The organism is Streptomyces sp. NPDC002133 (assembly GCF_040296405.1).
Lineage (GTDB): Bacteria > Actinomycetota > Actinomycetes > Streptomycetales > Streptomycetaceae > Streptomyces.
Genome location: NZ_JBEOXF010000002.1, coordinates 273,576 through 386,311, shown reverse-complemented (window position 1 = coordinate 386,311; position 112,736 = coordinate 273,576). Strand labels below are relative to the sequence as shown.

The window sequence follows — 112,736 nt, the reverse complement described above, 5'->3', positions numbered from 1 at the left end:
ATGGCGCCCCGGATGCGGGTGATCGCATACGTCTCGAACTTGATCGACCGCTCGATGTCGAACTTCTCGATCGCGTCGATGAGCCCGAAGACCCCGGACGAGACGAAGTCCGCCTGCTCGACGTTGGACGGCAGCCCCACGCTCACCCGGCCCGCCACGTACTTCACCAGCGGTGAGTAGTGCAGGATCAGCTGCTCCCGCAGCCGCCCGTCGCCCGTCGCCTTGTACGACCGCCACAACTCGTCCAGCGACGAGGGCGCGGGCGGCCGGACGTCGCCACGTGCAGCTGGGGGCACTGCCGCGCGGTCAGACCCGGAGGTGTGCTGGGGCATGCGTTGCCTTGAGCCGTTCTGCTGTGGGGTGTGAAGGGACGGGTTTCTGGGCGGATGGCTGGGCGGTGAACCTCGTGAGCGTAGCGTGACTGGGCTGTTGCGGTGCGCGAAGACCGGTGGATGGCGTCTGTGCGGGTACAGCCCGTCGGCCGCACCGTCGAACGAGGGCCGACGCCGCATGCGCCGGCCCTCCTGGTGCCGCCAGGGAGCCGCGAAGGTCACCGGCATCACCTTTTCACCCGAATGCTCCAGGTCAAGCACCGCCTCGCCGGATGTTCGAGGGGTGCAGCGCGGACCTGACCAACTGCCAGCCGTCGCCGTGCCGTTCGACGAACCCCAGCGCATGCAGTTCGTACAGCCTGCCGAGCGCCTCGTCCGTCGTGACCCCTGCGCGGCGGGCGATGTCGCGTCCGTCGAGGACACCGTGGGCCGGGAGCGCCTCCAGAACGTGCGCCTCGGCGGGTCCGAGGAGGTCTCGGGGAAGCACGGGTCCGCGGCGCTCCGGGGCGAGGTCCCCGATGTCCCCCACCAGCTCCGCGACTTCGTCGGCGTCGCTGACGAGCACGGCCTCGCCCCGCAGGAGTTCATGCACTCCTGCCGAGAGCCCGCTGGTCACCGGCCCGGGAACACCCATCGTGAAGCGACCGAGGCGCTGCGCGGCGCGCGCGGTGACCAGCGAACCACTGCGGTATTCCGCCTCCACGACGACGGTGCCCCTGGTGAGGGCGGCAATGACGCGGTTGCGCAGGACGAACCGGCTGCGCGTCGGGTGGCTGCCGGGCGGCAACTCGCCGATCACCAGCCCCTGTTCCGCGATGCGGCCGATCAACTCGGCATGGGAGCGGGGATAGACGACGTCGACCCCGCAGGCGAGCACCGAGACGGTCGCACCCCCGGCAGCCAGAGCGCCTCGGTGGGCGGCAGCGTCGACGCCGTGAGCAGCACCGGAGACGACGACCCAACCACGCTCGGCGAGCCCGGAGCCGAGCCTCGCGGCCATGTGAGCGCCGTACGGTGTGCAGGCACGGGCGCCCACCACCGCGACCGAGCGCAGCGCCCATATCCGCAGGTCGGGACGGCCCCGGACCCAGAGCCCGACGGGTCTCGCGTCCCCGAGGTCATCAAGCTGGCGCGGCCACTCCGCGTCACCCGGGGACAGGAAGCGCCCACCGGCCGCCGCCACCGCCTCGAGATCGCGCTCCGGGCGGACTGCCGCCGCCCGCGTCCGGTAACCCTCGATGCGCCGCTCCCCCGCCCCGGGCAGCATCCCTTCGGGGAGCCGGGGTGCGGTGAGGCGCGCCATGAGCTCCACTGCGCCGTGCTCGCGCAGCCACCGGCCGCCGTGTTCGTCACCCGGTTCGACGACCCGGGTCAATGCGGCGCGCGCCAGCCGCTCCTCGTCGTTGACGCCACAGCTGGTCATGCCCGGCCCCCGCTCTGCCCGCCGGGCCGGAACCCCCGTCGCGGGCTGCCGCCAGGCACCGCGACGGGACGCACCGCGGTGCGAGGCACAGCCGCACCACCAGGGCGCCCGGGCCGGGTCCCGGGCCCACCCCTGTCCCAGGTGCCGCGGCCCGTCACGGTGTCGCTCCGACCACCACCGGAGCGCCCCTGGCGATGCCGGTCCGCAGTTGCAGGGCGAGGGCGACATCGTGGGCGGCGGGGCGGTCGCGGCCGGCGAGATCGGCGATCGTCCAGGCGACGCGGAGAACGCGGTCCATGCCCCGCGCAGTGAGCAGGCCGCGCTCCATGTCCCGCTCGGCGGCAGCGAGCGCGCCCGGTGCCGGCTGCCAGCGGGTGCGGAGCTCATGGCCCGGCACCTCGCTGTTGACGCTCCACGGGGTGCCGTCCAGCCGTGCGGCGGCCCTCACCCTGGCCTCGCGGACCCGATCGGCGACGGTCTGCGTGGTCTCCCCTCGTCCGCCCTGCCCGAGCAGATCGGAGCGGCTGACCGGCTCGACCTCGACGCGCAGGTCGACCCGGTCGAGCAGTGGCCCTGACAGCCGCGCCTGGTAGCGCCGGATCACCGACGCGGGACATTCACACCCTGCGCCGTGCAGGGTGTGCCGCCCGCATGGGCACGGGTTCGCCGCCAGGACCATGAGAAACCTGGCGGGCAGTCGCACCACTCCCGCGCTCCGCGCCACGACCACATGCCCGGACTCCAGCGGTTGGCGCAGAGCGTCCAGCACCCTGGCGGAGAACTCCGGGGCCTCGTCCAGGAACAGCACACCCCGATGGGCCAGGGACACCGCTCCGGGCCTCGGCAGCCCCTGCCCGCCACCCACGAGGGACTGCATCGTCGCCGAGTGGTGCGGGGCGCAGTACGGCGGTGTGCGCACCAGGGGCTCGCCGGGCGGCAGGATGCCCGCGACCGAGTGGACCCCGGTGACTTCGAGGGACTCCTGCCGGGTCAGTGGCGGCAACACCCCGGGCAGCCGCTCCGCCAGCATCGTCTTGCCCGCGCCCGGCGGGCCCTGCAGCAGCAGATGGTGGGCTCCGGCCGCCGCGACCTCCAGGGCCGTGCGGGCGGCGTGCTGTCCGGCCACGTTCGCCAGGTCCGGCCAGTGGCTCTCGCCGTCACCGGCCGCCGTGCTCGGGGCGAGCCCTGTGCCGACCCCTGCTCCCGGCACCAGAAGCCCGGCGAGCATGGCGTCCGGCCGGCCGTCGGCGTCCGGCTCCTCCTCGGGCACCGGCTCGTCGTTCAGCACGGCGATCAGCTGGCGCAGGCTGCGCACACCGAGGACGGACACGCCCGGCACCAGCGCGGCCTCTCCCGCCGTCCGCTCGGGGACGACCACCTGCTGGTACCCCGCCTCGGCGGCGGCGAGGACGGCGGGCAGCACTCCGCGCACCGGGCGGACCCTGCCGTCGAGTCCCAGCTCCCCGATGAGCACCAGATCGGCGATCGCCCTCGGGTCGATGCGCTCCGCCGCGCCGAGGACCGCGCAGGCGACGGCGAGGTCGAATCCGCTGCCTCCTTTGGGCACGGAAGCGGGGCTCAACCCCACCGTGAGCTTCTTCTGCGGCCATTCGGCGTCGGAGTTGGCCACGGCCGCCCTGACCCTGTCGCGGCTCTCGATCAGGCTCTTGTCAGGCAGTCCGACGAGGGCGAACGTCGCGACGCCCGGCTCCAGGTCGGCCTGGACCTCGACCACCACGCCTTCGACGCCGACCAGTGCCACCGAGCACGTACGCGCGAATCCCATCAGGCCACCCCCCGCGCATGCTCGACGCGGGGCGCGCCTCTCCGGGGCACGACCACCCCGACGAGATCGATCCGCACTCCGCCCGGCGGGGGTCCGCCGTGGTGGTCCACCCAGCACGCGGCCAGCCGTCGGAGCCGGTCCGCCTTGGCGGGTGTGATCGCTGCCATCGGATGCTCGAAGGCCCCGGTCCCCGGCGGAGCGCCCCTGCGGGTCTTCACCTCGCAGACGACGACGGCATCGCCGTCCCGGGCGACGATGTCGATCTCGCCGGTCCGTCCACACCGCCAGTTCCGTGCCAGCACGGCCATTCCGGCCTCGGTGAGCCGACGTGCCGCCAGCTCCTCGCCGTACCGCCCCAGTGCCCCCGTCGCGTTCATCTCGGCACCACCTCCGGCACCGACTCTGACGCGTCACTCCCCAGCTGGTGGATCTTGGTGGACAACCTGCCCGTTGTGGATAACTCAGCCACTCGGAAGTTCGAGGTCGCTCTTGTTCAGCTCCTCGATGTTCACGTCCTTGAACGTGAGTACGCGCACCTGCTTGACGAATCTGGCCGGCCTGTACATGTCCCAGACCCAGGCATCCGCCATCGAGACCTCGAAGAAGACCTCACCCTGGACCGAGTGCACCTGCATCTCGTAGTCATTGGTGAGATAGAAGCGACGCTCGGTCTCGATCACGTATTTGAACAGACCGACGACGTCTCGATACTCCCGGTAGAGCTTCAGCTCCATCTCGGTCTCGTACTTCTCGAGGTCCTCGGCGCTCATGGCATGTTCCCCTTCAGCCGTGCGTCCCCCCCATTGTGCGCCAGCCGCCCGCACCCCTAGGCGATTTCCGGGGCCAGGACCACCGGCGTACTCGGAGGACCCTCGTCGAGCAGCGTGCGCAGCAGCTCGGCGAGTCTGGTCGGGTACACCGTCTCACGCGCCGCTGACAGTTCCGCGGAGGTCCACCACCTCAGGCCGGCGACGCTGCGCTGCTCAAGCCCGGTGAGTCCGCCGAGGCTGGTCGCGGTCTGCCCGGTTCGGGCCACGTAGTACCACTCGTCCTGGTCCCAGCGCCGCCCGTCGAAGGGGAACGAGCACTGGCGCTGCCACACCACCGGCCCGAGATCGACGTCTGTGATTCCGGTCTCCTCGGCGAGCTCGCGCAGTGCGGCCTCCTCCCGGGTCTCGTCGCCTTCGATGCCGCCGCCGGGTGTGAACCACCAGGTGTCGTCGGGATCGTCCGGTTCGTGCCCGTGCATCAGCAGAATGCGGTCCTCCGGATCGAGGAGGATCACCCGCGCGACCTTCCGCAGCTCCTTCGCCGACAAGGGGTCAACGCCCTGACCAGCCCCGTCGGCCCCGCTGACGCCGTCGGCCTCCACCGCGTCACCGGCCCCGGGCTCCTCGACGACCTCAACCAGCTCCGTGCCCGGATCCGTGACCGGATCCGACCCTGGCCCCTCACGCATCCGCCGTCACCCTGTCCCGCGCCCCGCGCCCCCCGCGTCGCCCGAGGACCGCCGCGACCGGCCCGTATGCCGCGCCCCCCAGGATGAGCGCGACGCCGAGCGCCACGGAACCGACGACGAGCTTCACCGGCCCCGGCTGCGACACTCCACCCGACAGCGCGGCGAAGCCCGCCGGCCGCTCCACCAGGCCGCCCAGCGGCCATGCCACGGCGTCCAGCCGGGCGCTCACGGCCGACCTCGGCACCGACCCCTGTCCCGGGTCCTGCAGATGGACCCGGGAGTCCAGGGAGCCCATGCGCTCGTCGCCGAGAAGGAAGAGCTGCCCCTCGGGCACGGTGGCGTTGAACGCGGTCGGTGACGCCGGGCCCTTGGTACGCAGATAGGGTTCTTCGACCGCCTTGCCGTTGATGGTCATACGGCCGTCCGCATCGCAGCACGCGATCTTGTCACCGCCGACCGCGACGACCCGCTTCACCATCGGCATGTCGCCCCACACCTTGTCGGTGAAGACCACGACATCGCCGCGCCGCACCTCGGAGCCGTCGATCCGCTGCGCCAGCACCCGGTCACCCGCCTCGACGGTCGGCGACATGGAGTCGGTCGGCACCGTGTACGGCTGGTAGACGACGGCTCCCCAGACGAAGCCTCCGAGGAAGAGCACACAGCCGACGGCCACGGCCAGCCCCGACAGCGCGCTGCCGAGACGGCTGCGGCCGCCTTGTGTACGTCCAGTTCCGCTCATCCCAGCGCTCCCCATCCTCGGAGATCGACGATCGCTGATCCGAGCCGCACCCTACCCGCCGGTCCGCCCGCGGGTCAGCCCTCAGCTGTCACCGAGTGCCCTGACCTGCGACGAGCTTCCTCCGACGCAGCACGACGACCGGCACCGCACCCGCGAGCCCCAGCGCCCCCGGTGCGACAGCCGCAGCCGCGGCGCCCGAGACCGGGGTCGAGGCTCCGGCCGCGGCCGCGGCGCCCAGGCCGGGCTGGTCGAAGGTGCTGGGCACGGGCAGCGTCGACCAGCGGCCGAGCGGCCAGGCCACCACGACCGCCCGGCCGACGACATCGTCGACCGAGACCGTGCCGTTGCCCGGGAGCTCCTGGTGGTAGCGGGAGTCCAGCGAGTTCTGCCGGTTGTCGCCCATGACCCAGATCCGGCCCTCGGGCACCTTGATCGGCCCGAACGGCTCGTCGTCGCAGGGAGTGCTGCCGGGGTGGATGTACGACGTCTCGTCGAGCACCTTGCCGTTGACGGTGACCTTTCCGCCCTGCTTGCACTCGACGGTGTCGCCACCGACCGCGATGACCCGCTTGATCAGGTCTTTCTCCTCTGCGGACGGCATGAGGCCGATGAAGCTGAGGAACTTCTGCACCACGTTCGGCTCGGGGGTCTGCGTGTTCTCCAGCCAGCCGCCCGGGTCGTGGAAGACGACGACCTCGCCGCGCTCGGGCTCCGCGCCGAACCATGGCGTCAGCTTGTCGACCAGCACGCGGTCGCCCCGCTGCAGGGTGTTCATCATCGAGTCCGAGGGGATCGAGAAGGCCTGCACCAGGAAGGTCTTGATCAGGAGCGCCAGGAGCAGGGCGATACCGATCAGCAGCGGCAGTTCCTTCCAGAACGACCGGTGCTTCGGCGCCGCGCCGCCGTCGGCCGACGATTCGTCGTCCGCGAAGTCGTCATCACCGGATCCGCCGCCGGAGGCACCTCCGCCCGACGTGGGGTCGTGGTCCGCGGGGCCACGGCCGCCGGGGCCGTCAGCCTTCCGGAAGGCGTCGCCGAATCCGCCGAATCCGCCACGGTTTCCCGAGTCTCCGGAGCCGCCAGGACCGGGGGGACGCTCCGTGAGCCGCTCGGGCCGCTCCTCCGGCTCGTCGCGTCCGGATCGTGCGCCGACCGCCAAATCCCCCACATCCACTCCTCACTCCGTGCGACCACCCGCGCCGAAAGCGGCGCAGGCCCATTACTCCCATAACGAGCGGGAGTTCCGCAGGGCTCGGGAGCAGGATCACTCCGTTCGGATCCCGGGAGGACACACTATGCGACGGGCCCTGTGCCGTGGTCGTCCCGGCACGCGCATCGGGGACCGAGGCGTACGTCTCCCGCTGTTCCAGCTTGCTCCAGTGGTCGAACGGCCACGCGATGAAGACCGCCTGGCCGACGACCTCCTCCTCGGACACCGTGCCACTGAACGGCTCCTGGAGATGCACGCGTGAGTCGGCCGAGTTGGAGCGGTGGTCCCCCATCACGAAGAGCCGCCCGGCCGGTACCTCCACCTCGAACCTGAGTTTGGAAGGTTCGTTTCCGGGATGCAGGTACGGCTCGTTCAGCGGTACGCCGTTGACGGTGACCCTGCCGTCCGCGTCACAGCACTTGACCGTGTCCCCGCCGACCCCGATCACCCGCTTGATCAGGTCCTGCTCGTCATCGGAGGGCAGCAGTCCGATAAAGGTCAGCGCCTGCTTGACCTGCTTGACGACGACCGGATCGTCCTTCTTGGGGGCCTGCTCCTGCCGGAGCCAACCCCCCGGGTCCTTGAAGACGACGACGTCGCCGCGCACGGGCTTCGAGCCGAACCAGGGTGTCAGCTTGTCGACCAGCACCCGGTCATTGATCTTGATCGTCTGTTCCATCGATCCGGACGGGATCACGAACGCCTGCACCAGGAAGGTCTTGAGCACCAGCGCGATCAGCAGCGCCACGGTGATGAGGAGGGGTATCTCCTTGACGGCGGAGCGCTGCCGCCGCCGCTTCACCTTGCGCGCCAGCTTGCGCCGCTCGGCCCGCCCCGGAAGAGGCCGCCCGCCGTCGGTGGGGCGCGTCCCGGTGGGCAGCCGTGTGTCGGACCGGTGGCTCGCGCGCCGTCCGCGGTTACCCATGGGGCCCGCCGGGTCCGGGTACGCGGTCGAAGGCGGCAGTCCGCTCCAGCGCGGACCAGCGGCCGGCCGGCCAGCCGATCCAGTCCGCCCGGCCGACCACCTTGTCGAGGGGCACCATTCCGCCGCCGGGCTCGCCGAGGTGGTCCCGGGAGTCGCGGGACGCACTGCGGTGGTCGCCCAGGACGAACAGGGTGCCTTCCGGTACGACAATGTCGAAGGGCACCCGGGACGGGGCGTCGCCGAAGTGGACGTAACGCTCTTCGACCTGTACGCCGTTCACCTCGAGTCTTCCCTCCTTGTCGCAGCACACGACCCGGTCGCCGCCGACGCCGACCACACGCTTCACGAAGTCGGTCTCGTCGGGCTCCGCCAGGCCCAGCGCCGCGGCCGCGCCCTGGACCAGCCCGGCGACCGCGTTCCCCTCAGGGGCTTCCCGGACGAATGATCCGGTGCCGTCGAAGACGACCACGTCCCCGCGCCGGGGCTCGGAACCGAAACGGTACGCCAGCTTGTTCACCAGGACCCGGTCGCCGACCTCCAGGGCGGGCTCCATCGAGGTGCTGGGAATCAGGAAGGGCTGCACCACGAAGTGACTCAGCAGCAGCAGGAAGACGCCGCAGCCGACGCCGAGCAGACCTGCCCGCCGCAGCGAGAGTCCGGTCGGCGCGACGCCGGGAATGCGCGCGGAGCGCGACCCCTCCTCCGCCCCGGGCCCTTCGGTCCCTGATGCGGAAGAGCGGCCACGCTCCGTGTGCTGTGCTTCGGTGTCCATCGGGGCCAGATGCTATCCGGCCGCCATAAGAACCGTATGAGGCCGAAGCCCCGCGCGGGTGTGAGCCGGAGCTCAGTTCTCGCGCTTCTCCTTGATCTTCGCAGCCTTGCCGCGCAGGTCGCGCAGGTAGTACAGCTTGGCGCGACGGACGTCACCGCGGGTGACGAGCTCGATCTTCTCGAAGATCGGGCTGTGCACCGGGAAGGTGCGCTCGACGCCGACGGAGAAGGAGACCTTGCGGACCGTGAAGGTCTCGCTGACACCGGAGCCCTGGCGGCGGATGACGACGCCCTTGAACTGCTGGATACGGGAGCGGTTGCCCTCGATGACGCGAACGTGGACGTTCACGGTGTCACCGGGACGGAACGCGGGGACGTCGGTCCGCAGCGAGGCGGCGTTGACGGAGTCGAGCAGGTTCGACATGTTCGGCTGCTTTCTTCGCCGATGCCACAGGTCATCAGCGGTGGAGGGATCAGGATTCAGGGGCCGCGTCGTCGGAGCGGGCGTCGTGTCCCCCTGTGGCAGGGGCGCACGCCGGACGCACGGCAGCGGCCTATTCTTCCACGGCCTGCGGCCTGCGCCAAAATCGGCCGTCGGGCGAAGGTGCCCAGCCCAGGATGGAGAGGATCTCCCGGTCCTTCTTGTCGAACTGCGACGAGTCGCAGCGCTCGATGAGATCGGGCCGGTTCTCGGCCGTGCGCCGGAACGCCTCGTCCCGCCGCCAGCGTGCGATCTTTCCGTGGTGCCCGCTGAGCAGGACGTCCGGGATGCCCTGGCCACGCCACTGAGGTGGCTTGGTGTAGACGGGCCCCTCGAGGAGGTTTTCCATGGCACCGGGCGCGAAGGAGTCGTCGCGGTGCGACTCGGCGTTCCCGAGGACGCCCGGCAGCAGCCGGGCGACCGCCTCCGTGATGACGAGTACGGCCGCCTCGCCGCCGGCCAGGACGTAGTCCCCGATGGAGACCTCGTGGACCGGTATCCGGGTGGCGTACTCGTCCATGACGCGCCGGTCGATGCCCTCGTACCGGGCCGGGGTGAAAATCAGCCACGGCCGCTCGGACAGCTCGACGGCGAGTTCCTGGGTGAAGGGCCGCCCGCTGGGCGTGGGGACGATCATCACCGGGCCGTGCGCCCCGGCCTCGTAGCCGTCGGCGAGCGTCTGGTCGAGCGCGTCGCCCCAGGGCTCGGTCTTCATGACCATGCCGGGGCCGCCGCCGTACGGGGTGTCGTCGACGGTGCTGTGCCGGTCGTACGTCCAGTTCCGCAGGTCGTGCACGTGGACGTCGAGCCGGCCGCGGGCGCGCGCCTTGCCGACGAGGGAGACGTTCAGCGGCTCCAGGTACTCGGGGAAGATCGTGACGACGTCGAGCCGCATCAGGTGCCGTCCTCGTCGCGGGAGGAGGCGATCTCGGCGCGGTCGTCGATGAGCCCGGGCGGGGGATCGATGACGGCCTTCTGCTCCTTCAGGTCGATCTCGGTGACGATCTCCTCCACGAAGGGGATCATCACCTCGCTGCCGTCGGGCCGCTCCACGATGAACAGGTCCTGCGAGGGCAGATGCGAGATCTCGGTGATCCGGCCGATCTCCGTGCCGTCGGCGAGGACGACGTCCAGATCCATCAGCTGGTGGTCGTAGTACTCGTCGGGCTCCTCCGGCAGTTCGTCCGGGTCGACCTCGGCGATGAGCAGGATGTTGCGCAGGGCCTCGGCGCCGGTGCGGTCCCGTACGCCCTCGAAGCGGAGCAGCAGCTTTCCGCTGTGCACCCGTCCGGTCTCGATGGTCAGCGGTCCGGCGGAGGCCGGGTCGGTGCCCAGTACGGCTCCGGGGGGGAGCCGCAGTTCCGGCTCGTCAGTACGCACCTCGACGGTGACCTCGCCCTTGATGCCATGGGCGCGGCCGATCCGCGCGACTACCAACTGCACGCTTGCTCCTGTCATACGACGACGGGCCGGGGCGGGCCGTAAGCCCTCCCCGGCCCGTGCCGGTGTTCCGATCGAATCAGTGGACCTGGTCCACGTCGACGAGGTCGACACGGATGCCACGGCCACCGATGGCGCCCACGACGGTGCGCAGGGCGCGTGCGGTGCGGCCGTTGCGGCCGATCACCTTACCGAGGTCGTCGGGGTGCACCCGGACCTCCAGCACACGCCCACGACGCAGAGTGCGCGAGGCGACCTGCACATCGTCCGGGTTGTCGACGATGCCCTTCACGAGGTGCTCGAGAGCCTCCTCGAGCATGCTCAGGCCTCGGTCGACTCGGCGGGAGCGGCCTCGGCCTCGTCCGCCTTCTTCTCGGTCTTCTTCGCCTTCTGGGTGATGGCCTCACCCTTGCCCTCGTCGCCCTCGAGCGCCTTGGCGAAATCGTCGAAGGAACGACGCCTGTCTTCCTTCGTCGCCGGGGCCAGCAGCGGCTTCTCCGGGGCCGGCAGGCCCTTGTGCTTCTGCCAGTCGCCGGTGAGCTTCAGGATGGCGAGAACCGGCTCGGTCGGCTGGGCGCCGACGGACAGCCAGTACTGCGCACGCTCCGAGTCGACCTCGATGCGCGACGGGTTGTAGGTCGGCTGGTACAGACCGATCTCCTCGATGGCCCGGCCGTCACGGCGGGTACGGGAGTCGGCGACGACGATGCGGTAGTGAGGCGAACGGATCTTGCCCAGACGCTTCAGCTTGATCTTGACTGCCACGGGAGTGGGATCTCCTGGTTTTGACGTGGTTGGGCACAACGAGATGCCGCGTGGGGTTGCGGACCCGATGGCCCGATGGACGCGTCAGCCGGAGGAGAGAGGGGTCCTGTGCGACTGTCGAGTACAGCTAGACATTGTGCCACACGGATCCGCCCCTCAGACCCGGCCCGGTCGGCCCCCCGGCCGGGGCCCGGCTCCCTCCCGCGGCTCGGGGAGCGGCCGGGTCAGCCGGCAGCGGCCACCGGCTCCGGAATACGGAACGGCTTCCCGCAGCCGCCGCAGACGATGGGCGCCTGGGCGAGGACCGACGGCACCACTCTGACGTTGCGGCCGCAGTCGCAGACCGCCTTCACGCGCACGCCGCCGCCGGAAGAGCCGTGCCGGGCGGCCGGGCCCCGGAAGCTCCGCTTGGTGTCGGAGGCCGTCGCGACCGAGTGCGCGGCGAGGGCGCGCTGAAGCCGCTCGATCGTCGGGCGATACCGCCGCTTCGCCTCGGGATCGAGCGTGACCAGCGAGAAACCGCTGCTCGGGTGCGGCTCCTCGGGGTGGTCCAGGCCCATCTCCTCGGCGATCGCCAGGAACCGGCGGTTGTGGTAGCGGCCGGCGCGGGAGGTGTCACGGACCCCTCGGGCGGCGGCGATGCCGTGGACTGCCTCATGGAGCAGTCGCTCGAAGGAGAGCTCGTGGCCGCAGGCGGACGAGGACTCTCCGATCAGGGACTCTGGCGCGGCAAGATCCGGCAGCTCGGGGTGGTGCCGCTGAATATCGGCCCACGCCTGTGCCAGCTCTGCGGCGAGAACAGGTGGTGTCGTGCTCACGTCGTGATAACGAGGCCGACGGCCCCCGGGTTCCATTCCGGGGCATCCCAAATATTTTGCACTTACCCGTCAGTTGCCATTGATGCGTGGCGACGAGGGCGGGTGCGCTGATCTGCGGAGAAGTGTCACAGCTCACATCAAGGTGGTACGTAGTGCGGCGTACGCCTCGGCGCGTAGCCGGACTCCGCACGCCGGGCGGGAGTGGCCGCCCGAGGCGCGGGCGACGGGCTGGGCTCACGGGCCCGAAGGCGCCGGCCGGTGTCGGACGTCAGGTCGGACGTCAGTAGGCGCGCGCGACGATCGCGAGCGTACCGGGGGCGTCATCGGCATCCGGCACCGACCCGTCCTCGGCGACCAGACACCGTACGGACACGGCCTGATCGGCGAGCACGGCCTCGCCCTCGGTGCCGAGCGTCGCCCACGGGATACGCGCCCAGCCGCCCGCGGCCGCGGCCTCGGCGGCCTCCTCGATCGTGGTCACATCGGCAGTACGGGTCTCTCGGCGTTCACGCGATTGGCTCAGCAGCAGCGCCTGGTCGTCCTCCAGGAGCTTGGGCAGCAGCCCGGTGAGCGCGTCGACGGCGACGGGCTCCTTGCCCCCGGGGATGCGGCGGGCCAGCATCGCCGTACCGCTCTCCAGGTCGCGCGGGCCGACCTCGATCCGTACGGGCACGCCCTTCAGCTCCCAGTCCACGGCCCGGCGGCCGAAGGGGGTGTCGGTGCGGTCGTCGACCTGGACCCGGATACCGGCGGCCTTCAGCCGGTCGCCGATCTCACGCACCTTCGCCAGCACGGCCTCGTCTCCCTTGATGGCGAGGACGACGACCTGGACCGGCGCCAGCCGGGGCGGAACACGCAGCCCGTTGTCGTCGCCGTGCGACATGATCAGGCCGCCCACCATCCGCGTGGAGGATCCCCAGGAGGTCTGCCAGGCCAGCTCCTGCTTGCCGTCCTTCGACAGATACGTAGTGTTGAAGGCCTTGGAGAAGTTGGTGCCGAGCTCATGGCTCGTGCCCATCTGCAGGGCCTTGCCGTCGCCCATCATGCCTTCGAGCGTGAGGGTGTTGATGGCGCCGGCGAAGCGCTCCCTGGGCGTCTTGCGGCCCAGCACCACGTCGATGCCGAGGACGTTCACCATGAAGTCGGCGTAGACGTCGCGGTGGATGTGGGCGGCGTAGTCACGTGCCTCTTCGTACGTGGCGTGCGCGGTGTGACCCTCCTGCCAGAGGAACTCGGTCGTGCGCAGGAAGACCCTGGGGCGCATCTCCCAGCGGACCACGTTCGCCCACTGGTTGATGAGCAGCGGCAGGTCGCGGTAGCTCTGGATCCACTTGGAGAAGTAGTCGTTGATGATCGTCTCGGAGGTGGGGCGGACGACGACCGGCTCCTCCAGCTCCTTGCCCCCGCCGTGCGTGACGACCGCGAGCTCGGGGGCGAAGCCCTCGACGTGCTCGGCCTCCTTGGTCAGGTACGACTGCGGGATGAAGAGGGGGAAATACGCGTTGGACGCTCCCGCTTGCTTGATGCGGGCGTCCATCTCCTGCTGCATCCGCTCCCAGAGCCCGTACCCGTACGGACGGATCACCATCGTGCCGCGCACCGGGCCGTTGTCGGCGAGCTCGGCCTTGTTGATCAGATCCTGGTACCAGCGGGGGAAGTCCTCGGCCCTGGGCGTGAGAACGGGTGCCTTTGCCATGGCGGGAATCGTACGGCGGCTGCACCCTGGATGGGGAATCGTTCCGGGCGCGGGGGCGCACGACCGGGGCACGTCAGGCTTTGCGGCGCGACCCCTGGACGTACGGACGGATGCGGAGTTCTCTGGCATACGGGGGAGCAAGAGCGCACGTACACGGGGGGCCGTCAATCCGGGCACTTCTGACCTCTCGGCTGATTGGGGCGCTTTTCGATGGCACATACGCTCGTCAGACACCACCCGCGTACGGCCGCCGCCCCGGCGGACACCGTGGCGCGCGCCCGCGACTGGGCCGAGATCCAGGAGCGGATGCTGGTGCCCCTCTACGAGGCGGTGTACGAGCACGTGGAGGTCGGCAAAGGCTCCGAGCTGCTGGGACTCGGCTGCGGCTCGGGCCTCGCCCTGCTGCTGGCCGCGGCACGCGGGGCGCGCGTCACAGGAGTCGACACCGACCGTGTGCGGCTCGCGCTGGCGCGCGAGCGGCTGCTCGCGCCGGAGCCCGGCCGGTCGTGCGAGGAAGGGACGCGGCTGGTGGAGGGTGGTCCCGAGGAGGCGGCCGATCCCACGCGGCCCCGGTTCGACGTGATCACGGTTTTTCAGCCGATCGGGTGTACGGCCGGTGACTCGGAAGGCCTCGTGCCCGCGCTGCAGGCGGCGGTTCCACTCGCCGAGCGCGGCAGCCCCGTCGTGCTGGCGAGCTGGGGACCGCCCGAGCGGTGCGCCACTTCGTCGGTGCTGCGGGTCGCGAGCCGGCTCACCGAACGTCTGCGCACAGGCGGTGGCTGGCGCCCGACGCGGCGGGACGACCTGGAGGACGTCGCGACCCGTGCGGGCCTGAAGCCGGACGGCTCCGGCCGGGTGGCGTGCCCCTTCGGCTACGCGGACCTGGAGAGCGCGGTGCGAGGGCTGCTGTCGACCGGGCTGTTCGACGCGGCGGTGCGTGCGACGGACCAGGCGCAGGTGGAGAAGGAGGTCACCGAGGCGCTGCACGCGCATGTGCGGGCCGACGGGACGGTGTGGATGCCGAACGTCTTCCGCTATCTGATCGCGCGCACGCCGTAGGAGCCCGGGCCCGGGGGCTCGACATCGTGGGCCCGGCGACCGGAATGTGCCCTCACCCCGATTCCGCCTTCATCAGCATCAGGCGGACTCCTCCTTCATCAGACGAGGAATGCCCGCAGTGCGGTACGCCTCGGCCTCCTCCAGCGTCTCGTTCGCCAGCAGCGCCTCCGCGAGCGCGTCCAGCCGGTCGCGGTTGTCGCGCAGCTGGCGGCAGGCGCTCTCGTAGCACTCGTCGACGATCCGGCGCATCTCGTGGTCCACCGCGTCCAGCGTCGCCGGCGCGGCAACGAGGCCGTACGGCTCCTGCGCGTCGCCCGGGATCGCGGTGAGGCGGCCGACGCGTTCGCTCATGCCCCAGCGGCCGACCATGCCCCGGACCAGCCGGGTGGCCTGCTCCAGATCGCTCTCCGAGCCGGTCGTGACGATGCCGAAGACGACGTGCTCCGCCGCCATCCCACCGAGCGCGCCGATAATGCGGCCGCGCAGATACTCCTCCGTGAACGCGTACCGGTCGGCGTCCGGGGTGGAGAGGGTGACGCCCAGCGCCCGGCCGCGGGGCACGATCGTGATCTTGCGGACGGGGTCGGCGCCTGGCTGGAGCATGCCGAGGAGGGCGTGGCCGCTTTCGTGGTAGGCCGTCCTGCGGCGCTCCTCCGGAGGTATCACGAGCGGCCGTTCCGCACCGAGCTGGACCTTCTCCAGGGCTTCGGAGAGCTCGCTCTGGGTGACCTCGCGCTGCTGCCGCTTGACGGCGAGCAGCGCGGCCTCGTTCGCGAGATTGGCGAGTTCGGCGCCCGTCATGCCCGGTGTCGTACGAGCCACTTGCGCCAGGTCGACGGTCTCGGCCAGCGGGATCTCCCGGGTGTGGATCCTGAGGATCGCCTCACGGCCGCCCCGGTCCGGCGGGCTGACCTGCACGATGCGGTCGAAGCGCCCCGGCCGGGTCAGCGCGGGGTCGAGGACGTCGGCGCGGTTCGTCGCGGCGAGCACGACGACGCCCTCGGAGCCGGTGAAGCCGTCCATCTCGGTGAGGATCTGATTGAGCGTCTGCTCGCGCTCGTCGTGGCCGCCGAGGCCCGCCCCTCCGCCGCGGACCCGTCCGATGGTGTCGATCTCGTCGATGAAGACGATGGCGGGCGCGATCTTGCGGGCCTCGGCGAAGAGTTCCCGTACGCGCGAGGCGCCCACGCCCACGATCATCTCGATGAACTCGGAGGCGGAGGCGGAGAAGAAGGGCACCCCCGCCTCGCCCGCCACGGCGCGGGCGAGCAGGGTCTTTCCGGTGCCGGGCGGGCCCGCGAGCAGCACACCGCCGGGCATCCTGGCGCCCATGTCCCGGTAGGCCTTGGGGTTCTTGAGGAAGTCGACGACATCGTTGAGCTCGCCCTCGACCTCGTCGATCCCGGCCACGTCGTCGAAGGTGGTGCGCCGGCCCGCCATCAACTCGACGGGTTTGGGCGGCGCCTTGCGTCCCAGCGCCCCGGCGCCCATCCCGCCGCCCATCCGCCGGGCGAGGAACACCCACAGCAGGACGAGCAGCGCGATCGGCGCGAGCGAGATCAGCAGATTGGCCAGAAAGCCGCGCTGGACGACGACCGGCTCGGCCGTCACGGTCACACCCTTCCGGGTCAGCTGCTGCCAGAGATCGTCATCGGCGAAGGCGGGCCGCTGAGTGGTGAACTTGGTGTAGTCGCCCTTGTCGTCCGGGAGGGGCTGCGCGTTCTTCAGCTGCCCCTGGATCGCGTCGCCCTTGGCGTAGATCTTGGTGACGTTGCCCGCCGTGACCTGCTTGCTGAACTCCGTGTACGAGACCGTCGGCTCGTCGCCGTCCCCCAGGTACGACAGCGCCAGAAAGGCGGCGAGGAAGACGACGCATGCGGCGAGGAGGAGGGCGGGCCAGCCGCCGGGCATCTTCTTCTTCGGCGGCGGAGCTCCCTCCGAGCGCCAGGGCTGGTCGGTGCGGTCACGCGGGGGTACGGGATTGGCCACGCTGCCCTCCTGCTCCGGTGCTCCGCTCGTCAGGCCAGATCTCCTGCCCATGACCGCACAGATCCCGGGTCCCCGCCACCGGGGCGGCCGGCTCCGCCGCGCGCCCCGGTGGACCGGCCGCCGCACGACGGAGGGCCCCGCGGTCCATGACCGCGGGGCCCTCTTCACATACCGTCCGGGCGGATCGGCGGCCGGTGCCGGCCGTGCCCTGCCCGTGTCGCCGGACGCTGCCTGCCGGTGTCAGCAGCTGTCCGCCGCTGTCAGCCCATGAACTTCTTGAACTCCTCCGGGAGCTCGAAGTCCTTGGCCTGACCGCCCGCCGGGAGGCCGAACGCACCGCCCTGGGCGGCTTCCTCGCGACGGGCCGCGGCCGCCTGCTCCTCGGCCTTGCGCTTCATCGGGTTGCCGCTCTTGCGCTTGCCCTTGGCCTGCTTCTGCTGCTTCTTCTGGCGGCCGGGGCCGCCGCCCATGCCCGGGACCCCCGGCATGCCCGGCATCCCGCCGCCCTGCGCCATCCGCGACATCATCTTCCGGGCCTCGAAGAACCGCTCGACCAGGCCCTTGACCGCACTGACGTCGACACCCGAACCCTTGGCGATACGGGCGCGCCGCGAGCCGTTGATGATCGTGGGGTCGTGGCGCTCGCCGGGCGTCATCGACTTGATGATCGCGGCCGTACGGTCCACGTCACGCTCGTCGATGTTGTTGATCTGGTCCTTGATCTGGCCCATACCGGGCAGCATGCCGAGCAGCTTGGAGATGGAGCCCATCTTCCTGACCTGCTCCATCTGCGCCAGGAAGTCGTCGAGCGTGAAGTCCTTGCCCTTGCTGCTCGCCAGCTTGGAGGCCACCTTGGCGGCCTCTTCCTGGCTGAAGGTCTGCTCCGCCTTCTCGATGAGCGAGAGGAGGTCGCCCATGCCGAGGATGCGGGACGCCATGCGGTCCGGGTGGAACGCGTCGAATTCGTCCAGCTTCTCGCCGTTGGAGGCGAACATGATCTGCTTGCCGGTGACGTGCGCGATGGAGAGCGCGGCACCACCGCGGGCATCGCCGTCCAGCTTGGACAGCACGACGCCGTCGAAGCCGACGCCGTCGCGGAAGGCCTCCGCGGTGTTGACCGCGTCCTGACCGATCATCGCGTCGACGACGAAGAGGACCTCGTCGGGGCTGACCGCGTCACGGATGTCCGCGGCCTGCTGCATCATCTCCTGGTCGATACCGAGGCGGCCCGCGGTGTCGACGATGACGATGTCGTGGACCTTCGTCTTCGCGTACTCGATCGACTCCTTGGCGACCTGCACCGGGTCGCCCACGCCGTTGCCCGGCTGGGGCCCGAAGAAGCCCACGCCCGCCCGCTCGGCGACGACGCCGAGCTGGGTGACGGCGTTCGGCCGCTGGAGGTCACAGGCGACGAGGAGCGGCGAGTGGCCCTGGCTCTTCAGCCAGAGGCCGAGCTTTCCGGCGAGGGTCGTCTTACCGGCACCCTGCAGACCCGCGAGCATGATCACGGTCGGGGGCTGCTTGGCGAACCGCAGCCGGCGGGTCTCGCCACCGAGGATGCCGACGAGCTCCTCGTTGACGATCTTGATGACCTGCTGGGCCGGGTTCAGCGCCTGGGACACCTCGGAGCCCAGCGCGCGCTCCTTCACCTGCTTGATGAAGGAGCGGACGACGGGCAGTGCCACGTCCGCCTCGAGCAGCGCGATCCGGATCTCGCGCGCGGTGGCGTCGATGTCCGCCTCGGACAGGCGGCCCTTGCCCCGGAGGTTCTTGAATGTCGCTGCAAGGCGGTCGGAGAGGGTGTCGAACACGGTGGTCGCGGATCCTCAGGTCTCGGGGGCGGGCGGACAGATGTCTCCCAAGGGTATCCGGACGCGTGGGATGGGGTCTGCCCCCTGTCCACCGGCCCGCTCGGGCTCCGTCAACCGCGCAGTGCCGTCTCGAGCGCCCGGGCCACCTCCGCGGCCTCCGCGGACGGCAGTGGGGCACCTTCGGGGCCTGTGACATAGAACGCATCCACGGCATTGGCGCCGAGCGTGGACACATGCGCGCTGCGCACCCGGACCGCGGACGTCTCCAGGGCGTGCCCGATGCGGTGCAGCAGCCCGGGAGCGTCCTGCGCGCGCACCTCGATGACGGTGGCGAGCCGGGACGCGACCGAGGCGACCGTGACCCGCGGCGGCGGCGCCGTGACCCCGCGCCGCCGCGGGTAGGCCGCGTCGCGCTCGGCCAGCCTGGCCGGGATGTCGAGGGAACCGTCGAGTGCGCGTACGAGATCGGCGCGGAGCCGGGCGGCCTGAGGCAGGGAACCGTACGCCGCCGCGACCCGCCAGTTCAGGACGAGGACGGAACCCGGCCCCACCTCGCTCGGCAGCTCGATCGCGCGCAGGTCGGCGGCGCGCACGGTGAGGCGGTGCAGGGCGAGGACGCCGGCGACGGCGGGCAGCACGCCCGGCTGGTCGGGCAGGGCGATCAGCAGCTCCACGCCGACCGGCTCGGGTTCGCCGTCCGGGAGCGGGGTCTCCGCCTGGGCGTGCAGGGCCAGTACGGGCCCGCCGGTGCGCAGGGCCTCGACGGCGAGCCGCTCCTGCTCTGTGCTCGGCGCGGCGGGCTCCGGTGCGGCGGGGGCCTCTCCCGCCAGCACCCCGGCGACCCGTTTGACCAGATCGGCGACGAGCGAGCCGCGCCACGCGGACCAGGCGGCAGGGCCGGTCGCGAGGGCATCGGCCTCGGTGAGGGCGTGCAGCAGCTCCAGGGTGCTCAGGGATCCCACGACAGCGGCGACCGAGCGCACGGTGGCGGGGTCGTCCAGGTCGCGCCGGGTGGCCGTCTCGACGAGCAGCAGGTGGTGGCGTACGAGCGTGGCGACGACGCCCACGTCGTGTTTGTCGAAGCCGATCCGGGTGGCGACGTCGCGGGCGATGGTCTCGCCGGCGACCGAGTGGTCGCCCGGCCAGCCCTTGCCGATGTCGTGCAGGAGCGCGGCGACCAGCAGCAGGTCGGGGCGGCCGACGCGCCGGGTCAGGGCCGAAGCACGCACGGTGGCCTCGACGAGGTGACGGTCGACGGTCCAGGTGTGGACGGGGTTGCGCTGCGGACGGCACCGCACGCGCTCCCAGTCCGGCAGCAGCCGGGTGATCAGGCCTTCGGCCTCCAGGGCCTCCCACACGGCGATGGTGGGTTCGCCCGCGCCGAGGAGGGTGACGAGCTCCTCACGGGCCTCGGCCGGCCAGGGCACAGGCAGTGGTTTGGCGGCCGCGGCGAGGTGCCGTACCGCGTGCAGGGAGAGCGGCAACCCCGACTGGGCCGCGGCGGCGGCCGCCCGCAGCGGCAGCACCGGATCGCGCTCCGGCTTGGCGGTGCGGGCGAGGACGACCTCGCCGTCCATCTCGACGACGCCTTCGGCGAGTGGGGTGCGCTCCGGCTCCGGCCGGCGACCGCCCAGCATGTTCCGCAGCCGGGGACGCACGGAACGGGCCTTGAGCACCCGGTTCACCTCGCGCCAGGTGACGTCGGAGGCGTACGAGACGGTCCGCGCGGCCTCGTACACCTGCCTCAGCAGGGCGTCGGGGTCGAGGAGGCCCAGCTCCTCGGCGACCTGGTCCTGCTCCTGGAGGCTGAGCCGGTCGGTGGCGCGCCCGGTGGTGAGGTGCAGGGCGTCGCGGGTGTCGAGGAGGACGCGCCGTGCGTCGGCGAGGCCTTCGCGGGGTGCGTCGGCGAGCCAGGACGCGGCGACGGCGCGCAGGGCGGTGGCGTCACGCAGTCCGCCGCGCGCCTCCTTGAGGTCGGGCTCGAGCAGGAACTGCAGCTCGCCCTGGCGTTCGGCCCGCTCACGGCACATCTCGTCGAGCTCAGGGAGCCGCTTGGGCGCCTGGTTGCGCCAGTCGGCGAGTACGGCGGTGCGCAGCTCGGAGACGAGGCCCAGGTCTCCGGCGACACCGCGGGCGTCGAGCAGCCCGAGCTGCACCTTGAGGTCGTCGCCCGCGGTCTTGCGGGCCTCGCCCGGGGTCCGTACGGAGTGGTCCAGGGCCAGCCCGAGATCCCAGACCGGATACCAGATGCGGTCGGCGAGTGAGGCGACCGCTCCCGCGTCGGCGCTGCCGTCGTGCAGCAGGAGCAGATCGAGGTCGCTGCGCGGGGAGAGCTCGCCGCGCCCGTATCCGCCGACGGCGACGAGCGCGGCACCGCGCACGCCGATGCTCTGCGCCGCCGTGGTGAAGAGCGCGGAGAGCCAGTCGTCGGTCAGCCGGGCCAGGGCGGCACGGCGCGGCGGCCCGGACCGCGCCTTCTCCTGGAGAAGGCGCAGCCGGGCCGCCGCATAGCCGCTGGGTCCCGAGTCTTCTGCTTCCGTGGTCACATCGAGGCTCGTCACCCAGCAACTCCTGTCTACAGTGCGTCCGGGCCGCGTTCGCCGGTCCGTACCCGGACAGCGGTCTCGACCGGAACGCTCCACACCTTGCCGTCACCGATCTTGCCGGTTCGGGCGGCCTTCACCACGACGTCGATGAGCTGTTCGGCGTCATCGTCCTCGACCAGCACCTCGATCCGGATCTTGGGGACGAGGTCGACGGTGTACTCCGCGCCCCGGTAGACCTCGGTGTGGCCGCGCTGCCGTCCGTAGCCGCTGGCCTCGGTGACCGTGAGCCCCTGGATACCGAAGGCCTGCAGGGCCTCCTTGATCTCGTCCAGCCGGTGCGGCTTCACGACTGCGGTGATGAGCTTCATGCGTCCACCTTCTTGTTCTGCGGTGCGGCTGCCACGGTGTCGGCGGGGGCGGAGGCGGCCTTGCGCGATCCCGCGCCGCCGCCCGCTCCGCTGAAGTCGTACGCGGTCTCGGCGTGCTCGACCTGGTCGATGCCGGAGATCTCGTCGTCCTCGCTGACCCGCATCCCCATCGTCTTGTCAATCAGGAAGGCGAGGAGTGCGGAGACGACCAGAGAGTAGGCCAGGACCGCGAAGACACCGATGGCCTGCTTGCCGAGCTGGTCGAACCCGCCGCCGTAGAAGAGACCCTTGGCGTCGGACTGGACACCACCGGTGGCGAAGAAGCCGACGAGCAGGGAGCCCGCGACACCGCCGACGAGGTGGACGCCGACGACGTCCAGGGAGTCGTCGTAGCCGAGCTTGTACTTGAGGCCGACGGCCATGGCGCACACCAGACCGGCGATGGCGCCGATGGCGATCGCACCGAGCGGGGAGCAGGAGCCGCCGGACGGGGTGATGGCGACGAGGCCCGCGACCGCACCGGATGCGGCACCGAGGGTGGTGAAGGAGCCGTGCCGGACCTTCTCGTAGGCGAGCCAGGCGAGCATCGCGGCGGCGGTGGCGACCTGCGTGTTGACGAACATCACCGCGCCGACGCCGTCGTCGTTGCCGAGCCACGATCCGGCGTTGAAGCCGAACCAGCCGAACCACAGGAGGCCGGCACCGAGCATGACCAGCGGCAGGCTGTGCGGCCGCATCGGGTCCTTCTTGAAGCCGACGCGCTTGCCGATGACGAGGATCACGCCGAGGGCCGCGGCACCGGCGTTGATGTGGACGGCGGTACCACCGGCGAAGTCGATGACGCCCAGTTCGAACAGCCAGCCGCCCGCGCCCCAGACCCAGTGCGCGACCGGGAAGTAGACGACGGTGACCCACAGCGCGACGAACAGGGCCCAGGCGGTGAACTTGACCCGGTCCGCGAGGGCGCCGCTGATCAGTGCGGGCGTGATGATCGCGAACATCAGCTGGAAGACGGCGAAGACGTACACCGGGATGGTGTAGCCGTCCCACAGCTGGGTGAGGCCGATGCCGCTCAGTCCGACGTAGTCGGAGGACCAGCCGATGAGGGAGCCGGAGTCGGTGCCGAAGGCGAGGCTGAAGCCGTACAGCACCCACAGGATCGTGACGATCCCGAGGCTGATGAAGCTCATCATCAGCATGTTCAGGGTGCTCTTGACGCGGACCATGCCTCCGTAGAAGAAGGCCAGCCCCGGCGTCATGAGCATCACCAGCGCGGAGCAGATGAGCATGAACCCGGTGTTGGCGGCAGACAGCGTGGGTGCGTCTGCGGCAAGCGTGATGCCTGGGGGCATCGGCGTCTCCTCGTCGTCGTACGGCCTGTGCGGGGCGGGAGCCTGTTCGGCTGGACAACCGGTGCGGCTGGATCCGGTGCGGCTGCCTGTGGAGTCGGCCGGTTATGCGCCATGAGGTTGGCGCGCCGCGGTTTCCGCCGATGCCGCTCGATGTTTCACCGCAGTGACGAAGAGGTCAGGTGTGTTACGCGCTCATGAACTGAAGGGTCACGGGAACATCACGTGCGTACCCTCTGCGAGCAGTCCGGGAACCTGGCCGGTCGCGACGGTCACCCGACTGACCTGGCGTGGGGGGCCGAGTCGGGCTGTTCGGGGTGACCGTCGCGCCGGGGTTCGGGGGGCGACCCGTGTCAGACCGCCTCGGCGGTCTCGGGCAGCCGGGCCGTGAGCAGATCGGTGAGGCGGACGACCTCGGCGACATCGCCGAAGTCCCTGGCCGCCGTGTCGACGGTCTTGCGCAGCCTGGTGTTGACCCGCTCGGAGCGGACCCGCTTGGCGATGTGCAGGGCCTCCTCCGCGAGCTGCGTGGACTGCTCGGGCTCCCGCTTCAGCAGGTGCACCGTGGCCATGCCGATCAGGTTCAGTGCATACGAGCGCTGGTGCTCGTCGTCCTTGCCGAAGAGGTCGACGGCTCGCTCCATGACGGGCTCGGCGAGCGAGGCGTACGTGGGGCTGCGGCCCGCGACATAGGCGAGGTCGCGGTAGGAGTGGGCGTTCTCCCCGTTGAGCTCGGCCTCGGAGAAGAAGCGGATCCAGTCGGGCTCGGGCTCGTGGGCCTCGAGCGCGTCGGCGAAGGTGTCCTCGGCCATCCGGACGGCCCGCTTGGTCTTGCTGGGCTGGCCCATGTTGGCATACGCGCGGGCCTCCATCGCATACAGCATCGCCTGGGTGCGCGAGGTCGCGCAGTCGCGGCTGCCGTACTGCGCGAGATGGATGAGCTCCAGGGCGTCGTCCGGCCGGCCGAGGTGGATCATCTGGCGGCTCATGGACGAGAGGATGTACGAGCCGAGGGGCTTGTCGCCGGCCTCCTTGGCGGCGTGCAGCGCGAGGACGAAGTACTTCTGGGCGGTGGGCTGCAGGCCCACGTCGTAGCTCATCCAGCCTGCCAGCTCGGCCAGCTCGGCGGCGACCTTGAAGAGCCGCGCGGCGGTGGCTTCGGGCTGGGGCTCCTGGAGCAGGTCGGTCACTTCGTGCAGCTGGCCGACGACCGCCTTGCGGCGCAGTCCGCCGCCGCACTGTGCGTCCCACTGGCGGAACATCGCGGTGGTGGACTCGAGCAGGTCGAGCTCGGGCTTGGAGAGCCGGGACGGACGGCGCACGGCCGCTGCGGAATCGGACGGTCCGGACTCGGCGGCGGGGCCGGGGACCAGCCAGCGCTGCATGGGCTCGATGAGGGCGGGGCCCGCGGAGAGCGCGAGCGAGGTGCCGAGGAAGCCCCGGCGGGCCAGCATGAGATCGCTGCGGGAGAACTCGCCGAGCAGGGCGACGGTCTGGGGGCCGGCCCAGGGCAGGTCGACTCCGGAGACGGAGGGCGACTGGTGGGCCGTGTGCAGTCCGAGGTCCTCGATGGCGACGACGCTGCCGAAACGCTCGGAGAACAGCTCGGAGAGGATGCGCGGGATGGGCTCGCGGGGCTGCTCGCCGTCGAGCCAGCGGCGCACGCGCGAGGTGTCCGTGCTGATGTGGTGCGCGCCGATCTGGCGTGCCCTGCGGTTCACCTGCCGTGCGAGCTCGCCCTTCGACCAGCCGCTGCGCACGAACCACGAGCTCAGCTGCTCGTTCGGGCGCTTGCCGGTGGCCGTACCGTCTGCGCCGCTGCCACTCACTGGAATGCCCCCATCCGCATGATGCCTTCGTCGCGCGAACCCGTATCAGAATGCCGTGAGTTGCTGCCCTCCGTAGGGAGCTTTCACCCCATCGAACGGGAAATCGATTTGCCTCCGGCATACCCACCGGTGCAAGAGATTTCCAGGGTTCGTGTACCGACGGTAATCCTACGATCACGGCTCCGGCCATGGCGATTGCAAAAACGCCACCATTCGCCACCCCTTCGAATGAACTCTCCGGCCACCAGGCGCGATTCACTTGACATGCGACGAGCAGGAGTGGGCGGAGCGTTGCGCGCCAGGGCGCACGCACAGGGACGCACCACCCCGAGTGCCGCGGGGCGCCGCCGGGTCCGGGTCGGACCGGAAGGAATGGGCACTCTGCGTCACCGGACCACTCCGGGTCGTAACCACCGGCGAGTTCAACCCGTTGGAGGGGGCATGGGCTTCACGATCGGCGGCAGCCGGGGCGTCCGGGAGATCCGGACCGGCTCACGGCGCCGCGGCCGCGCGACGGAGTGCACAGTGGTGGCCGAGTACACCGGCCTCTGGGGCTGGGACGTCGTCCCGGGCGCCAGGGCGTCGGCGGGACGCTGCTCGTGCGGGGATCCCGCGTGTGCGGCGCCTGGTGCACATCCGCTGGACTTCGCGCCCGAGGTGCCGGCGGGAGCGACGCTCGACGACGCGACGAAGGCCTGGGCGCAGGTGCCGGGGGCGGCGATTCTGCTGCCCGTGGGGCGCACGTTCGACGTGCTGGAGGTGGCGGTCGCGGTGGGGCGGCGTGCGCTGGTCCGCCTCGAGCGGATGGGCCTCCCGCTCGGGCCGGTCTCCGCGACACCGGCGGGGCGCGCGCAGTTCTTCGTGGCGCCGGGTGCGGCCTCCGAGCTTCCCGAGCTGCTCTACCGCATGGGCTGGGACGACGCGGACCTGGACCTGCGCTGCCTGGAGCCCGGCACCTGCATCACGGCGCCGCCGTCCGACCACGCGGGCCTCGGGCCCTCGTACTGGCTCCGTCCGCCGTCGCTGGACACCACGTCTCCCCCGCCCCAGGCGCGCCTCCTCCTGGGCACCCTGGCGTACATCTGCCACCGGTCCGCGCTGACGTGACGCCCGGGGCCACGAGCCATGGCCGCCTGCGGCGGGCGTTGCCCGCTCCCATCCCCTTCCCGGCCCTGCCGGGCGGGCCCCGCCAGAAGCCTCAGGGCCGGCAAAAGGCCCGGCCCCAGTAAGGCGCCCCGGCCCCCGCGCCCGTCAGGGCGCAGCGGACCGGGGCGGAGCCGCTGACGCGGCCTAGTCGCCGATCAGCGCGTCCACGAACGCCTCGGGCTCGAAGGGCGCCAGGTCGTCCGGACCCTCGCCCAGGCCGACCAGCTTCACCGGGACACCCAGTTCACGCTGGACCGCGACGACGATGCCGCCCTTGGCCGTGCCGTCGAGCTTGGTGAGGACGATGCCGGTGATGTCGACGACCTCGGCGAAGACACGGGCCTGGATCAGTCCGTTCTGGCCGGTCGTCGCGTCGAGCACAAGCAGGATCTCGTCCAGCGGGCCGTGCTTCTCCACGACGCGCTTGACCTTGCCGAGCTCGTCCATGAGGCCGGTCTTCGTGTGGAGCCGGCCTGCCGTGTCGATGAGCACGACGTCCGCGCCCTCGGCGATACCCTCCTTGACCGCGTCGAAGGCGATCGACGCGGGGTCGCCGCCCTCCGGCCCGCGTACCGTGCGCGCACCGACGCGCTCGCCCCAGGTCTGGAGCTGATCGGCCGCGGCGGCCCGGAAGGTGTCCGCCGCACCCAGCACGACCGAGCGCCCGTCGGCGACCAGCACCCGTGCCAGCTTGCCCGTCGTCGTGGTCTTGCCGGTGCCGTTGACGCCGACGACCATCACCACGCCCGGGGTGTCCTGACCGCCCTCGGTCTTCACCGCGCGGTCGAAGTCCGGGCCCAGCAGGCGCACGAGCTCCTCACGGAGCAGCCCGCGCAGCTCATCGGGCGTGCGGGTGCCGAGCACCTTCACGCGCTCCCGCAGGTGCTCGACCAGCTCCTGTGTGGGGGCGACGCCGACGTCCGCGGTCAGGAGCGTGTCCTCGATCTCCTCCCACGTCTCCTCGTCGAGGTGCTCGCGCGAGAGCAGGGTCAGCAGGCCCTTGCCGAGGGTGTTCTGCGAGCGGGCCAGCCGGGCGCGGAGCCGTACGAGACGGCCCGCGGTCGGTTCCGGGACCTCGATCGCGGGCGCCTCCGGCTCCGCGACGACCGTGTCCTCGACCGGGACCGGTGCCTCGACGACCTCCTCCACCGTGGGGAGGTCGACCTCCTCGATGGTGCGGCGTGGTTCTTCCCGAGGGGCCTCCGCCTCCTCGCCGACATGCGGCTCGGCGGGCGGAGCGGTGATGGTCGGCGTGCTCGACGGGGCGGACGGCGGCAGCTGCTTCTTCCGGCGGCTGCTGACCAGGAGCCCGGTGATCGCGCCGACCGCGACCAGAGCGATGACTACAGCAAGGATGACGAATTCCATAACCCGTCCAGTATCGGCCACACCCGGCACCGAAAAGCGTTCTCGGAGGATCACACAAGATAAGCGCCAGTGATTTGAACCTTTTGGGTGGAATGTACGATAGTTGAGTTTCCCCGCCCCGTACGGAGCCCTTTCCATGCCCCACGCCTCCGAATCCGAAGGCGCGATAGAGATCCGTGGCCTCGAACCCGTCCCCGACGACGAGCGCACCGGCCACGTCCGCGAACTCTTCCCGACCTGGGTCGCCGCGAACATCAGTGTGCTGCTGCTGACCATGGGCGCCGGCCTGATCGTCTTCAACGGACTCAACATCTGGCAGGTCCTGGTCGTCGGGGTCACGGCGCCCGTCGTCTCCTACGGGATCGTCGGACTGATCTCCCTCGCCGGGAAGCGCGGCGGCTCCCCCGGCATGGCGCTCTCCCGCGCCGTCTTCGGCCAGCGCGGCAATCTCTTCCCGGGCTCGCTGATCTGGGTGGCCCGCTGGGGCTGGGAAACCATCAACGCCGTCACCGGCGCCTATGCGCTGCTGACCGTGTTGGACCTGGTCTTCGGCATCCGGCCCAACACCGCGCTGATCGTCGTCACGCTCCTCGTCTTCGTCGCCGCGACCTTCCTGGTGTCGGGACTCGGCATCAACGCGCTGCGCGTGTGCAGCAAGTGGTCGACCTACCTCTTCGGCGGCTTCTCGGTGCTCGTGCTCGCCCGCCTCGTCGCCACCACCGACTGGTCGGCCGTCCTCGGCAGGCCCGCCGGTTCCACGGCGATGATGATCGCCGGTATCGGCACCCTCGCGGCGGGCGGCATCAGCTGGGTGCCGTCGGGCCCGGACTTCACCCGGTACCTGCCGCGCACCGCGTCGAGCCGCGCGGTGGTCGGCTCGACGGTCGGCGGCGCCGGAATCGTGGTCCTGCCGATGGTGCTCATGGGTGCGGTGATGGCGGTGGCCACGCCGGACCTGGCCTCGGCCCAGGACCCGGTCTCGTTCATCGGCGAGCTGCTGCCCGTGTGGATCTCGGTGCCGTATCTGCTGATCGCGCTGATCGGCATGCTGCTGATCAACTCGATGTCGATGTACTCGGCCGGCTTCACCGCGCAGACGCTGGGCATCAAGGTGCCGCGCGCGTGGGCCGTCAGCGTCAACGCCGTCATCTCGCTCGTCTTCGGCTTCCTGCTGATGGTGGTGGCGACCAGCTTCATAGGCTCGTTCATCTCGTTCCTGACGCTGCTGGCGGTGGCGTTCTCGGCGTGGATCGGCGTCTTCGGCGTCGACATGCTGCGCCGCCGCACGTACGACGGCGAAGCGCTGATGGACACCACGCGCACCAGCGCCTACTGGTACCGGGGCGGCTTCGCCTGGCAGGCGATGACCGCTTGGGGCGTGGCCCTCGTCGTCGGCCTGCTCTTCACCAAGGTCGACTGGTTCGCGGGCCCGCTGGCCTCGTCCTGGGTCGGCGCGAACGGTCTGGGCTGGGCCGTGACGATCGTCGTCGCGGCGCTGCTGTACGCCGTACCGCCACGCACGGGCACAAGGACGGGCACGGACACGGCCGTCGCGGCGGAGCCTGCGGAGCAGCCCGCGCAGGAGCGCACGCCCGCGACTGTTTCCATCTGACGCAACGTCAGCTAACGTCCCCCCTCGCTACCGGCACCCGGCGGAGGGGGACGTCTCGTCATGGCCTTCACAGTCGTACGGTTCAACCTCGTCGAACCCGCGGCGACTCCCGAGTCCCTCGCGGCCCGCTACCGGGCCGCCCTGGAGATGGCCGCGTACGCCGACGACCGCGGCGTGGACACGATCCAGACCGAGGAGCACCACGGCGCCGCCAACAACTGGCTGCCGTCCCCCTTCGCCTTGGCGGGCGCGGTCTTCGGCGCGACCCGGAGGATCGCGGTCACCGTCTCGGCGATCATCGGCCCGCTGCACGATCCGCTGCGGCTCGCCGAGGAGATCGCCGTACTGGATCTGCTGAGCAAAGGGCGCCTGGTCACGGTCGCGGGCATCGGCTACCGGCCCGAGGAGTACGCGGCCCACGGCGTCGACTGGAAACGCCGCGGCGCGCTCCAGGACGAGCTCCTGGACACGCTCCTCACGGCCTGGACCGGCGAGGAGTTCACCCATCGGGGCCGTACGGTCCGGGTCATGCCCCGCCCGTACACCCAGCCGCACCCGCTGCTGCTCGTCGGTGGCTCGTCCAGGCCGGCCGCCCGGCGCGCCGCCCGCCTCGGGCTGCCGTTCTTCCCGAGCGCGCATCTGCCGGAGCTGGAGGCGTACTACCACCGGCTGCGCGAGGAGTACGGGACGGACGGCTTCTGCATGATGCCGGCGGCGAGCACGCCTCTGCTGCACATCGCGGAGGACCCGGACGAGACCTGGGCGCGGTACGGGGATCACTTCCTGCACGAGGCACGCACGTACGCCTCCTGGCAGTCGAAGGACATCCGCTCGGCGGTGAAGTCGGCGGCGACGACGGTGGCGGGGTTGCGGGCCGAGGGGGTGTACCGGGTGCTCACGCCGGACGAGTGCGCGCAGTTGGACGCCGACAGTCTCGTACTGCATCCGCTGTGCGGCGGGATGCCGGTGGACGAGGGGTGGCGCAGCGTCCATCTGTTCTGCGAACAGGTACTGCCCCGGCTCAAGGGCTGAGCCGGGGCAGTTCCGTGGCGAGGAGAGGAGAGGAGCAGCGGGGATCAGCCCATCTCCTCCAACGCCTTGCCCTTCGTCTCCGGCACCCATTTGAGGATGAACGGGATCGAGAGCACGGCGAAGACCGTGTAGATGACGTAGGCGCCCGACAGGTTCCAGTCCGAAAGGGTCGGGAAGGTCACGGTGATCAGCCAGTTGGCGAGCCACTGGGCCGATGCCGCGACACCCAGCGCGGCGGCCCGGATCTTGCCCGGGAACATCTCACCGAGCAGCACCCACACCACGACGCCCCAGGAGAGGGCGAAGAAGAGTACGAAGGAGTTGGCGGCGAGGATCGCCACGGTGCCCTGGAGGCTGGGCAGCGAGACCTGATCGCCGACTCCGGTCTTGTACGAGAACGCCCAGGCGGCGAGCGCCAGCGAGATCGCCATGCCGACGGAGCCGATGAGGGCGAGCGGCTTGCGGCCGATCCGGTCGACGAGGACCATCGCGATCACCGTGCCGATGATGTTCACGATCGACGTCTCGAACGCGTAGAAGAACGAGCTCTCCGGGTTGATGCCGACCGACTGCCACAGTGAAGAGCTGTAGTAGAAGATCACGTTGATGCCGACGAGCTGCTGGAAGACCGACAGTCCGATACCGATCCAGACGATCGGCAGGAAGAGGAACCTGCCGCCGAGGAGGTCCTTGAACGAGGGCTGCACCTCGTGCCGCATGTTCTGCTCGATCTCGGCGACCCGGGTGTCGAGGTTGACGTCCTTGCCCTCGACGTCGCGGAGCACCTTGCGCGCCTGGTCGTACCGGCCGGCGGAGATCAGGTAGCGGGGCGACTCGGGGATGACGAAGGACAGCAGTCCGTAGAGCACTGCCGGGATCACCATGATGCCGAGCATCCACTGCCAGGCCTCGAGACCGCCGACCTTGCCGCGCTGGTCACCGTCGGCGAGGTTGAGGACGCCCCAGTTGACCAGCTGAGAGATGGCGATGCCCGTGACGATGGCCGCCTGCTGGAAGGAGGCGAGACGGCCGCGGTACGCGGACGGGGAGACCTCGGCGATGTAGGCCGGGGCGATGACCGAGGCCATGCCGATGGCGATGCCGCCGATGACGCGCCACATGGCGAGGTCCCAGAGGGCGAACGGCAGCGCCGAGCCGAGCGCGCTGGCGGTGAAGAGCACGGAGGCGATCTGCATGACGCGGATCCGGCCGATCCGGTCGGCGATCCGGCCGGCGGTGGCCGCCCCGATGGCACAGCCGATCAGCGCGGCGGCGATGACCTGGGCCAGGGCCTCGGAACCGACGTCGAAGCGGTCGCGGATCGCCACGACGGCTCCATTGATCACCGCGCTGTCGTAGCCGAAGAGAAAGCCTCCCATCGCGGCCGCTGCCGCGATGAAGATGACATGGCTGAGATGCTCCGGCCTGGCCTTACGGCCTTCGGGCATCTGCGCCTGCGGTGTGCTGGTCACGTGAACTCCTGGGACCGCCCGGCAGCGGCGCCGGACGTCGTGGGGCGAGCCCTTCAAGTGGCGCACAAGATCAGGCCGCCCACCACCTGAAGGTAAAAACAACGCCGCAGAGACTATGCCTTCAAGTTTCGAAGCCAATTCAGGGGTTCGGGCTGCGAGAGCAGCTCATCGTGGCACTTTTAGTTCAAGTATTGAAGATCTGATGGAGATACGGCGCCCGCGCTCAGCGAAGTCGCTGGCTGATGACCTTCGAGACGCCGTCGCCCTGCATGGACACCCCGTACAGCGCGTCGGCGACCTCCATCGTCCGCTTCTGGTGCGTGATGACGATCAGCTGGGAGCTCTCCTGGAGCTCCTGCATGATCCGGATCAGCCGCTGGAGGTTGGTGTCGTCCAGGGCCGCCTCGACCTCGTCCATGACGTAGAAGGGACTGGGCCTGGCCTTGAAGATCGACACCAGCATGGCCACCGCGGTCAGCGACCGCTCGCCGCCCGACAGCAACGACAGGCGCTTGACCTTCTTGCCCGGCGGGCGGGCCTCGACGTCGACGCCCGTGGTGAGCATGTTCTCGGGGTCGGTCAGGATGAGCCGTCCCTCGCCGCCGGGGAAGAGGCGGGAGAAGACACCCTCGAACTCGCGTGCGGTGTCCCGGTACGCCTCCGTGAAGACCTGCTCGACGCGCTCGTCGACCTCCCTGACGACCTGCAGGAGATCGGCGCGGGTCTTCTTCAGGTCTTCGAGCTGCTCGGAGAGGAACTTGTGGCGTTCCTCCAGCGCCGCGAACTCCTCGAGGGCAAGCGGATTCACCTTTCCGAGCTGCTGGTACGCCCTTTCGGCGGACTTGAGCCGCTTCTCCTGCTCGGCGCGTACGAAGGGCCGCGGCTGGTTGCGCGGATGCTCCGGGTCCTCGGGGAGCTCCTCGCCCTCCGCGGGCAGCGACGGCGGCACGAGCTGGTCGGGGCCGTACTCGGACACGAGGCCCGCGGGCTCGACGCCGAGCTCCTCCAGGGCCTTGGTCTCCAGCTGCTCGATGCGCAGCCGCTTCTCGGCACCCAGCACCTCGCCGCGGTGAACGGAGTCGGTGAGCTTGTCGAGCTCGTTCTTGAGCTCGCGGCCCTCGGTCCGGGCGGCGGCCAGCTCCTGCTCGCGGGCCGACTTGGCAGCCTCGGCCGCGGCGCGCTCCTGCTCGGCGCGGACGACGGAGACCTCGACATGCGCGAGGAGCCGGCGGGCGCCATGGGCCACGGCCTCGGCGACCGCGGCCTCGTGGCGGAGCCGGGCGCGGCGCTGCTCGGCGCGTGCCCTTGCCTCACGCTCGGCGCGCGCCCCGCGGTCGAGCGCGTCGGCGCGGCCGGCGAGCCCTTTGACGCGCTCCTCGTGGGTACGGACCTGGAGGCGGGCCTCCATCTCGGTCTGGCGGGCGTTGGCACCGTCGGCCGCGAGGCGGTCCCGTACGGATGTGTCGGGCTCGTCCTCGACCGGGGTCTCCTCGGCGACGGCGAGCCGCTCGGCGAGCTCCTCGGCCTCGTACAGCGCCTTCTCCAGCGCCTCCTGGGCGCGCGCGGCCGCCGCTGCCGTCCGCTCGGCCTCCCCGGCGGCGCCGCGCGCCTGCCCGGCGAGCCGTCCCAGTTGCTGGGCGACCCCGGCCTTCTCCTTCTCGGCCGCCCGGCGCCGCTCCCCCAACTCCTCGACGAGTCGCCCGCACTCCGTGCGCCGTACCGCGGCCTCCTGCTGCTGCCCGGCCAGCTCCTCGCACCGCACGGCCAGCTGATCGAGCTGCGCCGCGGCCTCGTCGACGGCCGCCTGCACCTCCAGGAGACTGGGCGCCCCGGCCGACCCGCCGTGCGCGAAGTGCGCGCCCAGCACATCCCCTTCGGCGGTGACGGCGGTCACCCCGGGCCGGGCCTGGACGAGATCCTCCGCGTCCTCCAGGGTCCCGACGACCACCATGTCCCGCACCAGCCGCTCCACGGCAGGCATCAAGTCGCGCGGCCCACGCACCAGGTCGACGACGCGAGGGGCTCGGCCCTGCGTACCGGCCTCGCCACGCGGGGCGCCTATGCCGGGCACCTGGCCGCTCCCACCGCTGGAGGCCGTACCGGGGTGCGGGACGCCACCGGTTGCGGCGGGCCCGTGCGCCGACGCCCTCGCAACGACGTCGTTCGCCGGGGCGGCGGAAACCGGGCCGGGCGCGCCCACCGACGGGGCGCCGGAGTCGTCGGGTGCGGGAGCGGCCGCCGTGCCCTGCGCGGGCACGGACAGCAGCAGCGACGCGCGCCCCGCGTCCTGCTTGCGCAGCAGGCGGATCGCCTCCGCCGCGGTGGCGGGGTCGCGTACCGCGATCGCGTCCGCGGCCGCCCCGAGTGCCGCCGCGACCGGGATCTCGTAGCCGGGAGTCACCGTCAGAAGCTCGGCGGCCGGGCCCAGGAGGCCGGAGAGCGTGTCCCTGGCCGAGAGCAGTGCGCCGGTGCCGTCCTTCCGGCGCAGGCCCTGGGCGAGCGCCTCGTGGCGGGCGGCGAGGGCCGCGCGCTTGCGCTCCGCCGCGGTGGCCGCCTCGCGGGAGGCGGACAATGCCGTCTCCGCCTCCGCCAGTTCACGCTTGGCCGCGTCGTGCTGGTCCGCCAGGGCCGAGTCGTCCGCGTCCAGTCCGTCGACCTCGGCCTTGAGCTGCTCGTACTCCTCCTGTGCCGCGGTCGCCCGCTCGTGCGCCTCGTCGCGGGTGGCGGCCAGCCGGCCGATCTCCGCCTGGGCCGAGGCCGCGCGCGAACGGGCCGCGTTGACCTGCCCGTTCAGCCGTGCGAGACCCTCGCGGCGGTCGGCGATCGCCCGTGCGACATCCTTCAGCCGGCGTTCCTCGCCGGCGAGCTCGCGCTCCAGTTCGGCGCGGTGCGCGACGGTGTCCTCCAGCGCGCGCTCGGCCGCCTCCAACGCGGCCTCCAGCTCCTCCTCCTGCTCACGGATCCGGGCGGCCTCGCGCTCCATGTCCTCGGGGTCCCGACCGCGCCGCTCCTCCGTGGGCGCCGACGTCGCACTCTTGACCCTGGCGTCGGCCAGCGACACCGTGCCCCGCACCCGCTCGGCCAGCTGCGACAGTTCGTACCAGGTCTGCTGTGCCCGCTGCAGCCGCGGCGCCAGCCGCCGCACCTCGTCCTCGAGGTCCGCCTCGCGCGACTGAGCCGCCCGTAGCTCCGCCTCCGCGGACTCCTTGCGCTGTTTCAGCGCGGCCTCGTCGGCGATCTCCGACTTCAGCGCCTCCCGCATCCGTACGAGATCGTCGGCGAGCAGCCGCAGCCGGGCATCGCGCAGATCCGCCTGGATGACGGCGGCCCGCCGCGCCACCGCGGCCTGACGTCCCAGCGGCTTGAGCTGCCGCCGCAGCTCGTCGGTCAGGTCCTGGACGCGTGCGAGGTTCGCCTGCATCGCGTCCAGCTTCCGCAGCGCCTTCTCTTTCCGCTTGCGGTGCTTGAGGACGCCGGCCGCCTCCTCGATGAATGCCCGCCGGCCCATCGGATCTGCGTGCAGGACCGAGTCGAGCTGTCCCTGCCCGACGATGACGTGCATCTCCCGCCCGATACCCGAGTCGGAGAGCAGTTCCTGAATGTCCAGCAAGCGGCAGGTGTCACCATTGATCTGGTATTCGCTGCCGCCGTTGCGGAACATGATCCGCGTAATGGTGACTTCGGCGTACTCGATGGGCAGCGCACCGTCGGAGTTGTCGATCGTGAGGGACACCTCGGCGCGGCCGAGCGGCGGCCGCCCGGTCGTCCCGGCGAAGATGACGTCCTCCATCTTGCCGCCGCGCAGGGACTTCGCGCCCTGCTCTCCCATGACCCACGACAACGCGTCCACCACATTGGACTTGCCTGAGCCGTTCGGCCCCACGACACACGTGATGCCGGGCTCGAAACGCAGCGTCGTGGCGGACGCGAAGGATTTGAACCCACGCAGGGTCAGGGCCTTGAGGTGCACGCCCGAGGACTCTACCTTTCGGTCTCGGTTTCACCTATGAAGGTGCAGGGCACATCAGACGGTAAAGCACGGTAAACGCAGCCCGACACCGGGGGAGACAAAGGGGAGAGGAAAGAAAGAAGGGACGCCGAAGCGTCCCTTGCATACCTACCTTGCGAGAGTGTTTCTCACCTGATCCTTACGGGCTGGTATCAGGTGAGCGCCGGCTCGCCCTTGGGTACGTCGATGTCGATGCCTTCGAGCAGCGACTCGCCATGGTGCTGTGCGGCGGCACTCAGCGCGTCGTTCTCGGACTGGATCCGTACGAGCTCGGACTCCAGGTCCTGTACGCGCTGCTGAAGCCGTCGCATCTCGGCGAGGAGTCGCGGGTCAGAACCGCCGACGTAACCGAGAAGCGCCTTTGCCATGATGGATGGTCCTCCACACTGAGTGACCGACCGATGCGGTGTGGGTCGTGAGGGATTCGCACCCGCGGTGCCTGGCAGCGCTGGTGATCACTGCGGTTCGTACTGCCAAACAGCTGAGGTGCGCGGGGCTTCCAGCGTCTCACCAAAAAGTTTGACGGTCAACACGATCACGCCCCGCAAGACGGACGGCCCGGGGTCTCACGGCCGTCGACATCACGGCAGCGGCGCTCCAGCGGGGCCCTGGGGGCGTGGAGATCATCCTTAAGTCGGCAGCCTGGCACGGCAGAGCCGTTATTGGCAACCACCTGGCCGTTTCCATCGAACACATGCGCTTTCGGCAGTCATCTGAACACACCGTGTGGTCGTCCGCCGGGCTGCTTTCCGACACCTCGCTCAGCGGATCGCGAACCCGTCGTAGCCGCCGCGCGGAGTGCCCCAGATCTCGGTGACTCCGTCAACCTTGCCGGGCGTGTCGGACGAGCGGAGCCAGTCCAGCAGACGGTGGCAATTCTCACGTGGCCCCTCCGCCACAACTTGCACTCTGCCGTCGTCGAGATTGAGGGCGAAGCCGTGGAGGCAACCGATCTCCAGAGCATTTGCCCTGGTGAACCAGCGGAATCCCACTCCTTGTACTCGGCCGCGCACCCAGGCGGTGAGCCGTGCATGTTCATTCATGCGCGCAAGCTAACCGACCAATTGTTTTCGTCTCACATCGCCCTCGCGCCTCTTCGCGTACAGTCGCGACGCAATGGGCCTCACTCGTTCGGGTGAGTCCTCCCTGTCGGATTTGTGAAGTCGAGTAGAGAAGGGGAGCGGATGGGACGCCACCGCCGGAAGAAGCGGGCTGCAGTGCCCGTACGTACCGGATTGCTCGGAGTCTCCGCCGCCATGGCGGTGGGCGCCGTGGCCGTGGCTTCCGGTCTGCTGCCGGGCGGCGAGAAGTTCGTCATGGGCGAGAGCACCAGCGGTCAGCAGGTGCGCGAGTCGGCCTCCGGGCAGCTGAGCGCCCAGGGCGGCGCCTCCGCAACGCCGTCGGGCCGCCCCTCGGCACCCGTGAGTGGCGAGGCCGCGTCGCAGGGCGCCTCCTCGACGTCCGGCAAGACGTCCGCGACGCCGTCGCAGCCGAAGACGAAGGCGCCCGAGACGACGAAGCCGGCCGCCCCGGAGAAGAAGGCGCCGGAGAAGCCGGTGCAGCAGAAGACCGAGGCTCCGGAGCGCAGGGCCCCGGCAGCCCCGCCGAAGCCGCCCAGGTCCAAGGCGCCGACCGGCGCGAACGCGGCGGAGGCCGCGGTGCTGCAGTTGGTGAACGAGGAGCGCGCGAAGGTGGGCTGCAGCCCGGTGCGCGCGAATGCGTCGCTGGCGTCGCTCGCAGGTGCCTTCAGCGCGGACATGGCGACGCGTGGCTTCTTCGACCACACCGACCTGGACGGCGACACCCCGTGGGACCGGGCGGCACAGGCCGGGATCACCGGGATGGCCGCGGAGAACATAGCCCGCGGGCAGGCCGACGCGGAGACCGTGATGCGGTCGTGGATGAACAGCGACGGCCACCGCGCGAACATCCTCAACTGCGACTACAGGACGATGGGCGTGGGTGTGTACTTCGCGGACGGCGGTCCGTGGTGGACCCAGGACTTCGGTTTCTAGGACTTCGGTTTCCAGGGCTTCGGTTTCCAGGACTTCGGTTTCCAGGACTTCGCCCTCTTCCAGGGCTTCGTCCCCGCAAGCACTAACTGCTGGTTAGCGCAGGCGTATGGTTGCTGTCGTGGACAGCGACCTCGCCTTCGACGTGTTCGACCGCCAGTGTCCGTCGCGCCGCACGCTGGAGCATGTGACCGGGCGCTGGGGCATCCTGACGCTGGGCGCCCTGTCCGAGTCCGGTTTCCGCTTCAACCAACTGCGGCGGCGTGTCGACGGCGTCAGCGAGAAGATGCTCTCGCAGACACTGCAGGCCCTGGAGCGGGACGGGCTGGTGCATCGCGAGGCCCAGCCGACGAATCCGCCCCGCGTCGACTACGAGCTGACGCCGCTCGGGCGGGACGTCGCCGAGCGGCTGCGCGGCCTGATCCGGCTCGTGGAGAACCGGATGCCCGAGGTGCTGACGGCGCGCGAGCGTTACGACGCGGCGCGCACGGCGGACGAGGCGGCGCGCGGCGGACGCTGACAGCGCGGGCAGAAGTAGCTCGACCGGTTCATCCAGGGGCGCCGGCGCATCAGTGTGCCGCAGCGGCGGCACGGCTCCCCCTCGCGGCCGTACGCGTCCAGGGAGCGGTCGAAGTACCCCGATTCGCCGTTCACATTGACGTAGAGACTGTCGAAACTGGTGCCGCCGGCGGCGAGGGCGGCGTTCATGACGTCCCGGACATGCCCCAGGAGCTCGGCGGCCCGGGGCCGGGGCAGCGTCGCCGTCGGCCGGTCGTAGTGCAGCTTCGCGCGCCACAGGGCCTCGTCGGCGTAGATGTTGCCGACCCCGCTGATGAGCGACTGGTCGAGCAGGGCACGCTTGACGGTCGTGCGGCGCAGGCGCAGTGCGGTGACGAACACCTCGTCGTCGAACTCGGGGTCGAGCGGGTCCCGCGCGATGTGCGCGATGGCCTCGGGGAGACCGTCGGGGGTGGTGTCGTGCACCGACAGGCCACCGAAGGTGCGCTGGTCGACGAACCGGAGCTCGGTGCCGAGATCGTCGGCGAACCGGACCCGGATCCGCAGATGCTTCTCGTCGGCGGCCGCTTCGGGCTGGACGAGCAGCTGTCCGCTCATGCCCAGATGCCCGAGCACCGCGGCGCCGCTGTCCTCCAGCGGCAGCCAGAGGTACTTGCCCCGGCGCTGTGCCGGCCCGACCCGATGGCCCTTGAGCCGCGCGGCGAAGTCCGTTCCGCCTCCGAGGTGCCGCCTGACGGCCCGAGGGTGCAGCACCTCGACCTCCGCGACGACCCGCCCCGCGACCCAGGCCTCGAGGCCCCGCCGCACGACTTCAACCTCGGGCAACTCGGGCACGGGTCTCCTCCGGAGGAGCTACGGTACGACGCCCGCAGCCTACCTCCGGGCCTCCCCGCTTCCGGCCCCGGGGGCGGCGTGCTGGGCGGCGCCGGGGGCTGGGCGGCGCCTGCGGCGCGGCTCACCTGAGCCCGTCCGGCGTCCGAGGACGGACACCCCGGTCCGGTGTCCGGCACGGGACACGCCCCGGGAGCCCTCGGCCCGGGAGAACGGAAGGCGGGAAAAGAAACCCCCGCCGCGCACAGCGCAGCGGGGGGCTGGAAGCGAGGTGGCGTCAGGCCGTCGCCTGAGACGAAGGGGTGTCGGCGGCCCCTTCGGCCTCGAGAGCGGCGGCCTTCGCCGCCGCGGCGCGTTCGTCCGCGGCCGCGCGGATCGCGCGCCACGCGGACTCGGCAGCCTGCTGCTCCGCTTCCTTCTTGCTGCGGCCGGTGCCGGTGCCGTACGAGACACCACCGACGCGGGCAGCAGCAGTAAAGGTCTTCTCGTGGTCCGGACCGGTCTCGGTGACCAGGTACTCCGGCACACCGAGCCCCTCGGCAGCGGTCAGCTCCTGGAGACTGGTCTTCCAGTCCAGGCCGGCACCGAGGTTCGAGGACTTCTCGATCAGCGGGTCGAAGAGCCGGTGAACCAGCTCGGCCGCCGCGTCGAGGCCCTGGTCGAGATAGACCGCGCCGATCACCGCTTCAAGGGTGTCGGCGAGGATGGACGCCTTGTCCCGGCCGCCCGTGCCCTCTTCGCCCCGGCCCAGCCGGATGAAGGAGCCCAGGTCGAGGCCGCGCCCGACCTCCGCCAGCGCACGCGAGTTGACCACCGCGGCCCGCAGCTTGGCCAGCTGGCCTTCGGGCAGGTCGGGGTGGGTGCGGTAGAGCGTGTCCGTGACCACCAGTCCGAGCACCGAGTCCCCGAGGAACTCGAGCCGCTCGTTGGTGGGCAGGCCGCCGTTCTCGTACGCGTACGAACGGTGGGTCAGCGCACGCACCAGAAGGGCGGACTCGACCGGATAGCCGAGCCGCCCTTCCAGAAGCGTGTGGGACGAGGCTGCGCTTGCGTTGTCTGCCTGCTTACTGTTGCCGGCGTCAGACATGGAGCCTCTCACCAGCCGCTCAGACCTCGAGGACCTGGCGCTTGTTGTAGGTGCCGCAGCTCGGGCACGCGATGTGCTGCAGCTTCGGCTCCTGGCAACGCTCACACGAAACCAGGGTGGGGACCGCAGCCTTCCACTGCGACCGGCGGTGGCGCGTGTTGCTGCGCGACATCTTCCGCTTCGGAACAGCCACGGCTACTTCTCCTGCTTCTCGTCGACGCCCGCTTCGGCGCCGCTCATGTTGTCCTTCTCACCGGTTCCCAGCGAACCGGCGAGTCCCTGCAGTGCCGCCCAACGGATGTCGACGGCGTCGTGACGGTGGCCCGGTTCGTCGTTCAGGTTGATCCCGCATTCGGGACACAGGCCTTCACAGTCCTCCCGGCACACCGGCTGCATCGGCAGTGCGAGCACCACCGCATCCCGCAGCACGGGTTCGAGGCCGAGCAAGCCGTCCTCGAGGAAGAGCCTGTCCTCGTCGTCCTCGGCGTCGTCGACGGGTTCCGCCTTGGGGCGGCCCCGGTCGTCGGCGTCAGGGTACGAGAACATCTCCTGGAAGTCCGCCGCAACCTCCTGGCGCAGCGGCTCCAGACACCTTACGCACTCCCCCTCGGCCGTGGCACGGGCGGTGCCTGTGACGAGCACACCTTCCATGACCGACTCGAGGCGGAGCTCCAGCTCCACGGGCGCGCCCTCGGGCACACCGATGACCCCTTCGATACCGAAGTCCTTGGGGGCCGCGACCGAGCGGGAGAGCCGCTGGAGCGCGCCGGGCCGCCGACCCAGCTCGTGCGTGTCGAACACGAGGGGGTCACGGTGGTCGAGGCGGGCGTTCAGGGCACTTCCTGCTTTCGGATCGTGTGGGGGCCGCGATATCAGCGCAGCATCGGCTGCGGCGCACGCGCGACCGAAGAGCCAGGATACTGGACCGTTCGCTGAAGGCCCAATCCGGTCCGTACCGGATCAGCGGCCCTGCTCGTAGCGGCGCAGCTGCTCCATGTCGATCATGCTCGTGTCGAAGAAGCTGGTCTCGTCGAGCTGCGGCTGCTGCTGCGTCTGCACCTGGGGCTGCTGGGCCTGGTGCTGGGGCTGCTGCTGGTACGCGTACGGGTCCTGCTGCTGGTAGGCGTAGCCCTGCTCGTACCCCTGCTGCTGGTACGCGTACGGGTCCTGCTGGTACGCGTACACGTCCTGCTGCTGGTACGCGTACGGATCCGCGTGAGCCGGGACCTGCTGAGCCTGCTGGGCGTGCTGAGCCTGCTGGGCGTGCTGGGCGTGCTGCACCTGGAGCTGCGGCTGGGCCTGGGGCTCCGGGTCGGCCAGCTCCGCCAGCCCTGCGAGATAGTCCGCGTCGCTCGTGTGCTGCATCCCGGCCGCGTCCTGGGCGGCCATGTGCGCGCCGAGGTCGTCGGTGGCGATGCGGCCGTGCAGCTTCTGCCGGCCTCGGCCCACGGCCTCGAGCGTCTTGGAGAGCACCGCCTCGAAGGCGCCCAGCTTGGCGTCGACGTACTCGTCGGCCCGCTGGATCAGTATCTGCGGGTCGGCGCTGTACTCGGGGGCGTCGTCCTCGGCGGGGTCGATGTATCCGTGCTCGTCCAGGCCGGGGCCCCGGCCGAGCAGCTTCTCGCGACCGCGGTCGACGGAGCCGATGGTCTTGTTGAGCACGACCTCGAAGTTCGCGAGCTTGGAGTCGACGTAGTCGTCGGCCTCGGCGCGGATCTCCTCGGCCTCACGGCGGGCCTCGGCAAGGATGCGGTCGGCCTCCTCCTGGGACTGCCGGGCGATCTGGGTGCCGGAGATCAGCGAGCCGCGCTCGGAATGGGCGGCCTCGATGATCCGCTCGGCCTCCTGGCGGGCCTGCTCGACCAGCTGCTCCCGCCCGCCGATCAGCTCCTGTGCCTGGGCGAGCGAGCCGGGCAGGGCCTGCCGCACTTCTTCGAGCATCGCGAGCAGGTCGGCGCGGTTGACCACGCAGGAGGCCGACATGGGCATGGACCGGGCGTTCCCGACCGCCTCGACGATCTCGTCGAGCTTCTTCTGCACGTCCACCGTGTGCTCGCCACTCTCTACAGTCACTACAGCCGATTTGGAGACGGACGGGACGACTGTACGGGCAGTCGGCGCTCTCCCCCAATGCCCTGGGGGCATGGGGGCATCCCCGGACACCGGGTGACGGTCTGTCAGGACGTGACGTCCGGCGCGGCGTCCGACCCGCCGTCCGGCGTCACTTCCCCGGTCACTTCTTCGGAAGCCGGTCGGTCAGGGCCGCGAGGACCGGCGGCGGCACCAGGTGGGACACGTCGCCTCCCCACGCCGCGACCTCCTTGACCAGGGAGGACGACAGGAAGCTGTAGGTCGGGCTGGTGGGCACGAACAGCGTCTCGACGCCCGACAGGCCGTTGTTCATCTGGGCCATCTGCAGCTCGTAGTCGAAGTCGCTGACGGCGCGCAGGCCCTTGACGATGGCGGGGATGTCCCGTTCCTTGCAGTAGTCGACGAGCAGGCCGTGGTAGGCCTCCACCTCGACGTTCCCGTACTCCGCGGTGACCTCGCGGATCAGCTCGATCCGCTCCTCCACCGTGAACAGGCCCTTCTTGGCCTGGTTGATCATCACCACGACGTGCACGACGTCGTACAGCTTGGAGGCGCGGGCGATGATGTCGAGATGTCCATTGGTGATGGGGTCGAACGACCCCGGACAGACGGCGCGGCGCAACTGAAGTCCCTCGCTCTCCGGTCCGGTCATGGTGCGTCTTCGCACGTAGAGGCGGCGCGACCGTACCAAAGCGTTCCTTCGCCGTAGCGACGGGCCCGCAGTGGCTCGATGCCCGTCGGCCAGACGAACTCCCCGCCTCTGGTGCTGCGCTCCACGGTGACGAGGGCATCGTCGGCGAGCCAGCCCTGTGTGCGGAGTGTGAGGAGAATCTCCCGGAGATCGTCGTCCGTGACGGCGTACGGCGGGTCCAGGAACACGATGTCGTACGGTGCCTCCGGCGCCGGTCCCTGGACGATCTGCTCGGCCCGGCCGGTGCGGACCTCGGCGCCGGGCAGGGCGAGCGTCCGCACGTTCTCCCTGACGGTGCGCGCGGCGCGGCCGTCGGCCTCGACGAGGAGCGCATGGGACGCGCCGCGCGACAGTGCCTCCAGGCCGACGGCTCCGGAGCCCGCGTACAGGTCGGCCACCCGGATGCCCTGCAGCGTGCCGAGCAGCGACTCCCAGGTGGAGAACAGCCCCTCGCGCGCCCGGTCGGAGGTGGGGCGGGTGCCGTTGCCCGGCGGCACGGCCAGGCGGCGTCCGCCGGCCGCGCCGGCGATCACGCGGGTCATCTGAGTCCTTCTGGGCGCTGTTCGGTCCGGTCACCTCCACGATATCCGCGGCAGGAGGTCAGCCCTTGTCCAGATACTGCTCGCGGTCCTTGTCGAGCAGCGCGTCCAGTGCGGTGCGCAGCTCCGGCAGCCCCTCCAGTTCCGGGTCCGCGGTGACGACCGCGACGGCCTCCTCGCGGGCCGCGGCGATGACCTCCTCGTCGTCGATGACCGCGAGGACCCGCAGCGAGGAGCGGACGCCGGACTGGGCCTGGCCCAGCACATCGCCCTCCCTGCGCTGTTCGAGGTCGATACGGGACAGCTCGAAGCCGTCGAGCGTGGCGGCGACCGCGCCGAGCCGGGCCCGGGCGGGGCTCGCCTCCGGCATCTCGGTGACGAGCAGGCACAGTCCGGGGGCCGAGCCGCGCCCGACGCGGCCGCGCAGCTGGTGCAGCTGGGAGACGCCGAAGCGGTCGGCGTCCATGATCACCATCGCGGTCGCGTTCGGCACGTTCACACCGACCTCGATGACCGTGGTGGCCACCAGCACGTCCACGTCGCCTGCGGCGAAGCGGCGCATGACGTCGTCCTTGTCGTCAGGCGGCATCCTGCCGTGCAGCACCTCCACCCGCAGGCCCTGCAGCGGGCCGGCCGTGAGCTGCTGGGCGACGTCCAGGACGGCGAGCGGAGGCCGCTTCTCGGCCTCGTCCTCCGCGGACTTCTTGCCCGGCTCGTCCTGATCGTCGCCGATGCGAGGACACACGACGTACGCCTGGTGACCGCCCTCGGCCTCCTCACGCACGCGCTCCCAGGCCCGCGCCAGGAAATGGGGCTTGTCGGCGGCCGGGACCACATGGGTGGCGATCGGAGAGCGTCCGGCCGGCAGCTGGTCCAGTACGGAGGTCTCCAGATCCCCGAAGACCGTCATGGCGACCGTGCGCGGAATGGGCGTGGCGGTCATGACCAGCAGATGCGGGGGCTGCTTGCCCTTGCCCCGGAGGGCGTCGCGCTGCTCCACGCCGAAGCGGTGCTGCTCGTCGACGACGACCAGACCCAGGTCGTGGAACTGCACCTTGTCCTCGATCAGCGCATGGGTGCCGATGACCACCCCGGCCTCGCCGGTGACCAGGTCGAGCAGGGCCTGACGGCGGGCGGCGGCGCCCATGGAGCCGGTGAGAAGCACGACCTTGGTCGCATGCTCGGCGCCGCCGAGCATGCCGCCCTCGGCGAGGTCGCCCATCATCTCGACGATCGAGCGGTGATGCTGCTGGGCGAGGACTTCGGTGGGCGCGAGCATGGCGGCCTGGCCGCCCGCGTCGACCACGGTGAGCATGGCCCGCAGGGCGACCATGGTCTTTCCGGAGCCGACCTCGCCCTGGAGCAGCCGGTGCATCGGGTGCTCGGTGGCGAGGTCCCCGAAGATCTCCGCGGACACCTTCTGCTGGCCCTCGGTGAGCGTGAACGGCAGCCGGGCGTCGAAAGCGTCGAGCAGGCCGTCGGGGACGGGTCTGCGAGCGGCCGCGGGCAGCTGCGTGTCCGCGTAGCGCCGCCGGGCGAGGGCGACTTGGAGGACGAACGCCTCGTCCCACTTCAGACGCTGCCTGGCGTCCTCGACGTCGGCCTTGGTCTGCGGACGGTGAATCTTGAGCAGCGCCTCCGGGAGGGAGACGAAACCCCGGCCTTCGCGCTGCGCGGGCGGCAGCGGGTCGACGGCCTCGTGGGCCTGCGGAAGGACCGCGTCGACGGCCTTGGCGATCTTCCACGACTCCAGCCCCTTGCAGGCCGGATAGATCGGGATGAGCTTCCCCGCGAACGCGCTGACCGCGCCCTCGCCGCTGTCCGCGTCCAGCCGCTCGTAGGTCGGGTGGGCGAGCTGCAACTTGCGGTTGAACATGGACACCTTGCCGGCGAACATCGCGCGGCTGCCGGGCAGCAGGTCCTTGTGCGGCTTGTGGATGCCGCGGCCGAAGAAGACGAGCTGGAGCCGGCCGCTGCCGTCGGTGATGGTGATCTCCAGCCGCTGCCCGCGCCCGGCGTTGAACGTGAGCACGCGAGCGTCCGCGACCTGTGCGACGACCGTGACGTGCTCGTCGAGCGGCAGTTCAGCGAGCCGGGTGAGCTGGCCCCGCTCCTCGTACCGTCGCGGGTAGTGATGGAGCAGATCACCGACGGTGTGCAGGTCGAGATTCTCGGCCATGACCTTGGCGGTCGCGGGACCGAGCGTCTTCTTCAGCGACTCACCCAGCACAACGCGTCGTCCTCTTCAGTGGTTCATTGAGCGCGGACACGGCATCCATTGCACACCACCGCACCGACAACCGTCGCGCACCGATCGATATCCGCTGGTCACAACGGTGCCGCGGCCCTAGGATGGCGCGGCCTCCCCCGCATTCCCACGCCGCGATCACCGACGTAACGGGATCGCCCGACCCGCGCCGCCGCTCGTCCCCCCACCGGCGCAGCGACGATGACTGCTGAGACCTCTGAGACTTCCGATACGTCCGAGACCACTCCTCACACCTTCCAGGTCGATCTGCGCGGCCTGGTGGACCTCCTCTCCCATCACCTCTACTCCAGCCCCAAGGTCTATCTGCGCGAGCTGCTGCAGAACGCCGTGGACGCCATCACCGCACGCCGCTCCCTCCAGCCGGACGCGCCCGCCCTGGTACGGCTGTACGCCGAGGGCGGCGCGCTGCGCGTCGAGGACAGCGGCATCGGGCTGACCGAGGCGGATGTACACAGCCTGCTCGCCACGATCGGCCGCAGTTCGAAGCGGGACGGCGGCCTGGAGTCGGCGCGGGCCGAGTTCCTGGGCCAGTTCGGAATCGGGCTGCTCGCCTGTTTCGTCGTCGCCGCGGAGATACGGGTGGTCAGCCGATCCGCGCGTACGCCGGACGCGCTGCCCGTCGAGTGGGCGGCGCGGGACGACGGTTCGTACACCGTGCGCACGCTCCCGGACGGCGCCCGTACCGAGCCCGGGACGACCGTGCACCTCACCGCCCGTCCCGGCAGCGGCGATTGGCTGACCGAGGACCGGGTGCGTGCGCTCGCACGGGACTTCGGGTCCCTGCTGCCGTACGACGTCCGGGTCGGCGACGAACCCGTGACCGATCTGCCGGCGCCGTGGGACCGCCGGTATCCGAGCCCTGCAGCTCGCCGCGTCGCGCTCGCCCGCCACTGCCACGATCTCTTCGGGTTCACTCCGCTCGACTCGATCGACCTGGATCTGCCGCTCGCGGGCGTCCGGGGCGTCGCCTACGTACTGCCTTCGGCAGTGAGTCCGGCGCAGCGTGCGGGACACCGCGTGCACCTCAAGGGGATGCTGCTCACCGACCGCGCGGACGAACTCCTGCCCGACTGGGCCTTCTTCGTACGCTGCGTGCTGGACACCGACAGCCTGCGGCCCACGGCCTCGCGCGAGTCGCTGTACGCGGACGAGACTCTCGCCGCCGTACGGGACGCGCTCGGGGCCCGTATGCGAGAGTGGCTCACCGGGCTTGCCGCCGGCGATCCCGAACGGCTCGCGCAGTTCCTGTCCGTGCACCACCTGGGCGTGAAGTCGCTGGCCCGGCACGACGACGACATGCTGCGCACGATGCTGCCGTGGCTGCCGTTCGAGACGACCGACGGCCGTCTCTCGCTGGAGGAGTTCGCCCAGCGGCACCCGGTGGTGCACTTCACGCGCACCGTCGAGGAGTACCGGCAGGTCGCCCCCATCGCGTCCGCCCAGGGCATCGGCGTGGTCAACGGCGGCTACACCTACGACTCCGAGCTCGTCGAACGGCTCCCCTCGGTCCGCCCGGGAACGGCGGTCACCGAACTCGACGCGGACACGGTCACCGCGCATCTCGACGCGGTCGATCCGGCCGGAGAACTGGCGCTCGCGGGCTTCCTGTCAGTGGCCCGTGCCACGCTGGATCCCCTCGGCTGTGATGTGTCCCTGCGTTCCTTCCACCCCCTGACCGTGCCCGCGCTGCACCTCGACGACCGGGCGGCCCGCCATGAGCAGGCCCGCGCGGAGGCCGAGGAGCAGGCGGACGACCTGTGGGCGGGCATCCTCGGCTCGCTGCGCGGCAGCGCGCCGCGGGCCCGTCTCGTCCTCAACCACCTGAACCCGCTGATCCGCCGGATCAGCGCCCTCGACGACCCGGAGCTCGCGGGCACGGCCGTCGAGTCGCTCTACGGGCAGGCCCTGCTCATGGCGCAGCGGCCGCTGCGCCCCGCCGACTCGGCCCTGCTCAACCGCGCGTTCATCGGCCTGCTCGAATGGGCCACCCACCACGAGGCCGACCCGGAGGAGGAGAGCCGGTGAGCCAGGACATCGCCGCGATACGGCAGGCGCTGCACGACAACCACCGGGCGCCGGAGGGCGCCGCACGCAACGCCCGCGCGGAGCGCCTGCTCGCCGAGGTGGAGCAGACGGGCGACACACCGCTGCTCATCGAGGCCCTCTCGCACCTCCTCCAGGCGTACAACTACAGCTCGGAGCGGGACAAGCTGTTCGTGCCGTTCGCCCGGCTGCTGCGGCTGTGGGACGAGCAGCCCGGGGAGTTCGACGAGCAGGCTGCCCACTCGCTGCACTGGTACTTCAAGTGGGTCTCCACGGACATGCTCGACCAGCCGCACGTCCCGGTCGCCTCCATGGAGAAGTGGCTCGGCGAGATGGAACACCGCTACCGGCTGGCCGGCCACTCCGAACGGGCCGTTCGACAGGGCGAGTTCTGTCTCGCCCGGCACATCGGCGACCGGGAACGCGCCGAGCGGGCGTACGCGGCGTGGCTCGCGGCCGACCGGGACCGGATGGCCGACTGCCACGCGTGCGAGCTGCACGACCAGGGTTCCTGGCAGGCCCGGCTGGGCCGGGACGAGCAGGCGCTGGAGCTGTGGCGCCCGGTCCTGGACGGCCGGTACACGTGCGCGCACGAGCCGCACGCCGTGCTCGCCGCCTCCCTGCTGCCGCTGCTGCGGCTCGGCCGCGCGGACGAGGCACGCGCCCACCATCTGCGGGGCCATCGCATGCTCCGCCCCATGGAGAGCATGCGCGGCTGGGTCGCCATGCACGTCGAGTTCTGCACGCTGACCGGCAACGAGGCACGGGGACTGGAGATCCTCTCGGACCGGCCGGCGTACTTCACGGACAGCGGCAACCCCGATTCCCTGATGGACCATCTCGCCGTCACCGCGATGCTGATGGACCGCCTCGTGGACCTCGGGCACGGCGATCGGACGGTGCCGGGTCCCGCCGGGACGTCCTGGACGGCCCGAACGCTCGCGGAGTACGCACGCGGGGAGGCGCTCGCGATCGCCGCGCGCTTCGACGCCCGCAACGGCACGGACGCGGTCAGCGCCCTCGTACGGGAGCGGCTTGCGCAGCAGCCCCTGGTCGAGCGGCTGCCCCTGGGGATGCGGTCGGCCCGGTCGGCGCCCACCGCCCCCGCGAAGGCGCCCGTGTCCTCGGCCGCCCCGGAACGGGCCGGCGTGGACGAGCTCCTCGCCGAGGCGCGGCGGCTGTCGGAGGCACGGCACCCCGACGCCGGCCGCGCATGGGCGGCCGTCGCCGAGGCCGCGGGTGACACGGTGCTGGACGACCTGGCGCTCGCCGAGGTCGACGACCACCGTGCCATGGCCCGTACGACCGACGCCGCGGACGCCGTCCGGCTGTTCCGGTCCGCCGCCGAGCGGTACGAGGCCGCGGGCGATCCCGGTGAGGCGGCGGCGGCACGGGCCCGTGGTGCGCTCGCGCTCGCACTGGGCGGCGACGCGGAGGCGGCCGTCGTGGCCGCGGACGAGGCCGTCGCCCGGGCGCTCGCGCTGCACGCCGAGGGAGAGGCGAGCACGCGCCAGGCGGCCGGGGCGCTGCTCTGCCGGGTCCGTGTCCATCTGCTCCGAGTGCACGACGAGGACGACACCGAGGCGCCCGGGCAGGCTGCGGCGCCGGAGGCGGCCGTGGCCGAACTCCTCGACTTCGCCGCACCGCACCGCGCGGACCCGCTCGTCATGGACCGGGTCGCCGACGCCATGTGCGTACGGGGCGACCTCGCCGCCCACAGCGGCGACGCCTCGGCCGCCGCCGAGCTGTACACCGCCGCGGCCTCCCTCTTCCACGAGGCCGGGCTGCCCTGGTACGCGGCCTCGCCCGAGGCCCGCCTCGTGCCCATGGCCCGTCATCTCGGCGACGTCGAGACCGCGGAGCGGGCCGCCCGGTCGGCACTGGAGCACGGCGCCTCGTACCTCGAGGCCTCCGGGAGCGCCCGGCTGCACCTCCACCTCACCGAAATCCTCGTCGGTACGGGCCGGTTCGAGGAAGCCGTGGAGCACGCCCTGGAGGCCGGGCACTGGGCCGACGAGGCCGGGGAGAGCGCGGACGTCGGCGCGTACGCGCGGCACCAGCTGGGTGGTTCGCTGCTGCGGGCCGGGCGGGCCGCGGAAGCGGCGGCCGTCCTGGAGGGGGTGCTCCCCGAACTCACCGTGGACGACCACGGCGACGGCATGGTCGTCCAGACCCTGTGGTGGCTCGGCGACGCCCTGACCGAGCTCGGGGAACCGCGAGGGGCGGCCGAGCACTGGCTCAAGGCGGCCGACATCGCCCGTCGCTGGCCCGCGCAGGACGACCACGCGATGCTCGCCAACCTCGCGGGCCAGGCGCTGTACCGGGCCGGGCTCAATGCGGAGGCCGACCGCGCGTACGAGCGTGCATGCGCGCTCTGGCGCGACCTGGGCGACGTGCACGGGGCCGTGCGGGCGCTGCGGGTGCGGGCGTGGATCGCGGTCCGCGAGGGTCAGGCGGGACCGGAGGCGGCCCGTGCCTTCATGGCGGCCGCGGCGGAGGAGTGCGAGCGGGCGCTCCCGGCGGCAGAGGACCCGGCGGCCCGCGCCCGGCTGTGCGCGGAGCTCGCCGACACCCATCGGCAGACGGGCGAGCTGATCGCGGACCAGGGCCCGGACGGGGCGACGTACGGGGAGGCTCTGCCGTACGTCGAGAAGGCCGTCTCCGGCTTCATGAAGGCGGGCGAGGACTTCACGGACCTGCGTACCGCGGCGGAGCTGATGGCCGCGTGGCTGGAGGCCGATCTGGGCGACAAGCCCGGGGCGACGCGGCGTGCGGAGTCGGTGCTGGCGACGTACGCCGACGCCACGGGCGACACGGCGGACGCACGGCGGGCGGAGGCGACGGCGGTCCTGGAGTACGTGGCCTGACCGGGTGTGCCCGGTGCCGGGCACACCGCCCGGTGCCGGCCCACACGTCGGTGCCGGCCCACACGTGTGACCGGCCCACACGTCGGTGCCGGCCCACACGTCGGTGCCGGGACAGGCACACCCCGCCCCAAAACCCCGCCCCTGCGGGCCGTCGGATGGTGGGGGCAACGCCCCCTACTCCACGCCGATCAGGAGCGGCGCCCCCCGCCCCCCGTGGTGGACCACCGTGTCAACCGCCAGGTGGCCGCGCGTCACATGGGTCTCGAGGCGCTCCGCCAGGTCGGCGGGGGCGTCTTCGGGAAGGACGAGGGTGACCAGTTCACCGCCCGCGGAGAGCATGCGGTCCAGGACGTTCTCCGCCGTCTCCGCGAGGTCCGCGCCGATCACCGCCACATCGCCGTCGATCAGGCCCAGCACGTCCCCGGCCTGACAGACCCCCGCCGACGTGAAGGACTGCCGCTCGGCGACGGCCAGTTCGCCGTAGCGGGTCGCGCCGGCCGCCGAGGTCATCGCGACGACGTCCTCGTCGAAGCGGCGGTCGGGTTCGTGGACCGCGAGCGCCGCGATGCCCTGGACCGCGGAGCGGGTCGGGATGAGGGCGACCCTTACGCCCTCGGCGCGGGCCTGCTCCGCGGCTGCCGCCGCCGTGTGCCGCAGCTCCGCGTCGTTCGGCAGGAGCACGACCTCGCGCGCGTGCGCCCGCCGGATCGCCTCGACGAGTTCGCCGCTCGCCGGGGGCTCCCCGGGCCGCGCGAGCACCGTCGTCGCCCCCGCCGTCTCGCAGAGGCCGGCCAGCCCTTCGCCGCGGACCACGGCGACGACGGCCCGCTGCACCGGCTCGCGCCGCTCGGCGTGGTCGGCCGCGGCGAAGTGGGTGATACGGATCCGGTACGGCCGTCCGGCCTCGACGCCCGCCTCGACCGCCGCGCCCGCGTCGTCCACGTGCACATGGACGTTCCACAGCCCGTCGCCGCCGACCACGACGAGCGAGTCGCCCAGCCCGTCGAGGCGGGCCTTGAGCCGGGTCACGGCCGTATCGTCCGCCTCCAGGAGGTAGATCACCTCGAAGGCGAGCCCTCCGTCGGCACACGGTTCGACGGCAGCCGCGACCGCCGGGTGGGGCCGTCCCGTGGGCCGTGCCGCCGGTGTCTCCCCCGTCATCGCCTCGACAAGGGCGCCGAGCACCGCCACCAGACCCTGGCCGCCCGCGTCCACGACGCCTGCCCGGCCCAGCACCTCCAGCTGCCCCGGTGTGTTCTCGAGTGCCCGGCAGGCGCATGCGTACGCCGCCTTCACCGCCGCCGCGTCACCGTCGGAGACCGCCGCGTCCGCCGCGTCCGCCGCCGCCGACGCGACGCTCAGGATCGTGCCCTCCACCGGATGCGCCACCGCCTCGCGCGCGGACTCCGCGGCCCGGCGCAGCGCACCCGCGGCCCTGCCGTCGCGCTCCACGAGCACCTCGGCCATGCCCCGCAGGAGCTGCGCCAGGATCGTTCCCGAGTTGCCTCGCGCCCCGATCAGCGCCCCGTGCGCCATGGCCCCCATCGCATCGGCCAGCACGGGGGCCGCCGAGCCGGTCTCGTACGCCGCGAAGACCGCCTCGACGGCCCGGGCGGCCGACTCCACGGTCAGATAGAGATTCGTGCCGGTGTCTCCGTCCGCGACCGGATAGACGTTGATCGCGTCGATCTCCTCGCGTTCCCGGCCCAGCGCCTCCAGCGCGAGTGAGCACCATGTACGTACCGCGAGGGCATCGAGAGTCTGCGGCAACTGATGTCCTCCTCGTGGTGCTGCGCTGCACCGCAGCGTAGACCCGGGCCTGACCTGCGGCCGGGGCGGGGGCGGGGGAAGCCATGGTAGTTTCGTGTCTCGGAGCCAGCCGTTGTATGCTGCTCCGGTTGCCCGATGAAAATCGGGCCGTATCCCCCGGCAGGCCACTTCAGATCACTGATTCCGGCACGCCGGATTTCACTGTAAGTGCATCTGAAGTCTTTGGAGTGACCCGTGGCTGCCAACTGCGACGTCTGCGGCAAGGGGCCGGGCTTCGGCAACAACATTTCGCACTCGCACCGCCGTACGTCCCGTCGCTGGAACCCGAACATCCAGCGCGTGCGTGCCGTGGTCGGTCGGACGCCGAAGCGGCTCAACGTCTGCACCTCGTGCATCAAGGCCGGCAAGGTCTCGCGCTAAGAGATGCTCCCCGCGTTCGTGCGGGGATGATCCCGCCGACGCTTCGTCGTAGCGCAGCCCCTGCGGTTGCCTTGAAAGCCGGTCCACCTCGGTGGACCGGCTTTTCGCCGTCCTCAGGAACGCCGGCGCCAGCCGTGGTCGACCGGACCGATCCCGCCGCCGAGCGCGAAGCCCGCGGCGATGGCACCGGTCACGTACTCCTTCGCCGCCCGTCCCGCCTCGGGGACGGACAGCCCCTTCGCCAGACCGGACGCGACCGCGGAGGCGAGGGTGCAGCCGGTGCCGTGCGTGTGGCGGTTGTCGTGGCGGGGCGCGCGCAGCCAGTGCTCCTCGGTGCCGTCCGTGAGCAGATCCACGGCGTCCCCCTCCAGATGCCCGCCCTTGATCAGCGCCCAGCGCGGCCCGTAAGCGAGCACCGCCTCGGCCGCACACCGCAGATCGGTCTCGGTCTTCACCTGTACGCCCGTGAGCTGGGCGACCTCGTCCAGGTTCGGGGTCGCCACGGTCGCGGCCGGCAGCAGTCTCGTCCGGACCGAATCCAGCGCGTCGGCGGCGAGCAGTGCGTCCCCGTGCTTGGAGACGCCGACCGGGTCGACGACGACGGGCGCGTCGGTCCCGGCCAGCAGCTCGGCGACGGTCTCGACGAGCTCGGCCGACGCGAGCATGCCGGTCTTCACCGCCTGTACGCCGATGTCGTCGACGACGCTTCTGAACTGTGCCCGCACCGCCTCGGCGGGCAGCTCCCAGGCACCCTGCACCCCCAGCGAGTTCTGCGCCGTGACGGCCGTGATCACGCTCATGCCGTGGACACCGAGCGCCAGCATGGTCTTGAGGTCGGCCTGGATGCCGGCGCCACCGCCGGAGTCGGACCCGGCGACGGTCAGCACCCGGGGCGGGGCCGAGGTCACGACCCCTCCCCGAAGTGGTCCCAGCCGCCCTTGTTCGTCCACGGCGCCCCGTCCACCGTCACCTGCGGCAGGGCCGACGGGTTCAGCACCTCGCCGATCACCTTCCAGCGGGCGGGCAGCTTCACATCGGCGGGGAAGGTCGCGACGATCGCGTGGTCCTCGCCCCCGCTGAGGACCCACTGCAGCGGGTCGACGCCGACGGCCTGGCCGATGTCGTTCATCTGCGAGGGGATGTCAAAGAGTCCGGAGCGCAGGTCTATGCGGACCTTGCTGGCCTCGGCGATGTGCCCGAGGTCGGCGACGAGTCCGTCGCTGACGTCGGTCATCGCGGTCGCGCCGAGCCCGGCCGCGGCGGGCCCCGCGTGGTACGGCGGTTCGGGGCGGCGGTGGGCCTCGACGAAGGCGCGGGGCGAGCGGAAGCCGCGCGAGAGGACCGCGTGTCCGGCGGCGGACCAGCCCAACCAGCCGGTGTAGGCGACGACATCGCCGGGCTGGGCGCCGGCGCGGGTCACCGGGTCGTGGTTGCGCAGATCGCCGAGTGCTGTGATCGCGATGGTGATGATGTCGCCGCGCACGACATCGCCGCCGACCACCGCCGCGCCCGCGACCTGGCATTCGTCGCGGATGCCGTCCATCAGCTCGGTGGCCCAGGTGACGGGCAGATCGGCGGGGACGACAAGGCCGAGCAGCAGCGCGGTCGGCACGGCGCCCATGGCGGCGATGTCGGCGAGGTTCTGTGCGGCCGCCTTGCGGCCCACGTCGTACGCGGTCGACCAGTCGCGCCGGAAGTGCCTTCCCTCCAGCAGGAGGTCGGTGCTGGCGACGACCCTGCGGTCGGGGGCGGCCACGACCGCGGCGTCGTCGCCGGGTCCGAGCCGTACGGCGGGGGTGGAGGTGAGCCGGGAGGTGAGCTCCCTGATGAGCCCGAACTCCCCCAGTTCGCCCACGGTGCCCTTCATTCCTGTGCTCCTTCTGCCCCAGTGCGCTTGCGGTCGCGAGCCGTCACTGCTGTCGGTACCGTCGAGTAGGCCGAGCAGGCCGTCAACTTCTGTGCTTCGTACGCCACGCTGCGCACGCCTCGGGGCGCCCAGGTCTCCCCGTGGCCCGCGGCGACGCGATACCGTGGCGTCTCTTCTCCCCACATGATCCTCGTGGCCGCCCTGGAGGTTCCGTGGTACAGGCGTACATCCTTATTCAGACCGAGGTGGGCAAGGCGTCGACCGTCGCCGACACCATCTCCAAGATCCCGGGGGTGATCCAGGCCGAGGACGTGACAGGCCCTTACGACGTGATCGTGCGCGCCCAGGCCGACACCGTCGACGATCTGGGCCGCATGGTGGTCGCCAAGGTCCAGCAAGTGGACGGCATCACGCGAACGCTGACCTGCCCGGTCGTGCACCTGTAGCCCCCGTCTACGCTTGGCCGGTGATGTTCCCTCGCCGGCTTCTGTCTCTGCCTGCCACGGCCGCCGTGCTGCTGGCCGCTTCGGGCTGCTCCTCCACGGACGCACCGGCGTCGATCACGGTTCCTTCTCCCCCTCCCGAGGAGAAGGCCCTGTGCCGTGCCCTGCACGAGGCGCTGCCCGAGTCGGTGGCCGGTAAGGACCGCCAGGACCCCGAGCCGCGTTCCGAGCTGACCGCCGGGTGGGGGGACGCCGCGATCGTACTGCGCTGCGGGGTCCCCCGGCCCGCGGGGCTGACCGATTGGCGCGCGGACGGGGTGGAGGTCGAGGGTGTCGAGTGGTACGCCGAGGAGCTCAAGGACAGCGCACGGTTCACCACCACGTACCGCAGGACCTATGTCGAGGTGACGCTGTCGAAGCGGTTCGGCGATGTCGGCCCGCTGACGGAGCTGGCGGGACCGGTCACGAAGACGGTCCCGCCGCTCTTCTCGGAAACCCCCTGAAGGGGAATCGGTTCAGCGCAGTCCGGTGGAGCGGCGCAGCGCCGCCTGGATGAGGCGGTCGACGAGCTCCGGGTAGCCGACGCCGGTCTCCTGCCACATCCGCGGGTACATGGAGATCGGCGTGAAGCCCGGCATGGTGTTGATCTCGTTGATCACGAACTCGCCGTCCTCGGTGAGGAAGAAGTCCGCGCGGACCAGACCCTCGCACGACGCGGCCTCGAACGCCTCGACCGCGAGCCGCCGCACCTCGGCGGTCTGCTCCTCGGTGAGCGGCGCGGGCACCAGACCGGTGGCCGAGTCGATGTACTTGGCCTCGAAGTCGTAGAAGTCGTGCGCGGTGACGGGCGGGATCTCGGCGGGCACGCTGGCGCGCGGACCGTCCTCGAACTCCAGCACTCCGCATTCGATCTCGCGGCCGCGCAGCAGCGACTCCACAAGGATCTTGGGGTCGTGGCGCTGCGCCTCGACGATGGCGTCGTCGAGCCCGGAGAGGTCGTCGACCTTGGTGATGCCGATCGAGGAGCCGGCGCGCGCGGGCTTCACGAAGAGGGGCCAGCCGTGCTCGCCGGCGAAATCGATGATCTTCTTGCGGGCGGCGGAGGGATCCTGCTCCCACTCACGGGGCCGGATCACCACGTACGGACCGACGGGCAGTCCGAAGGAGAGGAAGACCCGCTTCATGTACTCCTTGTCCTGGCCGACGGCCGAGGCGAGGACGCCCGAGCCGACGTAGGGGACGCCGGAGAGTTCCAGCAGGCCCTGCAGGGTGCCGTCCTCGCCGTACGGGCCGTGCAGCATCGGGAAGACGACGTCGACCTCGCCGAGCGCCTTGGGCACGGAGCCCGGCTCGCTGTAGACCACCTCGCGGTTGGCCGGGTCGACGGAGAGGACGACGCCGCCCTCGCTCGACTCGGCAAGGCCGTCGACGGACGGCAGTTTCCGGTCGGCGATGGCCATCCGGTCCGGCTCGTCGGCGGTCAGCGCCCAGCGGCCGTCCGTCGTGATGCCGATGGGCAGCACGTCGTACTTCGTGCGGTCGATGGAGCGCAGCACGGCGCCGGCCGTCACGACGGAGATCGCGTGCTCGGAGCTGCGGCCGCCGAAGACGACCGCGACGCGCGGCTTGCGGCGCGCCTCGCCCCCGGCGGAGGCGAGGTCGGGGCTGTGGGAGGGGTTCTCGCTCATATCGCGACGAGACTACCCTGCGCGTTCTGCCTGCCCCAGGGGCGCGCCCGCTCCTGCGTGAACCGAGGACTGTGCGGCACCGTCCGTGCGTGTTCGGTGAATGACCGCACCGGGCAGTGGACCCGGATGTCCGTCCTCGAGCGCCGGCGAGGCCCGGAACGGGCCTCGCCGGAGTCCCTTTACGCCGCAGGGCGCGGGGCGCAGGGGGCTTGAGGCACGAGGGCGCGGTGCGGGAGCGGAGCCCCCGGAAACGGAGCGCTAGTGGCGCTCGGGCTTCGCGCTGCGCGACATCAGTTCCTTGAGCGCGACGACCGGCGGCTTGCCCTCGTGGACGATCGAGACCACCGTCTCCGTGATCGGCATGTCGACGCCGTGCCGCCTGGCCAGATCCAGCACGGACTCACAGGACTTGACGCCCTCGGCGGTCTGCTTGGTGGCGGCGATGGTCTCCTGGAGGGTCATTCCACGGCCGAGGTTGGTGCCGAAGGTGTGGTTCCGGGAGAGCGGCGACGAGCACGTGGCGACGAGGTCGCCGAGTCCCGCCAGGCCGGAGAAGGTCATCGGGTCGGCGCCCATGGCCAGGCCGAGGCGGGTCGTCTCGGCCAGGCCGCGGGTGATGAGCGTGGCCTTGGAGTTGTCGCCGAGGCCCATGCCGTCCGCGATGCCGACGGCGAGACCGATGACGTTCTTGACGGCGCCGCCGAGTTCGCAGCCGACGACGTCAGTGTTGGTGTATGCGCGGAAGTACGGGGTCATGCACGCGGACTGGAGGCGCTGGGCGACCGTCTCGTCGGCGCAGGCGACGACCGCGGCGGCGGGCTGGCGGTCGGCGATCTCCTTGGCGAGATTGGGTCCTGTGAGGACGGCGACGCGCTCGGCGGGGGCCTTGGCGACCTCCTCGATGACCTCGCTCATGCGCTTGGCGGTGCCGAGTTCGACGCCCTTCATCAGGGAGACGAGGACGGTGTCGGGAGACAGCTTGGGCGCCCATTCCGCGAGGTTGGCGCGCAGGGTCTGCGAGGGCACGACGAGGACGGTGAAGTCGGCGTCGCGGGCGGCATCGGCGGGGTCGGTGGTGGCCCGGATCCGCTCGGGGAGCTGGATGCCCGGGAGATAGTCCGGGTTGGTGCGGGTGGTGTTGACGGCGTCGACGAGATCGGCGCGGCGACCCCAGAGGGTCACGTCGCAGCCGGCGTCGGCGAGCACCATCGAATAGGCCGTGCCCCAGGATCCGGTGCCGAACACGGCGGCCTTGACGGGACGAGTCACTTGGTGCCCTCCTCCGCGGCCTTCTGCCGCTGTTCCGCCCGCGCCCTGTGGTGGTCGTGCGGCTCGGCGGGCGCCTTCTCGCCGCGTACGTCCTCCAGCAGCGAGGTGATCGCGGCCATGATGACCTCGGTGGCCTCGCGCAGCACGTCGGGGGTGGGCTCCAGACCGTAGAACCGGGAGAGGTCGACGGGCGGTCCGGCCTGCACGATCAGGGTCTTCCGCGGGAAGAGCCTGAGTTTGTCCTCCTTGGCGTACGGCGGCATCGCCAGGTTGGCGCCCCACTGGGCGACCGGGATGACCGGGGCCTTGGTGAGCAGCGCGACGCGCGCGGCGCCGGTCTTGCCCGCCATGGGCCACAACTCGGGGTCGCGGGTCAGCGTGCCCTCCGGGTAGAACGCGACGCACTCGCCGCGCTCGATGGCGTCGACGGCGGCGCGGAAGGCGTCGAGTGCGTTGGTGGTCTCGCGGTAGACCGGGATCTGGCGGGTGCCGCGGAGCATCATGCCGACGAAAGAGCCCTTGAAGAGGGCGGCCTTCGCAAGGAACCGGGGGACGCGTCCCGTGTTGTACTGGAAGTGCGCGTAGGACAGCGGGTCCAGATAGGAGTTGTGATTCACCGCGGTGATGAATCCACCGTCGGCCGGAATGTGTTCCATTCCTCGCCAGTCCCGCTTGAACAGAACCACCAACGGCGGTTTCGCGATGGCCGCCGCCAGGCGGTACCAGAAGCCGATTCTGCGGCGGGACACTCGGACACCTTCCTCTAGGACCTGGCTGCCACTGGCTGCTGCCTGGCTGCTGGGGGTCAAGTGTCGCCCCAGGCCCCTGGTCTGTCGAGGACACCGTACGCCCAGCCCCGGAGCACGTCTCTCGTGGCCACCGGCCGGGGCCGGGTGACAATGTTGCGATGCAGTGGTCACTGGTCGTCCCGCTGAAGCCCCTCGCACTGGCCAAGAGCAGACTGGCAGCGGCCGCGGGCGGGGCGTTGCGCCCGCACTTCGCCCTGGCCTTCGCCCAGGACACGGTGGCCGCGGCGCTCTCGTGTCCCGCGGTGCGGAATGTGGCGGTCGTCACGGACGATCCGCTGGCATCGGCGGAGCTGGCAGCGCTCGGTGCGCGGATCGTCCCGGACACACCGGCCGCGGGACTCAACGCGGCGCTGGCACACGGGGCGGGCGCGGTGCGCGCCGACCGTCCGGGCGCCGCGGTGGCGGCGCTCAACGCGGATCTGCCGGCGCTGCGGGCTGCCGAATTGGCCCGGGTGCTCGCAGTGGCCTCGCAATTTCCGCGGGCTTTCCTCGCGGACTCCGCGGGAATTGGGACCACATTTCTGTCGGCCGCGCCGGGCACGGAATTGCGCCCGGCATTCGGCGGGCGTTCCCGAAACCGGCATTTGCGCTCCGGCGCGGCGGAAATTGCCGTGGACGGCGTCGACTCGGTCCGCCACGACGTCGACACCGCCGACGATCTGCGGGCCGCGCTGGCTCTGGGCGTCGGACCGCGCACGGCGGCACGCTGCGCGACGCTGCCGATGCCGCGGCCGGTTCAGGAGGAGGGCGTGTAGGGCCGGTGACCCGGCCCGCGCCGCGGGCGCCCGCGGCAGAGCCGCGCAGGCGTGCCCGTTACGCTCAGGGCATGCAGGCGACCGCGTACACGTACGACTCAGAGACCCGCAGCGGAAGTGTGCTGCTCGACGACGGCACGCCCGTGGAATTCGACGCCGCCGCGTTCGACGCCGGCGGGCTGCGACTGCTGCGGCCGGGGCAGCGTGTGCGGATCGAGACCGAGGGCAAGGGCGATGCCCTGCGGATCACGCTGGTGACGCTGCAGACGCTCTGAGCGCCGCCAGCGGGTGCCGCGGGCGCTTCGGCCGTGTCCTTGCCCGGACCGTGCATCACTCGGGCGTTCCGGCATCGTCCCCGAACACGTGAGACCCGGCCGGGAAACCGGTCCGACGCGGTCCGGCCCACGGCCGGGCCGGGGAATGACGAACGAACGCCGCGGGCCGGGCTCCCCCAAGGGAGTCCGGCCCGTCGCGTGAGTGGCCTTTTGCTGCCCCGCTGCTTACTTCTTGCGGGCGGTGGTCTTCTTGGCGGTGGTCTTGCGCGCCGTCGCCTTCTTGGCGGGCGCCTTCTTCGCGACCGCCTTCTTCGCGGGCGCGGTCTTCTTGGCCGCGGCCTTCTTGGTCGTCGCCGCCGTCGTCTTCGCCGCGGTCACCTTCTTCGCAGGCGTCTTCTTCGCCGCGACCTTCTTCGCCGCGGTCACCTTCTTCGCGGGTGCCTTCTTCGCCGCGGCCTTCTTGGCGGTGGCCTTCTTCGCCGCCGCCTTCTTCACCGCGGCGCCGACCTGGAGGCTGCCCTTCGGCGCCTTCTTGACGGCGACTTCGCCGCCCTTGGGGAGCTTCTTCGAGCCGCTGACCAGGTCCTTGAAGCCCTGGCCCGCGCGGAACCGCGGCACCGAGGTCTTCTTGACCCGCACGCGCTCACCCGTCTGCGGGTTGCGGGCGTACCGGGCCGGACGGTCGACCTTCTCGAACGAGCCGAAGCCCGTGACCGAAACCCGGTCGCCGCCGACAACCGCGCGGACGATCGCGTCGAGTACCGCGTCGACAGCATCGGCGGCCTGCTGGCGGCCACCCATCTTGTCGGCAATCGCTTCTACGAGCTGCGCCTTGTTCACGTCTTCCCCTTCGGAGACATTGCCGGAACGAAACTGTTCAAGCGTTTTCGCACGTTAGGCAGATATATACCGCAAATCAAACACGAAACGGGCTAATCACCCTAGTGCCGCAACGAAGTCGACCGTCACGGCCACGCGGCGGAGCCGCATATCGGCCCAGTCGCCGGGTGGTCAGTCACCTTGGGGGAAACGACCTTCATCGAGGTCCTTCATCAACCGGTCCAGGCGCCTTGCGGCGTCTGCGAGATCGTGCTTCGCCGCGGCCGTCACTGCCAGCAGCTTCCGGGACAGCGCCATCCTTACGCCCTCCGGGACTTGCAGTGCACGCACCCTTGCGTGCGCTTCCTTCAATCGGGCGGCGACTGCCTCGTAGAGCTCGAGTTGGCTGTCACCTTCCATGCACCGATTGTGCCATCTGGGGCGAGTTGTCGCCCCACAGGGTCTCAACAAACGCCTGCGCCCTCCACCGGACGGTGGAGGGCGCAGGACGGGAAAAGCGCTGCTCAGACCTCGATCGTACGCGGCTTGAAGGCCGGCCTGGAGGCTTCGTAGGCCGCGATGTCCGCTTCGTTCTGAAGGGTGAGGCTGATGTCGTCGAGTCCGTTCAACAGCCTCCATCGGGCGTTCTCGTCCAGCTCGAAATCGACGGTGATGCCTGCCGCGCGGACCTGGCGCTGTTCCAAGTCCACGGTGATTTCGGCCTTCGGGTCGGCCTCGGTCAGCTCCCACAGGCGGTCCACCGCCTCCTGGGGCAGAACCACGGTCAGCAGGCCGTTCTTGAGCGAGTTGCCGCGGAAGATGTCGGCGAAGCGGCTGGAGACGACGGCCTTGAAACCGTAGTTCTGGAGGGCCCAGACGGCGTGCTCACGGGAGGAGCCGGTGCCGAAGTCGGGGCCTGCGACCAGGACTGTTGCGCCCTGCCGCTCCGGCTGGTTGAGGACGAAGTCGTCGTTCTTGCGCCAGGCCTCGAAGAGCCCGTCCTCGAAACCGTCGCGGGTGACCTTCTTCAGCCAGTGCGCCGGGATGATCTGGTCCGTGTCGACGTTGCTGCGGCGCAGCGGGACGGCCGGGCCGGTGTGCGTGGTGAAGGCTTCCATGGTTCATCCTTCGTTGCCTGTGGAGTAGTACGGTGCTGCCCTGCCTTCGGGCCGGCGGTCAGGGCTCGGCCGTCATGAGGCCCTCCGGGCCGAGTGAGAAGCCACGCCGTTCTTGCGGGGTGGAGGAGTCACGGTGTTCAGACTCCGGCTGAGGCCGAGGCCGGGATGTCGGACAGATCAGCGGGCGAGGACAGGTGCCCGCGCACCGCAGTGGCGGCCGCGACCTGCGGCGAGACCAGATGGGTCCGGCCGCCCTTGCCCTGCCGGCCCTCGAAGTTGCGGTTGGAGGTGGAGGCGGAACGCTCCCCTGGGGCCAGCTGGTCGGGGTTCATGCCCAGACACATCGAGCAGCCCGCGTGCCGCCATTCGGCGCCGGCCTCCTTGAAGACCTTGTCCAGGCCCTCCTCGACGGCCTGCAGCGCGACCCGCACCGAGCCCGGGACGACCAGCATCCGTACGCCGTCGGCGACTTTGCGGCCCGCCAGGATCGAGGCCGCGGAGCGCAGGTCCTCGATACGGCCGTTGGTGCAGGAGCCTACGAAGACGGTGTCGACCTTGATGTCGCGCAGAGCCTGCCCGGCGGTCAACCCCATGTATTCCAGAGCCTTTTCGGCGGCCAGCCGCTCCGAAGCGTCCTCGTACGAAGCCGGGTCGGGGACGTGGGAGGACAGCGGGGCGCCCTGGCCCGGGTTGGTGCCCCAGGTGACGAACGGGGAGAGTTCGGCGGCGTCGATGAAGACCTCGGCGTCGAAGACCGCGTCGTCGTCGGTGCGCAGGGTCTTCCAGTACGCGACCGCCGCGTCCCAGTCCTCGCCCTCGGGGGCGTGGTCGCGGCCCTGGAGATAGTCGAACGTGGTCCGGTCCGGGGCGATCATGCCCGCGCGGGCGCCGGCCTCGATCGACATGTTGCAGATGGTCATGCGGGCCTCCATCGAGAGCTTCTCGATGGCGGATCCGCGGTACTCCAGGATGTAGCCCTGGCCGCCGCCCGTACCGATCCTGGCGATGATCGCCAGGATCAGGTCCTTGGCGGTGACGCCGTCCGGCAGCTCGCCCTCGACGGTGATCGCCATGGTCTTGGGGCGGGCCAGCGGCAGCGTCTGGGTGGCCAGGACGTGCTCGACCTGCGAGGTGCCGATACCGAACGCCAGCGCGCCGAAAGCGCCGTGGGTGGACGTGTGGGAGTCACCGCAGACCACGGTGGTGCCGGGCTGGGTCAGGCCCAGCTGTGGGCCCACGACGTGGACGACGCCCTGCTCGACGTCCCCCAGCGGGTGCAGCCGGACGCCGAAATCCGCGCAGTTCTTGCGCAGGGTCTCCAGCTGGGCGCGGGAGACCGGGTCGGCGATGGGCTTGTCGATGTCGAGGGTCGGGGTGTTGTGGTCCTCGGTCGCGATGGTGAGGTCGAGCCGCCGCACCCGCCGGCCGTTCTGGCGGAGCCCGTCGAAGGCCTGCGGGCTCGTCACCTCGTGCAGGAGGTGCAGATCGATGTAGAGGAGGTCGGGCTCGCCCTCGGCGCGCCGGACGACGTGGTCGTCCCAGACCTTCTCCGCGAGTGTCCTACCCATCGCTTTCCCTCCGGCCCGGCGGCTTCGCCGGGCCCAACTAGAGATCAACTCCGCCGTCGTCCGTACGTCGGACCTGGCGGGGAGCGCGGGCCCTTGTACGGCCGCACATCCAGGTTCGCAACTTCTCGGAGAAATTGAACTTGCGTTTCACAGAGTGAGACGCGAGTATCGTTTCATGGACAACTCTAGCGGCGTCGGCGTTCTCGACAAGGCAGCTCTGGTACTGAGCGCCCTGGAGTCCGGTCCGGCCACCCTCGCCGGGCTGGTCGCGGCGACAGGGCTTGCACGACCCACGGCTCATCGCCTCGCCGTGGCTCTGGAACACCACCGGATGGTGGCGAGGGACATGCAGGGCCGTTTCATTCTGGGCCCGCGGCTGGCCGAGTTGGCGGCCGCGGCGGGCGAGGACCGCCTGCTGGCCACGGCGGGGCCGGTGCTGACCCATCTGCGCGATGTGACCGGCGAGAGCGCGCAGCTCTATCGCCGGCAGGGGGACATGCGTATCTGCGTGGCGGCCGCCGAGCGGCTGTCCGGACTGCGGGACACGGTGCCCGTCGGCTCCACGCTCACGATGAAGGCCGGATCGTCGGCCCAGATCCTGATGGCCTGGGAGGAGCCCGAGCGGCTGCACCGCGGCCTGCAGGGCGCCCGCTTCACGGCGACGGCCCTGTCGGGCGTACGGCGCCGGGGCTGGGCCCAGTCGATCGGCGAGCGCGAGCCGGGCGTGGCGTCCGTCTCGGCGCCGGTGCGGGGGCCGTCGAACAGAGTCGTGGCGGCGGTCTCGGTATCCGGGCCGATCGAGCGTCTGACCCGTCACCCCGGCCGTATGCACGCCCAGGCGGTCATCGACGCGGCGGCCCGCCTCTCCGACGCGCTCCGCCGCACGGGCTGACCCCGGGGCTCCGCCCCTGCCCGGCTCGCCCTGCGGGCGCGGCGCACGGGACGGCGGCGGCTGCGGCGGCGGAGGCCTTGCGCGGCTCGCCCTGCGGGCGCGGCGCACGGTACGGGCACCGTGCGGTGGGACCGGGTGTCCGTCCTCGAACGCCGGACGGGCTGTGTGCTGCCGACACCGGCAGGCCGGGCGGCGTGTCCACCCCTCGAACGCCGGCCAGGCCGAATCTCAGCCCTGCCGGCGTTCGAAGACGGGGGTCCGGGGGCGGAGCCCCCGGGAAAGGCCCGCGCAGGCGCCACATGCGCCCGCGACTCGCCGCAACCACCCGACCCCGGGGCTCACGCAGCGCGCAGTCGATCCGCCGCACGGTCGCCGCGGCGGGCCACCGGGACGACACCCGTCGCCGCGCCCAGCCCGAACGCCGGCATGTTCACGTAGACGTTCTCGTACGACCCCGCAGGGACGATGTACGTCTCGTGCCAGAAGCCGACCTTGCCCTTGCCCTCGCGCATCCGCCGGTTGAACGCCGCCCAGGCCGGCCGGTGCTGCCCGTCCTGCGCGGAGGCGTACGCGAGCAGCTTCTCCTTCGAGTCCCAGTACTGGACGGTGTACAGAACCCTGGGCCCGCCCAGCAGCAGCTGATAACCGAGGAGTCCACTGTCCTCGTCCTGCGACAGTTCCTTCAGCATCCGCGGCATGGCCGTGAACACCGGCCACCAACTCCGCAGCGCCCGGAAGCTGTTGATGCGCATCCCGATGAGGAAGACGACCACTTGCTCCTGCGACTCCGCCGTCATGCGCCCCTGGATCGGCTGCTTGCCCATCGCGGTCCCCCTTGCGAGGATTGTTGGATAGTGGAGCTATCTACACTTGGATAGTGCCACTCTCCAATGAAAGGCGCAAGCAGATGAGACTGGCAGAGCTCAGCGAACGCAGCGGCGTACCCACCGCCACGATCAAGTACTACTTGCGTGAGCGGCTGCTGCCGCCCGGCCGGCGGGTCAGCGCCACCCAGGCCGAGTACGACGAGGAGCATCTGCGCCGGCTCCGGCTGGTCCGTGCGCTGATCCAGGTCGGCGGCATACCGGTGGCCGCCGCCCGCGAGGTCCTCGCGGCCGTCGCCGACGACACCCTCGACCACCACATGCGCCTGGGCGCCGCGGTCTGGGCCCTCCCGCACGGCCCGGAGCCGGACGAGGAGGACCCCGCCACCGAGACGGCAGGCCGCACCGCCGACGCACTGATGGAGCGGCTCGGCTGGAGCTTCGGCCGCGAGCAGGGCGCGCTGTCGCCCTCGTACCGGACGCTGGTCGCCGCGATCGCCACGATGGACCGGCTCGGCTACCCCTGCGACGTGGCACACCTCTTCCCGTACGCACGCAGCGCCGCCGAACTGGCCGTCAACGACCTGGACTTGGTGGAGAAGTACGAGCAGGAGGAGGAGCAGGTGGAGGCCGCGGTGGCGCTCACCGTGCTGTACGAGCCGGTGCTGCTGAGCCTGCGCAGGCTGGCCCAGGCCGAGGAGTCGTACCGCCGGTTCGGCTGAGGCATACGCGAGAAGGCCCTCCCCGATGGGGAGGGCCTTCTCGTCACGTACCCCCGACCGGATTCGAACCGGCGCTACCGCCTTGAGAGGGCGGCGTGCTAGGCCGCTACACAACGGGGGCAAGATGTTGATCCAACTGACTGGATCCGCTGGCCTACCTGGACTCGAACCAAGACTAACTGAACCAGAATCAGTCGTGCTGCCAATTACACCATAGGCCATGGTGGTATAGACCAGTACCCCCGACCGGATTCGAACCGGCGCTACCGCCTTGAGAGGGCGGCGTGCTAGGCCGCTACACAACGGGGGCCCTAGCGATCCCCATCCGGCTGTCGCCGGATGTTGTCACTGCGAAGGCACCGGGAGCGAACCTGGTGACCAGCAGGATGGATCTGTACCCCCGACCGGATTCGAACCGGCGCTACTGCCTTGAGAGGGCAGCGTGCTAGGCCGCTACACAACGGGGGCTTTGCAGATGAGCTCTGCGAGCTGGCCTACCTGGACTCGAACCAAGACTAACTGAACCAGAATCAGTCGTGCTGCCAATTACACCATAGGCCACCAAAACTCAACCCCCCTGCGGGGGGTTTTGTTCGGTTGTGCGCCTTCAGCTCGGGCTTTCCGGCCCGCTGCTCCCGGCGCAGGAAGAACATTACCTGAAGGTGGACGGCGCTCCAAAACGGGTATCCGACTGCAGCACGCTGGGTAGCTCCTCCAGACCCGTGATCCGGATCAGTTCCGGCCTGCCGCCCAGCCCACCGCGGTCCAGCCAGATGCCGGTCAGCCCCGCCGCGCCGGCACCGCTCGCGTCGATGTCCGGGTGGTCTCCCACGTACGCAACGTCCTGCGGTGGCAGCCCGAGCGCGTCGCACGCGGTGTGGAAGGCCGCCGCCTCGGGTTTGGAGACCCCGAGCTCCACGGCGCACAGGACGGCCTCGAAGCGATCCCTGACGCCGAGGATGCGCAGCTTGCGGTCCTGGTTGTGGACGGAGGAGTTCGACAGGACGGCATGCCGGTACTCGCCCGCGAGGCGGTCGATGACCGGCAGGAAGTCCGGGAACAGCGACCAGGCGGCCTCGTAGTGCGCGAGGTGACGGGCGAACCACTCATCCGCCTCGTCGTCGCTCAGCTCCCGGACGAAGAAGCTGCGGACCCGGTCGCGCCGCTGCCCCTGGAAGTCCGTTTCCCCGGCGGCGAAACGGGCCCAGTGGTGTTCGGTGAGTTCCCGCCAGCGCCGGAGGGCGTGGTCCGCGGACGTGTATGCGTGCGGCAGGCCCTCGTCGTCGAGCATGCGCCGCAGCCCTTCGCGGTCGGCGCCGGTGTAGTCGAAGATCGTGTCGTCGATGTCCCACAGGACCGCGCGGATCGCCATGATCCCAGGCTAGGGGGTGGTGGGCGGCCGTGGGGCGCCTGCGGTGGTGCCGGTGCCGCCGCCAACGTCCGAGAGGCGGCAGCCGCACCGGCTGCCGCCCCTCAGGGCGTACGACGGGAATCGCCTACGCGGCTGCGAGCTTCGCCAGCGCCGCGTCGACCCGTGCCAGGGTCTTCTCCCGGCCCAGGATCTCCAGGGACTCGAAGAGCGGCAGACCCACCGTGCGGCCGGTGACCGCGACGCGGACCGGGGCCTGGGCCTTGCCGAGCTTGAGGCCGTGCTCCTCGCCGGCGGCCAGGACCGCGTTCTTCAGCGACTCGTGGCTGGACCAGTCCGCGGCCTCGAGCTTCTCACGGGCCGTGCGCAGCAGGGCGTCGGAGCCCTCCTTCATCGCCTTCTGCCAGGAGGCGTCGTCCTCGACCGGCTCGGGCAGGAAGAGGAAGTCGACGTTGGCGGTGATGTCGGAGAGGACCGTGAGACGCGTCTGGGCGTACGGGGCGATCGCCTCCCACGCGGCGCGGTCGAAGTCCTCGGGGGCCCAGGGTGCGTGCGGGGCCTGCAGCCAGGGCTCGCAGGCCTCGGCGAAGGCCTTCACGTCCAGCCGGCGGATGTGGTCCGCGTTGATCGCCTCGGCCTTCTTCAGGTCGAAGCGCGCCGGATTGGCGTTGACGTCCGCGATGTCGAACCTCTCGATCATCTCGGTGATCGAGAAGACGTCCTGGTCCGCCGAGAACGACCAGCCCAGCAGGGAGAGGTAGTTGAGCAGGCCCTCGGGCAGGAAGCCGCGCTCGCGGTAGAGGTTGAGCGAGGCCTGCGGGTCGCGCTTGGAGAGCTTCTTGTTGCCCTCACCCATGACATACGGGAGATGGCCGAAGGCCGGGATCTGCTTGGCGATGCCGAGCTCGATCAGCGCCTTGTACAGGGCGATCTGGCGCGGTGTGGAGGAGAGCAGGTCCTCGCCGCGCAGCACGTGCGTGATCTCCATCAGCGCGTCGTCGACGGGGTTGACCAGCGTGTAGAGCGGGGCGCCGCTGGCGCGGACGATGCCGTAGTCCGGGACGTTGTCCGGCGTGAAGGTCAGCTCACCGCGGACGAGGTCGGTGAAGGTGATCGGCTCGTCGGGCATACGGAAGCGGATGATCGCCTCACGGCCCTCGCGCTCGTACGCGGCCTTCTGCTCGTCGGTCAGGATGCGGCACTTTCCGTCGTAGCCGGAGGGCCGGCCGGCGGCCCGGGCGGCCTCGCGGCGCTCGTCCAGCTCGGTGACGGTGCAGTAGCAGGGGTAGGCGTAACCGCCGGCGAGCAGCTTCTCGGCGACGTTTTTGTAGATGTCCATGCGCTGCGACTGGCGGTACGGCGCGTGCGGGCCGCCGGCCTCCGGGCCCTCGTCCCAGTCGAGACCGAGCCAGCGCAGCGAGTCGAGGAGCTGCTCGTACGACTCCTCCGAGTCGCGGGCCGCGTCGGTGTCCTCGATACGGAAGACCATGGTGCCCTGGTGGTGCCGGGCGAACGCCCAGTTGAAGAGGGCGGTGCGGACCAGGCCCACGTGGGGGTTGCCGGTCGGCGAGGGACAGAAACGTACGCGGACGTTCGTCGCGTTAGCCACGCTTGATCACCTTGTTGGTGAGAGTGCCGATGCCTTCGATGGTGACGGCGACCTCGTCGCCGACGTTGAGGGGGCCGACGCCGGCCGGGGTGCCGGTGAGGATGACGTCTCCGGGGAGCAGCGTCATGGCCTCGGTGATGTGGACGACCAGGTCCTCGATGGAGCGGATCATGTCGCTCGTACGACCCAGCTGGCGTTGTTGGCCGTTGACCGTGCACTGGATCGTGAGGTCGTGCGCGGCCGCCAGCCCGATGCCCGTCTCAACCCAGGGGCCGAGCGGGCACGACGTGTCGAAGCCCTTCGCGCGGGCCCACTGCTTCTCGCGCTGCTGGGCGTCGCGCGCGGTGACGTCGTTGGCGCAGGTGTAGCCGAAGATGACGTCCTTGACGCGCTCGCGCGGGACCTCGCGGCACAGGCGGCCGATGACGACGGCGAGCTCGGCCTCGTGGTGCAGCTCGTTCGAGAAGGAGGGGTACTCGATGGCGTCGCCGGGCCCGATCACCGAGGTGGAGGGCTTGAAGAAGGCGACGGGTACGTCCGGGACCTCGTTGCCGAGCTCCGCCGCGTGCTCGGCGTAGTTGCGACCGATGGCCACGACCTTGCTGGGCAGGACGGGCGGCAGGAGCCGGACCTTGCTCAGCGGGACCTTCGTTCCGGAGAGCTCGAAGTCGGCGTAGGGAATGCCCTTGATGATGTCGAGGACGAGGCCACCGGGGTCACCGGTCCCGTCGTCCTCGACCGCGCCGAAGGCGACATTGCCGTCGATGGAGAATCTGGCGATGCGCACGGGTGCCTCGCGCCCCTCTGCTTCCGCTGGCTGGAGTCTGACGCTCCAGGCTAACGCGGCACAGGCACCCGACCTGCCGTATTACGGCGCCAACCGTCACTGCGCCTCGGGGATCAAGGGGCCACCGGGGCGTTCAGGAGGGTGGTGCGGCGGGGGTTGGCCGTCTGGTTGGGGAGGTCGACCGAATGCTCCGGCTGGGCCTCCGGCTGCAGCTCGTCGGCGTCGGCGAGGTGCGCGAGCGTGGTGCGCCGGGGGTTGGCTATGTTGCGGAACATCATGGTCTTCATCAGGGGATCAGGTCCTTGTCAGAGCGCCGGTTCTTGTAAAGCGAAAGGCTAGACACCCCAATCCCTGCGAAAGCATGGACAAGGCAACGATCTCCGTGTGAGTTTGCTCACGGCACGGGGGGCAATTCCGTCATTCTGGACAGTGAAATGCCCTTGCAGAAACGGACATTGCGTAGCTGAATCAGCTATTCCGCTCCCGATCATGGCGACTGGGGCACCCCCCACCCGTAAGCGACTCGTAGGCAAAAGTCCTATTCTTCCCCGTCGCTTTCTACGGCTTGTCACGCGACACTTACAACGTGTCACTCTGGTCACAGCCCGGCCCGCGGCCCTTGTTGGAGATCCGGCACTGTGCTGGAATTCCACGCACCGCCGCGGGTTTCAGGCCGGCGCGCAGGGGCGCAACGCAGCGCCGAGTGGCGGCGGGAGGGGGAAGGAAGCGCCGGTCACTCCAGACCCACCTAATGGGGCATGCTCATCGCCCCACCACGCCGACACCGTCCCACCGTGTATGCGGAGGGGCGCCTGGTCCAGAGGTTGCGACGCTAGTGCAGGGACGTTTCAAGAGGGATGGCAGCGCTGCGGCTGAACAGGAGCCGCACGGCGGGACCGACCGCGGCTCCTCGCCCCAGCACGCCCAGAACCAGGACCGGCCCGCGGCCGGCGACGGCGGTGACCGTGGTGCGCGCTCCGGCGCGGCACCGGGTGGTGGCGAAACCGCCGTCCCGCTGAAGCCCAAGGGCTCCCCCGACACGGGCTCTCGCATAGCCCTGCGCAACTGGCGCATCAGCACGCGCCTGGTCTCCCTGCTCACGCTCCCCGTGGTCGCCGCGACCACGCTGGGCGGACTCCGTATCAACGAGTCGCTGAGCGACATGGAGCAGCTGGAGCACATGCAGCTGCTGACCAAGATGACCAGGGAGGCGACCGCTCTCGCCGAGGCGCTCCAGAACGAGCGCGACCACGCGGCCGGTCCGCTGACGCACGGCAGCAAGGCCACGGACTTCAAGGTCTCCCAGCCCCGGAGCGTGACCGACCAGCGCAAGGAGGCGTTCCTCGATGCGACCACCGACATCGGTGACACCACCGGCGACGACGCCCTGGAGGGCATCCGCTCCAACGCGGCCCAGATCGCGGCGCAGGTGCACAGCATCACCGAGATCCGGAAGAACGCCTACAAGCAGACCGACGGGGAAGTCGTCTCCAACTCGCAGACGATCAGCCAGTACTCCCGGCTGATCGACTCGCTGCTGAGCCTGTCCCAGGACATGGCCCAGGCGACGAGCAACCCGGACATGATCAAGCGGACCCGCGCGCTGGCCGCGTTCTCGTCCGCCAAGGAGTACGCCTCCATCCAGCGCGCGGTCATCGCCGCCGCGCTGCCGAAGACCAGCAGCGCCGTCGGCAGCATGAAGGAGAACGACCGCCTCACCGGACTGGACGCCAAGACCAACGAGGACGCGGCGCTGAAGTCGTTCACCGCGATCTACTCCGCGCTCGGCGGCAACGCCGAGGAGCTGACCGCCCCGCTGGAGTCCGGCAACTCCGAGATCCAGAAGGCCGACACCTACGCGGACCGCGTGCTGCGCAGCACCGACGGCATCTCCAAGACGCCCGAGCGCCGCAGCTATCTGGACTGGACCGACCAGGCCGACACCAAGATCCAGGCGATGAACCAGATCGAGGAGACCCTCCTCGGTGAGATGGAGAGCCGGGCCCGCGAGCTCAAGCAGGAGTCGCAGCAGGACGCCATCATCAACGGTGCGCTGATCCTGGTCGTCCTCGGCGTGTCGCTCGTCGGCGCCTTCGTCGTGGCCCGGTCCATGATCCGCTCGCTGCGCCGCCTCCAGGACACCGCCACCAGGGTCGCCCAGGACCGGCTGCCCGAACTCGTCAAGCAGCTCTCCGAGGCCGACCCGCAGGACGTCGACACGACCGTCGAATCGGTCGGTGTGCACTCCAGGGACGAGATCGGCCAGGTGGCCACGGCCTTCGACGACGTGCACCGCGAGGCGGTCCGCCTCGCCGCCGAGCAGGCCCTGCTGCGGGGCAACGTCAACGCGATGTTCACCAACCTCTCGCGCCGCTCGCAGGGTCTCATCCAGCGTCAGCTGTCGCTCATCTCCGAGCTGGAGTCCCGCGAGGCCGACCCGGACCAGCTGTCCTCCCTCTTCAAGCTGGACCACCTCGCGACCCGCATGCGCCGTAACGGCGAGAACCTCCTCGTCCTCGCGGGCGAGGAGCCGGGCCGCCGCTGGACCCGGCCCGTCCCGCTCGTCGACGTGCTCCGTGCCGCCGCGTCCGAGGTGGAGCAGTACGAGCGCATCGAACTGGCCGCCGTCCCGGCGACCGAGGTCGCGGGCCGCGTCGTCAACGACCTCGTTCACCTCCTCGCCGAGCTGCTGGAGAACGCCACGTCGTTCTCCTCTCCGCAGACCAAGGTCCGCGTGACCGGTCACGCGCTGCCGGACGGCCGCGTCCTCGTCGAGATCCACGACACCGGTATCGGCCTCTCCCCCGAGGACCTGGCCGCGATCAACGAGCGGCTCGCGTCGCCGCCCACCGTGGACGTCTCGGTGTCGCGTCGCATGGGTCTGTTCGTGGTCGGCCGCCTGTCCCTGCGGCACGGCATCCGGATCCAGCTCCGCCCGTCCGACTCCGGTGGTACGACGGCGTTGGTCATGCTCCCCGTCGATGTCGCACACGGCGGCAAGAAGCCCCAGGCCAAGCCCGGTGCGGGCGCGCAGAACGGTGCCCCGCAGGGCCCCGGCGGCGGCCGCGGTCTGCCCGGTAACCCCGGCGCGGGCGGCGGTCAGGGCGGTCCCGGTGGCGGCCGTCCCGGTCTCGGCGGCGGACCGTCCGGAGGTCCCGGCGGCGCGACCGCCGGCCGTCTCGGCGCAGGTGCGCCGCGTGGCCAGGTCGGCGCCGGATCGGCTGCGCGTGCCGCGCTGCCGCCGCGTGACGGTGCGTCCTTCCAGGGCAGCCCCCAGCAGGGCGGTGCCCCGCAGCAGGACCCGTCGCGTCAGGCCGGCGCACCCGTCGGCGCGTACGGCTCCGACAGCGGCCGACCGGCCGCCCAGGACCGCAACGAATCCCGTCAGAGCGGCATCGGCGGCCGCGACCGCAAGAGCCAGCGGCAGGGCGCCCCTGCCGGTGACGACCGGGGCCGCCAGCTCCCGCCGACCGGTGCCCCGCGCGCCGAACTGCCCAGCAGCGGCCCGCAGGGTCAGCGCCCGCAGCGCCCGGAGACCACCAGCTGGGGCAGCGAGCAGCCGGCCGTACCGCAGCGCCCCCCGCTGGACGCCCCGCGCGGCCACGAAGAGCCCGACACCACCGGTCAGTACGCCCGCCAGGGCTACTCGGCACCGCGCCACGGCGGCCAGGACCCCGCAGCCACCGAGCAGTTCCAGCGCCCCGACTTCAACGCGCCGCGTCCGGCTGCCGGTCAGGGTCAGCAGGGCTACGGTCAGGGTCAGCAGGGCTACAGCCAGGGCCAGCAGGGTTACGGTCAGGGCCAGCAGGGCTACGGCCAGAGCGCCCCGGGCCACGGCCGCCGCGACACCGCCGACTTCGGAGCGCCGCGTCCGCCGGCCGCGAGCCTGCCCGCACAGCCGCAGCCCGAGGCCCTGCCTCCGGCCGGCCCGGGCGACGGCCGCACGCCGTTGTTCGACACGCTGGAGACCAACTGGTTCCACGGCGGGCCGGGTGGCCAGCCCGGCTACGGCGGTCCTGCCAACGGGGCCCAGCAGCCCCCGGCGGCACCGCAGCAGCCCGCCCAGCGCCCCGCCCCGCCGATGCCGCCGCGACGTCCCACCGCGGGGCCGGCCGGCGGACAGGCGGGCCACCAGGTCCAGCACAACGCGAGTGGCGCCGCCTGGCGCAGCTCGCCCAACGACGAGCTGGTGCGCCAGGCCGAGCGGGTCCGCAAGCCCGCCGCCGGCGGGATCACCACCTCGGGTCTGCCCAAGCGGGTGCCGCGCGCCAATCTCGTGCCCGGTACCGCTCAGGAGTCGACCCACCAGTCCGGTCCACAGGTATCCCGCGCCCCGGACGATGTGCGGGGCCGGCTGACCAACCTCCGCCGGGGTATCCAGCAAGGCCGGCAGGCGGGCAGCACCGGTAACACCGGCAGCTTCAACGTCGGGCCCACTCACCAGCAGGAGCGTTAGTTGAGACCGATGAGCCAGGCGGCGCAGAATCTGAACTGGTTGATCACCAACTTCGTGGACAACACCCCTGGGGTGTCCCACACCGTGGTGGTCTCCGCCGACGGACTCCTGCTGGCGATGTCCGAGGGATTCCCGCGCGACCGAGCCGACCAGCTTGCGGCCGTCGCATCCGGTCTGACCTCGCTGACCGCGGGGGCCTCCCGCATCTTCGAAGGCGGCCCGGTCAACCAGACCGTCGTGGAGATGGAGCGCGGCTTCCTCTTCCTCATGTCCATCTCGGACGGCTCCTCGCTGGCCGTGCTCGCCCACCCCGACGCCGACATCGGTCTCGTCGGCTACGAGATGGCACTCCTGGTCGACCGCGCGGGCAGCGTCCTCACCCCGGACCTCCGTGCCGAACTCCAGGGGACCCTGCTGCACTAGACGCTTGGTACGACCGTTGCAAGGGGGGTGTGCGCCCCCAGGTGCACCCCTGGTACTCCCTACCGCCCCACAACCGTCCGGCCGCCCCCACCCGGCCCCCCACCGGCCCATTCAGACGGCACAGCCGACCACTTGCTGTCACGCCCGGAGGATTCATGACCCCGCCCCCCGCCTCTCACGATCCGTACGGTGTCCCCATGGACACCGACTACGGACATGAAGGCGACCAGCCACTGGTGCGTCCGTACGCGATGACCGGTGGCCGGACCAGGCCCCGCTACCAGCTCGCCATAGAGGCACTGGTCAGCACCACGGCAGACCCTGCGCACCTCGTAACGCTCCTGCCGGAGCACCAGCGGATCTGCCACCTGTGCCAGGAGGTCAAGTCGGTCGCCGAGGTCTCGGCACTGCTGTCGATGCCGCTCGGTGTGGCTCGGATCCTTGTGGCGGACCTGGCCGAAGCGGGCATGGTGGCGATCCACCAGCCGGGCAACGGAGAGGCCGGCGGCACGCCGGACGTGACACTGCTCGAAAGGGTGCTCAGTGGACTTCGCAAGATCTAGCGGCGGAACGGCCCGGGCGACGACCTCCGCGAAGATCGTGGTGGCGGGCGGCTTCGGCGTGGGCAAGACCACGTTCGTCGGCGCCGTATCGGAGATCAACCCGCTGCGTACCGAGGCCGTGATGACGTCCGCGTCCGCGGGCATCGACGACCTCACCCACACCGGGGGCAAGACCACCACGACGGTGGCCATGGACTTCGGCCGCATCACCCTGGACCAGGACCTGATCCTGTACCTGTTCGGCACCCCCGGACAGGACCGGTTCTGGTTCATGTGGGACGACCTCGTCCGGGGCGCCATCGGCGCCGTGGTGCTCGTGGACACCCGCCGTCTCGCGGACTGCTTCCCCGCGGTCGACTATTTCGAGAACAGCGGACTGCCCTTCGTCGTGGCTCTCAACGGCTTCGAGGGACATCAGCCCTACGCCCCCGACGAGGTCCGAGAGGCACTGCAGATCGGGCCCGGCACCCCGATCATCACCACCGACGCCCGCCACCGCGCGGACGCCAAGAGCGCCCTCATCACCCTGGTTGAGCACGCACTGATGGCACGACTCAAGTAGTCTCGTGTATCCGGCAGTTGTCGTAGAGAAATCGTGGGCGGGCTGTGTCTTTTGACACGGTCCGCCTCCGTGTTCATAACGTTTCGACAGAGAATTCTCCGGGCTCGGACACCCGACGCATCCGGCTGGTACCGCTGTGCTCATATAGACCCCGCCATTTGCCAGGGCTGGCTCTTTATGCCCGTTTTATCGGCGGCCTGGAGCACCCGGAACGGCGTCTTCACGCTGTTTGGAACCGGACCGCTCGGCGTGCTGAAATCGACGAACTCGTGAGTAGTACGGCCCTGAACAATAATCGGCACAACGTAGGTGCCGACGCCGAGAGGTTGTTGGTCGAGTGAGGCGAAGCAATACAAGCTCCGCAGAGCAGCAGGCGCGGGGCAACTTCACCCCGCCCCCGCGTGCAGCGGCGTCGCCTGCGGATGTGCAGCCCGTGGCGCCGCCGCCAACCGGTGGCAGTTCCAGCAGGCTGTCCCCACGCAACTGGCGGGTGCCGACCAGGCTGAACGCGATCCTCCTCATACCCGCGCTGGTCGGCCTCGTCATGGGCGGCTTCCAGGTGAAGGGATCGATCGACACCTGGAACGAGGCGCAGGACGCGGAGAAGACGGCCCTGGTCGTGCGCGCCGCCTCCGAGTACGGCCAGGCGCTGCTCAACGAGCGCGACCTCACCGCCCAGCCCCTGCTCGAGGGCAAGCGCGACGCCGCGGTGGTCAAGCAGACCCGGGCTGCCACCGACGCCGCCAAGAAGAAGTTCGACGTGGCCGTCGCGGACATGCCCGAGAAGCAGGGCCTGGAGCGCCGCCTCAAGCTCTTCCGCGAGGCGGAGCCCAAGCTCGAGCTGATCCGCCAGACCGCGTACAGCGCCGCCGTCGAGACGCCGGACAAGTCCGGCGGCAAGGGTGGCCCGGTCGCCACCGAAGAGGGCTATGTGCTGGTCCAGCACTACCTCACGGAGTTCTCCAACGAGCTCGGACTGGGCACCGGGAACGTCACGAGCTTCGGCCGCACGCTCTACGCGATCCAGCTGGCCAAGGGCGCCGAGTCGCTGCAGCGCTCCATCGGCACGCATCTGCTCGTCCGCCCCAGTGAGAAGCAGGCGGTCAGGAACGGGCAGACGGTCGCCTTCTCCTCGTACGCCTACCTGGAGGGGATCGCCCTCGGCGAGTACGTCTCCGGCGGTGCGGCGGAGGACACCGAGAAGCTGAAGTCGGTCATGGGCGCCAAGTCGCAGGAGGGCGCCAAGAAGCTCGCCGAGGCCGCCCAGCAGGCGCAGGCCGCCGGCGTGAAGTTCACGCTTCCGCCGGAGAAGAACGGCTCCGTCTACGACGGCATGGTCGCCGCCATCAGCTCCGGCGACGAACCCGACGAGCTCGCCGAGCAGGGTGTGACGCCGACGGTGTGGATGGCCGCCGCCACCGCCAAGTTCGACGGCTACACCGAGATCGAGAACGACCTCGTCGACAAGGCCGTGACCGAGGCGGCCCGGATCTCCGACGAGGCCAAGACCGACGCCATCGTCAACGGTCTGATCGTCATCATCGCGCTGCTCACCGCGTTCATCCTGGCCGGTCTGGTGGGCCGCCAGATGAGCCGCTCGATGCGCCAGCTGCGCACCGCCGCCTTCGGTATCGCCGAGCAGCGTCTGCCGATGCTGGTCGACCAGCTGTCCCGCACCGAGCCGGGCCGGGTCGACACCCGCGTGCAGCCGATCCCGATCGACACGCAGGACGAGATCGGCGAGGTCGCCCGCGCCTTCGACCAGGTCCACCGCGAGGCCGTCCGGCTCGCCGCCGAGCAGGCCATGCTGCGGGGCAACGTCAACGCGATCTTCACCAACCTGTCGCGCCGCAACCAGTCGCTGATCGAGGGCCAGCTGACCCTGATCACCGACCTGGAGAACAACGAGGCCGACCCGGACCAGCTGGAGAACCTCTTCAAGCTGGACCACCTCGCGACCCGTATGCGCCGCAACGGCGAGAACCTCCTCGTCCTCGCCGGCGAGGAGCCCGGCCGCCGCTGGAACCAGCCGGTGCCGCTGGTGGATGTGCTGCGCGCCGCCTCCTCCGAGGTGGAGGCCTACGAGCGCATCGAGCTCACGGGCGTCCCGGAGAGCGAGATCCACGGCCAGGCCGTGACCGACCTCGTGCACCTGCTCGCCGAGCTGCTGGAGAACGCCACGACGTTCTCCTCTCCGCAGACGAAGGTCCGCGTCACCGCGACGCGGCTGCCCGACGGTCGGGTCATGATCGAGATCCACGACAAGGGCATCGGTCTGACCGCCGAGGACTTCGCCGACATCAACCACAAGCTGGCCAACCCGCCGACGGTGGACGCCGCGGTCTCGCAGCGCATGGGCCTCTTCGTGGTCGGCCGCCTCGCCGACCGGCACGGTGTCCGCGTCCAGCTGCGCCCCTCGGGCGAGCAGGCCGGCACGACCTCGCTGGTCATGCTCCCGGACGCGATCACGCATGGTGGCGGTGGCGAACCGCTTCCCGCGGACGACTTCACCGTGTCGCAGATGATCCCGCAGCAGCAGTCCTTCGAGGCCACCACGATGCGCACCGCGGCCGAGCTGGGCTTCGACGACTCTCGCTACGAGGAGCAGTCGTCCGACAACCGCCAGCTGGACCCGGTCAACCGCTCCCTGATGCGCGAGGAGCGCCGCGCGGCGCTCGAGGCGCAGTCGGGCGGCGACCGTCCGCTGTTCCGTGACGAGACGCAGCAGGCGTTCGGCGAGCCGGATCAGTACGCAGACGGCCGGTACGCCGGGGAGCAGTACGACCAGGGCTTCGCGGCGCAGGAGCAGCAGTCCTCGTACGAGCAGAACGGCTACGGCTACGAGGGCGGCGACGGCTACGACCGCACTGGCGAGTACCCGGTTTCCGGCGGTTACCCCGAGCACTCCGAGCAGGCGTATGCGGAGGCCTCGTACGACGCCCCGCAGGAGCACCAGCCGCAGTACGACGGCCAGTTCGGCCACGGCTCCGACCAGGGAGAGTGGGCCGATCAGGGCGGGTACCGGGGTGGCTACGAGCAGGGCTACCGGTCAGATGCGGAATCTGCGCCCGGCGCTCCCGCGAGCGCTCCGGAGCGCGTAGGCTTCGACCGTCCGGGTCCTGCTCCGAGCAGCAGCCACGAGGTGACCGGCGCCGGTCTGCCGCGACGCGGCGGCAGCCAGCCGGCGCAAGGCCAGTGGCAGCCTGCCGGCGCCGACAACGGGCAGGCTGGACAGGCGACTTCGGCCGGTCAGGCCCCGCAGGCCCCTCGGAACGGGCGGGCCGAGGCGGACGGCTCCGACGACTGGCGCTCGACGAACGACGAGCGTTGGCAGCGGGCCGAGAAGCTCCGCAAGCCCGCAGCGGGCGGAGTCACCCCGTCCGGTCTCCCCCGGCGGGTCCCGAAGGCCAATCTGGTCGAGGGCACGGCGGAGCAGACCCCGCAGGGCGGCCCCCAGGTCTCCCGCGCCCCTGAAGACGTGCGTGGCAGGTTGAGCAACCTGCGGCGCGGTGTCCAGAAGGGACGCACCGCGGGGACGGACACGAACGGAATGGGCTTCGGCCCGGGTAGTACCTACAACCAGGAGCGTTAGTGTGAGCCCGATGAGCCAGGCGGCGCAGAATCTGAACTGGTTGATCACCAACTTCGTGGACAACACCCCTGGGGTGTCCCACACCGTGGTGGTCTCCGCCGACGGACTCCTGCTGGCGATGTCCGAGGGATTCCCGCGCGACCGAGCCGACCAGCTTGCGGCCGTCGCATCCGGTCTGACCTCGCTGACCGCGGGGGCCTCCCGCATCTTCGAAGGCGGCGCGGTCAACCAGACCGTCGTGGAGATGGAGCGCGGCTTCCTCTTCCTCATGTCCATCTCGGACGGCTCCTCGCTGGCCGTGCTCGCCCACCCCGACGCCGACATCGGTCTCGTCGGCTACGAGATGGCACTCCTGGTCGACCGTGCGGGCAGCGTCCTCACCCCGGACCTCCGTGCCGAACTCCAGGGAAGTCTTCTCAACTAACAAACAGGCAGTGCGTTTCTCGCCACCGCACCATAGGGTGCGGTGGCGCGGCTCCACAGGGACATGGACCGGCGTACGGCACTCGGAGGAGGAAGAAACGTGGCAACACCCCCAGGCGGACACCCGTATGACGGTGCTCAGCAGTCTCCGGGTGAGCAGGGTCAGAACCGCTTCAACTTTCCCTCCACGCCGAGCAGAGGCAGCGGCCCGCAGCCGTACCAGCGGCCGCAGCAGCCGTACGACCCGTCGTACAACCAGCCGCAGGCGCCTCGGATCCAGCCCGTGGCGCCCCGGCGGAATCCTGAGCCGGCACCCGCGTCGGGCAACCACAACCCATTGGTGCGTCCGTACGCGATGACCGGTGGCCGGACCAGGCCCCGCTACCAGCTCGCCATCGAGGCGCTGGTCAGTACCACGGCCGATCCCGTGCGGCTGCAAGGGCAGTTGCCCGAGCACCAGCGGATCTGCCGACTGTGCTTCGAGATCAAGTCGGTCGCCGAGATCTCGGCACTTCTCTCCATCCCCCTCGGCGTTGCCCGGATCCTCGTAGCCGACCTGGCGGAGGCCGGACTTGTCGCCATTCACCAGCCCGGCGGCGACGAGTCCGCCGGCGGCCAGCCAGACGTGACACTGCTCGAAAGGGTGCTCAGTGGACTTCGCAAGCTCTAGCGGCGGTGCAGCCCGCTCAACCACCAGCGCGAAGATCGTGGTGGCGGGCGGCTTCGGCGTGGGCAAGACCACGTTCGTCGGCGCCGTTTCGGAGATCAACCCGCTGCGTACCGAGGCCGTGATGACGTCCGCATCCGCGGGCATCGACGACCTCACCCACACCGGGGGCAAGACCACCACGACGGTGGCCATGGACTTCGGCCGCATCACCCTGGACCAGGACCTGATCCTGTACCTGTTCGGCACCCCCGGACAGGACCGGTTCTGGTTCATGTGGGACGACCTCGTCCGGGGCGCCATCGGCGCCGTGGTGCTCGTGGACACCCGCCGTCTCGCGGACTGCTTCCCCGCGGTCGACTACTTCGAGAACAGCGGACTGCCCTTCGTCGTGGCTCTCAACGGCTTCGAGGGACACCAGCCCTACACCCCCGACGAGGTCCGCGAGGCCCTGCAGATCGGGCCCGACACCCCGATCATCACCACCGATGCCCGCCACCGCGCGGATGCCAAGAGCGCCCTCATCACCCTGGTTGAGCACGCACTGATGGCCCGTCTTCGGTAGACCGTCGCCGTACCGGTCCCGTACACGGTGAAGGCCCCGCACTCCTGCCGGAGTGCGGGGCCTTCTCGTTGCGCGTCGCCTCGAAGCCGTCGGAGCCTGCGGACGGAGACGGACACGCCGGGCCGCTGGACGTTCGCGGCACGCACGCCGAGACCCCGCGTCCCTGGGAGGGAGCAGCGGGGTCTCGGTGGGTCGGTAGGGCGTCAGCCCTGCCAGCTGTGCGGGGCGCGGAAGCCGGACTGGCGCTCCAGCCGACGCCAGCCGGCCGTGCTGCGGCCGCGGCCGGCCGGCGCGGACGGCTGCGCGGCGGCACGGGCCAGCAGGACCGCGGTGATCGCGGCCAGCTCCTCGGGGTCGGCGTGGCCCTTCTCGACCCGGAGCAGGGACTCGGCGGAGGTGGTCATCTGCAGCGTTCTCCTCGTGGGTTACTGCGGGGGGTTGCCGTGCTTGCGGGACGGCAGGTCGGCGTGCTTGGTACGGAGCATGGCGAGGGACCGGATGAGCACCTCGCGCGTCTCGGCCGGGTCGATGACGTCGTCGACCAGTCCGCGCTCCGCGGCGTAGTAGGGGTGCATGAGCTCGGCCTTGTACTCCTTGACCATGCGGGCGCGCATGGCCTCGGGGTCCTCGGCGTCGGCGATCTGCCGGCGGAAGATGACGTTGGCGGCGCCCTCGGCGCCCATCACCGCGATCTCGTTCGTCGGCCAGGCGTAGGTGAGGTCGGCGCCGATGGACTGGGAGTCCATCACGATGTACGCGCCGCCGTAGGCCTTGCGCATGATCAGCGAGATCCGGGGCACGGTCGCGTTGCAGTACGCGTACAGCAGCTTCGCTCCGTGGCGGATGATGCCGCCGTGCTCCTGGTCGACGCCGGGCAGGAAGCCCGGCACGTCCAGCAGCGTCACGATCGGGATGTTGAAAGCGTCGCACATCTGGACGAAACGGGCGGCCTTCTCGGACGCCTCGATGTCGAGCACGCCGGCCAGCGTCTGCGGCTGGTTGGCGACGATGCCGACGACCTGGCCGTCGAGCCGGGCGAGGGCGCAGATGATGTTGCGCGCCCAGCGCTCGTGGATCTCCAGGTAGTCGCGGTCGTCGACGAGTTCCTCGATGACCTGGTGCATGTCGTACGGGCGGTTGCCGTCGGCCGGTACGAGGTCGAGCAGCACGTCGGAGCGGCGGTCCGCCGGGTCCTCGGTCTGCATGTGCGGCGGGTTCTCGCGGTTGTTCTGCGGCAGCATCGACAGCAGGTACCGCACCTCGGCGATGCAGGTCTCCTCGTCGTCGTACGCGAAGTGCGCCACGCCGCTCGTCTCGGCGTGCACATCGGCGCCGCCGAGCCCGTTCTGGGTGATCTCCTCACCGGTGACCGCCTTGACGACGTCCGGTCCGGTGATGAACATCTGCGAGGTCTCGCGGACCATGAAGACGAAGTCGGTCAGCGCCGGGCTGTAGGCCGCGCCGCCCGCGCACGGGCCGAGCATCACGCTGATCTGCGGGATGACGCCGGAGGCCTTGGTGTTGCGCTGGAAGATGCCGCCGTATCCGGCGAGGGCGGAGACGCCCTCCTGGATCCGGGCGCCGGCACCGTCGTTGAGAGAGACCAGCGGGGCACCGGCCGCGATGGCCATGTCCATGATCTTGTGAATCTTGGTGGCGTGGGCCTCGCCCAGCGCGCCGCCGAAGATCCGGAAGTCGTGCGCGTAGACGAAGACCGTCCGGCCCTCGACCGTTCCCCAGCCCGTGATCACGCCGTCGGTGTAGGGCTTCTTCGCCTCCAGGCCGAAGCCGGACGCCCGGTGCCGGCGCAGTTGCTCGACCTCACGGAACGAACCCTCGTCCAGCAGCAGCTCGATCCGCTCACGCGCCGTCAGCTTGCCCTTGGCGTGCTGCGCCTCCGTCGCCCGGTCACTGGGTCCACGGCGGGCCTCTTCGCGAAGGGCGTGCAGCTCGGCCACACGCCCTCGCGCGTCGGTCGGCTCGCCGGTGGTCTCGTCCAAAACGGTCATGTACCGACCCTACGGACCCGAACAAGAAAATCCTGCCGTTGACTCCGTACAGTCTCGCGACCGTTCTCCTGTCACCCCCGGACAGAACCATTGCGCGGCACAGGCGAAGTACCAGCCGGGGACTGCCCCGGATTGTCGGGGTCCGACAAGGACGTCATCCGCTCGTCAGCCAATGGCCACCTGACGGCGAGTGGTGGCGCCCGCCTTGCCCGGGGTGCTGAGCGGTCGCAGGGCACTGCCGGCGGCAGCAGCCCCGCCTGACGGATCGCGGCCGATCACTCGTTGCCCGGGGCGGTTCCGGCCGAGTTCCGGCTGCCCGGAATGCGGCGGTTCACTCACGCAGCGTGTCGCCACTCCGCGCCGGGTGCGGCCTGGCGTGCTCGCGAGGACCGGCGCGACAGTGCCCACCGTACCGGGCTGCCGGGAGTTCGCCGCCGTGCGTCCGAGGGGCGGAACGGCGACGGCCTGACGGCCGGCGGTGTTGTCGAGGATCTCCAGCTCACGGGGGTCGGCCACGCCGGCGGTGACGGCTCTCCGGGGGGCGCCCGGCACCGGGAAACAGGCGTACGAGGCGTTCACCGGATCGGCCCATGGGGGGAACCTCCACCGCACGCGGACAGCGCTCGTCCCCGCACCCGGGCCGGGTGCGGGGACGAGCATTCCCCGGTCTCAGGGCCCGCAGTGGAAGCGCGCACTCCCCCAGTCGGCGTGATCGTTGCCGTTCCCGTCGCCGCCGTCGAGGACGACGAGCTCGACGTATCCGGCCCCCGTGACGTCGGCGCTCAGCGCCCAGGCGGCGTCCGCGGCCCTCAGCACCGGCGACGCGACCTTCTCCGTACCGTCGGCGGTGACGCCGAACTGCACGCTGCCGCGGGACGTCTGGACGTCGTCCACGCCCACCTCCGCCGTGAAGGAGGTGCACTTGCCGCCCAGGTAGTAGCGGACCTTGGCCGGGGCATGGGTGCCGGTGACCCACTCGTAGGCGCCCGCGTGGCTCGACTGATGGTCGTACTCGACCTTGTAGCTGTGCCCGTTGGTCATCGGCACGGTCCAGGGAACGGTCCGGTAGACAAGACCGGTGTTCTCGTCGTGGGCCTTGAGGGACTCCGAGCCGCCGGCGGCATCGACGAGCACGTCGTCGACGAGCTTTCCGTTCCACCCGGCCTGGGTGTACGGGGCGTGGAGCTGCGCGATGTGCGTACGGGGGTCGGTGGAACCGCCCGCGTCCCCCTTCAGGAACGGCCCCCAGCCCTGGTCGACGGCCTCGAAGTCCTCGTACACGACCGTCCCGGGCTTGGCGGCGGGCGCGTTCTCGACGACCTGACGTCATCGGCCCGGACGGTCGCCGCCGACCCGTCGGAGACCTGCGCGGCCGTGGCGGCGGCGGTCACGCACGCGGCACGGGATCTCTTGGTGAGCGACATGGTGCCTGGGTAGCGGGGGCGCGTCGGCACGGTCAACGAAGTCGGACGGCAGCGGCGCGCGCAGTCCAAGAACACCTTTCCTTCAGTCCAAGCGGACCGAGTTCTCGGGGTACCGTCGGAAGATGTTGAAACTTTAAGGGAATGCGGATACGGTGCTCCTCGTTGAAGATTCAACGAGTGGCCGGGAAGGTCACTCCCCGCCCGTCCACAAGCATTCCCGAGGAGTAGTCATGGGCCTGTTCAACCGCAAGAACGAGACCGCCACCACCGCCGCCCCGAGCAAGGTGGAGCCGGCACTCGCCGCTCTGACCGGCGATTACACCATCGACCCGGCCCACAGCAGCATCGGTTTCACCGTCCGTCACGCCATGGTCACCAACGTCCGTGGCTCCTTCAGCGACCACGAGGGCTCGCTGCGGCTCGACGGCTCGAACCCGGCCGCCTCCAACGCAGTCATCGACGTCAAGATCGCCAGCATCGACACGGGCATCGCCGACCGCGACGGCCACCTGCGCAGCGCCGACTTCTTCGACGTCGAGCAGTTCCCGCTCATGTCCTTCCGCTCCACCCGGGCCGAGCAGCTCGGCGGCGACAAGTACCGCATCAGCGGTGACCTCACCATCAAGGACGTCACCCGCCCGCTCTCCATCGACCTGGAGTTCAACGGCAAGGCGACGGACCCCTACGGCAACGAGCGCGTGGGCTTCGAGGGCACCGCGGAGATCCTGCGGTCCGAGTGGGGCCTGACGTGGAACGCGGCGCTGGAGACCGGCGGTGTGATGGTCAGCGACAAGGTGAAGCTGAACTTCGACATCTCGGCCATCAAGGCCGCGGCCTGATCACGAGGTCCCCGCGCACCCCGTAGGGTGCGCGGTCCAGAGCGCGCCCGTCACTCCACCCACCCCCGGTGGGAGTGGCGGGCGCTCGGGCTCTTCGCGGCCTCGGGGCCTCGCCCCCTTGGGCCTTTCCTCCCTGTACCGGGTCCCGTCGAGGTGGAAGGCTTTCCGCGGCACGCACAAGCCTGCGCTTCGCCGACCGCTGCGTCACGGCGGGCGGCAGCCTCACCGAGTCCCGCGGTGCCCATCTGCACTGGCGCCTGCTCGACGCCCTCGCCTTCGCCCCGGACGCGGAAAAGGTCGCCGTCCCATGGCGCGAGCCGGGCCGCGTCGGCCTGACCCCGGCTCTGCTCGCGGAGCGGTCGGAGGACTGCATCCAGGCCCTCTTCGACCGCTACGCCTGAGCTACGAGGTCCGTCGGGTCCGCGAACTCGCACCACACGATCTTCCCGGGGTTCCGCTCCCCCACCCCCCACTTGTCGGCGAGAGCCCCGACGAGCAGCAGCCCACGCCCGCCCTCGGCGGCGGCGCTTGCGTCGGCGTCGGCGTCGGCGTCGGCGTCAGGCATGGGCTCCCGGACCTCTCCGCCGCCGCTGTCGTGCACCTCCACGCGCAACACGTCGCCCAGCCACAGGTGCAGCCGGAACCCGCGCCCGGGCGGCACCCCGTGCACCAGCGCATTGGTCGCCAGCTCGCTCACGCAGAGCAGTACGTCATCGGCACGCCCGGCCACGCCCCAGTCGGCGAGCGCCCGTGCGGCGAACTCCCGGGCCGCAGGTACGGATCGGCGTTCGCGCCGGTAGAACGCCTCGCGGAGGAGAGGGAGTTGGGTTTCGTCGTTCATGCACGCACTGTCACAGCACGTCACTATCGTTGATCAGTGCGTCAGGCCGTACAGCTGATTTGTACGGCTCGTGACGGGTCGCAAACGACTTGTGACGGGGAGGGGCAGCTCCATGCACCCAGCACAACGCAACAAGAGGATCACGTCCTGGCACGTGATCGGCGCCCAGCTCGCCGGCTTCCGCAAGGAGGCACGGATGACCCAGGCGGCGCTGGCCACGCAGTTCTGCGTGGGCGAGGACACGATCGCGTCGATCGAACAGGGCCGCAGACCGCTGAAGCTGGACCTGGCGATCGCCCTCGACGAGCTGCTCGACACCAAGAGGGCCTTGCAGATCGCCGTGGACAAGGTGCCGGAGCGTGAGCGATTCCCGGCGTTCGCACAGGACTTCGTGGAGCACGAGCAGGAAGCGCTGACCTGCCTTTCGTACCAGGCACAGGTCGTTCCGGGCCTCCTGCAGACCGAGGAGTACGCGCGGGCTGTCTTCACCAGCCTCTACCCACCCTTGGACGAGGACCAGTTGGAGGAGTGGGTCCAGGCCCGGCTTGACCGCCAAAAGCTGTTCCAGCGCAAGCCCCGGCCGATGGTGAACTTCCTGCTGGAGGAGTCCATTCTTCACCGCCCCATCGGAGGGCGAGATGTCCTTCGCCTGCAGAACGAGCACCTGCGCCGCTGCGCCGAACTCCCCTTCCTCGGGCTGCAGATCATGCCGACGGACCGGGACGTCCACGCGGGTCTCGACGGCCCGATGGTGCTGCTGGAGACCCCCGACCACGACCATCTCGCCTACATCGAGGCACAGCGAATCAGCTTCCTCGTCGATGATCCGGACGAGGTCAGTGCCTACCAACAGAAGTATGGGATGCTGCGTTCCCAGGCCCTCTCCCCCAAGGAGAGCATGCGCCTGCTGGACACCCTGCTAGGAGAGACATGACCCACGCAGCAGACCTCAACTGGTTCAAGTCCAGCTACAGCGGCAGTGAAGGTGGCGACTGCGTCGAGGTCGCGGCCAACTCCTCCGCCGTCCACATCCGCGACTCCAAGACCCCCGACGGCCCCGTCCTCACGGTCTCCCCCGCCACCTGGGCCGCCTTCGTCTCCGTGCGCTGATGTCCGTTCGTCGCGTCGTCCCGGACATCCCCTGGCCGGCGATGGACGAGAGCCGCGCGTTCTACGGCCTCCTCGGCTTCGAGGAGGTCATGAACCACGGCTGGGTCGTGGCCCTCGCCTCGCCCGACAACCCCACCGCCCGGATCACGTTCTCCACCGGCGGCAAGACCACGCCCGTCGTCCCGGACATGAGTCTCGAGGTGGACGACGTCGATGCGGCCTACGCGGCCATGACCGCCCACGGCGCCGAGATCGTGCATCCGCTCCAGGACGAGGAATGGGCCGTGCGGCGCTTCGTGCGCGACCCGAACGGCCGCGTGGTGAACATCGTCGGGCACCGCTGAACGTGCCCCGGAGGAGACGCCGAGGCGCTCACCCGGCCTCGCGGCTCAGAGCAGGATCGGCCGGTACTTCAAGGCCTCGTCGACGATCTCCTCCACAGACGCGTCCTGGAAGTCGTCCGAGGGGTGGCAGATCAGGTCACCGACCCGCGGATGCGACACGTTCGCGTTGAGGAGCAGCAGGTAGCAGTCGCTCTCGGAGCCGGCCGCCAGGACTCTGCGCACGACTTCGACGAACTCGTCCCTCGTGATGTCCGCCGCACAGGGTGTGCCGACCGGACCGCCTCCCTGGCGAACTCCTCCGGACTCCTGCTCGCTTCGTACTCGGCGAAGTCGAGGGCCGCACAGTCATAGCCGGTCATCGCGTGGAAAGCCCGGATCGCCTCCTCCGCGTCCTCCGAACGGTCGCCGCCCAGGTCGGCGATCCGATCGATCTCGGCGCTCAACTCGTCGAGCCGCTGGCAACTCACAGGCGGAGGCAGCAGTTCCGCTCGTAGCTCCACAGCCCGAAGTATGTGCCGCACTCCGACGAGATCCACCCGTGGCATGGTCGCTGAGCCCACGCGCAGGGCTGACGGCGCCTCGCCGGGCGGTGGCCGTTCGCCGGTCGCCCGATCGAGGCCCAGCCCGGAGACGAAGCCCGGGGCTACGACGCGCGCAGCCGCCCCACCCGCTCCCCCGTCCGGGTCTCGATCTCCGACGCCGCCTCGTGGAGCAGCTCGTGGCTCACACCGCTCAGGGCCCGCGCGACCGCGAGGTCGTCGCCGATGTGAGGCATGTCCGGGTCGGCGCGGTTGCGGTGGGCCGTGCCCTCGCCGACGATCAGTTCGGCGTTCTGGCCGCGGAGCCGGGCCTCGGCGACGGTCGTGCGGTCGCTCTCCGTGATGACGATCTCGAGGTTCCACTTCTTGGTACGCATCAGAAGCCTCCTCCTGCGTCGAAGCCACCGCCGCCACCCCAGTCGCCACCCCCGAAGCCGCCGCCGAAGTCCGAGGCGTTGAAGTCCCCACCGGAGAAGTCGCCGCCTCCGAAGTCGCCGCCGCCGTATTCGGCCGCGTAGGCCGGGGTCGAGAGGGCACTGCCGAGCAGCGTGCCCACCAGGAGGCCCGGCAGGAGGCCGCCGCCGAAGTAGCCGCCGGCCCATGGGCCGTAGGCGGGGCCGGCCTCCCAGTAGGGGCGGGGGCCGGAATCGGTTTCGACCTGGCGGACGAGGGGGTCCTTGCCGTCCGCGAGACGGGCGGCGTCGGCCGCGCAGACCGGGACCTCGCGGGCGGAGCCGCCCATGGGCGTCCAGGTCGTGTCGGTGGTGGAGGGGCCGTGGGCCGGGTCGAAGAAGCAGGGGGCGCGGCGCTCCGGGAGCGGGGTGCCCTCGCGACGGGCGGCGAGGACCGCGAGCGAGAAGCGGCCCTCCTCCAAGGCCTCGGTGACCGGACGGACGTCGTGCGGGTGCTGGGCCGAGGCCATGGCGGACTTGGCGTTGTCGTACGAGTCGAGGGCGCGCTCGTAGTCGGCGCGCATCGCGTCGTCGGCGCCGCGCTCGGACGGGTGGAAGTCGAGCCGGTCGAGTTCCTCCCCGTACGCGGTGATGTCCTCGTCCACGACGACGCGGAGCTTGTCGAGTGCGGCCCCCTCCTCCTCGGCGCGCTTGCGGCGGTTGCGGCGGACGACGGCGTACGCGCCCGCGCCGCCCGCGGTCAGGACCGTGGCGAGCGCGATCAGCGAGCCGGTGTTGGCGCCGCCGGTGTCGGAGCCGGAGCTCCAGCCGGCCGGAGCGGTGCCGTTGACGGTCGGCAGGGCCTGGTCGACGAAGTTGTTGAGCTGGGTGGCGGCGTCGGTGCCAGGGGTGTCCACCCCGGCCACGACGTTCTGCACGGCGTTGGCCGGCATCACGGCACGGTCCGCGCCCGCGTCGAAGCGGTCGCCGAGACGGATTCCGTACAGCCCGGTGATCCCCGTCGCGGTGCGCAGGTCACGCAGGACGCTGTCCGCGGGGAAGGCCGCGCTCTCGGGGAGTACGGCGATGAATACGGGCTTGTCCGCGTCCTCGATCTTCTGCGCGAGGGCCTTCTCATCCGCTTCGGAGAGCTGGGACCGCGCGCCCGGGTCGACGTAGACGGGCCCTTGTTTCAGGGCCTCGGCCGCGTCGGAGATACCCGTGGCCTTGGCGGTCACGCCAGGGGCCAGGGCCAACAGCAGGAAGAGCGCCAGCCCGGCAAGGGCCGACAACCACGTGAACGGCCTAGTCCTCATATCACGAAGCTACCCGAGGGTGACAAATAAGGACATAGTTCCTGATGAGCGGCTGATCGCCACGCCTCCGGTCGGATCCGGCAGGGCGCCTGCGGCTTCAGCCCTCCTCGGCCTTCGCCTTGAGGTTGCGAAGCCAGTCGGACAGTGACGCGTCCAAGGCCTTCTGCAGAGCAGGGGTGTTCACCTCGACCGGATCGCCCGACCATGACTCCTCCCGTGCGGACGTGGACTCCGTCGTGTTCACTGTGGAAGGTCCACACGTGGACGGCGGTGATGCCCTGGGCCGGGCCGCCCCACACGATGCGGCGTTCGGGCCAGGCCTGCTCGACCGTTGAGGTGATGCCCTGGAGGCCGTGGACGGACCAGCGGAAGACGGAGCCCTCCCGCAGGGGGCCACGGGTCTCCTTGGTCACCTCGGTGACGTCGGGCTGCCAGGTGGGCCAGGCTTCGACGTCGGTCTGGATCTTCCAGATCCGGCTCAGGGGCGCGTGAATGACGATGTCGTCGCGGGTGATCACGGGGGCACTGGTGTCGATGCCGATCGGGTGGTGGGCCGCTGCCGGGGAGGCGGAGTGCGGCGGGTACGGCTGCGGCCTTTGCGAGCAGTGTGGCGATCATGGACTCTCCTGTGGGTGTGCCGTGAGCGGGCAGGCGATGGGGTTCCACGGGGCGGTCGGGGCGCGACTACGGGACCAGGACGACCTTTCCGCTGACCGTGCCGGATTCGGCCAGGCGCAGGGCTTCGGCGACCTGGGCCAGGGGCAGCTCGGCTGCGACTGCCGCGCTGATGTCGCCGCGCTGCAGGGCCGTGAAGACCTCGGTGAGGTCGGCCCGCAGACGGGCGCGGAAGCGGCGCTCGGAGAAGGCCTTGCCCGCCCAGACGTTGAAGAAATAGGCGCTGCGACCGTTGGGCAGGGCGTTCCACATCCACACTCGGCCCAGGAGCTTCAGCACGGGCCACTGCTTCGAGCCGGTGTCGTCCCGGGTGGCGGCGCTGCCGTACGAGACGAGGGTGCCGCCGGGGGCGAGGAGACCCCAGGAGTCGGTGAGGCTGCGGCCGCCCACGTGGTCGAAGACCGCGTCCACACCGTTGGGCGCGAGTTCTCGCACCCGGGCGGGGATGCTCTCGGTGCGGTAGTCGATGGGGGTCACGCCCAGAGCGCGCAGAGTGTCATGGTGGCGGGCGGAGGCAGTGCCGATGACCCGCACCCCGGCGGCGAGGGCGAGTCCCACGAGCATTGAGCCCACTCCGCCGTTGGCGCCGTGGACCAGGATCGTCCGGCCGGATCGGATGCGGGCCTTGCGGTGCAGCATCTGCCAGGCGGTGATGCCGTTGACCACGGCGGTTTCCGCCTCGGCGGCGCCGACGCCCTCGGGGACCTCGACCACGTCCGCCGCGTCGAGCAGCACATGGCTGGCCCAGCCGCCGGTCTTCGTCAGTGCCGCCACCCGCTTGCCGACCAGGCCGTTCCCGACGCCGGCGCCGGTCGCGTGGACGGTGCCGACCAGGTCGTAGCCGGGGACGAAGGGGAAGGGCGGCTGGTCGTAATAGCGGCCTCGTCGCATCTGCTGCTCGGCGAAGGACACTCCGGTCGCCTCCATGCGGACGACGACCTGACCCTCGCCGGGGACGGGGACCGGGCCGCGGCGGAACTCCAGCCCCTCGGGCTCGACCTTGCCCGGCAGAACCACCTCGATGCGCTCTGTTGCACTCACCACAAACCTCCCGTTAGAGATAGTCACGACTGTTAGAAGCTGTAATCAGCCTGCACGGCGACGCCCCGCTCCGTCAAGCAGGTGCCGGAATGTTTTTTAGAGGATGTATCGTGAGTGATAGCTTCTAACGAAGTGACGCGGAGAGGGTGGTGAGCGTGGCACGGAACGCGGAGTCCCCACGGGACCGGTACCGGGCACAGGTGCGGGCCGAGATCAAGGAACACGCCTGGAAGCAGATCGCCGACGCGGGGGCATCCGCGTTGTCCCTCAACGCCGTCGCCAAGCAGATGGGAATGACGGGGCCGGCGCTCTACCGCTACTTCGGCAGCCGCGACGAGCTGATCACCGAACTCGTCACCGACGCCTACCGCAGCCTGGCCGACACCTTCCGTGCCGCCGCCGCCGAGGGCGCCGACCTCGCGGGGCTTGCGCACGCGATGCGCCGCTGGGCGCTCGAGGATCCCCAGCGGTACTTCCTCATCTACGGCACGCCCGTGCCCGGCTACCACGCGCCGGACGACGTCACCACGATCGCCGCCGAGGTCATGGCCACCCTGCTCGACGCCTGCGCGGCCGTACCGTCGGCCGAGAGCGAGGAAACGGCATTCGACGCGCACCTCGAACAGCACCGGCAGTGGGACGGCGGCCACCCCGCCCCGGCCCCGGTTCTGCGGCGAGCCCTCACCTTCTGGAGCCGCCTGCACGGCACCCTGTCCCTGGAACTCGCAGGGCACTTCGCCGGTATGGGCTTCGATCCCACCGAGCTGTTCGCCGCCGAGCTGGACAGCCTGCTCCACCGCTGAGCGCCCCGGCCGGGCCGGGCATGCAGGGCGCCGGAGGGGCATGCGACGACCGGCCAGGAGCGGAGCAGGGTGACGATCCGGGTGGCGGTCCACCGGCCGGATTGCATCAAGACTTCAACTCGCCTGGCCGAAACGGCCGTTGTGTGTTCAGTTCATGAATGCGCAGAGTCTTGACGGACGTTCGCATCAGCAGTTCACTCACGGCTCGTCCCCCGCATCTCTGCCGAGAAGGGCTTCAGCCCATGGCACCCATGGCAACTGCCGCACGCCCCGGACGCGTCCGGAGAGCGCTCTCCGGCTTCCTCCTCACCTCCGCACTCGCCGCCGCCGGACTCACCGGCCTCACCACGGCCACCCCGGCCCAGGCCGCCGGCGAGCAGATGACCGTCTGGCTGACCACCACCGACGACGGCGGCGGCCGCCATGTCACCCGCGGACTCCAGCCGCAGACCCCCGTCGCCTTCCAGCCGGGCAGCGGCGGCCCCGGCACCAATGTCACCGTCGACGAGAACACGCGCTACCAGACCTTCACCGGCGGCGGCGCCTCCTTCACGGACACCGCCGCCTGGCTGATGAAGGGCAGCGGGGCCCTGTCCCAGGCGACCAGGGACGACACGATGCGCAAGCTCTTCTCGCCCACCGAGGGCATCGGGCTGTCCTTCGTCCGCAACCCGATGGGCGGCTCGGACCTGGCCCGCTACGGCTACACGTACGACGATCTGCCGGCCGGGCAGACGGACCCGGGCCTCACGAAGTTCTCCATCGCCCACGATCTTCAGGACGTACTGCCGCTGACGAAGCAGGCCGAGCAGCTCAATCCGGCGCTCACGCTCGTGGCCTCGCCCTGGACCGCCCCGGCCTGGATGAAGGACAGCGGACAGCTGAACGGCGGCTGGCTCAAGGCCGAGCACTACGGGACGTATGCGAACTACTTCGTGAAGTACCTCCAGGCGTGGCGCGACCAGGGCGTCCCCGTCGACTACGTGACCGCGCAGAACGAGCCGACGTGCTGCTCCGGCTACCCGTCCATGAGCTGGAACGCCTCGGGGCTCGCGTACTTCACCAAGAGCGAGCTGCTCCCGAAGCTCCAGGCCGCCGGACTGCCCACGAAGGTGCTCGCGCACGACTGGAACTGGGACACGTACGACGCGTACGCCGCCCGGACCGTGGACGACGCGGCGGTCCGCAGCCACCCCAACTTCGGCGGGGTCGCCTGGCACGGCTACGGCGGGAACGTCGCCGAGCAGACCGATGTCCACAACCAGTACCCGCAGCTGGACGCCTTCCAGACCGAGCACTCCGGCGGCACCTGGATCGCCCACCAGCAGCGCGAGGACATGATGAACATCATCGACTACACCCGTAACTGGGCGAAGTCGGTGACCAAGTGGTCGCTGGCCGTGGACCAGAACCGCGGTCCGCACAACGGAGGCTGCGGGGTGTGCGACGGACTGGTCACCGTCCACAACGGGGACGCGCGGCACGGCCAGGTCGACTTCACGATCGAGTACTACACGATGGGCCATCTGACGAAGTTCGTGCGGCCGGGTGCCCACCGGATCGCCTCGTCGGCGAGCTCGGCCGTGCCGAACGTGGCCTGGCGCAATCCCGACGGCTCCAAAGCGCTCATCGCCTACAACGACGCCTCGTCCGCACAGACGGTCACGGTCAACTGGGGCGATCAGCACGTCACGTACTCCCTGCCCGGCAGGAGCTCGGCGACCTTCACCTGGCAGGGCACCCCGTCCGGCACCCCGGACGCCACCGGGTCCCTCGTCGGCCTGGCCGGCAAGTGCCTCGACGTCGCGGGCGGCGCAAGCGCCGACGGCACGCCGGTCCAGCTCTACGACTGCAACGGCACCGACGCCCAGCGATGGACGGTCGTCGCGGCGGACGGTTCGATCCGGGCGCTCGGCAAGTGCCTGGACGTGACGGCGGGCTCGACGGCGGACGGCGCGAAGGTCCAGCTCTACGCCTGCAACGGCAGCGGCGCCCAGCAGTGGCGCCGGCAGCCGTCGACGGGTGACCTCGTGAACGTTCCGGCCGGCAAGTGCCTGGACGTCACGGACAACTCGTCGGCGAACGGGGCGAGAGCCCAGATCTGGTCCTGCACGGGAGCCGGCAACCAGAAGTGGAGCCTCCAGTGACCCGGCGGCGCCCTGCACTCCGCCCTGAACACGGGGCGGAGCCGAGGGGTGGAGGCCATGAGGCGTCGGATCACCAGAGTCGTGTGCGCGGCGGCCGGAGCGGTCCTGCTCACCGGCTGCTCTCCTGAGCAGCTCTCCCTCGTCGCGGTCCACGTGGACGAGGACGGCACGCCTCAGGTGCTGCTGAGGCCCTGCGACGACGCGGAAGTGGTTCGCGGTCCATCGCTCCACGTCGTCCCGGCGGGCGAGGAGGAGACCGATGCCAACCGTTCCGGACGGCACGCGCGGGGCAAGCGCCGGGTCGTCGACTTCCCGCTCTTCGCACCGCCTCCCGAGTGGCAGGCCGAGGTGTCCGGGCCGCAGATGCTGCGGCCCGGACACGAGTACGAGCTGACATTCGGCGACCCCGACGACGACTACGCCTGCAACGGCACCGTGACGTTCCGCGCCAAGTATCTTGAAGCGCTCGAGCCGGGTGAGGTCTGGGCCGCGGGGCAGGCCATGCCCCGTGAGGAGTTCGAGGACTTCACCTCGTTCACGTGCTGAGTGCCGGGCCTACTCCGCCGGCTCGACCCCCGCCCGCAGCAGCCCGTACGTGTACGCGTCCTCCAGCGCCTGCCACGACGCCGCGATCACGTTCTCCGCGACGCCGACGGTCGACCACTCGCCGCCGCCGTCGCTGGTCGTGATCAGGACGCGGGTCGTGGACTCGGTGCCGTGGCGGCCCTCGAGGATGCGGACCTTGTAGTCGACCAGCTCGAGCTTCGCGAGCTGCGGGTAGATCCGCTCCAGGCCCACCCGCATCGCGCGGTCGAGGGCGTTGACCGGCCCGTTGCCCTCCGCCGTGGCGACGATGCGCTCGCCCTTGGCCCACAGCTTGACGGTGGCCTCGTTGGCGTGGGTGCCGTCGGGGCGGTCCTCGACGATCGCGCGCCAGGACTCGGTGCGGAAGTAGGTGCGCGGACGGCCCTCCGCCTCCTCCCGCAGCAGCAGCTCGAAGGAGGCGTCGGCGGCCTCGTACGTGTAGCCCTTGAGCTCACGCTCCTTCACCCGCTCGACGACGCGGCCGACCAGCTCTCGGTCGCCGCCGAGGTCGATGCCGAGCTCCTTGCCCTTGAGCTCGATCGAGGCGCGGCCCGCCATGTCGGAGACGAGCATCCGCATGGTGTTGCCGACCTGCTCGGGGTCGATGTGCTGGTACAGGTCCGGGTCGACCTTGATCGCGGAGGCGTGCAGGCCCGCCTTGTGGGCGAACGCGGAAACACCCACATAGGGCTGGTGCGTGGAGGGTGTCAGATTGACGACCTCGGCGATGGCGTGCGAGATCCGGGTCATTTCCTGAAGCGCGCCTTCGGGCAGCACCTTCTTGCCGTACTTCAGCTCCAGCGCGGCGACGACCGGGAAGAGGTTGGCGTTGCCGACGCGCTCGCCGTAGCCGTTGGCCGTGCACTGGACGTGGGTGGCGCCCGCGTCGACGGCGGCAAGGGTGTTGGCGACGGCGCAGCCGGTGTCGTCCTGGGCGTGGATGCCGAGGCGGGCTCCGGTGTCGGCCAGGACCGTGGAGACGACGGCCTGGACCTGGGCGGGGAGCATGCCGCCGTTGGTGTCGCAGAGGATGACGACGTCGGCGCCCGCTTCGGAGGCCGCGCGGACGACGGCCTTCGCGTACTCCGGGTTGGCCTTGTAACCGTCGAAGAAGTGCTCGCAGTCGACGAAGACCCTGCGGCCCTGCTCCCGCAGGTACGAGACGGTGTCGCGGACCATCGCCACGTTCTCGTCCAGCGTGGTGCGCAGGGCGAGCTCGACGTGACGGTCGTGGGACTTGGCGACCAGGGTGATGACGGGTGCCCCGGAGTCGACCAACGCCTTGACCTGCGGGTCCTCGGCGGCCGAGCCGCCGGCGCGGCGCGTGGCGCCGAAAGCGACGAGCTGGGCGCGCTGGAACTGGATCTCGTCCCGGGCCCGGGCGAAGAACTCGGTGTCCCGCGGGTTGGCGCCGGGCCAGCCGCCCTCGATGAAGCCCACGCCGAAGTCGTCCAGATGCCGGGCGATGGTCAGCTTGTCCGCGACCGTCAGGTTGATGCCCTCGCGCTGGGCGCCGTCGCGCAGCGTGGTGTCGAAGACGTGGAAGCTGTCGTCAGGCCTGGCGTCATGGCTGCTGCCTGTCGTGGTCATGGCGGTGGTGACTCCTGTCGGAAGAGTGGCTCCGGAACTTCTGGCTCCACTTGCCCCCATCTTCGCGCGCCTGCCGCCTCTGGCCGGGGTGAGGCCATAAAACGAAAAAACCCCTCGCGGGTGCGAGAGGTCTGCGCGCGGGTCTGGGGCACGGTGCCACTGCCGCGGGGGTTGCTGCCGCGGTCAGTGGTCACTGCGGACCGGCGCGCTGCTGCCGATAATCATGGCGAATGCGAGCACGGTGGCAGTCTGCCATATATGTGCGTCCTCATGGACACCGGTCTCACGATGCGGGCGGCCTCGACGCGGCCGCTCACGCCCCTTCGCGGCGGCGCACCCTCGTGGCGTCACGCCTTCGCACCTTCGCTCCTTCGCGACCGGCGCCCTGACGCCCTGACGCCCCCGCGCGCCCTTCACGCCCCCGCCACCCTTCACGCCCTCCGCACCGGGACACGCCAGGGCACCCGCGCGGGTGCGCACGCCGCACCACCGGCGCCGCCTACAGGAGCGCGTCCGCGATGAACTCCCGTACGTGGGCCAGGACCTGGGCACGGTTAGCGCCGGGTATGCCGACCGCGACATGCACGCTGAAGCCGTCGAGCAGGGCGCGCAGGCGGGCGGCGAAGCGGTCCGGGTCGACGGCGCGGAACTCACCGCGCGAGATGCCCTCGGCAAGCAGCGCGACCAGGTCCCGGTGCCAGGCGCCCTCGATCGCCGCCTGGCGGGCACGGGCGTCGTCGTCCGCGTTCTGGGAGCGGTTCCAGACCTCCAGCCACAGCGTCCAGTGCGGGTCGCGAGGGCCGTCGGGCACGTACAGATCGACGTACGCCTCGAGCCGCTCGCGCACGGGAAGCGGCTTGGACAGCAGCGCACTGCGCTCGAGCCCGAGGCGGCCCTCGCTCCACTCCAGGGTCTGCAGGAGCAGCTCGTCCTTGGTGCGGAAGTAGTAGAGCAGGTGACCACTGCTCATCCCGACCTCGCGCCCGAGCCCCGCCATGGTGAGGCCCTCGAGTCCGCGCTCGGCGATCGTCGCCATGGACGCGGCGAGCAGTTCCTCGCGGGGCGGGGCGGTGTTGCGACGGCGGGCCGCGGGGGTCATACGGCGGCCTCCAGGGACGGTTGGTTCACTCGTACGTTGTACCCGATGGGGGTCGGCTGTCGTCGGTGACCGTCCAGCCGTCCGCGGCCATCCGCTCGCGCAGGGCCCGCACGGCACGGCGGGACGGCTTCCCGGGCGACTGCGCTGACGCCGCGGCGTAAACCGCCTCGTGGACCGCCGCGTGGCGGTCGATACCGAAGGCGCCCTCGACGACGAGGCCCAGGTTCCGCCGGGAGAGCAGATCGGAGAGGACCACCATCAGGGGGCGGGAAGTCCTCCTCGCTCACATCGCCCTGGAACACCTGCCGCAGCTGCCGGACGACCTCGACGAGCGGCGGGTCCAGCGCCATCCAGGCGCGGCTGTTCTCGATCTCGGCGGCGACCTGGTCCATGAACCACCGCATGACGCTCTACGAGGCGGCGCGGGAGATCCACCTGGTGACCGCGACCGTGCCCGACGAAGATCCGGACCGTGAGCCCGCGGTCCGCTTCACCGAGCGCGCCGGGCACCGGGACGTGCCGTACGAGTCCAGGTACCAGGCGTCGTCGGGGACGGCGTACATGATCTGGAGCGCGTCGTCGCGGCCGTCGTGCTCGATCAGGGGCATGGCCGCAGGCCGGCACACGACCTGCGGCCGCCTCGAACGCTTTCCGTTGCGGAATCAGATCTTCGGCTGCTGCTGCGTGATGCAGTGGATACCGCCCCCGCCTGCGAAGATCGTGCGGGCGTCGACCGGCGTCACCGTGCGGTCCGGGAAGAGGCGGCGGAAGATGCCGGCCGCGATCTCGTCGTTCGGGTCGTCGAACGCGCACAGCACCACGCCGCCGTTGCAGAGGTAGTGGTTGATGTACGAGTAGTCGACCCAGTCGCCCTCCTCGTCCTTGAGGACCGTCGGGGCCGGGACCTCGACGACCTGGAGGGCGCGGCCGCGCGCGTCGGTCCGGCCGCGGAGGATCTCGATGTAGGTCCGGGAGCGCTCGTGGTCGGGGTGTGCCGGGTTCTGCTGGCTGTGGACGACCACGACGCCCGGCCCGGCGAAGGCGGCGACGATGTCGACGTGGCCCTGGGTGCCGTACATGCCGTAGTCACCGGTGAGGCCGTGCGGCAGCCAGATCGCCTTCGTGGTGCCGAGCTTGGCGTGGATCTCGGCCTCGACCTGCTCGCGGGTCCACCCGGGGTTGCGGCCGGCGCCGAGCTGCACGGTGTCGGTGAGCAGAACCGTTCCCTCGCCGTCCACGTGGATCGCGCCGCCCTCGTTGACGAGGTTCGAGGAGTGGACGGGGACGTCCATGATGTCCGCGACATGGCGGGCGATCTTGGAGTCGTGCTCCCAGCGGGCCCAGTCCTGGGCGCCCCAGCCGTTGAAGACCCAGTCGACGGCGGCAAGGCCGCCCCGGTCGTCGGTGACGAAGGTGGGGCCGATGTCGCGCATCCAGGCGTCGTCGAGATCGCGCTCCACGATGTCGACGTCCGCGCCGAGCAGCTCGCGGGCGCCCTCGACCTGGCCGGGCCCGACGACCATGGTGACCGGCTCGAAGCGGCGTACGGCACGGGCGACACCGGCCCAGGCGACGCGGGCCTCCGCGAGCTCCTCGTCGTTGGTGAAGGTCGGGTTGGGGCCGGGCCAGGCCATCCAGGTGCGCTCGTGGGGGGCCCACTCGGGCGGCATGTGGAACGTCATGACTAGTCCTCAACGGTGTGGTGCTCGGGGAAGACGCGGAAGGTCTCGGGAACTCGGACGGTCTTGGGAACTCGGACGGTCTCGGGACACGCCGGGGAAGCTCAGGGTCCCGGGAGTCCCGGGCAATCCCGGGGAGTCCCGAAATCCCGGGCAGCCCCGGGAAGTCCCGGAGGAGGGCTCAGAGGAAGTAGAGGCGGTTCAGGGACATGGACTCGATCGGGTCCGAGCGGATCGGATCACCGTCGAGGGTGACCAGTCCACTGTGCGTGTCGACGGCGACGTCGCCGACCCGGGAGTTGAGCAGCAGGTCCTCGGGGCCGATGCCGCGGGTGCCGCGCACACCGACGCGACGGCGACGCGTGGGCATCCTGTCGTCGCCGAGGGCGGCAGCGGCCTGGGACACGAAGGCCACGGAGATGTCCGCGGGCGTCGCGCCGTGGGCGCCGATCTGCGGGCCGAGGATCAGCGGCTCGCAGGTGTCGGTGGCGGCGTTCGGGTCGCCGGTGACTCCGTAGGCGGGGAAACCGGCCTTCAGGACGAGCTGCGGCTTCGCGCCGAAGTACTGCGGTTTCCACAGCACGATGTCGGCGAGCTTGCCGTTCTCGATGGAGCCGATCTCGTGCGCGAGGCCGTGGGCGATGGCGGGGTTGATGGTCAGCTTGGCCGTGTAGCGCAGCACGCGTGCGTTGTCGTCGTGCTCACCGTCGCCCTCCATGGGGCCCAGCTCTGCCTTCATCTTCCCGGCCATGGCGAAAGTGCGGCGCACCGTCTCGCCCGCGCGGCCCATGCCCTGGGCGTCCGACGAGGTGATGCCGATCGCGCCCAGGTCGTGCAGGACGTCCTCGGCGCCCATCGTCCCGGCGCGGATGCGGTCGCGGGCCATGGCGGCGTCGCCGGGCAGGTCGGTCTTGAGGTCGTGTACGGAGACGATCATCCCGTAGTGCTCGGCGACCGCGTCCCGGCCGAAGGGCAGGGTGGGGTTGGTCGAGGAGCCGATGACGTTCGGCACGCCCGCCATCTTGAGCACGTTCGGCACGTGTCCGCCGCCGCAGCCCTCGATGTGGAAGGCGTGGATCGTCCGGCCGTCGAGGACCTTGAGGGTGTCCTCGACCGAGAGGCACTCGTTGAGGCCGTCGCTGTGCAGGGCGACCTGGACGTCGTACTCCTCTGCGACGCGCAGTGCGGTGTCGAGCGCGCGGGTGTGCGCGCCCATGTCCTCGTGGACCTTGAAGCCGGACGCGCCGCCCTCGGCGAGCGCCTCGACCAGGGGGGCGTCGCCCGAGGAGGAGCCGCGAGCGAGGAAGCCGATGTTGACGGGCCAGGCATCGAAGGCGTTGAAGGCGTGCTTCAGGGCCCATGGCGAGTTGACGCCAACCCCCCAGACAGGGCCGAACTCCTGCCCGATGATCGACGTGACGCCCGATGCGAGGGAGGCTTCCATGATGCGGGGGGACAGCAGGTGGACGTGTGTGTCCACCGCACCGGCGGTGGCGATGAGGCCCTCGCCGGAGACGATCGACGTGCCGGTGCCGACGACGACGTCCACGCCGTCGAGGGTGTCCGGGTTCCCGGCGCGTCCGATGCCGGCGATGCGGCCCTCGCGAATACCGATGGACACCTTGCGGATGCCCTGGACGGCGTCGATGACGAGGACGTTGCTGATGACGACGTCGCAGGTCTCGCGCACGGCAGAGGCCTTGAGATGAAGTCCGTCGCGGGCGGTCTTGCCGAAGCCCGCGAGGAATTCGTCGCCCGGCTTCTGGGAGTCGGCCTCGACGCGCACGACGAGTCCGGAGTCGCCGAGTACGACGCGGTCACCGGCACGCGGACCGTGGACGCTCGCGTACTCCCGCGGGTCGATGCCGCTCACCGGTCCTCCTCCGCCTCGGTGGCGGTCCGACCGAGGTCCCCGGAGACCTGATCCGGGTCCGCGAGATCGCTGCCCGCGCCCCCGGGCGCGGGCGCCTGGCCGGGGCCCGCTGAGGCGCCACCCGTGTCGGCGTAGGCGCGACCGGGATCCGCCGAGGCGCCGAGGTAGCCGCAGGCGGCCGCCCTGCGCAGGGCCTCCGCCCGGGCGCCCGGAGCATCGAGCGGACCGTCGACGAGGCCCGCGAAGCCGATGGCGATGCGAGCGCCCCCGATCGGTACGAGACCGACCTCGGCCTCGCCACCCGGGTCGAAGCGGACGGACGAGCCGGCGGGGACGCAGAGCCGCATGCCGTAGGCCGCCGCCCGGTCGAAGTCGAGGCGCGGGTTGGCCTCGAAGAAGTGGAAGTGGGAGGTGACGCTGACGGGGACGGCCGCGGTGTTGCGTACGACCAGCCGCACCGCGGGCTCCGGCTCGGGGTCCGCGGGGCCGGGCAGGACTGCGCCGGGCGCCACTTCACCGAGGCCGCCGCCCCCGATGGGATCCGAGACGACCGCCAGCCGGGACCCGTCGTCGAAGACGGCCTCGACATGGACCTCCGTCACGATGTCGGCGACGCCCGGCAGGACGTCGTCGGGGCCGAGGACGGCACGGGCCGCCGCGATGGCCTCGGCGAGCCTGAGGCCGTCGCGCGCCGCCTCGCAGACGGTGTCCGCGATCAGCGCGGTCGCCTCGGGGACGTTGAGCTTGAGTCCGCGGGCACGCCGCGCGCGAGCCAGTTCGGCGGCGCCGAACAGCAGCAGCCGGTCGCGCTCGGTCGGGGTCAGTCGCACGTCACCACGCCTCCCTGTGGGTGGACCCGCACCGGAATCTCCGAATCCGACTCCAGATGTTTGAACGACACTCTAATCGGCCTTTTCATGCACGGGAACAACCGACGCCGACCAAAGACTCATTTGACATAGAGCAACACTCAAATTGCCACGACGTACCAGGGAGAGCCCGATGCCGATGGAACGGCGCGGAGTCGACACCCCCGAAGCCGAACGGACGAGCGGTCCCCGTGACCTCCTGGCGATCCCGCGCGGCTCCAACCTCCGCCTCGGCGTCATCGCCTTCGACCGGCTGCCGGTCTCCTTCGGCCTCGGCCTGGGGCGGCGTGGACTGCAGCTTCATCCTGTCGGGCGTGGTCGGCGGTCCGGTGTACGCGGGGCTGACGCCCGGGCCACGAACGACGCCCAGCAGTGAACCGGCCGGTAACATCATGGCTGCCGTGGACTGACGGCACATCGGGGAAAACGGGGAGAAACGATGGAAGAGGCGGCGTTCGTACTGGGCAAGGTCGTCAGGGGGATCGCGGGCCTGGCCTACGCCTTCGGTGATGTCCTGGTCGCCTTCGTCGGGCCGGACGGCTCGTCCAAGGCCGGCGAGCGCAAGCGCCGGCGTAAGCAGGGGCGCTGACCGTACACACGGCGAGGGCCCCCGTCGCACGGTGCGCGCGGGGGCCCTCGCCGGATGCGGGCTCTGGGGCGGCCAAAGGGCCGCGCCGGGGGCGGGCCCGGGCCTAGGCCAGCACGTGCATCCAGCCGTGCAGGTCCTCGGCCGCACCGGTCTGGATGTCAAGCAGCGCCTTGCGCAGCTGCATCGTGACCTTGCCCGGCTCGCCGCCCGCCTGCGTCCACTCGCCGTCGGCGGACTTGACCGTACCGACGGGGGTGATGACGGCGGCGGTACCGCAGGCGAAGACCTCGGTGAGCGTGCCGTTCTCGGTGTCACGCTTCCACTGGTCGATGGAGACCCGGCCCTCCTCGGCCTCGTACCCGAGGTCGCGGGCGAGCTTGAGCAGCGAGTCACGGGTGATGCCGGCGAGGAGCGAGCCGGTCAGCTCGGGCGTGACGATCTTGTTGTCGTACACGAAGTACAGGTTCATGCCGCCCAGCTCCTCGACCCACTTGTGCTCCACGGCGTCGAGGTAGGCGACCTGGTCGCAGCCCTTCGCGGCGGCCTCGGCCTGGGCGAGCAGGGACGCAGCGTAGTTGCCGCCGGTCTTGGCGAAGCCGATACCGCCGGGGACGGCACGGACACGGTCCTCGGAGAGCCAGATGGAGACCGGCTTGACGCCACCGGGGAAGTACGGACCCGCGGGGGACGCAATGACGATGAACAGATACTCGTTGGCCGGCCGGACACCGAGGCCGACCTCGTTGGCGAACATGAACGGACGCAGATAGAGCGAGGCCTCACCGCCGTGCGCCGGGACCCATGCCTTGTCCTGCTGCACCAGCGCGTCGCACGCGTCGATGAACGTCTCGACCGGCAGCTCGGGCATGGCCAGGCGCCGGGCGGAGATCTGGAAGCGCTTGGCGTTGGCGTCGGGCCGGAAGGTGGCGACCGAGCCGTCGGGCCTGCGGTAGGCCTTCAGCCCCTCGAAGATCTCCTGCGCGTAGTGCAGGGTCATGTTGGCCGGGTCCATGGACAACGGCGCGTACGGAGTGAGCTGGGCATCGTGCCAGCCACGCCCCTCCGTCCACTTGATCGTCACCATGTGGTCGGTGAAGTGGCGGCCGAATCCGGGGTTGGCCAGGATCGCCTCGCGCTCCGCATCGGACAGCGGGTTCGAGGAGGGCTTGAGCTCGATCGTGGGCGTCGTCATGTTTGCGTGTCCTTCACCGTTTGTGTGTGACGGACCGCGCTCACGTCTGTACGTCTGCTCGCCCTGCGTACAGCCGTACTAGGACTTCCGAGCTTCCCCGCATGATGCGGCCCCACGTCCGATTATCGCAGTGCGTGGGGGCCGGAGCAGAACAGCGTGGATTGCGGCCCATGGTTGATGGTGGCACCCGGAGGCCGCACAGGAGAAGCCGCCGGGCGCTGATGCGACCCGGCGGCTTCGAGGTTTCGAGCCTGGGGGTCCCCCCAGGCCTTTGGGCTGTGGGGGAGGGTCAGCCCGCTACTCGTACGGCGAGCGCGTCGCCGATCTCGTCGGTGGTGCGGGCGGTGCCGTCCCGCTCCGCCAGGTCGGCGGCGACGGCGTCCTCGATGCGGCCGGCCTCGGTCTCGTGGCCGAGGTGACGCAGGAGGAGTGCGACGGACAGGATCGTGGCCGTCGGGTCGGCCTTGCCCTGGCCCGCGATGTCGGGCGCGGAGCCGTGGACGGGCTCGAACATGGACGGGAATTCGCCCGTCGGGTTGATGTTGCCGGATGCGGCCAGGCCGATACCACCGGTCACCGCAGCGGCGAGGTCGGTGAGGATGTCGCCGAAGAGGTTGTCGGTGACGATGACGTCGAAGCGCTCCGGCTGGGTGACGAAGAAGATCGTCGCCGCGTCGACGTGCAGATAGTCGGTGGTGACCTCGGGATACTCCTGGCCGACCTTGTCGAAGATGTTCTTCCACATGTGGCCGGCGTAGACGAGGACGTTGTTCTTGTGAACCAGCGTCAGCTTCTTGCGGGGGCGGGAGTTGGCCCGCTCGTACGCGTCACGGACGACACGCTCGACGCCGTACGCCGTGTTGACGCTGACCTCGGTGGCGACCTCGGCGGGCGTACCGGTGCGCAGCGAACCGCCGTTGCCCGTGTACGGACCTTCGGTGCCCTCGCGGACGACGACGAAGTCGATGTCGGGGCGGCCGGCGAGCGGGGTCGCGGTGTTGGGGAAGAGCTTCGACGGGCGCAGGTTCACGTAGTGGTCGAAGGCGAAACGGAGCTTGAGCAGCAGCCCGCGCTCCAGCACGCCCGACGGCACGGACGGGTCGCCGATCGCGCCGAGCAGGATCGCGTCATGGTTCTTGAGGAAGTCGAGCTCGGCGTCCGGGAGGGTCTCCCCGGTGCGGTGCCAGCGCTTGGCGCCGAGGTCGTACTCCTTGGTCTCCAGCTTCACATCCTCAGAAAGGACGGCCGAGAGGACCTTGAGGCCCTGGGCCACGACCTCCTGACCGATGCCGTCACCGGGGATCACTGCGAGATTGAGGCTGCGAGACATACCCGCACCGTACTCCCCCGTCCCAGCGGATGACATTCGATGTCCACCATCCGGACGTGCGTGTCACTCACGCCGTCACCCTCGGTTTCGTTGACTCCGTTCCTCCGAAGTCGAGCAGCACGAGTCCCGGGACGCGCGGCTCCCGCTCTTCACCAGGCACCAGGTCGATCTGGTGATCAACGGGCACAACCACGTCCACGAACGCACGGACACGATCAAGAGCGGCGAGGTCGGCAGGCCCGTACCGATCGGGGTGACGACCGACCGGACGCGGGACGGCATCGCCGTGTACGTCACGGCCGGCGGCGCGGGTGCGGACCTGTACGGCTTCGGGCTCGGGGGTGAAGGACGGCTACGAGGGCAACGACCACGACCACATCGTGACGTTCCACTGGACGAAGCTGCGGCCCCCAGACCCGGACAAGGTCCAGTGGTCGTGCGTCCGGTACACCGGCTTCTCCTTCCTCGCAGTGGAGGCGAAGACGGGGCCGGACGTGAGGCTGAAGGCCTCCGCGCTCGCCGAGAGCGGCGAGCGCGACTACTTCGAGGCGAAGCGGAGCCGGCGACCGCCGGCGAGTGCACCGCTCGATCGGTGCCCCGCTCGGCGGGTGCACAGCCCAGTCGGCGCCCCGCTCAGTAGGTGCCCCGTTCCGTCAGCGACTCGTTCCGTCGGTGACTCGCCGGTCAGTGACCGGTTTCGCCGCCGTTGTCCCTGCGGTCAAGGGCTCGCTGCAGGGCAGCGGCGGCATTCTTGCGGTCGGACTCGCTCGTGCGGGGCGCGTGACGGACGCGGCGGCGGAGGAGGGTCGTCTCGGGCATGGTCGACTCCTTGAGATCAAAAACGATCGAAGGCGCCGGAAGGGGCGGGGAGCGTCGGGCCGCAGGGGTTGCCTGCACGGGGCACCGGCTCACGACCGCCATTCGCTTGATCGAGCGAGACGTTCGGCTTCTACAAAGCTAAGGGAGTTGGGCCGCTCTGTCTCTACAATTAGTCGGACTTCCTACTATCTGAGACGCGATCTTGAAGCACTGCTGGTGAGAGCGCTCCGAACCGGCGGTCAGAGCACGTCGCCGTCACGCCGGTCGAAGAGCAGCATGCCCGCGGCCGGGTCGGGAAATCTGGCGCTGAGGTTGGTGCAGTGCCCGGCGGTGACGAAAGGGTCTGGACCAATCGGGACCGGATCCCGGTCCGCCCGGCAGGTATCCGTCCGGAACACGACGGTGCCCCCGGCCGGTTCGGCCGGGGGCACCGCTGACAGATACGCGCTCAGGACGTGGCGTGCGCTCCTAGGACGTGGCCTTCTCCAGCGCGACGGCGACCCGTCCCACCCAGTCCGTGAACTCGTCCCGGTGGTGCGACTGCCCCCCGCACAACGCCGCGACCTGCGGATCCGTGATCCGGTTGGGCCCCTCCAGCTCCAGCAGCCGGTGCAGCTCCTTCATCACGGAAGCGAGTCGCTGCGCATCGGAGTGCTCGATCGCGTCGACCCCGTGGCCGGCGCCGAGAGTCGTGGAACCTGGCATGTCGTCCCTCCTGACAGCCTCGCCGACCCCCCTCCCAGCAGCGTAGACCCGCCCCACGTGAGCCGCCCCCGGCCGGTCTGGGGGGACCGGCGGGGGGCGGGGTTCACAGGGAGCCGCTCAGGCTCAGCTCATGTGCGGGTAGCCGTAGTCGGTCGGCGGGACCAGCGTCTCCTTGATCGCGCGGGTCAGCGTCCAGCGCATCAGGTTCTGCGGGGCGCCGGCCTTGTCGTTCGTGCCGGAGGCGCGGCCGCCGCCGAAGGGCTGCTGGCCGACGACGGCGCCGGTCGACTTGTCGTTGATGTAGAAGTTGCCCGCGGCGTAGCGCAGCTTCTCCATCGCGTCGGCCACGGCGGTACGGTCACCGGCGATGATCGAGCCGGTCAGCGCGTACGCCGACACCGATTCCATCTGCGCCAGCATCTCGTCGTACTTCTCGTCCTCGTAGACGTGCACGGCGAGGATCGGGCCGAAGTACTCGGTCGTGAAGACCTCGCTCGAAGCGTCGGTGCACTCGATGACGGTCGGGCGGACGAAGTAGCCGACCGAGTCGTCGTACGTGCCGCCCGCGACGATCGTGCAGGTCGGGTCTTCCTTCGCGCGGTCGATCGCGGCCTTGTTCTTGGCGAAGGCACGCTCGTCGATGACGGCGCCGATGAAGTTCGTCAGGTCGGTGACGTCACCCATCTTGATGCCGTCGATCTCGGCAGCGAACTCCTCCTTGAAGCCCGAGTTCCAGATGGAGGCCGGGATGTACGCACGCGAGGACGCGGAGCACTTCTGGCCCTGGTACTCGAAGGAGCCGCGGGTCAGCGCGGTCTTCAGGACGGCGCGGTCGGCGCTGGGGTGGGCGACGACGAAGTCCTTGCCGCCCGTCTCACCGACGATGCGCGGGTAGGACCGGTACGTCTCGATGTTGTTGCCGATCGTCTTCCACAGGTGCTGGAAGGTCTTGGTCGAACCGGTGAAGTGGATACCGGCCAGCATCGGGTGGTTCAGGGCCACCTCGGAGACGGCGATGCCGTCGCCCGTCACCAGGTTGATGACGCCCTTGGGCAGGCCCGCCTCCTCCAGGAGCTGCATCAGCAGCACCGCGGCGTGGGTCTGCGTCGGGGACGGCTTCCAGATCACCACATTGCCCATGAGGGCGGGGGCGGTGGGCAGGTTGCCCGCGATGGCCGTGAAGTTGAACGGCGTGATCGCGTAGACGAAGCCCTCCAGCGGGCGGTGGTCGAGACGGTTCCACACACCCGGGGAGTTGGCCGGCGGCTGCTCGGCCAGGATCTGGCGGGCGTAGGCGACATTGAAGCGCCAGAAGTCGACGAGCTCGCACGGGGTGTCGATCTCGGCCTGCTGCGCGGTCTTCGACTGGCCCAGCATGGTGGAGGCGGCCAGCGTCTCGCGCCAGGGACCGGCCAGCAGCTCGGCGGCGCGCAGGATGATCGCGGCGCGGTCGTCGAACGACATCGCACGCCATGCCGGGGCGGCGGCGAGGGCGGCGTCGATCGCGTCCTGCGCGTCCTGCTGCGTGGCGCCGCCGAAGGTGCCGATCACGGCCTGGTGGTTGTGCGGCTGCACGATGTGCACGCGCTCACCGCCGCCCATGCGCTTCACACCGTTGATGGTCATCGGCAGGTCGATGGGGTTCTCGGCCAGCTCCTTGAGCTTGGCCTCGAGGCGGGCACGCTCGGGCGAGCCGGGGGCGTAGCTCTGCACCGGCTCGTTGACGGGGGTGGGGACCTGGGTCACAGCGTCCATGAGTTCCTTTGGCTCCTTTTGAGAGGGTGGGAGGGCTCAGTCCTGGGGCCCTGGGGTCAGTTCTTGGTGATCATCGACCGGACGAAGAACAGCAGGTTGGCCGGCTTCTCGGCGAGGCGGCGCATGAAATAGCCGTACCAGTCGGTGCCGTACGCCGTGTAGACGCGCATCCGGTGACCCTCGGCCGCCAGCCGGAGGTGCTCGTCACTACGGATGCCATACAGCATCTGGAACTCGTACTCATCCATTTTGCGCCCGGCGCGGCGCGCGAGCTCCTGTGTGACGGCGATGAGCCGCGGGTCGTGGGACCCGATCATCGGGTAGCCCTCGCCCTCCATCAGGATCTTGAGGATGCGGACGTACGCCTTGTCGATCTCGGCCTTGTCCTGGTACGCGACGGAGGCCGGCTCCTTGTACGCGCCCTTGACGATGCGGACGCGGCTGCCGTTCGCGGCGAGGCGGCGGGCGTCGTCCTCGGTGCGGAACAGATAGGCCTGGATCACACAGCCGGTCTTGGGGAAGTCCTTCCGGAGCTCCTCGTGGATGGCGAACATCGAGTCGAGGGTGGTGTGGTCCTCCGCGTCCAGGGTGACCGTGGTGCCGATCGCGGCGGCCGCCTCGACGACGGGTCGGACATTCGCGAGGGCGAGCTCGTGGCCCCCCTCGAGGGACTGGCCGAACATCGACAGCTTGACCGACATCTCGGCCTTCGTGCCGAGGCCGAGCGGCGTGAGGCGCTCGATCAGTTCCAGGTAGGCGTCCCGTGCGGCGGCGGCCTGTTCGCGGGTGGTGATGTCCTCGCCCACGACGTCCAGGGTGACCTCGAGCCCGTTGGCGGTCAGACCCTGGACGATCGGGATGACCTGGTCGACGGTCTCACCGGGGATGAAGCGGTTGACCACCGGCTTGGTCACGGGGGCCGCGGACACAAGACGGCGCATCTTGTCGCTGCGCGACGCTGCGAGGATCACGGGACCCAGCACGGGGCACCTCCTACGGGAGACGAACGAGGCCGGACCAGGTCGAAGCAGAACTGAGCGCAACGAATCCCGTACGGCACGGAGAACCACCGTGAAACCTAAATATCGCTCCGATGCTCGGCCATCGACAGCTGTCACGCATCCGGGCCCCGCTCTTCAGACATCTGTCTGAAGAGGCACCCGAGCGGTGCGAGAATGTCCGGGTGAAGGGCGATTACCAGGAACTGGTCGACGAGATCTCGGGGCTGCTCGGCGCCCCCGCGACCCTCGAGAACCGGGACTTCGAACTGATCGCCTTCGGCGCGCACGACAGCGACGACGACAGCGCCATGGACCCGGTCCGTACGCGCTCGATCCTGACCAGGAAGTCCACTCCGGCGGTGCGCGCCTGGTTCGAGGGCTTCGGCATCGCCCGCGCGACCGGCCCCGTACGGATCCCGGCCGCCCCGGAGGCCGGGGTCTTCCGCGACCGGATCTGTCTGCCGGTCCGCCATCGCGGGATCGTCCTCGGATACGTCTGGCTCCTCGACGCCGAGCCAGGTCCCACGCCCGCCCGGCTGGCCGCGGCCATGGAGGTGACCGAGCGGATCGGCGGGCTCCTCGCGGACGAGGAGCGGGCGGGCACCGACCTCTCGCGGGAGTTCCGCGCGGTGCTGACGGCCGAACGCGGCTGGCAGTACGACATGGCGGTCGCCGCTCTCCGGTCGGCCCTCGGCCCGACCGCGGACGGGCTGCACGCGGTGGTGTGCGTGGCTCCGTGGCCGTCGGAGGATGCGCCTTCGGCGCGCACGGTCCCGGGGGCGTCGGCGCTGTGCACGCTCCAGTGGGCCACCGCGGCCCGGCGGGTCCCGGTGGTGCCGGGGCCGGCCCCGGGGCCGAACGGGGCCGGGAGCGGTGCCGCGGCGGCTCAGCCCGTTCCGGACGGCGGCGGCCATGCACTCGCCGCGCTGGTGCGGCTGAGGGCCTCCGATGTGCTCGCGCCCGTCGTCACCGCCGCGAACCGGCTGAGCGGCACCGCCGGCGACGGCGCCGTCGCGGGCGTCGCGCTTCCCCGCCGGGGCATCGGCGACCTCAACACCTCCTGGAGCGAGGCCGCCTCCGCCGCACGCGCCGCCACCGCCCAGCCGCGGCTCGGCCCGGTGGCCGACTGGGCCTCGATCGGCCCGTACCGCCTGCTGACCGCTCTCCCGCGGGCCCTGTCCCCTGACCCCGCGGTGGTCCCTCTCCTCACGCCGGCGCACGCCGAACTGGCCCGTACGGCGGAGGTGTTCCTTGACTGCGCGGGCCAGGCGGGCCGCGCGGCGTCCACCCTGGGGATCCACCGGCAGACGCTCTACTACCGCCTCTCGCGGGTCGAGCAGCTGACAGGACTCGACCTGGACGAGGGCGAGGACCGGCTCCTCCTCCACATGGCCCTCAAGGCCGCCCGGCTCTAGGAGCGTCGCGGATCACCGCGCTGCGGACCACCTTGTCCTGGATGTCGCCGACGTTCACGCCGAGGATGACCAGCGACACGTCGACGGCAGAGCACGGGGATGCCGGTACGTACTTTCGATCGTGCGGCGTGCACGGGGGGCTCTGTCCTGATGCGATGGGAAGCCCGCGGAGGCTACCTGCGGCGCCGGCGGGTCCCGGGCGGCGACGGCGGACCGGACCCCGAGCGCCTTTCCGTACGTCACCCACTCCCGGAAGCCGTCGGCGGGCTGAGGTCCCTTCGGATGTTCGCCGGCATCACTCCGTGACCCGATTCACCGTCGGCCTCATCCCGTTGACCACCGGCAGCATGAGCGTGCCGTGGCATCAGCGCGACATGTCGTCAGGCCCCGCCTCACCCGGGCACCGCACCCGGGCAGCGCACCCGGGTCAAGACGCTTCACAGGGCGGCCGCGACGTGGGTCAGTCCTTCTCGCCCATGATCACCCGGAGTCCCTCGGTGAGGTCCCTCGCGGACGGCGCCGTCTCCGGGTCGACCAGCCACTGGATCATCACGCCCGCCACCAGCGCCTGGACGAGCAGCCCCGCCGCGCGGGCCTTCTCGGGGTCGGCCTCCGGGTCGTTGCCCAGGAAGGCCTCCGCCATGCCGAGCCGGCCCTCCCGCTGAGGCTCCTTGATCGCGTCGCGGAGCACCTCGTCCTCGTCGAGCCGGGTGACGACCTCCAGCTGGAGCTTCCAGACCTTACGGCTCTCCTCGAAGGCCTCGATGACCTTCTCCCAGAGGTCCTCGAACCGGGCGTACGGGTCAGCCGGCGCACTGCCCGCGTTCTCCGTCCGCGCGGGCCCTACCGCCTCGCCCCACTCCTCGGTCAGTGCCAGGAACGCCTGATGGAGCAGGGCGTCCTTGGAGCCGTAGTGGTAGCCGATGGAGGCCAGATTGGTGCCGGACGCGGCAACGATGTCCCGGGCGGTCGTCCGGCCGTAGCCCTTCTCCAACAGGCAGTGCTTGGCACCTTCGAGCAACTCTTCGCGGTGTCCCATGAAAGCAGCGTACCCGGCCGCTAGACACCCGTATAAAACAAGCGTCCAGCGGCCGGGGCGGGGATCCAGGGCCGCGATGGCCCCCGCGGATCAGTGGACCAGGTTCACCGAACGGGCCGACGCCGCGCCGATCTCCTCGGCGATCTCGTTCAGCACGGACTGCGGCACGGTGTCGTCGACGGTCAGCACGACCAACGCCTCGCCGCCCTCCGACTGGCGCGAGACCTGCATGCCCGCGATGTTCAGCCCGGCTTCGCCGAGGATCCGGCCGACCGTGCCGACGACACCCGGACGGTCCTCGTAGCGCAGCACAACCATGTGGTCGGCCAGTGCCAGGTCCACGTCGTAGTCCCCGACCGCGACGATCTTCTGGAGGTGCTTGGGGCCGGCCAGCGTGCCGGAGACCGCGACCTCCTCGCCGTCGGCGAGCGTGCCGCGCACGGTCACCACATTGCGGTGGTCCGGGGACTCCGAGCTGGTGGTGAGGCGGACCTCGACGCCACGCTCCTGCGCGAACAGCGGCGCGTTCACGTACGACACGGTCTCGTCGACCACGTCCTCGAACACGCCCTTCAGCGCGGACAGTTCGAGCACCTTGACGTCGTGCTGCGTGATCTCGCCGTACACCTCGACATCGAGACGGACCGCGACCTCGCCGGCCAGCGCGGTGAAGATCCGGCCGAGCTTCTCGGCGAGCGGCAGACCCGGGCGGACGTCCTCGGCGATGACACCGCCCTGGACGTTGACCGCGTCCGGCACCAGCTCACCGGCGAGCGCGAGGCGCACCGACGTGGCGACCGAGATACCGGCCTTCTCCTGCGCCTCGCCCGTGGAGGCACCGAGATGCGGGGTGCAGACGACCTGGTCGAACTGGAACAGCGGGGAGTCCGTGCACGGCTCCTTCGCGTACACATCGAGACCCGCGCCCGCGACCCGGCCCTCCTTGAGCGCCGAGTACAGCGCCTCCTCGTCGACGATCCCGCCGCGCGCGGCATTGACGATGCGGACGGTCGGCTTGACCCTGTGCAGCGCCTCGTCGCCGATCAGACCGAGCGTCTCGGGGGTCTTGGGGAG

At 70.6% G+C, this 112,736-nt stretch carries 107 protein-coding genes, 5 tRNA genes and 4 pseudogenes (2 of these 116 cut by a window edge); 35 read left to right on the top strand and 81 right to left on the bottom strand.

Translation table 11 applies throughout. The annotated features are described in order from the left end of the window. The 17 genes and pseudogenes from whiG to proS form a co-directional block, all read right to left on the bottom strand. Positions 1-332, bottom strand: partial view of an RNA polymerase sigma factor WhiG gene (gene whiG / locus ABT078_RS04160; protein ID WP_351223544.1) — the start only. The gene continues 505 nt to the left of window position 1, outside the view; the window shows 332 of its 837 coding nt (coding positions 1-332); it begins with the start codon at positions 330-332; the stop codon falls past the left edge of the window. A gap of 253 nt (positions 333-585) precedes the next feature. Beyond that, positions 586-1,755, bottom strand: coding sequence for a DNA-processing protein DprA (gene dprA / locus ABT078_RS04155; protein WP_351223542.1), 1,170 nt, complete (start codon positions 1,753-1,755; stop codon positions 586-588). Between the two features lie 154 nt (positions 1,756-1,909). Beyond that, complete coding sequence (locus ABT078_RS04150; protein WP_351223540.1) at positions 1,910-3,541, bottom strand: YifB family Mg chelatase-like AAA ATPase; 1,632 nt, start codon at positions 3,539-3,541, stop codon at positions 1,910-1,912. Beyond that, entirely contained in the window at positions 3,541-3,918 is a 378-nt protein-coding gene (locus tag ABT078_RS04145; protein ID WP_351223538.1) for a YraN family protein, read from the bottom strand. The genes ABT078_RS04150 and ABT078_RS04145 overlap by 1 nt, the downstream gene beginning before the upstream one ends. Before the next feature lie 84 nt (positions 3,919-4,002). Beyond that, positions 4,003-4,311: a DUF2469 domain-containing protein gene (locus ABT078_RS04140; protein ID WP_003993268.1), complete on the bottom strand. Its 309-nt coding sequence runs from the start codon at positions 4,309-4,311 to the stop codon at positions 4,003-4,005. Positions 4,312-4,367: 56 nt separating this feature from the next. After that, positions 4,368-5,000: an NUDIX hydrolase gene (locus tag ABT078_RS04135; RefSeq protein WP_502981156.1), complete on the bottom strand. Its 633-nt coding sequence runs from the start codon at positions 4,998-5,000 to the stop codon at positions 4,368-4,370. Further along, positions 4,993-5,742, bottom strand: a complete 750-nt coding sequence (gene lepB, locus ABT078_RS04130) for a signal peptidase I (RefSeq protein ID WP_351223536.1) — start codon at positions 5,740-5,742, stop codon at positions 4,993-4,995. The genes ABT078_RS04135 and lepB (ABT078_RS04130) overlap by 8 nt, the downstream gene beginning before the upstream one ends. Before the next feature lie 88 nt (positions 5,743-5,830). Beyond that, positions 5,831-6,901, bottom strand: coding sequence for a signal peptidase I (gene lepB / locus ABT078_RS04125; RefSeq protein ID WP_351223756.1), 1,071 nt, complete (start codon positions 6,899-6,901; stop codon positions 5,831-5,833). Continuing rightward, positions 6,840-7,877, bottom strand: a pseudogene (lepB, locus tag ABT078_RS04120) (signal peptidase I); the annotation flags it as partial. The pseudogene lepB (ABT078_RS04120) and the gene lepB (ABT078_RS04125), both read right to left, overlap by 62 nt. Beyond that, positions 7,870-8,649: a signal peptidase I gene (lepB, locus tag ABT078_RS04115; RefSeq protein WP_351223534.1), complete on the bottom strand. Its 780-nt coding sequence runs from the start codon at positions 8,647-8,649 to the stop codon at positions 7,870-7,872. The gene lepB (ABT078_RS04115) and the pseudogene lepB (ABT078_RS04120), both read right to left, overlap by 8 nt. Positions 8,650-8,721: 72 nt before the next feature. Further along, complete coding sequence (gene rplS / locus ABT078_RS04110) at positions 8,722-9,072, bottom strand: 50S ribosomal protein L19 (RefSeq protein ID WP_351223532.1); 351 nt, start codon at positions 9,070-9,072, stop codon at positions 8,722-8,724. 130 nt (positions 9,073-9,202) lie between these two features. After that, positions 9,203-10,024 carry a tRNA (guanosine(37)-N1)-methyltransferase TrmD gene (gene trmD / locus ABT078_RS04105; protein WP_351223530.1) on the bottom strand — a complete coding sequence of 274 codons (822 nt, stop codon included), beginning with the start codon at positions 10,022-10,024 and terminating at the stop codon, positions 9,203-9,205. After that, complete coding sequence (rimM, locus tag ABT078_RS04100) at positions 10,024-10,572, bottom strand: ribosome maturation factor RimM (protein WP_351223528.1); 549 nt, start codon at positions 10,570-10,572, stop codon at positions 10,024-10,026. The genes trmD and rimM overlap by 1 nt, the downstream gene beginning before the upstream one ends. A 76-nt stretch (positions 10,573-10,648) precedes the next feature. Further along, positions 10,649-10,888 carry an RNA-binding protein gene (locus ABT078_RS04095; RefSeq protein WP_033266910.1) on the bottom strand — a complete coding sequence of 80 codons (240 nt, stop codon included), beginning with the start codon at positions 10,886-10,888 and terminating at the stop codon, positions 10,649-10,651. A 2-nt stretch (positions 10,889-10,890) separates the two neighbouring features. Beyond that, a complete protein-coding gene (gene rpsP, locus ABT078_RS04090; protein ID WP_351223526.1) occupies positions 10,891-11,334 on the bottom strand; it encodes a 30S ribosomal protein S16 in 444 nt (147 codons plus the stop codon). Between the two features lie 224 nt (positions 11,335-11,558). Next, on the bottom strand, positions 11,559-12,188 hold the full coding sequence (locus tag ABT078_RS04085) for a hypothetical protein (RefSeq protein WP_351223524.1): 630 nt from the start codon (positions 12,186-12,188) through the stop codon (positions 11,559-11,561). Positions 12,189-12,432: 244 nt separating this feature from the next. Continuing rightward, positions 12,433-13,848, bottom strand: a complete 1,416-nt coding sequence (gene proS, locus ABT078_RS04080; RefSeq protein WP_351223522.1) for a proline--tRNA ligase — start codon at positions 13,846-13,848, stop codon at positions 12,433-12,435. 210 nt (positions 13,849-14,058) lie between these two features. Here proS and ABT078_RS04075 point away from each other — a divergent pair, with 210 nt between their 5' ends. Continuing rightward, positions 14,059-14,907 (top strand): methyltransferase domain-containing protein, encoded by an 849-nt coding sequence (locus ABT078_RS04075; RefSeq protein WP_351223520.1) that lies wholly within the window; start codon positions 14,059-14,061, stop codon positions 14,905-14,907. A 78-nt stretch (positions 14,908-14,985) separates the two neighbouring features. On the opposite strand, the gene ftsH is transcribed toward ABT078_RS04075, so the two are convergent. The 6 genes from ftsH to nsdA form a co-directional block, all read right to left on the bottom strand. Continuing rightward, the gene (gene ftsH, locus ABT078_RS04070; protein ID WP_351223518.1) at positions 14,986-16,896 is read right to left on the bottom strand and encodes an ATP-dependent zinc metalloprotease FtsH; all 1,911 of its coding nucleotides are present in this window, start codon (positions 16,894-16,896) and stop codon (positions 14,986-14,988) included. 260 nt (positions 16,897-17,156) lie between these two features. Beyond that, positions 17,157-18,707 (bottom strand): signal recognition particle protein, encoded by a 1,551-nt coding sequence (ffh, locus tag ABT078_RS04065; RefSeq protein WP_351223516.1) that lies wholly within the window; start codon positions 18,705-18,707, stop codon positions 17,157-17,159. A gap of 110 nt (positions 18,708-18,817) precedes the next feature. After that, positions 18,818-21,268: a [protein-PII] uridylyltransferase gene (locus ABT078_RS04060; RefSeq protein ID WP_351223514.1), complete on the bottom strand. Its 2,451-nt coding sequence runs from the start codon at positions 21,266-21,268 to the stop codon at positions 18,818-18,820. A gap of 14 nt (positions 21,269-21,282) precedes the next feature. Next, positions 21,283-21,621: a P-II family nitrogen regulator gene (locus tag ABT078_RS04055; protein ID WP_242330074.1), complete on the bottom strand. Its 339-nt coding sequence runs from the start codon at positions 21,619-21,621 to the stop codon at positions 21,283-21,285. After that, complete coding sequence (locus ABT078_RS04050) at positions 21,618-22,973, bottom strand: ammonium transporter (RefSeq protein WP_351223512.1); 1,356 nt, start codon at positions 22,971-22,973, stop codon at positions 21,618-21,620. The genes ABT078_RS04055 and ABT078_RS04050 overlap by 4 nt, the downstream gene beginning before the upstream one ends. A 350-nt stretch (positions 22,974-23,323) precedes the next feature. Then, positions 23,324-24,799 (bottom strand): transcriptional repressor NsdA, encoded by a 1,476-nt coding sequence (gene nsdA / locus ABT078_RS04045; protein WP_351223510.1) that lies wholly within the window; start codon positions 24,797-24,799, stop codon positions 23,324-23,326. Positions 24,800-25,240: 441 nt separating this feature from the next. Here nsdA and ABT078_RS04040 point away from each other — a divergent pair, with 441 nt between their 5' ends. Next, entirely contained in the window at positions 25,241-25,906 is a 666-nt protein-coding gene (locus ABT078_RS04040; protein ID WP_351223509.1) for a bifunctional DNA primase/polymerase, read from the top strand. 183 nt (positions 25,907-26,089) lie between these two features. Here the strand turns inward: ABT078_RS04040 and ftsY are convergent, their stop codons facing one another. Beyond that, complete coding sequence (gene ftsY, locus ABT078_RS04035; RefSeq protein ID WP_351223507.1) at positions 26,090-27,313, bottom strand: signal recognition particle-docking protein FtsY; 1,224 nt, start codon at positions 27,311-27,313, stop codon at positions 26,090-26,092. A 136-nt stretch (positions 27,314-27,449) separates the two neighbouring features. On the opposite strand from ftsY, the gene ABT078_RS04030 reads away from it, so the two are divergent. Further along, complete coding sequence (locus tag ABT078_RS04030) at positions 27,450-28,925, top strand: cytosine permease (protein WP_351223505.1); 1,476 nt, start codon at positions 27,450-27,452, stop codon at positions 28,923-28,925. Positions 28,926-28,985: 60 nt separating this feature from the next. Then, positions 28,986-29,957 carry an LLM class flavin-dependent oxidoreductase gene (locus tag ABT078_RS04025; RefSeq protein WP_351223503.1) on the top strand — a complete coding sequence of 324 codons (972 nt, stop codon included), beginning with the start codon at positions 28,986-28,988 and terminating at the stop codon, positions 29,955-29,957. A 44-nt stretch (positions 29,958-30,001) separates the two neighbouring features. On the opposite strand, the gene ABT078_RS04020 is transcribed toward ABT078_RS04025, so the two are convergent. The 4 genes from ABT078_RS04020 to ABT078_RS04005 all read right to left on the bottom strand — a co-directional run bounded on the left by ABT078_RS04020 (position 30,002) and on the right by ABT078_RS04005 (position 36,481). Beyond that, the gene (locus ABT078_RS04020; protein ID WP_351223501.1) at positions 30,002-31,429 is read right to left on the bottom strand and encodes a sugar porter family MFS transporter; all 1,428 of its coding nucleotides are present in this window, start codon (positions 31,427-31,429) and stop codon (positions 30,002-30,004) included. 223 nt (positions 31,430-31,652) lie between these two features. Next, positions 31,653-35,399 carry an SMC hinge domain-related protein gene (locus ABT078_RS04015; RefSeq protein WP_351223499.1) on the bottom strand — a complete coding sequence of 1,249 codons (3,747 nt, stop codon included), beginning with the start codon at positions 35,397-35,399 and terminating at the stop codon, positions 31,653-31,655. A gap of 191 nt (positions 35,400-35,590) precedes the next feature. Next, complete coding sequence (locus ABT078_RS04010) at positions 35,591-35,806, bottom strand: hypothetical protein (protein WP_266383794.1); 216 nt, start codon at positions 35,804-35,806, stop codon at positions 35,591-35,593. Positions 35,807-36,199: 393 nt separating this feature from the next. Then, on the bottom strand, positions 36,200-36,481 hold the full coding sequence (locus tag ABT078_RS04005; RefSeq protein ID WP_351223497.1) for an acylphosphatase: 282 nt from the start codon (positions 36,479-36,481) through the stop codon (positions 36,200-36,202). Between the two features lie 141 nt (positions 36,482-36,622). Here ABT078_RS04005 and ABT078_RS04000 point away from each other — a divergent pair, with 141 nt between their 5' ends. Next, the gene (locus ABT078_RS04000; protein WP_502981155.1) at positions 36,623-37,453 is read left to right on the top strand and encodes a CAP domain-containing protein; all 831 of its coding nucleotides are present in this window, start codon (positions 36,623-36,625) and stop codon (positions 37,451-37,453) included. Positions 37,454-37,559: 106 nt separating this feature from the next. Next, a complete protein-coding gene (locus ABT078_RS03995) occupies positions 37,560-37,970 on the top strand; it encodes a winged helix-turn-helix transcriptional regulator (protein ID WP_351223493.1) in 411 nt (136 codons plus the stop codon). Here ABT078_RS03995 and mutM read toward each other — a convergent pair. The 8 genes from mutM to recG all read right to left on the bottom strand — a co-directional run bounded on the left by mutM (position 37,922) and on the right by recG (position 45,387). Further along, positions 37,922-38,803 carry a bifunctional DNA-formamidopyrimidine glycosylase/DNA-(apurinic or apyrimidinic site) lyase gene (mutM, locus tag ABT078_RS03990; RefSeq protein ID WP_351223491.1) on the bottom strand — a complete coding sequence of 294 codons (882 nt, stop codon included), beginning with the start codon at positions 38,801-38,803 and terminating at the stop codon, positions 37,922-37,924. The two genes, ABT078_RS03995 and mutM, sit on opposite strands and share 49 nt — an antisense overlap. Positions 38,804-39,077: 274 nt before the next feature. Continuing rightward, positions 39,078-39,887: a ribonuclease III gene (rnc, locus tag ABT078_RS03985; protein ID WP_351223489.1), complete on the bottom strand. Its 810-nt coding sequence runs from the start codon at positions 39,885-39,887 to the stop codon at positions 39,078-39,080. A 19-nt stretch (positions 39,888-39,906) separates the two neighbouring features. Next, the gene (rpmF, locus tag ABT078_RS03980) at positions 39,907-40,080 is read right to left on the bottom strand and encodes a 50S ribosomal protein L32 (protein WP_003965982.1); all 174 of its coding nucleotides are present in this window, start codon (positions 40,078-40,080) and stop codon (positions 39,907-39,909) included. 2 nt (positions 40,081-40,082) lie between these two features. After that, on the bottom strand, positions 40,083-40,721 hold the full coding sequence (locus ABT078_RS03975) for a YceD family protein (RefSeq protein WP_351223754.1): 639 nt from the start codon (positions 40,719-40,721) through the stop codon (positions 40,083-40,085). Positions 40,722-40,847: 126 nt separating this feature from the next. Then, positions 40,848-41,933: a F0F1 ATP synthase subunit B gene (locus tag ABT078_RS03970; protein ID WP_351223752.1), complete on the bottom strand. Its 1,086-nt coding sequence runs from the start codon at positions 41,931-41,933 to the stop codon at positions 40,848-40,850. A gap of 187 nt (positions 41,934-42,120) precedes the next feature. Then, positions 42,121-42,630: a pantetheine-phosphate adenylyltransferase gene (gene coaD / locus ABT078_RS03965; protein WP_351223487.1), complete on the bottom strand. Its 510-nt coding sequence runs from the start codon at positions 42,628-42,630 to the stop codon at positions 42,121-42,123. Continuing rightward, entirely contained in the window at positions 42,627-43,211 is a 585-nt protein-coding gene (gene rsmD, locus ABT078_RS03960; protein ID WP_351223485.1) for a 16S rRNA (guanine(966)-N(2))-methyltransferase RsmD, read from the bottom strand. The genes coaD and rsmD overlap by 4 nt, the downstream gene beginning before the upstream one ends. 58 nt (positions 43,212-43,269) lie before the next feature. Beyond that, positions 43,270-45,387, bottom strand: a complete 2,118-nt coding sequence (recG, locus tag ABT078_RS03955) for an ATP-dependent DNA helicase RecG (RefSeq protein WP_351223750.1) — start codon at positions 45,385-45,387, stop codon at positions 43,270-43,272. A 270-nt stretch (positions 45,388-45,657) separates the two neighbouring features. Between recG and ABT078_RS03950 the strand changes: the two genes are divergently transcribed. Together ABT078_RS03950 and ABT078_RS03945 are read left to right on the top strand one after the other, a co-directional pair. Beyond that, positions 45,658-47,502: an HSP90 family protein gene (locus ABT078_RS03950; protein WP_351223483.1), complete on the top strand. Its 1,845-nt coding sequence runs from the start codon at positions 45,658-45,660 to the stop codon at positions 47,500-47,502. After that, on the top strand, positions 47,457-50,387 hold the full coding sequence (locus tag ABT078_RS03945) for a tetratricopeptide repeat protein (protein WP_351223481.1): 2,931 nt from the start codon (positions 47,457-47,459) through the stop codon (positions 50,385-50,387). Before ABT078_RS03950 ends, ABT078_RS03945 begins: the two co-directional genes overlap by 46 nt. A gap of 174 nt (positions 50,388-50,561) precedes the next feature. Here the strand turns inward: ABT078_RS03945 and ABT078_RS03940 are convergent, their stop codons facing one another. Beyond that, on the bottom strand, positions 50,562-52,157 hold the full coding sequence (locus ABT078_RS03940; protein WP_351223479.1) for a DAK2 domain-containing protein: 1,596 nt from the start codon (positions 52,155-52,157) through the stop codon (positions 50,562-50,564). A 234-nt stretch (positions 52,158-52,391) separates the two neighbouring features. Between ABT078_RS03940 and rpmB the strand changes: the two genes are divergently transcribed. Beyond that, complete coding sequence (gene rpmB, locus ABT078_RS03935; RefSeq protein ID WP_003957616.1) at positions 52,392-52,577, top strand: 50S ribosomal protein L28; 186 nt, start codon at positions 52,392-52,394, stop codon at positions 52,575-52,577. Positions 52,578-52,690: 113 nt separating this feature from the next. Here the strand turns inward: rpmB and thiD are convergent, their stop codons facing one another. Continuing rightward, positions 52,691-53,485: a bifunctional hydroxymethylpyrimidine kinase/phosphomethylpyrimidine kinase gene (gene thiD, locus ABT078_RS03930; RefSeq protein WP_351223477.1), complete on the bottom strand. Its 795-nt coding sequence runs from the start codon at positions 53,483-53,485 to the stop codon at positions 52,691-52,693. Further along, entirely contained in the window at positions 53,482-54,444 is a 963-nt protein-coding gene (locus ABT078_RS03925; RefSeq protein WP_351223475.1) for a thiamine-phosphate kinase, read from the bottom strand. Before ABT078_RS03925 ends, thiD begins: the two co-directional genes overlap by 4 nt. A 212-nt stretch (positions 54,445-54,656) precedes the next feature. On the opposite strand from ABT078_RS03925, the gene ABT078_RS03920 reads away from it, so the two are divergent. Then, a complete protein-coding gene (locus ABT078_RS03920; protein ID WP_019068732.1) occupies positions 54,657-54,890 on the top strand; it encodes an Lrp/AsnC family transcriptional regulator in 234 nt (77 codons plus the stop codon). A gap of 23 nt (positions 54,891-54,913) precedes the next feature. Beyond that, positions 54,914-55,390, top strand: coding sequence for a DUF3515 domain-containing protein (locus tag ABT078_RS03915; RefSeq protein WP_351223748.1), 477 nt, complete (start codon positions 54,914-54,916; stop codon positions 55,388-55,390). 12 nt (positions 55,391-55,402) lie between these two features. On the opposite strand, the gene ABT078_RS03910 is transcribed toward ABT078_RS03915, so the two are convergent. From ABT078_RS03910 to ABT078_RS03900, 3 genes are all read right to left on the bottom strand, one after another. After that, positions 55,403-56,575: a D-alanine--D-alanine ligase family protein gene (locus ABT078_RS03910; protein ID WP_351223472.1), complete on the bottom strand. Its 1,173-nt coding sequence runs from the start codon at positions 56,573-56,575 to the stop codon at positions 55,403-55,405. Between the two features lie 258 nt (positions 56,576-56,833). After that, a complete protein-coding gene (locus tag ABT078_RS03905; protein WP_351223470.1) occupies positions 56,834-57,844 on the bottom strand; it encodes an NAD(P)H-dependent glycerol-3-phosphate dehydrogenase in 1,011 nt (336 codons plus the stop codon). Then, positions 57,841-58,593, bottom strand: a complete 753-nt coding sequence (locus ABT078_RS03900; RefSeq protein WP_351223468.1) for a lysophospholipid acyltransferase family protein — start codon at positions 58,591-58,593, stop codon at positions 57,841-57,843. Before ABT078_RS03900 ends, ABT078_RS03905 begins: the two co-directional genes overlap by 4 nt. 158 nt (positions 58,594-58,751) lie before the next feature. Between ABT078_RS03900 and cofC the strand changes: the two genes are divergently transcribed. After that, a complete protein-coding gene (gene cofC / locus ABT078_RS03895; protein WP_351223466.1) occupies positions 58,752-59,408 on the top strand; it encodes a 2-phospho-L-lactate guanylyltransferase in 657 nt (218 codons plus the stop codon). A gap of 71 nt (positions 59,409-59,479) precedes the next feature. Next, positions 59,480-59,683, top strand: a complete 204-nt coding sequence (locus tag ABT078_RS03890; RefSeq protein WP_351223464.1) for a hypothetical protein — start codon at positions 59,480-59,482, stop codon at positions 59,681-59,683. Between the two features lie 225 nt (positions 59,684-59,908). Here the strand turns inward: ABT078_RS03890 and ABT078_RS03885 are convergent, their stop codons facing one another. From ABT078_RS03885 to leuC, 4 genes are all read right to left on the bottom strand, one after another. Beyond that, positions 59,909-60,523, bottom strand: a complete 615-nt coding sequence (locus ABT078_RS03885) for an HU family DNA-binding protein (protein WP_351223462.1) — start codon at positions 60,521-60,523, stop codon at positions 59,909-59,911. A 171-nt stretch (positions 60,524-60,694) separates the two neighbouring features. Next, positions 60,695-60,922: an SCO5555 family protein gene (locus tag ABT078_RS03880; protein ID WP_351223460.1), complete on the bottom strand. Its 228-nt coding sequence runs from the start codon at positions 60,920-60,922 to the stop codon at positions 60,695-60,697. Positions 60,923-61,026: 104 nt separating this feature from the next. After that, a complete protein-coding gene (leuD, locus tag ABT078_RS03875; RefSeq protein ID WP_351223458.1) occupies positions 61,027-61,620 on the bottom strand; it encodes a 3-isopropylmalate dehydratase small subunit in 594 nt (197 codons plus the stop codon). 137 nt (positions 61,621-61,757) lie between these two features. After that, entirely contained in the window at positions 61,758-63,188 is a 1,431-nt protein-coding gene (leuC, locus tag ABT078_RS03870) for a 3-isopropylmalate dehydratase large subunit (protein ID WP_351223456.1), read from the bottom strand. Between the two features lie 175 nt (positions 63,189-63,363). On the opposite strand from leuC, the gene ndgR reads away from it, so the two are divergent. Then, positions 63,364-64,080 carry an IclR family transcriptional regulator NdgR gene (ndgR, locus tag ABT078_RS03865; RefSeq protein ID WP_351223454.1) on the top strand — a complete coding sequence of 239 codons (717 nt, stop codon included), beginning with the start codon at positions 63,364-63,366 and terminating at the stop codon, positions 64,078-64,080. Positions 64,081-64,418: 338 nt separating this feature from the next. Here the strand turns inward: ndgR and ABT078_RS03860 are convergent, their stop codons facing one another. Beyond that, positions 64,419-64,904 (bottom strand): DUF4188 domain-containing protein, encoded by a 486-nt coding sequence (locus tag ABT078_RS03860; protein WP_351223452.1) that lies wholly within the window; start codon positions 64,902-64,904, stop codon positions 64,419-64,421. A gap of 83 nt (positions 64,905-64,987) precedes the next feature. Between ABT078_RS03860 and ABT078_RS03855 the strand changes: the two genes are divergently transcribed. After that, a complete protein-coding gene (locus tag ABT078_RS03855; protein WP_351223450.1) occupies positions 64,988-65,626 on the top strand; it encodes a MerR family transcriptional regulator in 639 nt (212 codons plus the stop codon). Positions 65,627-65,674: 48 nt separating this feature from the next. Here ABT078_RS03855 and ABT078_RS03850 read toward each other — a convergent pair. The 9 genes from ABT078_RS03850 to ABT078_RS03810 all read right to left on the bottom strand — a co-directional run bounded on the left by ABT078_RS03850 (position 65,675) and on the right by ABT078_RS03810 (position 69,678). Continuing rightward, positions 65,675-65,747, bottom strand: a tRNA-Glu gene (locus ABT078_RS03850). A 28-nt stretch (positions 65,748-65,775) separates the two neighbouring features. After that, positions 65,776-65,847, bottom strand: a tRNA-Gln gene (locus ABT078_RS03845). Positions 65,848-65,863: 16 nt separating this feature from the next. Then, a tRNA-Glu gene (locus ABT078_RS03840) sits at positions 65,864-65,936 on the bottom strand. An 85-nt stretch (positions 65,937-66,021) separates the two neighbouring features. Continuing rightward, positions 66,022-66,094: transfer RNA gene (locus ABT078_RS03835), tRNA-Glu, on the bottom strand. Positions 66,095-66,115: 21 nt separating this feature from the next. Continuing rightward, a tRNA-Gln gene (locus ABT078_RS03830) sits at positions 66,116-66,187 on the bottom strand. A 91-nt stretch (positions 66,188-66,278) separates the two neighbouring features. Continuing rightward, complete coding sequence (locus ABT078_RS03825; RefSeq protein WP_351223448.1) at positions 66,279-66,998, bottom strand: HAD family hydrolase; 720 nt, start codon at positions 66,996-66,998, stop codon at positions 66,279-66,281. 124 nt (positions 66,999-67,122) lie between these two features. Continuing rightward, a complete protein-coding gene (gene gltX / locus ABT078_RS03820; RefSeq protein WP_351223446.1) occupies positions 67,123-68,604 on the bottom strand; it encodes a glutamate--tRNA ligase in 1,482 nt (493 codons plus the stop codon). Further along, positions 68,597-69,391: a fumarylacetoacetate hydrolase family protein gene (locus ABT078_RS03815; protein ID WP_351223444.1), complete on the bottom strand. Its 795-nt coding sequence runs from the start codon at positions 69,389-69,391 to the stop codon at positions 68,597-68,599. The genes gltX and ABT078_RS03815 overlap by 8 nt, the downstream gene beginning before the upstream one ends. A 113-nt stretch (positions 69,392-69,504) precedes the next feature. Then, the gene (locus ABT078_RS03810; protein WP_351223442.1) at positions 69,505-69,678 is read right to left on the bottom strand and encodes a hypothetical protein; all 174 of its coding nucleotides are present in this window, start codon (positions 69,676-69,678) and stop codon (positions 69,505-69,507) included. A 548-nt stretch (positions 69,679-70,226) separates the two neighbouring features. Between ABT078_RS03810 and ABT078_RS03805 the strand changes: the two genes are divergently transcribed. From ABT078_RS03805 to ABT078_RS03770, 8 genes are all read left to right on the top strand, one after another. Then, positions 70,227-73,847: a sensor histidine kinase gene (locus tag ABT078_RS03805; RefSeq protein ID WP_351223440.1), complete on the top strand. Its 3,621-nt coding sequence runs from the start codon at positions 70,227-70,229 to the stop codon at positions 73,845-73,847. Between the two features lie 9 nt (positions 73,848-73,856). Further along, a complete protein-coding gene (locus ABT078_RS03800; protein ID WP_351223746.1) occupies positions 73,857-74,270 on the top strand; it encodes a roadblock/LC7 domain-containing protein in 414 nt (137 codons plus the stop codon). Positions 74,271-74,425: 155 nt separating this feature from the next. Continuing rightward, positions 74,426-74,833 (top strand): DUF742 domain-containing protein, encoded by a 408-nt coding sequence (locus ABT078_RS03795; RefSeq protein ID WP_351223438.1) that lies wholly within the window; start codon positions 74,426-74,428, stop codon positions 74,831-74,833. Next, positions 74,814-75,395, top strand: a complete 582-nt coding sequence (locus ABT078_RS03790) for a GTP-binding protein (RefSeq protein WP_351223436.1) — start codon at positions 74,814-74,816, stop codon at positions 75,393-75,395. The genes ABT078_RS03795 and ABT078_RS03790 overlap by 20 nt, the downstream gene beginning before the upstream one ends. Positions 75,396-75,732: 337 nt before the next feature. Next, entirely contained in the window at positions 75,733-78,987 is a 3,255-nt protein-coding gene (locus ABT078_RS03785; protein ID WP_351223434.1) for a sensor histidine kinase, read from the top strand. Between the two features lie 10 nt (positions 78,988-78,997). Then, a complete protein-coding gene (locus tag ABT078_RS03780; RefSeq protein WP_030125847.1) occupies positions 78,998-79,411 on the top strand; it encodes a roadblock/LC7 domain-containing protein in 414 nt (137 codons plus the stop codon). A gap of 99 nt (positions 79,412-79,510) precedes the next feature. Then, a complete protein-coding gene (locus ABT078_RS03775) occupies positions 79,511-80,080 on the top strand; it encodes a DUF742 domain-containing protein (RefSeq protein WP_351223432.1) in 570 nt (189 codons plus the stop codon). Further along, complete coding sequence (locus tag ABT078_RS03770; RefSeq protein WP_351223430.1) at positions 80,061-80,642, top strand: GTP-binding protein; 582 nt, start codon at positions 80,061-80,063, stop codon at positions 80,640-80,642. The genes ABT078_RS03775 and ABT078_RS03770 overlap by 20 nt, the downstream gene beginning before the upstream one ends. A gap of 203 nt (positions 80,643-80,845) precedes the next feature. Here the strand turns inward: ABT078_RS03770 and ABT078_RS03765 are convergent, their stop codons facing one another. The 4 genes and pseudogenes from ABT078_RS03765 to ABT078_RS03755 form a co-directional block, all read right to left on the bottom strand. Further along, positions 80,846-81,046 carry an acyl-CoA carboxylase subunit epsilon gene (locus tag ABT078_RS03765; protein WP_351223428.1) on the bottom strand — a complete coding sequence of 67 codons (201 nt, stop codon included), beginning with the start codon at positions 81,044-81,046 and terminating at the stop codon, positions 80,846-80,848. A 21-nt stretch (positions 81,047-81,067) separates the two neighbouring features. Beyond that, positions 81,068-82,651 carry an acyl-CoA carboxylase subunit beta gene (locus tag ABT078_RS03760; RefSeq protein WP_351223426.1) on the bottom strand — a complete coding sequence of 528 codons (1,584 nt, stop codon included), beginning with the start codon at positions 82,649-82,651 and terminating at the stop codon, positions 81,068-81,070. Positions 82,652-82,816: 165 nt separating this feature from the next. After that, on the bottom strand, positions 82,817-83,311 hold the full coding sequence (locus ABT078_RS42600) for a polysaccharide lyase beta-sandwich domain-containing protein (protein WP_502981154.1): 495 nt from the start codon (positions 83,309-83,311) through the stop codon (positions 82,817-82,819). A 9-nt stretch (positions 83,312-83,320) separates the two neighbouring features. After that, positions 83,321-84,018: pseudogene (locus tag ABT078_RS03755) on the bottom strand (NPCBM/NEW2 domain-containing protein); the annotation flags it as partial. 287 nt (positions 84,019-84,305) lie between these two features. Here ABT078_RS03755 and ABT078_RS03750 point away from each other — a divergent pair. Both ABT078_RS03750 and ABT078_RS03745 read left to right on the top strand, forming a co-directional pair. Beyond that, entirely contained in the window at positions 84,306-84,914 is a 609-nt protein-coding gene (locus ABT078_RS03750) for a YceI family protein (protein WP_351223424.1), read from the top strand. Positions 84,915-84,982: 68 nt separating this feature from the next. Then, positions 84,983-85,315, top strand: a complete 333-nt coding sequence (locus ABT078_RS03745; protein ID WP_502981153.1) for an aminoglycoside phosphotransferase — start codon at positions 84,983-84,985, stop codon at positions 85,313-85,315. Here the strand turns inward: ABT078_RS03745 and ABT078_RS03740 are convergent. Next, a complete protein-coding gene (locus ABT078_RS03740; RefSeq protein WP_351223422.1) occupies positions 85,306-85,755 on the bottom strand; it encodes an ATP-binding protein in 450 nt (149 codons plus the stop codon). The two genes, ABT078_RS03745 and ABT078_RS03740, sit on opposite strands and share 10 nt — an antisense overlap. A gap of 112 nt (positions 85,756-85,867) precedes the next feature. Here ABT078_RS03740 and ABT078_RS03735 point away from each other — a divergent pair, with 112 nt between their 5' ends. Genes ABT078_RS03735 through ABT078_RS03725 form a run of 3 tightly spaced genes read left to right on the top strand, consistent with a single transcriptional unit; the run spans position 85,868 to position 87,209 of the window. Beyond that, the gene (locus ABT078_RS03735) at positions 85,868-86,689 is read left to right on the top strand and encodes a helix-turn-helix domain-containing protein (protein WP_351223420.1); all 822 of its coding nucleotides are present in this window, start codon (positions 85,868-85,870) and stop codon (positions 86,687-86,689) included. Next, positions 86,686-86,865, top strand: coding sequence for a DUF397 domain-containing protein (locus ABT078_RS03730; RefSeq protein WP_351223418.1), 180 nt, complete (start codon positions 86,686-86,688; stop codon positions 86,863-86,865). Before ABT078_RS03735 ends, ABT078_RS03730 begins: the two co-directional genes overlap by 4 nt. Next, positions 86,865-87,209, top strand: a complete 345-nt coding sequence (locus tag ABT078_RS03725) for a VOC family protein (protein WP_351223416.1) — start codon at positions 86,865-86,867, stop codon at positions 87,207-87,209. Before ABT078_RS03730 ends, ABT078_RS03725 begins: the two co-directional genes overlap by 1 nt. A gap of 45 nt (positions 87,210-87,254) precedes the next feature. Here the strand turns inward: ABT078_RS03725 and ABT078_RS03720 are convergent, their stop codons facing one another. The 5 genes from ABT078_RS03720 to ABT078_RS03700 form a co-directional block, all read right to left on the bottom strand. Beyond that, complete coding sequence (locus tag ABT078_RS03720; protein WP_351223414.1) at positions 87,255-87,431, bottom strand: bacteriocin immunity protein; 177 nt, start codon at positions 87,429-87,431, stop codon at positions 87,255-87,257. 421 nt (positions 87,432-87,852) lie between these two features. Beyond that, positions 87,853-88,125, bottom strand: a complete 273-nt coding sequence (locus tag ABT078_RS03715) for a dsRBD fold-containing protein (RefSeq protein ID WP_351223412.1) — start codon at positions 88,123-88,125, stop codon at positions 87,853-87,855. Then, a complete protein-coding gene (locus ABT078_RS03710; protein WP_351223410.1) occupies positions 88,125-89,456 on the bottom strand; it encodes a hypothetical protein in 1,332 nt (443 codons plus the stop codon). Before ABT078_RS03710 ends, ABT078_RS03715 begins: the two co-directional genes overlap by 1 nt. Continuing rightward, positions 89,453-89,974, bottom strand: a complete 522-nt coding sequence (locus ABT078_RS03705) for an SRPBCC family protein (RefSeq protein ID WP_351223408.1) — start codon at positions 89,972-89,974, stop codon at positions 89,453-89,455. The genes ABT078_RS03710 and ABT078_RS03705 overlap by 4 nt, the downstream gene beginning before the upstream one ends. Positions 89,975-90,140: 166 nt before the next feature. Beyond that, complete coding sequence (locus ABT078_RS03700; protein WP_351223406.1) at positions 90,141-91,172, bottom strand: medium chain dehydrogenase/reductase family protein; 1,032 nt, start codon at positions 91,170-91,172, stop codon at positions 90,141-90,143. Positions 91,173-91,327: 155 nt separating this feature from the next. Here ABT078_RS03700 and ABT078_RS03695 point away from each other — a divergent pair, with 155 nt between their 5' ends. From ABT078_RS03695 to ABT078_RS03685, 3 genes are all read left to right on the top strand, one after another. Then, on the top strand, positions 91,328-91,975 hold the full coding sequence (locus tag ABT078_RS03695; RefSeq protein ID WP_502981152.1) for a TetR/AcrR family transcriptional regulator: 648 nt from the start codon (positions 91,328-91,330) through the stop codon (positions 91,973-91,975). 251 nt (positions 91,976-92,226) lie between these two features. Beyond that, on the top strand, positions 92,227-94,122 hold the full coding sequence (locus tag ABT078_RS03690; protein ID WP_351223402.1) for a lectin: 1,896 nt from the start codon (positions 92,227-92,229) through the stop codon (positions 94,120-94,122). A gap of 57 nt (positions 94,123-94,179) precedes the next feature. Continuing rightward, on the top strand, positions 94,180-94,668 hold the full coding sequence (locus ABT078_RS03685; protein ID WP_351223400.1) for a hypothetical protein: 489 nt from the start codon (positions 94,180-94,182) through the stop codon (positions 94,666-94,668). Positions 94,669-94,677: 9 nt separating this feature from the next. On the opposite strand, the gene cimA is transcribed toward ABT078_RS03685, so the two are convergent. The 7 genes from cimA to ureA form a co-directional block, all read right to left on the bottom strand. Next, the gene (cimA, locus tag ABT078_RS03680) at positions 94,678-96,297 is read right to left on the bottom strand and encodes a citramalate synthase (RefSeq protein ID WP_351223398.1); all 1,620 of its coding nucleotides are present in this window, start codon (positions 96,295-96,297) and stop codon (positions 94,678-94,680) included. Between the two features lie 499 nt (positions 96,298-96,796). Continuing rightward, positions 96,797-97,396 (bottom strand): TetR/AcrR family transcriptional regulator, encoded by a 600-nt coding sequence (locus tag ABT078_RS03675; protein ID WP_351223396.1) that lies wholly within the window; start codon positions 97,394-97,396, stop codon positions 96,797-96,799. A gap of 25 nt (positions 97,397-97,421) precedes the next feature. Beyond that, positions 97,422-97,655, bottom strand: a complete 234-nt coding sequence (locus ABT078_RS03670) for a hypothetical protein (protein ID WP_351223394.1) — start codon at positions 97,653-97,655, stop codon at positions 97,422-97,424. Positions 97,656-97,806: 151 nt separating this feature from the next. Beyond that, positions 97,807-98,004, bottom strand: coding sequence for a hypothetical protein (locus ABT078_RS03665; protein WP_351223392.1), 198 nt, complete (start codon positions 98,002-98,004; stop codon positions 97,807-97,809). 54 nt (positions 98,005-98,058) lie between these two features. Then, positions 98,059-99,078 (bottom strand): agmatine deiminase family protein, encoded by a 1,020-nt coding sequence (locus ABT078_RS03660; RefSeq protein ID WP_351223390.1) that lies wholly within the window; start codon positions 99,076-99,078, stop codon positions 98,059-98,061. Positions 99,079-99,256: 178 nt separating this feature from the next. Next, positions 99,257-100,939 (bottom strand): urease subunit alpha, encoded by a 1,683-nt coding sequence (locus tag ABT078_RS03655; RefSeq protein ID WP_351223743.1) that lies wholly within the window; start codon positions 100,937-100,939, stop codon positions 99,257-99,259. A 5-nt stretch (positions 100,940-100,944) separates the two neighbouring features. Further along, positions 100,945-101,778, bottom strand: coding sequence for an urease subunit gamma (ureA, locus tag ABT078_RS03650; protein WP_351223388.1), 834 nt, complete (start codon positions 101,776-101,778; stop codon positions 100,945-100,947). Between the two features lie 172 nt (positions 101,779-101,950). Here ureA and ABT078_RS03645 point away from each other — a divergent pair. After that, positions 101,951-102,097 (top strand): annotated as a pseudogene (locus ABT078_RS03645) (cytosine permease); the annotation flags it as partial. 159 nt (positions 102,098-102,256) lie between these two features. Beyond that, positions 102,257-102,406, top strand: a complete 150-nt coding sequence (locus tag ABT078_RS03640; RefSeq protein ID WP_351223387.1) for a hypothetical protein — start codon at positions 102,257-102,259, stop codon at positions 102,404-102,406. 103 nt (positions 102,407-102,509) lie between these two features. Here the strand turns inward: ABT078_RS03640 and ABT078_RS03635 are convergent, their stop codons facing one another. Continuing rightward, positions 102,510-103,598, bottom strand: a complete 1,089-nt coding sequence (locus ABT078_RS03635) for a branched-chain amino acid aminotransferase (protein ID WP_351223385.1) — start codon at positions 103,596-103,598, stop codon at positions 102,510-102,512. A gap of 289 nt (positions 103,599-103,887) precedes the next feature. Further along, complete coding sequence (locus tag ABT078_RS03630; RefSeq protein ID WP_351223383.1) at positions 103,888-104,928, bottom strand: 3-isopropylmalate dehydrogenase; 1,041 nt, start codon at positions 104,926-104,928, stop codon at positions 103,888-103,890. 127 nt (positions 104,929-105,055) lie between these two features. Between ABT078_RS03630 and ABT078_RS03625 the strand changes: the two are divergent. Beyond that, positions 105,056-105,491 (top strand): annotated as a pseudogene (locus tag ABT078_RS03625) (phosphoesterase); the annotation flags it as partial. 121 nt (positions 105,492-105,612) lie between these two features. On the opposite strand, the gene ABT078_RS03620 reads toward ABT078_RS03625, so the two are convergent. From ABT078_RS03620 to ABT078_RS03605, 4 genes are all read right to left on the bottom strand, one after another. Then, a complete protein-coding gene (locus ABT078_RS03620; RefSeq protein WP_351223381.1) occupies positions 105,613-105,747 on the bottom strand; it encodes a hypothetical protein in 135 nt (44 codons plus the stop codon). Positions 105,748-106,215: 468 nt separating this feature from the next. Further along, positions 106,216-106,452, bottom strand: a complete 237-nt coding sequence (locus ABT078_RS03615) for a hypothetical protein (RefSeq protein ID WP_351223379.1) — start codon at positions 106,450-106,452, stop codon at positions 106,216-106,218. A gap of 123 nt (positions 106,453-106,575) precedes the next feature. Next, complete coding sequence (gene pruA, locus ABT078_RS03610; protein ID WP_351223377.1) at positions 106,576-108,207, bottom strand: L-glutamate gamma-semialdehyde dehydrogenase; 1,632 nt, start codon at positions 108,205-108,207, stop codon at positions 106,576-106,578. A gap of 56 nt (positions 108,208-108,263) precedes the next feature. Further along, on the bottom strand, positions 108,264-109,190 hold the full coding sequence (locus ABT078_RS03605; RefSeq protein ID WP_351223375.1) for a proline dehydrogenase family protein: 927 nt from the start codon (positions 109,188-109,190) through the stop codon (positions 108,264-108,266). A 200-nt stretch (positions 109,191-109,390) separates the two neighbouring features. Here ABT078_RS03605 and ABT078_RS03600 point away from each other — a divergent pair, with 200 nt between their 5' ends. After that, positions 109,391-110,623 (top strand): PucR family transcriptional regulator, encoded by a 1,233-nt coding sequence (locus ABT078_RS03600; protein WP_351223373.1) that lies wholly within the window; start codon positions 109,391-109,393, stop codon positions 110,621-110,623. 460 nt (positions 110,624-111,083) lie between these two features. Here the strand turns inward: ABT078_RS03600 and ABT078_RS03595 are convergent, their stop codons facing one another. Together ABT078_RS03595 and serA are read right to left on the bottom strand one after the other, a co-directional pair. Beyond that, positions 111,084-111,662 carry a TetR/AcrR family transcriptional regulator gene (locus ABT078_RS03595; protein ID WP_351223371.1) on the bottom strand — a complete coding sequence of 193 codons (579 nt, stop codon included), beginning with the start codon at positions 111,660-111,662 and terminating at the stop codon, positions 111,084-111,086. A 90-nt stretch (positions 111,663-111,752) separates the two neighbouring features. Then, positions 111,753-112,736, bottom strand: partial view of a phosphoglycerate dehydrogenase gene (serA, locus tag ABT078_RS03590; protein WP_351223369.1) — the 3' portion only. It continues 618 nt past the right edge of the window; only the last 984 of its 1,602 coding nucleotides appear in the window; the start codon falls outside the window, past its right edge; it ends in the stop codon at positions 111,753-111,755.

Coding starts and splice junctions, on each gene's coding strand:
- ABT078_RS03620 (WP_351223381.1), bottom strand. CDS start 105,747: ATGCCCGAGACGACCCTCCTCCGCCGCCGCGTCCGTCACGCGCCCCGC.
- ABT078_RS04025 (WP_351223503.1), top strand. CDS start 28,986: ATGGCCTTCACAGTCGTACGGTTCAACCTCGTCGAACCCGCGGCGACT.
- ABT078_RS03725 (WP_351223416.1), top strand. CDS start 86,865: ATGTCCGTTCGTCGCGTCGTCCCGGACATCCCCTGGCCGGCGATGGAC.
- ABT078_RS03890 (WP_351223464.1), top strand. CDS start 59,480: ATGCAGGCGACCGCGTACACGTACGACTCAGAGACCCGCAGCGGAAGT.
- rsmD (WP_351223485.1), bottom strand. CDS start 43,211: ATGACCCGCGTGATCGCCGGCGCGGCCGGCGGACGCCGCCTGGCCGTG.
- lepB (WP_351223534.1), bottom strand. CDS start 8,649: ATGGACACCGAAGCACAGCACACGGAGCGTGGCCGCTCTTCCGCATCA.
- pruA (WP_351223377.1), bottom strand. CDS start 108,207: ATGGACGCTGTGACCCAGGTCCCCACCCCCGTCAACGAGCCGGTGCAG.
- ABT078_RS03715 (WP_351223412.1), bottom strand. CDS start 88,125: ATGCGTACCAAGAAGTGGAACCTCGAGATCGTCATCACGGAGAGCGAC.
- ABT078_RS04040 (WP_351223509.1), top strand. CDS start 25,241: ATGGGCTTCACGATCGGCGGCAGCCGGGGCGTCCGGGAGATCCGGACC.
- dprA (WP_351223542.1), bottom strand. CDS start 1,755: ATGACCAGCTGTGGCGTCAACGACGAGGAGCGGCTGGCGCGCGCCGCA.
- ABT078_RS03915 (WP_351223748.1), top strand. CDS start 54,914: ATGTTCCCTCGCCGGCTTCTGTCTCTGCCTGCCACGGCCGCCGTGCTG.
- ABT078_RS03740 (WP_351223422.1), bottom strand. CDS start 85,755: ATGAACGACGAAACCCAACTCCCTCTCCTCCGCGAGGCGTTCTACCGG.
- ABT078_RS04150 (WP_351223540.1), bottom strand. CDS start 3,541: ATGGGATTCGCGCGTACGTGCTCGGTGGCACTGGTCGGCGTCGAAGGC.
- ABT078_RS03810 (WP_351223442.1), bottom strand. CDS start 69,678: ATGAAGACCATGATGTTCCGCAACATAGCCAACCCCCGGCGCACCACG.
- ABT078_RS03630 (WP_351223383.1), bottom strand. CDS start 104,928: ATGTCTCGCAGCCTCAATCTCGCAGTGATCCCCGGTGACGGCATCGGT.
- ABT078_RS03750 (WP_351223424.1), top strand. CDS start 84,306: ATGGGCCTGTTCAACCGCAAGAACGAGACCGCCACCACCGCCGCCCCG.
- ABT078_RS03950 (WP_351223483.1), top strand. CDS start 45,658: ATGACTGCTGAGACCTCTGAGACTTCCGATACGTCCGAGACCACTCCT.
- ABT078_RS03910 (WP_351223472.1), bottom strand. CDS start 56,575: ATGAGCGAGAACCCCTCCCACAGCCCCGACCTCGCCTCCGCCGGGGGC.
- ABT078_RS04085 (WP_351223524.1), bottom strand. CDS start 12,188: ATGGAACCCGGGGGCCGTCGGCCTCGTTATCACGACGTGAGCACGACA.
- ABT078_RS04055 (WP_242330074.1), bottom strand. CDS start 21,621: ATGAAGCTCATCACCGCAGTCGTGAAGCCGCACCGGCTGGACGAGATC.
- coaD (WP_351223487.1), bottom strand. CDS start 42,630: ATGACCGGACCGGAGAGCGAGGGACTTCAGTTGCGCCGCGCCGTCTGT.
- cimA (WP_351223398.1), bottom strand. CDS start 96,297: ATGACCACGACAGGCAGCAGCCATGACGCCAGGCCTGACGACAGCTTC.
- ABT078_RS04135 (WP_502981156.1), bottom strand. CDS start 5,000: ATGCGTGAGGGGCCAGGGTCGGATCCGGTCACGGATCCGGGCACGGAG.
- trmD (WP_351223530.1), bottom strand. CDS start 10,024: ATGCGGCTCGACGTCGTCACGATCTTCCCCGAGTACCTGGAGCCGCTG.
- ABT078_RS04030 (WP_351223505.1), top strand. CDS start 27,450: ATGCCCCACGCCTCCGAATCCGAAGGCGCGATAGAGATCCGTGGCCTC.
- ABT078_RS03640 (WP_351223387.1), top strand. CDS start 102,257: ATGGAAGAGGCGGCGTTCGTACTGGGCAAGGTCGTCAGGGGGATCGCG.
- ndgR (WP_351223454.1), top strand. CDS start 63,364: ATGGACAACTCTAGCGGCGTCGGCGTTCTCGACAAGGCAGCTCTGGTA.
- ABT078_RS03825 (WP_351223448.1), bottom strand. CDS start 66,998: ATGGCGATCCGCGCGGTCCTGTGGGACATCGACGACACGATCTTCGAC.
- ABT078_RS03675 (WP_351223396.1), bottom strand. CDS start 97,396: ATGACCCCCGCGGCCCGCCGTCGCAACACCGCCCCGCCCCGCGAGGAA.
- rplS (WP_351223532.1), bottom strand. CDS start 9,072: ATGTCGAACCTGCTCGACTCCGTCAACGCCGCCTCGCTGCGGACCGAC.
- ABT078_RS03735 (WP_351223420.1), top strand. CDS start 85,868: ATGCACCCAGCACAACGCAACAAGAGGATCACGTCCTGGCACGTGATC.
- ABT078_RS03860 (WP_351223452.1), bottom strand. CDS start 64,904: ATGGGCAAGCAGCCGATCCAGGGGCGCATGACGGCGGAGTCGCAGGAG.
- ABT078_RS04095 (WP_033266910.1), bottom strand. CDS start 10,888: ATGCTCGAGGAGGCTCTCGAGCACCTCGTGAAGGGCATCGTCGACAAC.
- ABT078_RS03595 (WP_351223371.1), bottom strand. CDS start 111,662: ATGGGACACCGCGAAGAGTTGCTCGAAGGTGCCAAGCACTGCCTGTTG.
- ABT078_RS03730 (WP_351223418.1), top strand. CDS start 86,686: ATGACCCACGCAGCAGACCTCAACTGGTTCAAGTCCAGCTACAGCGGC.
- ABT078_RS03710 (WP_351223410.1), bottom strand. CDS start 89,456: ATGAGGACTAGGCCGTTCACGTGGTTGTCGGCCCTTGCCGGGCTGGCG.
- proS (WP_351223522.1), bottom strand. CDS start 13,848: ATGGCAAAGGCACCCGTTCTCACGCCCAGGGCCGAGGACTTCCCCCGC.
- ABT078_RS04075 (WP_351223520.1), top strand. CDS start 14,059: ATGGCACATACGCTCGTCAGACACCACCCGCGTACGGCCGCCGCCCCG.
- ftsY (WP_351223507.1), bottom strand. CDS start 27,313: ATGGAATTCGTCATCCTTGCTGTAGTCATCGCTCTGGTCGCGGTCGGC.
- ABT078_RS03660 (WP_351223390.1), bottom strand. CDS start 99,078: ATGACGTTCCACATGCCGCCCGAGTGGGCCCCCCACGAGCGCACCTGG.
- ABT078_RS04010 (WP_266383794.1), bottom strand. CDS start 35,806: ATGGCAAAGGCGCTTCTCGGTTACGTCGGCGGTTCTGACCCGCGACTC.
- rnc (WP_351223489.1), bottom strand. CDS start 39,887: ATGTCTGACGCCGGCAACAGTAAGCAGGCAGACAACGCAAGCGCAGCC.
- ABT078_RS42600 (WP_502981154.1), bottom strand. CDS start 83,311: ATGCTCGTCCCCGCACCCGGCCCGGGTGCGGGGACGAGCGCTGTCCGC.
- ABT078_RS04050 (WP_351223512.1), bottom strand. CDS start 22,973: ATGCCCCCAGGCATCACGCTTGCCGCAGACGCACCCACGCTGTCTGCC.
- ABT078_RS03765 (WP_351223428.1), bottom strand. CDS start 81,046: ATGACCACCTCCGCCGAGTCCCTGCTCCGGGTCGAGAAGGGCCACGCC.
- cofC (WP_351223466.1), top strand. CDS start 58,752: ATGCAGTGGTCACTGGTCGTCCCGCTGAAGCCCCTCGCACTGGCCAAG.
- recG (WP_351223750.1), bottom strand. CDS start 45,387: ATGGCCGAGAATCTCGACCTGCACACCGTCGGTGATCTGCTCCATCAC.
- leuC (WP_351223456.1), bottom strand. CDS start 63,188: ATGGGTAGGACACTCGCGGAGAAGGTCTGGGACGACCACGTCGTCCGG.
- ABT078_RS03800 (WP_351223746.1), top strand. CDS start 73,857: ATGAGCCAGGCGGCGCAGAATCTGAACTGGTTGATCACCAACTTCGTG.
- ABT078_RS03635 (WP_351223385.1), bottom strand. CDS start 103,598: ATGACGACGCCCACGATCGAGCTCAAGCCCTCCTCGAACCCGCTGTCC.
- ABT078_RS03615 (WP_351223379.1), bottom strand. CDS start 106,452: ATGCCAGGTTCCACGACTCTCGGCGCCGGCCACGGGGTCGACGCGATC.
- ABT078_RS04140 (WP_003993268.1), bottom strand. CDS start 4,311: ATGAGCGCCGAGGACCTCGAGAAGTACGAGACCGAGATGGAGCTGAAG.
- ABT078_RS03945 (WP_351223481.1), top strand. CDS start 47,457: ATGGGCCACCCACCACGAGGCCGACCCGGAGGAGGAGAGCCGGTGAGC.
- ABT078_RS03925 (WP_351223475.1), bottom strand. CDS start 54,444: ATGAAGGGCACCGTGGGCGAACTGGGGGAGTTCGGGCTCATCAGGGAG.
- ABT078_RS03855 (WP_351223450.1), top strand. CDS start 64,988: ATGAGACTGGCAGAGCTCAGCGAACGCAGCGGCGTACCCACCGCCACG.
- ABT078_RS03760 (WP_351223426.1), bottom strand. CDS start 82,651: ATGACCGTTTTGGACGAGACCACCGGCGAGCCGACCGACGCGCGAGGG.
- ABT078_RS04005 (WP_351223497.1), bottom strand. CDS start 36,481: ATGAATGAACATGCACGGCTCACCGCCTGGGTGCGCGGCCGAGTACAA.
- ABT078_RS03995 (WP_351223493.1), top strand. CDS start 37,560: ATGGTTGCTGTCGTGGACAGCGACCTCGCCTTCGACGTGTTCGACCGC.
- lepB (WP_351223536.1), bottom strand. CDS start 5,742: ATGAGCGGAACTGGACGTACACAAGGCGGCCGCAGCCGTCTCGGCAGC.
- ABT078_RS03670 (WP_351223394.1), bottom strand. CDS start 97,655: ATGGTGGTCCTCTCCGATCTGCTCTCCCGGCGGAACCTGGGCCTCGTC.
- ABT078_RS03880 (WP_351223460.1), bottom strand. CDS start 60,922: ATGGAAGGTGACAGCCAACTCGAGCTCTACGAGGCAGTCGCCGCCCGA.
- ABT078_RS03665 (WP_351223392.1), bottom strand. CDS start 98,004: ATGCCCCTGATCGAGCACGACGGCCGCGACGACGCGCTCCAGATCATG.
- ABT078_RS03795 (WP_351223438.1), top strand. CDS start 74,426: ATGACCCCGCCCCCCGCCTCTCACGATCCGTACGGTGTCCCCATGGAC.
- ABT078_RS03780 (WP_030125847.1), top strand. CDS start 78,998: ATGAGCCAGGCGGCGCAGAATCTGAACTGGTTGATCACCAACTTCGTG.
- leuD (WP_351223458.1), bottom strand. CDS start 61,620: ATGGAAGCCTTCACCACGCACACCGGCCCGGCCGTCCCGCTGCGCCGC.
- ABT078_RS03690 (WP_351223402.1), top strand. CDS start 92,227: ATGGCAACTGCCGCACGCCCCGGACGCGTCCGGAGAGCGCTCTCCGGC.
- ABT078_RS04000 (WP_502981155.1), top strand. CDS start 36,623: ATGGGACGCCACCGCCGGAAGAAGCGGGCTGCAGTGCCCGTACGTACC.
- ABT078_RS03685 (WP_351223400.1), top strand. CDS start 94,180: ATGAGGCGTCGGATCACCAGAGTCGTGTGCGCGGCGGCCGGAGCGGTC.
- ABT078_RS04145 (WP_351223538.1), bottom strand. CDS start 3,918: ATGAACGCGACGGGGGCACTGGGGCGGTACGGCGAGGAGCTGGCGGCA.